Here is a 102,891-nt window from a genome sequence, read left to right on the forward strand (position 1 = left end):
GCTCGAATCATTCCAGGTCACCATCCTCCGCGCGCATGGAACCGCAGGACCTGCGGCTGTGTCAACTCGCCAGCTGGCGCCCAGGCGCGGCCCTCCGCGACCACAGGGCGCGCGTGTGCACGCAGAGCGCACTCTGCGCCCCCATGTCGTCCCCTCGGCTCGCCTCCCGCCGCCGCGCCCGCTGGCTCTCCGCCGGGAGCGCTGTCGGCAGCGAGGTGCGCCGCCTGGGCCGGCTCATCCGCGGTGCCGACAGTGACCAGGCCGGGTGACGGGAGGATGACGCCTGCGCCGCCGGCCCCTCACCTCAACAATGTCTTGATTCCCAATCCATGCCATGTTAGTGGCGCCACAAATCCAGGCGCGCCGCTGCCCATGCGGGCGCGTCGGCAGCAGACGAGGAGATGCTTTGTTCATTTCTCATAAATACAAGGCGATTTTCGTCCACATTCAACGAACGGGGGGCAATTCGATTCAGAAGATATTCGAGGAGTTCGATCCGGATCTCATCGAGACGGTGCCGGTCGACCCGTCCAAGAATCGAACGAAGCACTGCTACATCTCGGACATCAAGGCTGCTGTCGACGAGACCGTTTTCAACAGCTACACGAAGTTCTGCGTCGTGAGGAACCCTTTCGACCGCATGGTGTCGTGGTACTCTCATTTTAAGGACAGAGGGAACGATGAGGACGCGCGCATCAGGTTGAACCAGGGCGACAGGACGCTGCGCATGTACTACCGCGGCCTGGCGATCTTCGGGCGGAACAGCGAGATCTCGGCGACCTACACGCGGCTATGGCTGAAGCTCTTCCAGATGTTCAGGCGGTTCGAGCCGGGCAGCGCGGAAGAGGTCGCCGTTCGATTCTCCGCGATCGGGGAGCGCGTGATGAGCGAGGTCAACAAGAACGCGTCCAACTTCGAAGAGTTCGTGATGCTCCCGCGAGACCACCAGGGCGGATTGTTCGAGAGGTTCTTCGTCGATCAGGCGGAGTATGCCTCGTGCGACGGCAAGCTAGTCATGGACAGGATCCTGAAGCTCGAGAACCTCTCCCAGGACTTCGAGGCGATGGCCAAGGACATTGGCTTCGCGGGCAGGCTCCCCCACGTGAACCGATCGAGCCGCAAACCACGCTATCAGGAATATTACAACGAGAAGACGAGGAGTATCATCTCCGAGAGGTTCAGGCGAGACCTCGAGTGCTTCGGCTATAGCTTCTGAGCTCGGCCGACGGTTCGCTCGGTGCTCGCGGGAGCCCCGCCTCTCCGACCAGGGCGCCTCGATCGGAGGAGCTCCCGGCCCGCGTGGCCCGGCAGCTCCTCGCCCCCGGGGCGGCCTGCCCCCGCCGGTGCAGAAGGCGCGCCGCCGGGCCGGACGAGATGCACGTTCCGCCCACGGATTGGGGCTAGCACGCTGCCTCGGGGAGCGTGTACCATGGCGCCGTCCGGGGTTTCATGGGCGCCGGGGGGGCATCTCGCGTGTCGCCGCTGCCCCCTGTACAACCAGCGCTTCCACCGCCATGACGCTCGTCGACCTGATCACCAGCGAAGCCGCAACCGAACGCAGAGGCCTCCTCGCCGCTGCGAGCTTGGCGGGCGTCGCGAACGCGCTCGTCATCCTCCTCGTCAACGTGATTGTGCAGGCGAACGACAGCAGCGACATGCGCTCGTTCGCCATGTACGTGCTGGCGATCGTGCTGTTCGTCCTCGGCGCTCGGCACACCTGCCACCGGACGGTACACATCATCGAGTCCGGGCTCCACCGCATCAAGGCCAGGGTCGTGGACAAGATCGAGCGGGCGGAGCTCCAGGGGATCGAGCGCCTCGGGACCGCGGAGATCTACGACCGGATCACCGAGAACGTGTCCGTCGTCTCCGACGCGGCCGCGCCGATCGCGCTCTGCTTGCAGTCGCTGTGCATCCTCGCGTTCGCGACCCTGTACATCGCCTGGCTCTCCCCCACGGCCTTCATGGTCATCGCCGCGCTGACGGCGGTCGGCGTGAGCATTTATCTCTCCAACAAGAAAGAGATCAAGCGGTGCCTCCGGGATGCGGCGCGGACGCGGGTCGCCTTCTTCGACCTGATCATGGACCTGCTCGACGGCTTCAAGGAGGCGAAGTTCAGCCGCCGGCGCAGCCGCGAGATCGCCGAGGACATCGTGCAGACGTCCGACTCCCTGCGCGTGATCACGGCCAGGGCGAACATCCTCTTCGGAGAAAACACCATCTTCGCGTCCTGCCTCCTCTTCACGGTGCTGGGCGGGATCATCTTCATCCTCCCGCGATACAGGGTCATCGACGCGGCGCTGCTCAGCCAGCTCGTCGCGGGCGTCATCTTCGTGTGGGGGCCGCTCGGGATGCTGCTCAACACCTCCCAGGCCTATATCCGCTCCAACGTGGCCCTCGCGCAGATCATGGTCCTGGAGGAGAAGCTCGACGCGGCCACGCGCGAGGGTGCGGCCCTGTCAGACGCCGTGGATCCGTGGAAGGGGCGCTTCACGGCCATCGAGGCGATGAACGTCGAGTATCACTACGCCTCGGAGCCAGGCGGCGGCGGGTTCCACGTCGGCCCGGTGAGCCTGACCGTCGCCGCGGGGGAAATCGTGTTCATCGTGGGCGGAAACGGGAGCGGTAAGTCGACCTTCCTCAAGGTCCTCACCGGCCTCTACCCGCCGAGCGCCGGCGCCCTGCGCGTCGATGGCGTGCTCGTCCAGCCGGGCAACGTGGCGCCGTACCGCGAGATGATCTCGGCGATCTTCTCGGATTTCCACCTCTTCAGCAAGCTGTACGGGCTGGTCGGCGTCGACGAGGCTTCGGTGCACCGCTTGCTCGGGCAGATGCAGCTCGACGGCAAGACGTCGTTCGCGCAGCAGCGCTTCACGCGGCGCGATCTGTCGACCGGCCAGCGCAAGCGCCTCGCCATGATCGTGGCGCTCCTCGAGGATCGGCCCATCTGTGTGTTCGACGAGTGGGCCGCGGATCAGGATCCGGAGTTCCGCAAGTACTTCTACGAGGAGCTGATCCCGGCGCTGAAACGGCAGGGCAAGACGGTCATCGCGGTGAGCCACGACGATCGGTATTTCCGTTGCGCGGATCGCGTGGTGACGATGGAGACCGGGAAGATCCTGGCCATCGAGCGGACAGCGAAAGACTCCATGAGGACGGACGCCGGGCCGTCCGCATGAACACGGGATACTCCTTCCAGCACACGGGCTCTCCATGCATCTCGCACCGTTCTTCGTCATCGGGCTCCCGGTCCTCACCTTGATCGCCATCGGCCTCCTCGGCAGCACGCGGCGCATCCGGTGGTGGGGAGCGATCCTCGTCTCCCTCGTACTGACGCCCGTGGGAGGGCTCATCGCGGCCCTCCTCTCGGGCCGGAAGCGAACGAAGCGCAGGCTCCCTCCCGGCAGAGCGACCGGCAGGCCGTGACGTTGCCACCATCGAAGGCTGACCATGCCCAACAACGTGCCCTTGAACGAGATCGAGGAGAAGCCCACCTGGCGCGAGCGGGTCGTGGACTGGTTCGTGGGGGTACAGACCGTCACCTACACGACGGTCGTCCTCCTCCTGCTCGTGCTCGCGTTCCTGTGGCCTCGCATCTTCATCAGCATGCCTTCCGGGCATCGCGGCGTCCTGTACCGGTACTTCGCGGGCGGCACGGTGGTGGACCCGAAGAAGATCCTCGGCGAAGGGCTGCACGTCATCGCGCCGTGGAACAGGGTGACCGAGTACGAGATCCGCCTGCAGCAGAAGACGTTGAAATTCGATGTCCTCAGCGACGAGGGATTGAATCTTGGCGTCACCGTGGTGGTGCGGTACCACCCGCGTCAGGACATGCTGGGCTACCTCCAGCGGGACATCGGGCCCGAGTATTTCGACCGCCTCATCAAGCCCGACGCCGAGGCGCATGTGCGGCGCACGTTCGGCAGCCGCCCCGCCCACGAGATTTACGCGAGCACGCGCGACTTGCTCCAGGAGCTCGGGCAGGTGCCGGCGCTCGGCCGCGTCGAGAAGACGGACGACGGCGAGACAGCGTTCCCTTACATCGTCATCGAGGAGCTGAAGCTCGTCGACATCGAGCTGCCGCAGATGGTCCAGGACGCGATCAAGGATCGCTATCGGCAGGAGCAGCTCATGCTGGAGTACAAGTACAAGCTCGAGCGTGAAGAGAAGGAAGCCGAGCGCAAGCGCACCGAGGCCGCCGGGATCCGCGATTACAACCTCATCGCGGGCAACGTCGCCCCCGACCTCCTGCGCTGGCGCGGCATCGACGCCACGCTCGAGCTCGCGCGATCGCAGAACGCGAAGGTCATCGTCCTCGGCGGAGGACAGGGAGGGATCCCGCTCATGTTGAACTTCGTGGACGACCCCATCGGCACGCCCGCTGCCGCTCCGCCGGCCCAGGAGGCGCCTGCCCCGAAGGGCAACGCCGCCCTCGCGCCGAGGGCCGGCGCCAACGCGGCGCCCGCGGCGAGGGCTGGCGGCAACGCGGCTCCCGCGCCGGCAGCCAACAGAGACACGGCGCCCGTGGCGAACAGCGACCCCACGGCGGCGGCTGGGCCGGCTGGCCCGTGACGGCGGGCGCGCTCAGTTCCTTCCGGTCGCGTCTCGCCAGGTTTCGATGATCTCGTGGATGGCCTCACCGTCCAGGCGCGGCGGCTCCTTCAGGTCCGGAGCGATCTCGACGCCGTAGCGGCGCAGGTGCAGGAAGGGATTCGCGTCCGCGTCGTACGCGCGGATCGAGACCTTCGGGTTCGCCGGGCGGAACCCGAACTCGATCGCCTTCTTTTGCATCTCCTCTCCCAGCAGGAAGTCGATCCAGCGGGTCGCGGCCTGCTTCTTGTCCGGGTCGGGTCTGATGAACACGGCCGGGTGCTGGTTCACGATGGTCGGCTGCGGATAGATGATGCGCGCGCTGCCGAGGGTGCTCGCGTGAGCGTCGATCCGCTGCAGCACAGGGAGCGTGAGGTGCTCGTAGGTCATGACGCCGTCGTAACGCGCCGGGCCCACGTTGAACATCGACTCCGTGAGCAGCCGCGCGGACTTCGGCGCTTCGTCGAGCCCCGCCTCGCATCGCCCCAACGCTTGCTTCAGCGGCTCCCTGCGCTGCTCGAGCGCGCGCTCGAAGGCGCCACGGAGGTGCTCGCTCCCTTCGACGCCTCCTTCGACCGAGCCTTGGAGCGGCGCCCCCTTGGTCGCCAGAGCGGCCCGCTCCTGCGGGGGCAGAGCGTAAGCATACGCCATGAGGTACAACGTCTCGAGCCCTGACGCGGCGCGCGTCGGTGAGGTATGGACGAACTTCACCCGGCCCCAGCGCTCGATCTCTCCCAGCGTCGGGAAGGGCGCCTCGTACGCCGGCTTCGCCTCGGCGGGCTTCGCCGGAGCCGCCGCACGCCGCTTCGGCGGCGGCGTCACGAGCGGGCCATACCAGTCGATCCAGCGCCCCGGCACGCGGTCTTCGAGCGCGAAGCTGGAGAGATCCGCGTCCCTCGGGACCAGCGCGCAGGGGATCTGCCACCACGGCCCCTCCTCGCTTCGCCCCGATCGCAAGATGGCGTCGAGCACCCGGTATCGATCCTCCCACACGAGCACGACCAGAGGCGACTTCACGAGGGATCTCGCGTCGCTGCCATCCAGCAGCTCGCCAGCGTCCGGGACCTCACTCGAGCGCTGCTTCCAGCGCGCAGCGAGGTACTGGACGACGATCCAGTCGGCCGGCGACCACAACGTGGGCTGGTCTTCCTTGCGCCGGTCATCCTTTTTTTTGAGGAAGGCGTCGATGATCGCATCAGCCGATTCGATGTCGCCCATGGCAGTGAGCTTGATCTGGATGTTCGGGCAGAGCCGCGCGAAGCGGTCGGCCGCGTGCTCCAGCCAGGCTCTCTTGTCGTCGCTGTAGAGCATGTTGACGACCAAGGGACGCCCATGGACGGCGATGGGCCCGCAGTCCGTGCGGACGGATGCCACGTCGACGAACTGGGGGTATTCGGGCGCGCTGCGGGCGACATCGCCGCCGCGCGACAGGTAACCCACCAGGCCGCCAAGGACGCCGAGCGCGACGACGGACCGGAGCAGCTCGCGCGCTATGCTGCCGTCCGAGCGGGCGTCGAGCTCGATCTCATCGGGGATCTTTGCCACGTCGGAGGGAGGCTATCCTCAAGGCGTCACGGCTGGCAACCATAACCCGCGATGCTCCCGGTGCCCCGCTCCTCGCCTGGCCCAAGCGCGGGGAGCGGGGCGAGGCCAGGCGACCGTGGGTGGATGCCGGCGCGCGGCCCCGAGCAGACGAGCCTTACGCCGCGCGCGCGCCGGCCGTGGGGCGGCTCTCCCCGGAGCCGGGCCGCTCGCGACCTTCGCTGGCAGAGCCTAGTGGACTCGAGACGCGGCCGCCTTGGCCTTCTCGTACTCTAGGTTGAAATGCGCGCGCATCGCGTGGGGGTCGAAGTCGAGGAGCGTGCCGCCCGACTCGAAATGCATCATGAAGATCTTGCCCATAGCATGAGTAAATGCGCCCGCGAAGACGGGCACGGAGACGGCGCCCAGGGTCGTGCCGATGACGGGGAGGAACTTGGAGATGCTGAACCCGATCGCGCTCCCCAGCCCCACGCTCCCGAGCCCGGTGAGCAGGGAGCCGACGATCTTCTTCGCGAGGGACGATGTGAAGCTCACTCCATACAGATCGGAGAGCTCCTTCAGCATCTTGACCTGGACGCCCGTGATCGAGACGATATCGAAGACGGGGATCGGCACGATGCCCGCGCCGAGCGCCCAGAGCACGTTACGGTGAATGATCGACTCCGCTTGGTTGGCACGTGCGTAGGCGTCTTTCGCGCTCGGAGTCGGCTTGGACTCGACCTTGTACTCGTGCTTGGTCTCGTACTTGCCCCCGTCGCTGGTCTCGGTCTTGATCTCCTCCTTGAACTCCTTCTTTCCGGGCTCGTTCACTTGCGTGGTGTACACGGTCTCGCTGGCCATTGTTCATCGCTCCTGGTGTGCTTGACTTGAAATCCGAAGAGGAGATGCTCCTGGTAGATGGATCGGCTCGGCGTCGCCCTGGCCGGCGGCCGCGAGGCGCAGGCGCTCGACGGCAGGCGTTCCGCCGAGCGCTGCTGCTGGCTCGCTGTAGGCCGCCGGCGCGCGGACGTAGCGCGCTTCAGCGGCGACGCTGCAGCGCCCAGCGCGAGCCGCGTTCGACCGCCGAGAAGGTCGGCCGCGCCGCTCGTGGACCCCTCGTCATTGCTCAGCTCGACGATGATCATGGCCGTCGTTCGTGTGAAGGGCGCCTCCGGCCCCCTGCGGACACCGTGCGGGACAGTATTCCTGGACATCACCAGCGGATCAACAAAGAATCGATCTTCGATGGCGTCGGCTCGCATCGGCCGAGGCCCGCCCGGGGTACTCCGGTCAGGTTGCGCGCGGCCATCTCCGGCGTGCCCTGCGCTCCGGCCGCAACAGCACGCCCCCGCCGTGTGCCGAGCCTGCCATGGGGTCGAGGCGTGTAAGGACGGCGGTGCTGACGCTGCAGGCCCAGCCAATGTGACGAAACCGCGTCGGGGAAAGCCCAACATGCCATCAGGATATCCATATACGACCGGTGTGTTCCGTCCGCGATCCGGACAGCGGCCTGAGCGTCACGCGTTGGTCGAAGGATGCTCCTTCGCGAGCTGGGTGACGGCGAACGCGGCCTGAGTTATGCTCAGGGGGAACGTCTCGACGAGGTCGGCCACCGCGACACCATCGTGGAGACGCATGACGTAGCTGCGCCGCACCGCGCGGGCCGCGGGCGGCAGACCGTCGAAGAGGGAGCAGAGCTCGCCGAGGCTCTGGTCGGTCCCGCGCAGGTCGGTGCGCGTGATGCGGACCTGCGCGTCGTGAAGGAGCCGCCCGAACGGGACCTCGGAGACGAGCAATCCCTTGCTGACCACGAGCGGCAGCCGGCGCACGGCGATGCTGGCCGTGGCGTGCAGGAACGATCGGCCCGACGCCGCGCCGCGCAGCAAGACCGATCGGCGGAGGACCTCCTCGCCGGCAGACCAGAGCCCGCGTTCAACCGTCACGTCGCTGCGCTCGGCCGCGGTGAGCACCTGACGCAACACCTGGGCTCGGATCGACTCGCCGGCGAGCCGCTCGAGGAGCGCAGTAACGTTCAGGACGGTTGGGTCGGATGCGTCAGGCCAGAGGAGACGGATCGACATGCTGGCAACCTTGCGGAGCAGAAAGGGGGGCCGGCGGGCGCCCTGCCTGGGTGGGTCGTCGAGAGGAGGAGGACAACGTACCCTGAGTCAGAAGCGGCGCGAGGGTATACCGAGCTCACCGGGGGCCGGACGCAGGCAGCGGACGAATTGAAAAATCCACGTCGCAGGGGCAGGTCGCGAGAGACTCGCCATCCGGGGCTGTTCACGCAGCTCATGGTCAGAGCAAGACCGCGCAGCAACGGCGCACGTCATGATTCAGCGGCGCATCGCTGAGGTTGGCGTTCAAAGCAGCGGCGAACGTATACCAGGACACTTTCCGTTTCAAGCCTGCTGAGCCGCACGCGGCAAGCAGGTTGCTACCGTCGGCGCGATCTGCAGGCGGCGTGCAGCCGCGGCCACCGCGCCGCTCTCCGATATCGATGGCCTCCACGCCTGGCGGGCCTGCGAGACGCCGCGGCGCGAGCTCGGGTCCTCAAGGCGTCTTGCCGTCGTTTCTGCCGGAGGGCGCTGCCTGGCGGCGGTAGACGCGCGGGCTCACCCCGACGAGCCGCCGGAACAGCTTCTCGAAATGGCTCAGATCAGCGAAGCCCACGGTGATCGCCACGTCGGTGATCCGCTGCCGGCTGGTCTCGAGCAGCTGCTTCGCCCGCTGGATGCGGACCTGCCCCAGGAAGGGCTTGAAGCTCGTCCCGAGCGAGCTCTTGAAGAGGTACGTCAGGTGCGAGGCGCTGACGCGGGCGTGGCGCGCGAGCTGCGAAAGCGAGATCGGCTCGGCGTAGTGCTCGCTCAGGTAGACCAGCGCCCGCCCGAGCCCGTCGTGCAGCGCGGGTAGCTCCGAGAAATCCCCGGCCAGGACCATGCGCGTCCACCGCGACGCGATCTCCTTCGACGGCGACTGGAGCTGCGGCGCCGCGCTCCGCCCGCCGGGCGCCCCGGCGGCGTGGGCCGGCGCGGGCGCGATCCACGGCGTGTGCTCGAGGATGTCCGCGCGGCGGATCGGCTCGGCGCCCGTCATCACGGCGAGGCGCACGACCACGCGCTCGAGCTCCACGATGTTCTCGGGCCAGGCGTACTCCTGGCAGACGTCGATGAGCTCCTCCGTGCTCTTCCGGTCCCACGGGTGGCCGTAGCGGTGGAGCACCCAGGCTATGAGCGGCTTGATGTCCTCCCGCCGAGCGCTCAGCGGCGGCAAGGTGACCGACAGGAAGTCGAGCTTCATGAGCAGCGACCTCGAGAACTGCCCCTCCCTGGCGAGGCGGTGCAGGTCGCTCGTGGATGAGCCGATGATCCGCGGCGGCGCGCGACCCTCGTCGGCGCGCCCCCGGATGCCCTGCCCCGCGCGCAGGAGCTCGAGGAGCCCGGACTGCGCCGGCGGCGGGAGCTCATCGAGCCCGTCGATGAAGAGCGTGCCGCCGCGCGCCTGTTCGAACGAGCGCGACAGCTGCGCGAGCGCGTCGCCCTGGAGCTGACCCGGGTCGTGGACCACGGCGAAGGGGCCGTCGCGATCGGGTCCCAGGCTGTGGATCGAGGCGGCGATGAGCTCCTTCTCGGTGCCGAACTCGCCATGGATCAGCACAGGCAGCGGGCTCGCGGCCACCCGCTCGATGAACGTATCCACCGCGCGGATCGCGGCGCTCGCGCCGATGAGCACCATCGGCTGGCCGAGGCGCTCCTCGGCCCACCGCTGGACGTCGTAGCGCTTGACGAGCGGCGCCAAGCCGCGGCTCAACGCCTGGCAGAGCGCCGCGACCTCCGCCTCCCGGCCGGGATCTGCGCCGAACGAGAGCCGGAGCTCGCCGACGGACGCCCCGCCATACACGAGCCGCTCCTCGATCGAGGCCGCCTGCGCCGCCGGCGCCACGCCGGGTGGGGGCGTCGCGCCGAGCGCGTCCGTCCAGGCCAGGTGGAGCTCGCGGCCGCTGCGTATGAACGCGAGGGCGCCGTGGCCGCGCACCCAGAGCGCCCCCTCGAGCGCTCCGGTGCTCTCGGCGAGCGAGCGCATGACGCTCTCGAGGAGGCGCGGGAGCGCTGGAAAGGGCTGGTAGGCAGCGCGGAGCAACGCCTCCGCGACCTCGTTCACGCTGGAGAGGGTGACGCCGGAAGAACGAGCGGCCATGTCGAGCCTCGTGCCCGGGACGCGACGGTGAAACGTGACGCTCGAGCCTGCCGCGCCGGGACGCCGGCCATCTCGGCCCGCCGCGCGCGCGCCGCCATGACACGTTATTTCTCTCTATTTCACGACCTCACGGCGGGCAGGCGCGCACGACCCGCACCCCGGTCGTGCGGCGGCGCTGCCCGCCCGGAACGCCGGCGCGCGCCGCCGAGCGGCTCCTGTCGAGCGCGCCGAGCCAGGCGCCGCCCCGCACGGCGCGCCGTGCGCCGAGCTCGTCGATGTCGGCCGCGAGCCGCCCGCCGTCGAGCCGCGGCCCCTCGCGCGTCCAGCGGTCGCGGCACCAGTCCCGCGAGTTGCCCCCGAGCCCCCGCACCCCATACGGGCTCTCGTCCAGCGGGATCTCGTGCACGCTCGCGATCGAGGGGAGGCCGTCGTCGCCGTCGCGCGTCCGCACGAACTGGACGTCGAGGTGGTTGCCGAACGGATAGATGCGTCCGTCGGCGCCGCGCGCGGCTCTCTCTCGCTCCAGCTCGCTCGGGAGCCGCCACGGCTTGCCCTCCCGGGCCGCGAGCCAGCGCGCGTAAGCGCTCGCCGCGCGCCAGCCGATCAGCGTGACCGGCGCGTCCGGCAGGTGCGCGCGCCCCAGGTCGTTGGGGGTGAGGACGAAGCGCCCGCTGCGGTCGCGGCCGAACGCGAACCGCCGTCCGGAGCCGCCCGCGACGCCGGCTCGCTCCCGCGGGCAGGCCGAGAGGGCCTCTCGCTCGCGGCCCGCGGCGACGAGATCATTCAGGAACTCGAGGTACTCGCGGTTCGTGACCGGGAATCGCCGGATCACGAACGCATCGAACCAGATGCGGCGCGCCGGCAGGCCGTACGGGGCCTTCGGATCGCCGCCCGTCCAGCAATAGCCCGCGGGCACATACACGTCGTCCGCGCCGAGCTCGCCCTCCTCGGGCAGCCAGATCGGGCGGGGATCGCGCTCGCCCGGCGCGACGCCGTCCCAGTGGCCATCTCGCTCGATCAGCGCGGGATACAGCACCTCGGCGCGCCCGGGCGCGCGCAGGCGGAGGCGATAGCTGCCGCGGGGCAGCTTCACGGAGCGGAGCGGCGTCAGCCCGAGCTCGCCCACGGTCTCGGGGATGAGCCGCCGGTCCCGCTCCACGTAGCGCTCCAGGAGGACCGTGGCCCCCGGCGGCTCGGTCACCAGCGACAGCTCCCCCCCGGCGCTCAGGAGAGCGGCGTGCTTGCCCCGGTCGTGCGCGCGGAGGAGGGCCTCGAGGCGCAGCACGTCGGCCCTGCGGCGCGCGCGTTCGGCCTCGACCAGGCGCGCTTCGTAGTAATCGGCGAGCGCGGCGTGCGCGTCGGGCAGCTCCGGATCGATACAGAGGGCGCCGTGCATCCGTGTGAGCCACTCGGCCTCACGCACCGCCGCCTCGGCGGAGAGCGCCTCGGCTTCGTCCTGGCGCGCCCAGCCGCGCTGCTTGCGGTCCAGCGGGTCGCGTGGCCGCGCGGCCGCGAGCAGCGCGTCCGCCTCGGCCTTCGCGCGCGCGGCCTGCTCGCGGCTCGCCGCGACGTCCGGCAGGAGCGCCTGCGCTCTCCTCACCACCCTGAGCGCCTGCTCCCGCCGGAAGGCACGGTCGATCCATGAGCGTACCTCCTCGGCGACAGCGGAGGCGTCCGGGTAGCGCGCCGCGATCTCCCGGGCCATCGCCCGTGAACAGATGGCCACGAGCTCCGCGGGCGGCTGCGGTCCGCCGCGCGCGGCCTCGGCGACCGCCGGCGGCGGGCCCGCGAGGATCTGCCGGAACGGCAGGAGTCCTGATGTCCTGTAGGGCGGCTGGCCCGAGAGCAGGTGATAGAGAACGGCGCCGAGCGCGTAGACATCGCTCTGCGGGCTGTGGAGCCGCTGCTGCCCAGCCGCCTGCTCAGGCGGCATGTACGCGGGCGTCCCCAGCACGTCGCCTTCGCACGTCAGCCCGGGATCGGCAGCGCGCCCGTGGAGCCCCGCGGCCCCGCCGCCTGGCCCCCTGTCCTCGGCGACGCGGCGCGCGAGCCCCCAGTCCATCACCAGCACCTCGCCGAGCTCACCCATCATCAGGTTCTCTGGCTTGAGATCCCGGTGCACGATCCCCTGCCGGTGCGCGTAGCCCACCGCCTCTGCGACGCGGGCGAAGGCGGTGACGGCGTGCTGGAACGTCCAGCCCGATGGGCTCGGCCGGAAGCCTTCAGGCGACTTGGCGGCGTGGAGCTCCGCGAGCGCTACCTGGAACGTGCGACCCCGCACCTCCTGCATCGTGAACCAGAGTCGCCCGTCCGCGAGCTCCCCGCGGTCATAGACGGCGACGATAGCCGGATGCTGGAGGCCTGCCGTGATCTCCGCTTCATTGAGGAAGCGCGCGCGTACCCGCGGATGGTCCGCGTACTCACGCCGGAGCAATTTGATGGCGACCATCCGCCGAAAAAGGTGATCGCGCACGCGCCTCACCTCACCGAAGGCTCCTGAGGCGATGGGGCCGACGTCCTCGTAGCGAGCGGGTAGAGCGACTGTGCTGTCACGCGCGAGCGCCGCCTCGCCAGAGCCGAGGTAGGTTGAAGTAGCGCTCATGTTCATCGGAAAGAATCTTGATGGGCTTGATAGGATCTATTTTTGTTCCGTGGTGCTTGACGACCGTGGTATCGTGCCCAGGCTTCACGTGGGCATAATCAAGGAACTACAGACCGAGCGGCGATTCACCCTCGGGCCTCGATGTCTCGTTGGACGGCACCCCGCGTGCGATCTGCGCCTTGATGACCCTCGAGTCTCCGGAGAGCACGCCATCTTGCGCTGGCTCGATGGATGTTGGGAGCTGCGCGATCTCAACAGCCGCAATGGCACCTTCATCGACGGGCGGCGGCTCAAGCCGGGAGAGCGGGTCGCGATGGCGACGGGCGAGGTCGTCGCGATCGGCAGCGCCGCCACCGGATTCGCCCTCATGGACGGAGGCGGCCCGATGCCGGGCGCGCGCCGCCCATCCTCCGGCGCGCATCGCAGCGCGGCCGATCACGTGCTCGTGCTTCCGTGCGAGGAGCGTCCCATCGTGACTGTGTACGAGGACTGCGCCGGGCGCTGGGTGGCGGAGCGCGAGGAGCGGATCGATGTCGTCCAGGACCACGATATCATCGTTGTCGATGGGGAGCCGTGGGTGCTCGAGCTACCCACGGGGCTCCGGGCGACCTGGGAGGCGTCGGCTGGCCTGACGCTCGAGCTCGTGGGGCTGCGCCTGGCCGCGAGCCGCGACGAGGAGCACGTCGAGGTCACCGTTGTGCACGACGGTGGTACGTTTCAGCTGTCGCCCCGGAGCTACCATTATCTGCTCCTTGTCCTCGCTCGCCTCTTCCTCGAGGACACGCAGGCGTCGCCTGCGGAGCGAGGCTGGGTGAGCCGAGACGCCCTGTGCCAGATGCTGGCCATCGAGCCGCTCAAGCTCAACCTGGACGTCTGCCGGCTTCGCAAGCAGTTCGGCGAGGCTGGCGTGCGCGGGGCTGCGGGGATCGTGGCGCGTCGGCCAGTGACAGGGCAGCTCCGGATTGGGGTCTCGCGGGTCGAGGTGGCCTCGCTCTGAACCGCGCGCGCCTGCTGACCCGGAGGCCATATCGGCGTCAGCCGACGCGGCTCGTGGCGCCGCGACCTGCCCTCCAGCTGCGCGCCCCCTTCCGAGGCCGAGCGCCGGAGCGCGCGCGGGGCGGGCGCGCTCCGCCGGCGCTCGCCGGATCGCCTTCCCGGCGCTGGCCTGGCGTGCCGGACGGGCTGGATGTCCCTCCACAAGCTCCTGGATTCCGATTGACGTCCGCCTGCTTCCCTTGATAAGTCCATGACGCGGCGCCCCGATCCGCGGGGAGTACCAGGTCCTAAGGGCGAGCGTTCTCTACGGTTGGGCGATGGGTGGTCCCTCCACATGATGCGCGAGGTCTCCACGGCGAGCGCGGTCGACTGGCAAGCGGAAACCGTGCTGGACTCGACCATCGGCTTTCAACGGCCTCCCTCGGCGCAGGCGACCGAGCCACAGCGCATCTTTCTCACCGGGGCGACTGGCTTTCTCGGCGCGTATCTGCTCGACGAGCTCCTGCGCACCAGCAAGGCAGACATCTACTGTCTCGTCCGCGAGGATGAACGCGCACGAGCGGCGCAGAGGCTCCGGACGCACCTCGAGCGGCTCGGCCTCTGGGACGGATCGCGCGAGGGCCGAATCATCCCGATCGCCGGAGACCTGGCCATGCCCCTCCTGGGCCTCTCGCGATCGCGGTTCGACGCCCTCGCCGAGCAGCTAGACGTGATTTATCACAACGGGGGACACGTCAATTTCTTCCTCCCTTATGCGGCGCTGAAAGCGGCGAACGTCCTGGGCACACAGGAGATACTCAGGCTGGCGGCGTACGGCCAGACCAAACCTGTGCATTACACCTCCTCGATGGCCGTCTTCTTCGGCCGGACCCACATCGACGCTGGCCGGGTGAGCGAGCTGGATACGCCCGTCCTCGATCCCGGGCTCAAGAGCGGGTACGTCCGGAGCAAATGGGTCGCAGAGCAGCTGGTGCTGACGGCCAGAGAGCGAGGCTTGCCCGCGGCCATCTACCGCACGATCCGCATCACCGGGCATAGCCGGACGGGCGTCACGAGCAACTGGACAGACCTGCTGAACCGCCTCCTCAAAGGGTGTATTCTCCTGGGCTCGTACCCGAGCTTGACGATCGATGTGCCGATGCTCCCGGTCGATTACGTGAGCCGGGCCATGATCTGCCTGTCCAGACAGGCCCGATCGCTCGGTCGCGCCTTTCACCTGTTCCATCCGCGGCCGATCCCATGGCGCGAGCTCGTCTGCATGGTGCGCGCGTCGGGCTACCCCCTGGTCGAGCGTGGCTACGACCAGTGGCTCCTGGAGCTGAAGCGGGCGGCGGCGGCCGATCACCCGGAGAGGGAGTCTCTCGCGCAGCTCTGGCTGCTCCTCATGTCTCCCAACAGCCTGCTCGTCAAGAAGCCGCAGTACGACGCCCCCAACGCGCGGGAGGGGCTCGAAGGGACGGGCATCGTCTGCCCCCCGATCGACGAGGCCCTCGTCGCGGCGTACGTCTCGTTTCTTCGTACGGCCGGATATCTCCCGCCCCCCAGCACGTGAGGAGTGAGGTCTAGCGTGAACTCTCGAGGCTTTCGATATGCGCTCTTGTTCGCGCTCGCGCTGACCGAGGTGCTGCCGATCGCGCTGCTGTCGCAGGCCCTCCCGGTGCTGCTGCGGCGGAGCGGGGCGACCATGCAGCAGATCGGGTTCCTGTTCCTGGCGATGCTCCCCTGGTCGCTCAAGGCGATGTGGGCGCCGCTCATCGACAGGCTCGGCGCACGCTCGACGTTCGGCCGCTACCGCGGCTGGCTGCTGTTCTCGCACCCGCTCATCTTGATCACCCTCGTGGCGGGCTCGTTCCTCGACGTCCCGGGGCTGCTTCTGCACCACCGCGCCTACGCGCTGGCGGCGCTGCTCTGGCTCACGACGGTCTGCGCCCTCGCGGACGCGGCGTCGCATGGCCTCGCGGTCAGCTTGCTCTCCGCCGATGAGCGGGGCCTCGGCAACGGCATGCAGACCGCGGGGCTCATGGCCGGGCAGCTGGTCGGCGGCGGGCTGATGGTGATCCTCGTCGGGCGGCTCGGCTGGCAGCCGGCGCTCCTCATCACCTCGGCGCTCCTCCTGCTGCCGCTCCCCGGGATAGCGCTCTACAAGGAGCGACCCGTGGATCCGTCGCGCGTCATCACGCCTCGCGAGGTGCTGGCCCTCTTCCGGCGGCCGCGCATGGGGCGGTGGCTCCTCGTGGTCGCGGCGATGCCGATCGGCGCGTCCCTGATGACTCCGGCCCTCGAGGTGATGCTCGTGGACCGTGGCCTCTCGCTCAAGGAGATCGGGCTGGCGATGGGGATCCTGTCCAGCATCGCCGGAGCCGCCGGCGGCATCCTCGGGGGGCTCGCCGTCAAGCGGCTCGGGCGGGAGCGCGCCTTCTACGCGCTCAGCGTCTTCTGCAGCCTGTGCCTCGGGCTGGTGCTCCTGAACCGCGTGGCCGTCGAGCGCCCGTTCCTGTATTTCGTGATCTCGGTGCCCGTCGTCGGCGTGATGGCGCGCGCGACGATGCTGCACGTGCTCATGATGGACAGGAGCCGCCTGCACGTCGCGAGCACGGATTTCACCATCCAGTATACCGTGCAGCACGTCAGCAGGCTGCTCTGGGCGAGCGCCGGCGCGTTCGTCGCCGGACACTTCGGCGCGACCAGCGTCTTCGTCCTGGCGCCGGTGCTCACGCTCGCCGCGATGGGCCTGGCCTCTTGGCTGCTCGATCGCGCCGACTTCGAGCCGCCCCTGTCCCTCGACGAGGGCGGACCCGCGCAGGCTCAGGGCGCCACGCCTGCCTCGCCGCTCAGGAACGTCTCCTAGCGCGCAGCGCGTCAGCTCGGGCAGCGGGCAGCGGTCCATCGAGATCCCTCGTCGCGGCGGGTTCAAGGAGCGCGGACGGTCGCGCTCCTCTCTCGCGGCATGTAGTGGCGGTAATCGCGCGCGGTGCCGCCGAGGCGTATGGCTGCGGCCATCGCGCGCAGCGCGGGCACCGTGTGCGCGTAGAACATCTTGTAGCCCTCGCACAGGTGGTTCAGGCCGGGCTCTCCGTCCGGCGTCTGCTTGACGCGGTGCGCCGGGCAGCCCCCGTAGCAGTACTTCTGGTGGTCGCACTCGCGGCAGTACCGGGGCAAGGTGTCGAGCTTGTCCTGCCCGAAGCGCGCCTGCTGCGGCCCGTCCACGAGCACGGACAGGCGCTTCTTCGTGATGTTGCCGAGCAGGTGCTCGGGCGTCACGAAGTGGTCGCAGCTGTACAGATCGCCGTTGTGCTCGACGGCGAGCGCCCGCCCGCAGGTGCGCGCGTGCACGCACAGCGTCGACGGGAAGCCCATGGTGATCCCCAGCATCATGTCGAAGTGCTGGACGAAGATCTCGCCGACGTCCTCCGCGATCCACTCGTCCCAGACCGCCGTCAGGAACCGGCCCCACTGCGCCGGCTCCACCGTTCGGTCGGAGAGCTTGCCGTCCTTGTGCTCCACGATAGGGATGAGCTGCATGAAGCGCGAGCCGATCTCCTTCAGGAATCGATAGACCCGGGCCCCGTGATCGCCGTTGTCGCGCTGCACCACGGTGAGCGTGTTGAACTCCACGCCGCTGCGCTTCATGGCCTCGAGGCCCTTCATCACCCGCTTGAACGTCCCGCGCCCCTCCATGTCGAGGCGGTAGCGGTCGTGCGACGGCTCGGGCCCGTCGATGGAGATGCCCACGAGGAACCCCTCGTCGCGCAGGAAGGCGCACCACGCGTCGTCGAGGAGCATGCCGTTCGTCTGCAGCGAGTTGGTCACGCGCTGGCCGGGGCGCGCGTGCTTCTTCTGCAGCTCCACCGCGCGCCGGAAGAAGTCGAGCCCCATCAGCGTGGGCTCGCCTCCCTGCCACGCGAACCCCACCTCCTCCGCGGTGCTCGGCTGGGCCTCGATGTACTGCTGGACGTAGCGCTCGAGCACGTCGTCCGCCATGCGGAAGGAGCCGCGGGTGGGGTAGTCGTACAGGCGCTCCTTGTCCAGGTAGAAGCAATAAGCGCAGTTGATGTTGCAGATGGCCCCGATGGGCTTGGTAATGACGTGGAACGGAGCGCGCGCTGTCTGTTGATCAGGTGTCATAAACTCTCCGAGTCATCGAGACTGTTGGAGGCGGGCTCCGCCCGACGGAGCGAGCCGGGCGGACGGCCCGCCCTGCCGTGCCGGAGCGGACCAGCGCATCCTTGCTGCGCCCGCTCCGCGCTCAGCCCTGGCTAGGGGGAATCTCCATACGAGAAGACCGGATTGGGCGCCGTCGTCGGGACATAGGTGGCCACGGTACGGGCTCCGTCTTTGAGGCGCCACACATGCGTCTCGTAGGTATCCTGGACTACCTGGCTGCGCGGCGCGATGGTGCCGTACTTCTTCTCGGCCCCCGCATAGTCCACCCAGACGTAATCGAGCGGCACGGAGCCGTTGTTGCGGAAGGTGGCCTTCACGGCCACCGTGCCGCGGATGGAGCGCTCGTTCGCGAGCTGCACATCCACCGTCTGCTCCGCCGTGCCGTCGGGGAACCGCCCGGCGCAGAGCGTGACCCAGCTCTGGCCGTCGCTGCTGGCCTGGAACTCATAGTCCGCGATCCTGCCGTTCGCCTGGTCCTGCCTGGGCAGATACTTGAAGCCGCTGATGGCCTGCGGGCTTTTCAGATCGACGCTCAGCCAGTGGGGATGCGCGGGGCGCCGGCTGTACCACTCCGTGTGCCATATCGAGGCGCTGGTTCCATCGATGGCGTTCTGCCCACGACCATTCTCCCCCGCCGTCTCTTCGCTGTCGACCGTCACGGTCCACGCGGAGCGATCCAGGGGCTTCCCGTTCACAAGGACCTGGAAGTCTGCAGCCGATGTCCAAGGGCCGCCGTTCACCTCCGACTTCGCGAGGAGCCGGACATACCGGTACGCGAACAGCGGGGGGAACGGCAGCGGGCCTCGCTGCTCCTTCTCGTCACCGCCATCCAGGCGATGCCTCTTCATCTCGTCATAGAGCCGCTGGGCCACGGCGCGGTGGGTCGCGTCGGTGAGGAAGTTCTCGATCTTCTTCTCTCTGAGGGCCCCTACGATCGTCTCGTGCGGCACGAGCTCGTAGAGCGCGTACGTGTAATCGTCCGTCACGTCGCTGTCATTGAACTTGGACCGAGCGCAGCTGAGCAGGTACCGGCCGTCGCTGACGAGCGCGAACTTGTTGGTCGTCCTGCCGCCTTGCATCTTGTGATAGCCGAACTGCTGGCTGAAGTTGAACTCCCGCTTCTCGACGCTGCCGCCCCGCAGGTACGGCTTCAGGCTGACCGAGTCGACCGCCTCGCGCGCGCTCGCCCCGGCGATATCGGCGCAGGTCCTGAAGATGTCGAGGATGTGGACCAGGTCGCCGCTGGATCCGCGGATCGCGGCGCCAGCGAGGTAGCACGGCGTCCCCGCGAGCAGGGAGCCGCCATCGGCGATGATCATCGGCACATGCACGGCCCCGATGTGCGGCGTCGCCTTGTCTTGCTCGTCGCTGTCGAGGAGCACGCCCGGCCGATCCGGATCCTCGTCCTGCGTGCCGTTGTCCCCGATGAACACGATCACGGTGTTCTTGAGCTGTTCCTGGATCTCCGGCTCGGGCGAGCTCAGGAGCTGGCCGATGTAGAAATCCATCGACTCGACCATGGCCACGAACATCTCCTGGACGGTCGGCTTCTCGGGGTTGGCGAACCGGATGGTGTAAGACTCCCTCGGCGGGACGTGGAAGGGGTCGTGGGGCGCCGTGAGCGTCAGCGCGACGCACCAGGGCGAGCCGAGCATCTGCGCGATCCACTCCTTGGCCGAGTAGACCTGATCCCGCGTCGCGTACATGTGGGTGCGCTCGGTCGGTGGACGATCGTAGAGCATGACGCCCGTGAGGTCGTCCTCGTAGCACTTCTCCCAGACGTAGAACTGGATGTCGGGCTGGCGCTCCACGAACTCTGGGGCGACCCTGCGGAGGTACTCCGTGGTCCGCGTCCGCACCGCGTCGCGCTTCTTCGCGAACGCGACCTCTTTGGGGTCGTTCGGATCCTTCGCCTCCGGATTGACCGAGGCGAGCTTGCTGAGCGGCATGGTCGCCTGGGAGTATCCGTACTTGGGGGCCACCACGCGGAAGCCTCCCTCGAGGATCCCCTCGAACCGCTCCCAGCCCCAGTCCCATGCGGTCCGCTTGGGGTCGTTCTTCTTCCCTCCGGCGGGTTTGGTCGGGGGTCTCTCTGCGTCCGGCTTGCCCATGTGCCATTTGCCGAACATCCCGCAGCGGTAGTCCGCGCCCTTCAGGACCTCCGCCAGGCTGCGGACGGCCGCGCCCGATCTAGGGTTCATCACGAGCGTGTTGTTGCCGCCCGGGTCGGGGTAGCCCACGCCGCTCCGCCAGGGCTGCATGCCCGTGAAGAGGCTGCCCCGCGTCGCCGAGCACACCGGCTGCGCCCAGGCGCGGGAGAAATGCATCCCGTGCTTGACCAGCTTCTCCAGGTTGGGGAGCCGCTTGGGCCCGGTGGTGCCGTTCGGCCCGTCGAGCTGGACGGTGACCTCCCCTGTCGCGTCGTTGATGCGGAGCGCGTCGGCGCCGAGGTCGTCGGCGACGATCAGCAGGAGATTCGGCTTGCCGCTCGCCTGCGGCTGGGGGCGCGCGAGGCCCGCGATCTCCGCCGGCGACAGCGCCGCGCCGTAGATCTGGAGATCCTTGATCTGCCCGGCGAAGTAGTTCATGCCGGTCCCGCCCCTCAATCCGCGACAGCCGAGGTAGAGCGCCGAGCCGTTCCGGGTGTCGCCGGCGGTCGTGTCCGGGGTGCTGGCCTCGAGCGCGCCGTCGACGTACAGCTCGAGCACGCCCTTGCCGTTCTGGGTCCTGCGCACGAAGGCGACGTGGTGAAACTTGCGGTCGTTGAGCAGGCTCTTCGACATGACGGTCGGGAAGTTCGTCTCGTCGTATCGTCCTGCGTAGATCTTGCCCTGCTCGGCGCCTCGCGCGTAATAGCGGAGCGCGAACGGATAACGCCCGTACGCGTCCCACTTCTCGACCATGCCGGGGTCGACGTTCTGCTGGCTCGGCTGCACCGGCTCCGGGCACACCTGGACCGCGACCGTGAAGTCCTGATCGCGTGCGAAGTTGATCTCGCTGGAGCTCGGGATCGCCCGGTACTGCGTCTTGCCGTCGAACGTCAGCGCCTCGCTGCCGATCGGACGAAATGCGGTCTTGTAGTCTCCCATCGTCACACCCTCCTCCCTCGTGCTGAAATGCATGCCTGATGAACGATCTCGACCGGGCTGAGCGCAGCCGGCCGCGAGCCTCGCAGCGCGACGGCGTCAGCCCCGTGGCGCGCGCCGCGTCGCCCCCGGCTCGCCGGAATGATGCGGCCGGTGAGCGGATCGTCCGCGGGCGACGAGATTCGCTGCCTCAGCGTCTGGCCCCACAACGGCCATCCGCGTCACGCGCTCTTTCGGTCAAGGCGTCCCTGGCGAGGGTTGTTTTACCGATTACGACTGGAAGTTGATTGGCAAGAACTACGAAAAATCACGCTCGGCTCGTGGACGATGCGGCGCAGATCACGGCGCCCGCACGCCGCGGAGCGCCGCGCGTGGCCGGCGCGGCCGGGAGCGCTGCGCGGATCAGCGAAGTCTGCCGGCGTTTCCGGCGCGGCGCCGGGTGCTCGCTCGCCCCCGAAAGCAGGCCGATACGACGGGATGCGGTCAGATCGCGCACGAGGTAAAGGCGCGCGTACGGCATCGCGAAGGCGAGCGCGCTGCGCGTCCCACGCGCTCCCTCTCCTGCGTACGCGCTTCGTCCTGATTTCGTCGTTTTGACCTGCCTCCGCCCGGGGAGCTCCCCCTCGGTACCGCGCCGGAATGGGCGGCAGCTCACGTCGATCCGCCCGGCGCTCCCGGCCGCGCCGGCACGCGCGGAGCTCCGCGGCCCGCGGGCGTCATGATCCACACCGCATTCTTGGGAGACCATGCGTGGTTTTTGGTCGATTCTTCCAATCAAAGATGGGCCGCGCTCGGTAAAACGAACGATGCCTGGCCCGCCGCGCTGGGCGGGACGCGGACACCCAAGCTTGCCGATGAGCGCAGCTGGGCCGAGGGCTGCTGAGGACAGCAACATGGGGCGCGGCCGTGACGGCCTCCCCGGAGCTCGGCGTCGCCGCGCCCGCGGCGCGCGGCGCTCCGCCAGGAACACAGGATCAGGGCGCTTTGATGAGCGTTCGCCTCGAAACACTCCAACCGACTGCGCAGCGTGCTGGTGTGAGGGAATCGTCGCCATGTGGCTAGAGATCGAGCTGGACACCAGCAATCAAGGCCTGCGCGTCAGCGCGCGCGGTAGCCGCGGCGAGCGCCCCCCGGCACGCGCGCTGCTCCCGGAGCGCGGCATCGACGCCCTCCAGGCGTTCGCGAGCAGGGTCGGGCGCGCGATCCGGGGAGGAAAATCGCTCGACGCCGGCGCCATCGACGATTCGCAGGCGCTCCACGGCGAGCTCATCGACGGCGAGCTGCGAGACGTCCTCGTCCGCCTCGGCGAGGCTGCGAAGGAGAGACGGCTGCTCGTGCGCCTCTTCGCCCGCGATCGCGCGCTCCAGCTCATCCCCTGGGAAGCGCTCTGCCGTCCCGGGACCTCCGAGGGCTTTCTCGGCACCGACCCGAGGCTGCTGCTCGCTCGCGGCGTCGAGTCGTCGGAGCCCTGGGAGCCTCGCGAGGTCCGGGGCGCCGTCCGCGTCCTCGCCATCGCGCCCGGCGCCGACGAGCGGGCCCTCGCCGCGTTGAGGGAGGCGCTCGCAACGTCGATCGAGTCGGGCGACGTCGAGTGGCTGGATCCCATCGCCGGCCCCGACGTCGGCCCGAGCGTGCTCTTCGATCGGCTCCGGCGCGGCAAGACGCCCCACGTCGTCCACTTCCTCGGCCACGGCGGCGTCGATCTCTCGGGCAAGCCCGTGCTGCGCGTCGCCGACGACGAGGACGGCGAGGAGGTGTGGGTCACCGCAGAGGCGCTCGCCCGGGAGCTCAGCGCGAGCTTCTGCGAGGAGCTGCGCCTCGTGCTGCTCGAGGCGTGCGAGGGCGCCAAGGCCGGCGCGTTCGGCAGCGCCGCCGAGATCCTGGCGAGGGCGGGCGCGGACGCCGTCGTGGCGCACCTCTGGCCAGTGAAGGCCGACGCGGCGCGCGCCTGCTCGTCCGAGATCTACCGCGCGCTCACGGCCGCCGATCGGACGTCGGGCGACATCGGCGCCGCCGTGGCGGCGGCGCGCAGGACGCTCCTCGCGAGGAGCGCGGAGGCGTTCTCGCCCGTGCTGTACCTCCGCGGCTCGGACTCGGTGATCTTCAGCTTCGAGGGGCGGCGCGTCTCGAGGCCGGCCCCGAAGCGGGGCTCGAAGCGCCTCGCGCCCGCCCTCCAGGGCCTGCTCGAGGGCGCCTTCACGATGGTCGTCGGCGACGTCGACGACGATCGCAGGACGCTTCAGCAGGAGATCACGAGCTTCATGCAGGAGAACGGGGACGCGAACGTCGAGGGCCTACCGCTGAGCACGCTCACCCAGCGCTGCGTGCTCCGCTTCGGGCACGAGGTCCTCCATTCCCTCTTCCAGCAGTCGCTCACGCAGTCGCCTACCGCGGAGGTCCCGCCGCTCATCGAGGCGCTCGCGCGCTTCGTCCGGCCCGGCGTCCACGTCACGCTGCTGTGGAGGCCGCACCTCGAGCGCGCCATCGCGGCGCAGCACCCGCAGCACACCGTGTACGCGCTCCAGCCGTCGATGGCCGACCCGAGCGGCAAGCCGCGCGTCGTCAAGCGCCCGGCCGGGGCGACGTCGTGGAAGATGGATCCGCTCCTGCCGAGGCACTTCGATCTCGCGAGCGAGATCGTCGTGCTCCGCCTTTACGGGGGCTACTCGGTCGAGGCGCGGCCCATCTTCTCCCCGCCCATCCTGACCGAGGACGATCACATCCACGGGCTGCTCGGCGCCGAGGGGCTGCGGCCGCCCTCGTGGATGGAAGAGCTGCTCGCGCGGCCCAGGATCCAGCCGGGGCTCTTCGTCGGGCTGTCCATCCTCGACTGGCGCCACAGGATGCTCCTGCGCTGGCTCTACGACCAGCGCTCCGCGCCCAAGGACAGCCTGGCCATCCTGACGCCCGACGCCGAGCCCGGCGAGGTGGAGATCTGGCTCAGCGGCGGAGGGCTGCCCGGCGCGGCCCGCATCGCGGCCATCGCCGAGGACCCGGCGCAGCTCGCGCCGCTGCTCGCGGACCTCGGTCCGGTGGAGGCGCGATGAGCGCGCTCGTCACGAACCCGTTCCCCGGCCCCCAGCCGTACCGCGCGTCGGATCGGGAGCGGTTCTTCGGGCGCGGGGACATGGCCCGCGCGCTCGAGAGCAGCGTCCTCGCGAGCCGCTGCGTCACCGTGTACGGGCCGTCGGGCGCCGGCAAGTCGTCGCTCGTGCAGGCCGCGGTCCTCCCGGCGCTCATCGAGGCCCACGAGGTCCGTGTCGTGCTTGTGGACGGCTGGCCGGAAGGCGAGGACGCCTCGCGCTGGCTCGCGAGCAAGGCGTACGCCGGGGCCGGCCTCGGCGAGGCGCCGGGCGACATGTCCCCGCGGGACGCCATCCTGGCGGCCGCGCAGCGGATCGCGCGGCGATCGGATCGGCTCCTGGTCGTCTACCTCGACCAGGTCGAGCAGCTCCTCTACCCGGGGCGGGATCCCGAGCCCACCGAGGCGCTCTTCGCGTGCGTGGACCAGCTCGCGCAGCTGCCGCTCGGAAAGGCGCGCGTGGTGCTCTCGCTCCGCGAGGACTACCTGGGCCGCTTCCGCGATCGCCTGCGCGATCGGCGGCGGCTCCTGGACCACGGGTTTCGCGTGGGTCCGCTCACGGTGGCCGAGCTCACGGAGGCCATGTGCCAGACGGCGGCCGCGGGGGTGCCTCCGCAGGCGTGGTCCAGCGACGAGCTGCGGAGGTTGATGCTCCAGGTGCGCGTGCCCGGACAGGCGGCGTCCGACCAGGCCGAGGCGGTGGCGGCATACGCGCAGATCGTCTGCCGGGCGTTGTTTCAGCAGCGCGCCCAGGGGGACGGCGCGACCGAGGCGGTCGAGGCCGAGCCCATCCTTCGCGGCTACCTGGAGGCGACGCTGGAGGAGCTCGGGCCGCGGCGGGATGCGGCGCAGCAGCTGCTCGAGGAGCACCTCGTCACCCCGGACGGCGGCAGGACGCTGCGCCTGGAGAAGGAGCTGCTCCGGCTCCTGCCCGCCGAGGAGCTGTCGCCGATCCTGAAGGCGCTCGAGCGGGCGGCCATCCTCCACGCGGGAGAGCACCAGGGGAGCCGCTACTTCGAGCTCGGCCACGACTGGCTCGCCAGGATGGTGAACGAGCAACGGGAGCAGCGGCTGCGCGAAGCGGAGCAACGGCGGCGCGAGCAGGAGCAGCAGGAGCGCTTCCGGCGGGAGCGCGCCGAGGCCGAGGCGAGGCTCGCGAAGGAGCGCGCGCGGCGGCGCGTCCTCGTGGCGATCGCGTCGGCGGCGGCCACGGGCGTCGCCGGCGCGCTCGGCTACTGGGCGTGGCAGGAGCGGGTCGCGAAGGAGAAGGCGCGCGTCGCGGCCGAGGAGACCAGGCAGCGCGCCGAGGCGAAGGCGAGCGAGGCGCTGGACGCCAAGGTCGAGTCGGGGGTCCGCGAGCTGAACGATCGCGGCCAGATCTCGATGGCGCTGAAGCTCTTGAGCGAGGCGAAGCACCCCGAGGCGCAGCGCGGCTGGGTCGGGCTCGCCAGCGACGCGCTGCGCGAGAACGCGCTGCGCGCCAGCCTGCGCGGCCACGAGGGACCGCTGACCGCGGCTTCCTGGAGCCCGGACGGCAAGCGCGTCCTCACGGCCTCGGAGGACGGGACCGCGCGCGTGTGGCGCGCCGACGGCACCGGGCAGCCCGTGAGCCTGAAGGGCCACGGCGCGGCCGTCCTCTCCGCTGCGTGGAGCCCGGACGGCGAGCGCGTCCTCACGGCCTCGGAGGACGGGACCGCGCGCGTGTGGCGCGCCGACGGCGCCGGGCAGCCCGTGAGCCTGAAGGGCCACGGGGGGCCCGTCGTCTCGGCGGCCTGGAGCCGCGACGGCCAGCGCGTGATCACGGTGTCGCGCGACGGCGCGGCTCGAGTCCACGCGGCGGATGGCGCCGGCGAGCCGCTCGCGCTGAGGGGCGGCGCAGCCCCCATCTCGTGCGCGGCGTTCCATCCAGACGGCGCGCGGTTCCTGACGGGCTCTGCGGACGGGACGGTGCGGTGGTGGAGCGCCGACGCCGCGCGCACCACGGACTTCAGGGGCCACGAGGACGCGGTGATCTTCCTCGCCGTGAGCCCCGACGGCAAGCGCATCGCGACGGCCTCGCGCGACGGCACGGCCCGCGTCTGGGACGCCGAGGGCACGGGCGCGTCCGTCCTGCTGCAGGGCCACACGGGCGCCATCCTTCATGTGGCGTGGAGCGCCGACAGCGCGCGCGTTGCGACCGGCTCCGCCGACGGGACCGCGCGCGTGTGGCCCTCCGACGGAGGGCTGGTGCCGCCGATCACCCTCAAGGGGCACGCGCAGTCCGTGGTCCACGTGGCGTTCCGGCCGGACGGGGCGCACCTGGCCACGGCCTCGACCGACAGGACCGCGCGGCTGTGGCCGCTGGACGGCAGCGACCCGCTGGTCTTGCGCGAGCACGACGCCCCCGTCCGGGCGGCGGCGTGGAGCCCCGACGGGTCGCAGGTGGTCACCGCGGCCGGCGCAGACCCCGCAGGGCCGACGAACGATCGCACGGCGAAGGTGTGGAGCGCGGAGCTTCTGGAGCGGCTCCAGCGCGAGCGGCGCGGCGCGGGCGCCGTTCGTTCGGTATCCCTCGACGCTGCCGGAGAGCTCGCCGTCTCGGCGTACGACGACGGCAGCGTGCGCCTCTGGCGCATCGATGGTGACGAGCGGACGGTCGCGCTCAAGGGCCACGTCGCGCCGGTCACGAGCGTGGCGCTGAGCCCGGCCGGCACACACATCGTCACGTCGTCCTTGGACAACACCGCGCGGGTCTACCGCACGATGGGCAAGGGGGAGGCCGTCGTCGTCCGGCGGCACGACGCCGAGGTGTCCTTCGCCGCCTGGAGCCCCGACGGCAAGCGCGTGGTCACGGTGTCGGCGGACAGGACGGCGCAGGTGTGGAACGCCGACGGCTCGGGCTCCCCCTTGCTGACGCGGCACCACGAGGACCGGCTGACCTGGGCGGCGTGGAGCCCGGATGGCACGCGCATCGTGACGACCTCCGTGGATCGCACCGCGCGCGTGTGGCAGGTCGGCAGCACGGACGCGCCGGTCGTGCTGAGGGGGCACGAGGGCAGCGTGCTCGCCGCTGCCTGGAGCCCCGACGGGAAGCGCATCGTCACCACCTCCGAGGACAAGACGGCGCGGCTCTGGGACGCGGACAGCGGCAAGGAGCTCGCCGCGCAACGGGGGCACCAGGGCGCGGTGCTCCGCGCGATCTGGAGCCCCGACGGGGAGCGCGTCGCCACCTCGTCGGCGGACAACGTCGTCCTCATCTGGCACGCCGACGCGAGGGGCACGCCCATCGCGCTCGAGTCCCGGGTGCCCGTGCTCGCGATGAGGTTCCTCGAAGGTGGGCGGAAGCTCCTCGGCGTCGCGTCGGACGGCATCGCGCGCGCGTGGGTCACCGACGTCGGCACGCTGCGCGAGCGCCTGGAGACGGCGCATACGGACTGCCTCCCTGCGAACATGCGCGCCCTCTACCTCGGCGAGACGCCCGACGAGGCGCGAGCGCGCCACGCCAGGTGCGAGACCTCGTTCCGGAGGACACCGGTCGAAGCGAAGGCCGCCGCGACGACGCCGAGCGCGCCGGCCGAGCCCCCGCCCGTGCCCTCGGCCGAGCCCCCGCCCGTGCCCTCGGCCGAGCCGTCGGTGCGCGCCGTGGACGCGGCGCCGGCGCCTCCTCCGCGGCTTCGCCTGCGGCCTGCTCCGACGCAGCCCCCGGCGGCCCCTCGCCCCAGTGGAAAGGCCTTCAGGCCTCCCGGTGGAACCAAGCTGGAGTGACATGCGCATGAATCGATCGTTCGTGGCCCTCGCGTGCTTCCTCATACCGCTCGTCCAGGCGAGATCCGCCTTTGCGGACAAGGCGGCGGACCTGTTCACCGAGGGGAGCAAAGCCGCCGAGGAGAGAGACTGGGACGCGTGCCGCGCGAAGCTCATCGAGGCGTGGGGGATCAGGCAGCACTGGCGGATCGCGGCGAACCTGGGCGCGTGCGAGCTGAACCTGGGCATGTACCGGGACGCCGCGGAGCACCTCTCGAGCGGGCTACGCGTGCTGCCAGCGGATGTCGGAGCAGACACGCGCGCCGAGCTCACGGCGCTGCTGGACGAGGCCTCGACGAAGCTCGTGACGCTCACGTTCAGGACCGATCCGTCAGACGCCGAGGTGCTCCTCGACGGGAAGTCGCTCGGGCGAGGGCCGTTCGAGCGATCGATATTCCTCGACGCGCGGACGTATGCCATCGAGATCCGGGCGGAGGGGCGAAAGCCGTTCAAGGGAACGATCGAGGGGCGCGCCGGCCAGAGAGAAGCCGTGGACCGGCGGCTCGAGCCGGTGGAAGCGGCGCCGCCTGAGCCGGCAGCGCCGCCGCGGCCATCGAGGCGAGCGACGCCGCGGACCGCGCCGATCCCGCGCGTGGGGCCGGGCGCACAGGGGCCGTCGATTGTCCCGCTGGTCGTCGTCGGCGCCGCCGCGGCGGTCGCGCTGGGCGTGAGCGTGGGGCTGTCGGTCGCCGCGGACGGCAAGGCCGATGAGGCGCAGGAGGCGGCGAAGGACCTGAACCCGTCGGCGTGCGACGATCCGCGGCGGAGCACGGCGGCCTGCAAGGCGCTGGAGGGCGCGCTCTCCGCCAGCGACGCGCTGAGCAGCGGCGCAGTCGCGAGCTTCGCGGTCGGAGGGGCGCTCATGCTGGGGACGATCGGCCTCGCGGCGTGGAATCTATCGCACGCCCGACGCGGCCCAGCGGTGCGCGCAGCGCCGGCGATCGGCATGTCCTTAGGCGGCGTGACCGTAGCGGGGTCGTGGTGACCAGGCCGCGAGCGACGCCTTCCAGCCGCTCGCTTCTGCGCGCCGGCGGGGCGACATCCCAGGCGGCGGATCCGCGCCTGCTCCGGCGCCTCGATCTCGCGAGCGCGATCGTCGTGCCCCCTCCACGGGGGAGCCGCTCCGTCGAGGCGTGGCCCGTCTCCTCGCCTCCCTGCTCACCGAAGACGATCACACCCACACCCCCAGGAACCAGTCCATGCGAACCCTGATCATCAGCGATCTGCACCTCGGCAACGGCGGTGACTACGATGTCTTCGCAGGAGAGCGAGAGCTCCCCGCGCTCCTCGACAGGTTCACCTCGCCGCCGACCCGCGTCCTCGTGAACGGCGATGGGGTCGATTTCCTCATGAACGAGGATGAGCTCGAGCTCGACGTCGCCCGCGCCGTGGCGCAGGCCAAGGCGTGCGCGGAGAGCCGCGCCACGAAGGCTGTGCTGGCCGCGTTCGGCCGCGTCCTCGCGGCCGGCGGCCAGGTCGTCTTCCGCCTCGGCAACCACGACGTGGAGCTCGCGTTGCCCGAGGTCCAGGACGTCTTTCGCTCGGCCCTCGGGCAGCCGCCCGCCGTCGCCGCGCGCCTCTCGTTCCAGCTCGGAGAGGCCCCGGATGTGCTCGACGTGGGCGGGGCCAGGATCCTCGTGACCCACGGCGAGCACAACGACCCCTGGAACATCGTCCATTACAAGGGGCTCTCGAGCGCAGGGGCCGCGCAGCGAGCCTCGTTCGCCTACGCACCCGGCTCGATCCTCGTCAAGCAGTACCTGAACCCGCTCACCCGCGAGTTCGGGCTGCGCTTCGCGAACCTGCTCAAGCCCGATTTCCAGGGCGGCACGCTCACGGCGCTCGCCGTCGCGCCGTCCGCGATGAAGCTCTTGTTCCAGCGCTCCTCGGCGAGCCTCTGCTGGCAGCTCTTCCGGAAGATGAGCGGGCCGGCCGCGTTCGCCGAGCAGGAGGATCTCGGCCTCGCCGATCGGGTCGCGGACGCGGGCCTCACGCCGGAGGAGCAGGAGGCCGTGGAGGCGCTGGTCGGGGACGGGGCGGCCGCCTTCTCCGATGACGAGGACGACGACGGCGTGCTCGGCCGGGCGCGGCTCAAGCTCGGTCGGGCCGGGCTCAAGCTCTATGCGAGGCTCCAGCGGAAGCTCACCGGCAAGGCGGGCGACGCGTACTTCGAGCTCGAGCCCGACGAGGCCGAGTGGAAAGAGGCCAAGCGGCTCGCCGCCAAGTTCGGGGCGAGCGCGGTGATCCTCGGCCACACCCACGCGGCGCGCTGGAAGCACGAAGGCGGCCTCCTCTTCGCCAACACCGGCACATGGATCTGGCTGATGCAGCTCCCGCCGTTCGACGCAGGCGACGACGTATGGGCGGAGTTCCTCGCCGAGGTGAAGAGCAATCCCCGCCTCGCCCCCGAGCGCCAGCGGCGCGCCAGGCTGATCAGCCGGTTCACCGCGGTCAGCGTCGACGAAGCGCCGGGCGGGGGCGCGGCCGTCGCGCTCCTCGAGTGCGATGGCGCCTCGGGGATTCGTACGTTGGGAGAGGCCCGCGTGCCGCCGGCCTCTTGACCCATGATCGAGCCGGGCGAGGCCCTGGGCCCACCTGGCCTGCCTCGTCGACGGCTCCCAGCCCGAGGACCGAGGACGCTGGGCCCCAGGGCGGGGCAAGACCCATGAAGAGGAGGACACCATGAGCACACGAGAAGATGCACTCGACACCGCGCCCCTCGGCGAACCGGGCCCCCTCCCCCTCTGGGAGGACCTGGTGTTTTCCGAGCCGGAGCTGCCCGACGACTACACCGAGGCGCCCCGGAGCTTCGACGACACGCCCCCGCCGCAGCTCGTGCGCACGATCAACCTGCTCCCCATCCCCGAGCACGGCGTGCGCGGCCCCGAGGACGTCGAGGGGATCGCGGCGCACATCCTCGCGCGGGCGAGAGAGGGGCTCGCCGACCTCTTCGCGCACGAGGACTACGCCGGTTACGAGGGCGAGCCGACCGAGGCCTGGGCGCGCGCGATCGCCGAGCACCAGACGGGGATCCCGTATACCATGCCCGTCTACTTCTACGGCTCGCAGAAGAAGGTCGCGGAGGGCGTCGCGCGCCAGGGTCGTTATCCGCTGGTGGGCCAGTGCCAGCAATCGGTGACGACGGCGCTCTGCATCGGCGGATGGGACGGCGGGGTGAGCGGCGATATCGGCGCCGGCAAGGACTCGCAGCCCTACTGCGCGAGGCTCGGCAAGGGCTGGACCGACGTGCCCCTGGACCTGAAGAAATGGCCCGATGAGCTCTGGGCCGACGTGAAGGTGGGCTCCTGCCTGTTCTGGTCCGCCGACTCCATCGGCTCCGGCCACGTGGTCCTGGTCGTCCGCAAGCACCCTGTCGACCGGAAATGGCAGATCTGGGACACGGGCACGTCGTTCCACGATCCGAGCAACCACCTGACCGCGGCGAGGCAAGCGCGGATGCTGTGGGAATCCCACTGGTGGGACTTCATCCCGAAGTCGCTCTCGAACGGCAGCTGGCCGTTCCGGGGCATCGGGCTGATCTCGGGGCTGGGCCAGCTGAAAGCGGACCTTCGGCCCCGGGGGCGCGCGCGCCTGATCCTCCAGCGCCGGAGCGACAAGGCGCTGCTCTTCAGGTCCGCGTGGCTCGACATGGAAGCCGAAGGGCTGCCCATCTCGTGGCTGCTCCGCGGCCTGCGCGGCGCGCCGTTCTCGGACCAGATCGAGGCCACGTTCTGCATCAACTCGCCGCCTGGCCTGACGAAGAGCTCCCCCAGGGGGACCCCGCTGCTCGACTGCACGGTCGACGCGAAGGGCAACGCGCGGATGCACTGGAGCTGGCAGTGGAAGCAGGGCTATCACGAGCGGAAGAACCCCGCCGTCTGGCAGCCCGACGCGCCCTTCCTCGCGGGCGCCGAGGGCGCCGGGAAGGCCCAGGCGGTCTCCTGGCCAGAGGCCCCGGGCAGGGCGGAGCCGGATCCTTACGCCGAGGCGGAGGCCGAGCTGCGGGCGAGGCGCGAGCGGCGTGCGCGGGGCGTCCTCCGGAGCGCGCTGCTCTCGGGTGTCGAGGATCTCGAGAGGGTCGCCGGCGGCAGGGGCGCGATCAAGGAAGGCGCGCGTGGAGCAGGGGCCAAGGCGATCCAGGAGGCGCTGATCGCGCTCGGGTTCGAGGTGCCCGGCGGCGCCGATGGGGCCTTCGGCAAGGGGACGGCCGACGCGCTGAAGAGCTTCCAGGCGCAGGCGGGCCTCGGCGCCGACGGCGTGGCCGGGGCGGGGACGCTCAAGGTGCTGGATCAACGCCTGCAAGGCCTGCCGCGGACACCGGCCCGCTGAGAGGGACGACAGAGCCATGCGGACATTGAAGGATCTTCAGCTGCTCTTGACGCCCTACGACGACAGGGAGCCCGTCTTGAAGGACGGGCTCTACGGCGACGCGGCGGCGCAGCAGGACGCGGCGGGCGAGAGGGACGACACGCTCGAGCATTTCTGGGAAGAGACGGGCGATCCGGACGATCTCGAGGCGCAGCGCTGGGGGGTGATAGCGCCCGAGGGCGCCGCGGGGGACCGGCTCATCGCGCTGATCCAGCCCCTCATCGACGCCCGGCGAGAGGCGCAGGACGGCCACGAGGTGAAGATCTACCGCGTGCCGCCCGCCATGTCGCCGGAGGAGGCGGCCCGCTGGCGCAAGCAGCACTTCGACGTCAGCGTGGAGCTCGCGCGCGATCTGCCCCGCTATCAGCTCCTCCTCGGCGATCTCCACGAGGTGCCGCTCGCTCTCCAGCAATACCAGTCCATCGACGGCTTCGTCGGACGGCTGTGCTTCCGGGAAGAGCGCGAGTACGAGGCGTACGTCGACAAGGTGCTTCGCTGGGAGCGGGCGCGCGCCGAGGTCGCCGGGAGCGCGAAGTTCTACACCGTGCACGACGGCACCGCCGCCACCATGATGGGCTACAGGTCGCTGACCCAGCCGGCGCTCGCGCAGCTCGGGAAATACAGGATCGATGCGGCCGATCTCGGAGACCAGGAAGCGCCCTCTCCGGACGAGTTCCTGCAGGCGGTGAGGAGCCCGGAGCCCACGGTGCTGTTCACCGTCAGCCACGGCGCCGGCGCGCCGCGCGGCGGGTGGAAGAGCGAGGGCGATCAGCGCGACCGGCAAGGGGCGATGAGCTTCGGGCGCGAGGGCAAGCTGACCGGCGGCGATCTCGGCGACGCCCCGTTCTTGCCGGGCGGGATCTGGTTCATGCTGGCGTGCTACGGCGGCGGGACGCCGGACGTCAGCGCGTACCGGCACTGGCTCGACCGGCTCAAGCAGAGCGGCCAGTTCGGTGGCCAGGCGCAATCGGTGCTCGCGGGGCTCCCGCAGAGCGGCCAGCGGCCGTTCATCGCCCGGCTGCCCCAGGTGGCGCTGGCCAACCCGAACGGGCCGCTCGCCGTGATGGGACATATCGATCTCGCGTGGACCTACAGCTTCGAGGAGCGGGACACCGGAAAGGCCGTGTCGCGTCCCTCGAAGTTCGTGGACGTCATCCGCACGGCGCTGGAGACGAGCCGGGTGGGGAGCTCGTTCCGGGAGCTCTTGAAGGCGTCGCTCCTCACGAACGCCGAGCTCACCAGCCTCTACGACAAGGCGGAGAGAGAGGGCGCCGCGCACGCGCCGGACTCGGCGCGGCTCGGTCACCTGTGGATGCTCCGGCAGGATCTCTCGGGCTACGTCTTGCTCGGCGACCCGGCGGCGCGGCTCCCGGCCGCGCGCAGGCGCCTGAAGAAGGACGCGGCGAGCAAGGCCGAGCCCAGGGCGCCCGAGGTCCAGTCGGTGGCAGCGGCGAAGGCCGCGGCGTCGCCCTCCGCGGGGGCGCGGGCAGAGGCGCCGACGAGGCTGCCGCCCGACATGGACATCGACGACGTGGAGAGGGCCATCGGAAAGGTCCTCTCCGGCAGCCCCATCAACGCGGTGGCCAGCGAGCACGGCGTCGAGCCGGCGAAGCTGCGTGAGCTCAAGGACATCTACAAGGCGGCCGGGCGCGCCGCGCTCGGCACGAGGTGATCTCGCCGGCCGGGCGCGCGGGACGCAGGGCTCCGCCTGCGGCGCGAGGCGCCTGGCTCCTGACGGAGGCTGCGATGGCTGCTGCCCACGACGACGACCGACTGGACCTCTTGCTCGCCGACGCCGAGGAGCGCAGGCCCGTCCTTGAGGAGGGGCTCCCGGGGGAGGCTGCCCAGCGCGGGCCCAGACCCAGGGAGAAAGACAGCTTCGACCGGAAGCGGACGGACGCGGATCCGAACGATCTCACGCTCCAGCGGTGGGCCGTCGTCGCGCCCAGAGGCAGGGAGGGCGACCGGCTCCTCGAGGCCGTCGCGCCGCTGATCCAGCTGCGCGAGGCGGAGCAGGGGGCGCCCGTGACGATCTACCGCGCGCCGCCGGACATGGACGCCCGGGAGGCTCTGGCGTGGCGGGAGAGCGAGTGCTGGAGAGACGACGTTCCGGAGGACGAGTGGCCGTACTACCTGCTCTTGCTCGGCGATCTGCATCATGTCTCCCTCGAGCTCCAGCACACGCTCGCGAGCGGCGCCCTGGTCGGGCGCGTCCATTTCGAAGCCGACGGCGAGCTCGATCTCGACAGCTACGCCGCGTACGCGCAGAAGGTCGTGCGCTACGCGCGGGAAGGCAGCGCGCCCGAGCCCTCGCCGGACATGCTCTTCTTCGCGGCGCCGGACGGCTCGACGGCCACGCACGCCGGCGACACGAAGCTCGTCGCGCCGAGCCTCGCGGCCGTCCAGGAAGGCAAGGACAAGGGGCGCTTCCCCGTGGCCGCGGTGCGAGGAATCGAGGCCGAGACCGCCGACGAGCTGCTCGCCGCGGGCGCCTCCGGGCGGCCATCGGTGCTGCTGTCCGTCAGCCACGGTCTCGGGCCGCCCCGCCGCGGTTTCCGCTCGGAGGAGGAGCAGCAGCGACGGCAGGGGGCGCTCCTCCTCGGCCGCGGCGAGGTGCTCGACGCCGAGCGGCTCCGGGGGCAGCGGTTCCTGCCGGGCGGCCTGTGGTTCTGTCTCGCCTGCTTCGGCGCGGGGACGCCGAGCGCGAGCGCGTATCACGCCTGGCTCTCGCAGCTCGCGAAGGAGGGCGCCTACGGCGGCAACGCCGAGCGCGTGCTGCAAGGCCTCCCGGCGCCCGGACGTCGCCCGTTCGTGGCGGCCATGCCCCAGGCGGCCCTGGCCAATCCGGAGGGCCCGCTCGCCATCATCGGCCACATGGACCTCGCGTGGACCTACAGCTTCTCGCGCGCGGGCAACCCTTCGGAGAGCCGCAAATCGCGCATCCTGTCCGCGCTCCAGGTGATGGCCCGCGGGAGCCGCGCGGGCGTCGCCCTGGGAACGCTGCTCCAGTCCTACGGCGAGGCGAACGACGCCCTCATGGCGAGCTACCAGCTCGAGGCGAGCGCCCGCGCCGAGGGCAGGCCTGATCCCACGGATCGCGTCGATCGAGCGCACCTCTGGATGCTGCGCAACGACCTCCGCGGCTACGTGCTGCTCGGCGATCCCGCGGCGCGGCTGCCGCTCCGGCAGAGCGCGCTCCGCGGGCCGGCGCCGGACGCCTCGGGCGCCCTCCTCCGCTCCCCCCGCGCCGAGGCGCCCTCGCCGGCGGCCGCTCCTCCGCTCGAGCCGCCGAGCGGCGCCGAGGACGTCCCGCTCGCCGTGAAGGTGGCGGCGGCGGACGCGCTCTTCTGCGGGGACGAGACGCCGCGCGCGATCGCGGCGCGCGCGGGCGTCTCGCTGGCGACGTTGTGGGGCTGGGTCGACGCGTACCGGGCCGGGGGGCGATCGCGGCTCGGCGGGTGACCGCCCGCGCCTGCGCACGAGCGACGGCCCGCCCCTCGCCCTCAGATCCCGGAGAGCGCCTCCTCCAGGCTCAGCGCCCCTTCCCGGGCCACCTCCTCCGCTGGCGGAGCGGCGCGCAGGAGCGCGCCCAGGTCGCAGCCTTCCGCCTCGCTGAAGGTCGGGAGCAGCAGCGCGCTCTGCGACTCGGCATAGCGCTGCTTGAGCGCCTCGGCGATGCGGCGCCGATCCGCCTGCGTCAGCTCCGGCGCCTTGAGCGCCACCACGATCGCCTGCCGCAGGCAGGACTCGGCCCTGGCCTTGTTCCCCTCGGCCAGCGCATCGAGCATCTCCGCGTACGGCTCGGCGATGGACCTCAGCTGATCCCAGTCGTCACGCTCGGTGAGGAGCTCCAGGCGGAGGAGCATGTGATCGAAGCCGGTGAGCGGGGCGCGGCCCTTCGCGGAGCCCACGTGCAGCTGATCGTCCACGACCCACAGGCTGTCCGGGCGGAGCTGTCCGGCCGTGGCCCGGATCGCGGCCATATAGGTTGAACGGAGGTCGCTCCCAGCATAGGACCCGATGACGCCGAGGTGCAGGCGGCCGCCCGCGCCGCCGGAGAGGAGCTCCTGAATGCCCGCCCCGAGCGGCGCGGCGAGCGCCAGGGCCGCAGAGAGCTGCGGCTCGGCGAGCAGCGCGGAGAAGGCGCTCAGGGTCTTCAGGAACCCGCCGAGGTAGTCCTTCCCGGGGAGAGCGAGGAGGCCAGCCTGCATCGAGACGGCGCCGCCGTGAAAGGGCAACGTGGGCGTGAGCAGGCGGTTGCGGCTGACGATGTTCGTCGCCCCCTCCTCGGCCCGGAGCGTGCTCGCGTCGGCGATGCCAGGGATCACGAGCCCAGGCCTCCCGCCGAAATCGAGCTGGACCACGCTGTGGACGGCGGGGATCTGCTCCCTCATCCAGGCGATTTCCCTCGACAGCTGCATGTCGGCGAGCCAGAGGCGGAAATAGTGCACCCCCGCCCTGGCGGGCGTGGGATCGAGCGTCCGGCCCACGATCCGCGCAGGATCGATCTGCACGTAGAGGGATTGCTGACGGTCCTTCTCGAAGCAGTCTTTGACGGCTGTCCAGCTCGCCATGTTCTCCTCCCCGCCGATGTGTGCCCGGCGCTGCGGTGCGGGTACCGGCGCCGGCACCGCGCGCCGGCCAGACGGCCCTCCATGGGCCGCGCGATGGCCGTACGCGCGGTGGCCTGCTCGACAGTCTTTAGGGCCGCTTGATCAGCCACAGGGCTCGATTGTAGTAGTTGGCGTCCGAGCCGACGACCTTGGGGCTCTCGAAGCCGGACGACGCCAGCCACCCGCCTTCCCCCCCGCGAGCGCCGGAGAGCGCCGGCCCGTCGGAGAACGCGTAGCGCTTGGTCTGATAGTTCGCGATCAGGAACGCGTCCCCCTGCGGCTGAAACACCCAGAGCGCCATGTTATAGTAGTTGGCGTCGGCGCCGACGAGCTTGGGGCTCTCGAAGCCGGACGACGCCAGCCACCCGCCTTCCGCCCCGCGCGCGCCTGTCAACGGCTGGCCAGTGGAGAACAGGTACCGCTTGGTCTCGAGGCTCTCGATCAGGTAACATTCACCCGACCTGCGAATGATCCAGAGCGCCCGGTTGTAATAGTTGGCGTCGGCGCCAACGACGTTGGGGCTCGGCCCCCACCCGCCCTCCGCTCCGCGATCGCGCGAGAGCGCCGGTCCGTCCGAGAACAGATAGCGCTTGCTCTCCACGTTCTCGATCAAGACGGGCGTATCGAGCAACGCCGGAGGAAACACGAACGACGACCTCTTGATGACGGGGAAGCCGCTCTTGGGATCATCGTACGGACGCTCGCGGGCCAGCACGGTATAGAGCTCGATGAGCTTGTCCTGATACGCCAGATCGGTGACCGTGAAGGACCCGTCGGAGTTTGGCGCGAGCGCGTTGATCTGTTTTTCCTTCAACGACCCCGGGATGGCCGGATCGGGGACGAGGCACGAAAACTTGTAGTCGAGCACCAAAGCCGTCGTGGGTTGCGAAGACCGATCCACGGGGACCCCGCTGGCGTTCACCAGCAAATCGCAGGTGAGCTTGTACTGGCTCTCGGTGTCGCTGACCGACGCGCCGATCCGCGGCGCATTGACGCCAGGGCCGGGCTTGAGGTAGAGCTGGCTGAAGTTGTGGGTGCGCGTCGGCTTGCGCACGCTCTCGTCGAGGTGCGGGACGAAGCTGATCGAATCCAGGAGCGGGCTCGGCTGCAGTCCAGCGATGTCGACGGCGGTGTTGTAGACGTCGATGATGTGCACGGGCGAGCGGATCGAGCGCGGCGCCGTCTTCACGTAGCAGGGCGCCCCGCCCGTCAGCAGGCCGCCATCGGCGACGATCATCGGCACGTGGACGCCCCCGATCGACGACGTGGCCTTGTCGTCGCCGAGCTCGTCGTCGATGCTGACGAGCCGATCGTCGGGATCGAAGTCCTGTGTGCCGTTGTCGCAGACGAAGATCACGACGGTATTGGCGAGCTGGCTCCAGATCGCGGTCAGCAGATCGTTGATGTAGTAGTCGATCGACTCGACCATCGCGACCAGCATCTCCTGGATGGTGGGCTTGGCGGGGTCCTTGATCGTCGTAGCTTTGAAGGTGTGCGGCGGCGGCACGTGCCAGGGATCGTGCGGCGCGACGAGGTTGAGCGCGACGCACCACGGCCCTTGATTCGCGAGGATCCACCGCTTGGCGTCTTCGACCTGATCCTCGGTGATGTAGATGTGTTTACGATCTGCCGGGCCGAGCGGAGGATTCGCCTTTCCGTTGGCCCCGACCGTGTCCTTCTCCCAAATGTAGTTACGCAGGTCGGGGTTGTTGTTCAGGAACGTCGCATCGTACTTGGCCGCGAGCGCCTTGGCGGCGGCGCCACACTTGTCCGGCTTGGTGCTACCCGTGGCGCCCTTGAGCCGCGCGAAGTTGACTCGCGGAGGCTGGCTGGGGAAGCCGTACTGCGTGATTCCATCGGGTCGCACTCCGCCGCGGAAGATCCCCGCGAATGTATGCCACCCCCACTCGACCGGCGTCCTTTGGGTGCCGAGGTCCCACTTGCCGAACATCGCGCACTTGTAGCCGACCATCGACTGCGCGAGCGTTTGTATGTTCTGGCCCGTGACCGCCTGAGACCCGAGGTTGTCGTCGCCGCCGGTCGGATAGCCCAGCCTGGTCTTCCACGGCTGCAGACCGGTCCACAAGCTCCCCCGCGTCGGCGTACACACCGGGTGAGCCCAGGCGTTCTGGAAGTGCACGCCGGCCGCAAGGAGGCGGCTGAGGGTCGGCAGCGTGACCGGACCGGCGACGCCGTTCTTGGCGTTGACTTGGGCAGCCACGGTCTTCACGCCAGCGTTGATGCGAAGCACGTCGACACCGAGGTCGTCCGCAAGGATGATCAGAATGTTCGGTTTTGCCATCAGCTGAGGTCCCTATGGTTGGAGGCCGTGAGCCATCTGAGCCCGTGCGAGGGGCATGCGCTGCATGTCGAAGTTGGGCGGCCGCTCGCCCTGTGGGCCTTCACGCTGCTCTCCTCACAGGGGCGGAAGAGGAAGAGCAAAGAAGAGCAAAGCGATGGCCGGCCCAGCAGCGGTCGCCCGCGGCGTTAGGGTTGCAGTGTTCCGTCGGTCGCGGTGGGCCTGGCATGGGTTGTTTTATCGATCGCGACCCGAAGTTGATTGGCGAAACCCATCAAAAACCACGCGCGGGTTCTGGACGATGCGGCGCAGATCACGATGGACCTGCGCCGCGGAGCTCCGCGCGCGGACGGCGCGACCGCGAGCGCCGCGTGGATCGGCGGGATCTGCCTGCCTTCCCGGCGCGGCGCCGGGGGAGCTCTCCCCGACCGAAAACAGGCCAAAACGAGGCAATGCGGCGAGAATACGCACGCGACATAACGGACGTGAGCGCGCGGACGTCCTACCTCGTGCCCTCGCCGGGCGCTGGCAGGATCACGCTGCGCTCAGAGCCGAGCTCCTCGCTCGAACGAGCTCATCGCAATTGCGTCGTTTGACAGTCTTTTTACTCATGGTATCCTGAAATGCGCTCATAGCCCGTTCCGCCGAGAGCGTTCGTAGGCGAAGAAGCGCCTTCCCACGATCTCTGGGGACGGCTGTCCAACGGACGCCTCGCATCGCCAGGGTGGAAGGTGCGGCGCGTCCCGCGCGGACCTCAGGAGGCGGCTCTCATGAGACCAGATCGGATCGATATGAGATCAGCTCGGCTCGGTTGCGCGGGGAGGAGCGGCATCCAGCCACGAAGATCACGCTCGAGCGGCGGCAGGAGCCCCGGATTCGAGGTGGGCGCGTACAGGGCGAGGCACAAGGCGATGAGGAAGACTGCACCCTACCTACCCCTCCGCGCCCCCACGGAGGGCTGGCTCTTGTCGTGCTCGCTCGCGGCGTGCTCGGCCGTCCTCTGGGCAGGCTGCGGGACACGCGAGGGACCAGCGCCGGTCGGTCGGGATACTACTCCTCCGGCCGTGATCACAGGCCCAGAGCTCCACGCCGTGCCGGCGCCCCTGGCACGTAAGCTGACTGTGGCGACCGACGAACCGACGCAGGTGACCATCACGATCGACGACGGAGTAAAGCCGACAGAGCTGAAGATCGACTCATATGCCAACTCCCACGTTATTCCGGTGCTGGGGTTGACGTTCGATACCCCGTACACCGTGTCGGTGACCGTGACGGACCAGGCCGGCAATCGCACGGAGGCGGGCAGCGGATCCATCCCGCCAATCTCCCCGCCGGAGCTGTTCCCGCCCATCGAGAAGATCGTCACAGGGAGCTCAGAAGCCGAGCAGGGGTTCGTGCTGTTCACGCCGGCCTCGACGACCGTTGAGAACGACACCATGCCCGTCGGATACGTGACCATCGTCGACAACAACGGAGACGTCGTCTGGTTCTACGAGGCGCCTGCGGCCACCGAGGTGCTGCGTCTGAGCAACGGCAACTTGCTCATTCAGTCCGCGCCGGAGCATCACGCCTCGATGCTCGAGGTGGACATGCTCGGACAGACGGTGCGCACGTGGGTGTCGCGAAAGGCCCCCAGCTACGGCGACCCGTCCTCCGAGGCCATCAAGGTCGACGTGGACACCTTCCACCACGACGTGCGCGTCATGCCGAACGGCAACTTCGTGACGATGAGCACCGAGCTACAGCACGTCGAAGACTATCCGACCGAGGAGACGAACGTGGACCAGACGCTCGCTCCGGCGAATTTCGTGAACCCTACGCTCGCGGAGTTCGAGCCCGACACGGGCAAGGTCGTACATCGCTGGTCGGTCACCGATGCGGACTCCGACCATATCGTGATGAGCCCCCCCGTGGACCACAAACGGGTAGGGTACAAGTCGTTGAGAAACATCTTCTGGGCGGATGTCTACGGTCCTGACGTGGGGGGGAACGAGCTCGACTGCGGCGCCGACGGGGTCGATCGGGCGACCGGCGCGGGGACCTGCTACGACTGGGGCCATTTCAACACATTTTGGTATGACGAGCGCACGGACAGCTTCTTGCTCTCGCTGCGTCACCTCGGCGCGATCGCGAGCTTCAACCGCAGCACGGGCGCGCTGGACTGGCTGCTCGGCAATCACAATTACTGGTCGCCGGAGCTAACGCCCTATCTGCTCGATCCGCCCGCGGGGGCCACCGCGCGCTTCTGGCCGTACTACGCGCACAGGGTGACCATGACGAAGGCCCGCACGGTGATGATGATGGACAACCACAACCTCGAGGCCATAGCGCCGGACCCCCCGCTCCCCGCCCGCGACAACAACAGCCGAGTGGCAGAGTACGCCGTCCAGAACGGCGGTGTGCAGATGGTCTGGGAGTACGAGCACCCGCTCGTGCCAGGGGACGAGGTCAATACGAACCTGTACTCGTCCGCCGTGGGCGGCGCTCTGGAGATGCCGCAGACAGGCAACATCCTGATCGACTTCGGAGGCATCTGCAAGGTTCCAGACGAATCCATCAAGCCGCCGGGCGAGACCGGCAGCCCCGGGGAGCCGTCCGACAACAATAACACTTGCAAGCACTGGGCGCGCATCATCGAGGTGAAGCACGACGATTCGAAGAAGGTGGTCTTCGATATACGCGTCGGCGACAACGACCTGACGCGTACGGTGGGTTGGTATGTGTACCGCGCCACGAAGCTCCGCTGTCTTCATCCACAATCGCCGACGTGCTAAAGCACCGTTCACGTTTGTCGACCGAGGAACGAACCGACGAGGACGCCAAGAACGGCAAGAAGAGGACGAGATCTTGGCCTCTCTGGCGCCTCGGCGGTTCGAGCTTCTGCTCTTTCGAGCGGTTTCAACCCGCTTGTCGCTCTAGCCAGTGAGCCAGGGCTCGCCATCGAGCTTTTTGCTGCCGAGCATGTCGACCGGGCAGCGCCCCGCAAAGCAATGGCTGCCCCTCGTCGACCCACGCCTGCCGGGGGGCCGCCCGGCGCGCCGACGAGGCCGGGACCGCGGCGGCGCACGATGACGCCCGTCGGGCGGCTACGGTGAGGACGAAACGAGGGGAATGCGCGCGGATCGCTGGACGAGTGCTTGATGGGCGCACGAGGAGCGTGGTAGGCGTGTGCCATCACACAACGGTTCCGCCCTCGGCGTGGGCCTCATCGAGACCCGGAACAGTCCTCGCAGATGAAAGAGAACACATGACAAGGCGACGTGCGTGGCAGACCCAGATCTTCGCCATCGCCGGCACGCTCGTCACCGCCCCAGCGCTCGCCGCGGGCGAGGGCGTCCTCACCGGCACGGTCACGGATACGGCGACGAAGCGCCCGGCCGAGGACGTGGTCGTCACGGCGACGTCCCCTGCCCTCCAGCAGGAGCAGGTGGTCGTCACCGACAGCGCCGGCCGGTTCCGCATCCCTAACCTGCCGCCGGGCGTCTACGCGCTCCGGCTCGAGAAAGAGGCGTACAGGCCGCTGAGCCGCACCGGCATCGAGGTCCGCATCGCCACCACCCTGCGCGTGGACAGCGAGCTGCTCCCGGAGGCGATCCAGTCGGAGGAGATCGTCGTCATCGCCGGCGCGCCCACGGTCGATATCGGATCGAGCGCGACCGGGGCCCACGTCAACTCGGATTTCGTGAGCCGCCTGCCCATCAACCCCACGAGCGGCAAGGGGGCCGCGACGCGATCCTTCGAGTCGCTGGCCGAGGTGGCGCCCGGCGTCCAGGCGGATCAGTTCGGCGCGTCCATCAGCGGTACCACCTCGCCCGAGAACCAGTACGTGATCGACGGCCTCTCGGTGAACAGCCCGGCCTTCGGCGTGCTGGGCACCCCGCTCGCGCTCGACTTCGTGAAAGAGGTCAACGTGATCACCGGCGGCTACATGCCGGAGTACGGCCGCGCGACCGGAGGCTACCTCGACGTCGCGACCAAGACGGGATCCAACGAGTTTCACGGTTCGTTCTTCTTCAGCACCACGCCCGGCCTCCTCGAGGCGCCGCACACGCCGGTCAAGCACGAGGGGAACACGATCAGCACCGCGACGACGCTCTCCTCCATCCAGAGCTATGGCGCCGAGGTGGGCGGCCCGATCCTGAGCGACAAGCTCTGGTTCTACACCGGCGTGGTGGCCTCGTTCACGCGCTACCGCCTCGAGCGGAACCTCAACATGTTTCGCGAGCGAGACGGGATGCCCGTGATCGAGGACGGTTTGGCGCAGACCGACGTGATCCCGGGCACGCAGCGGTTCTACGATGCCACCCAGCGCAGCATCAGCTACATCGGCAAGCTGACATACCTCCTCGACCAGGACAACACCATCACCCTGTCGATCTACGGCACCCCCACGACGTCGGGCGGGGATGGCACCTTCGGGATCCGAGGGAGGGATGGCCGGGTGGAGCTCAACACCCCCCAGAGCAACGGGCTCATCAACGGGAGCTTCAGCGCCCTCGCCCATAACTACGTCGCGAGCGCCACCGACGTCGCACTGAAGTGGTCGTCCGCGTTCAAGAACAAGACGCTGCTGCTCGACACGACGCTCGGGTGGCACCACGAGGAGCACGCGACCCGCGGCGCCGACGGCTCGCGGCTCGCGAGCGGAGAGGGCCTGTCCGACGTCCCGACGGTGCTGTGGCGGCGGACCGATCCCGGCCCCTACGCGATCGGCGACTTCGAGCGCTCCGAGGCCACGGCGGTGTGCCGCTCCGGCGGCCGCCCGGGCGCCACGCGTTGCCCTGTGCCCGTCTACTACAGCGGGGGCCCGGGCCTGCTCAACGAGGCGGGCCTCGATCGCGTCCAGGGCAAGAGCGTGCTCACGAGCATCTTCGCTGGGCTCGGCCAGCACCTGATCAAGGCCGGCGTCGACGTCGAGTTGCTGCGCTACGAGAACAGCCGGGGCTTCTCGGGGACCGCGCGTTACTCCGAGACCGGGAACGGGAGGCAGCTCACCGATTTCCGGTTCGGCTTCCTGCGCGGCCCGGACGACGCGGTGATTCTCCCTGCGTTCAGCGCGACGTCGACGTCGCTCAACGCCGGCGCGTTCGTGCAGGACAGCTGGAGCATCATGGACCGCGTCACCTTGAACGCGGGCCTGCGCTATGACGCGCAGCTCCTCTACGGAGATGACGGACAGATGGCCCTGAGCCTCCCCAACCAGTGGTCGCCGCGCGTGGGCGTCATCTACGATCCCACGCAGGCTGGCCGGGCCAAGCTCTTCGCCAATTACGCCCGCTTCTACGAGAGCGTCCCGCTCGACGCCATCGACCGCAGGCTCCCGGGCGAGCGACGGCTCCAGTCGCGCTACCCCACGGCCGCGTGCGATTTCACGGATCCCCTCGCCCCGAGGCCGTGCGGCCCGGAGGGGCGCCGCCCGGCGGGCGGCGCGCCCTACAATCCCAACGCGACGTGGACCGCGACCGTCGGCGAGAAGGCGATGGTCGATCCCGACCTCGAGCCGCAGTCCTCGGACGAGATCGTCGTCGGCGGCGAGTACGAGATCCTGCCCAGGCTCGTGCTCGGGGCCCAGTACACGAAGCGCTACCAGAACCAGGTGATCGAGGACATGAGCCGCGATGACGCAAGGACGTTCTTCATCGGCAATCCCGGCTCCGGCGTCGCCAAGGACATCCCGAAGGCCGTCCGTGACTACGACGCGGTCACCCTCTACGCGCAGAAGATGTTCGCCGACACCTGGCTCGCGCAGGGGAGCTACACGATCTCCTACCTGCGCGGCAACTGGGCCGGCCTCTTCAAGCCGGAGACGGGGCAGCTCGATCCCAACGTCAACCCGGATTTCGATCTGGTCTCCCTCGTGCCCAACCTGCAAGGGCCGCTGCCGGGCGATCGCACCCACCAGATCAAGCTCTTCGGCGCCAAGGATATCCTGTTCGCGAACGGCCTGGTCCTCAATCTGGGCGCGTCCTACCGCGCCCGCTCGGGCGGGCCGACGTCCTATTTCGGAGCTCATCCGTTCTATGGGCTCGACAGCATCTACATCCTGCCGCGAGGGAGCGGCGAGCGGCTCCCCTGGGTGCACGACGTCGACGCCCACGTCGCGGTGGGCGTGAAGCTGGCCAGGGAGAGCGCGCTCCTCGTGTCGGTCGACGCGTTCAACGTGTTCAACTTCCAGGCGGTGACCGCCACGGACGAGCGGTACACGCAGGCGACCGTCGTGCCGCTGATCGGAGGCTCCCCGAAGGATCTCGCCAGCCTTCGCACCGCCGACGGCCGACCGCTCGGCCCGAACGGCAGGAACCCGAACTTCGGCAAGCCTGTCGCGTACCAGCCGCCGCGCTCCTTCCGGTTGACCGCGAAGGTGACGTTTTAATCACCGTCCTGGCCGCGCCCGGCCGGTCAGGGCAGCCACGACCCTTTGTACCATTTGTGCAAGAGCGCGCCCTCCGGGCCACGGGCGAAGACATCGATGCGGCGGTCGCCCCAGGACACGGCCCCAGGGCCGGACGTCATGCCCCCGCCGAGCGACTCCCAGCCGCTCCAGGTTCCATCGAAGTATTTGTACATGAGCGTGTCGTCCTTGCCGCGCGCGAAGACATCGAGCCGGCGGGCTGCCCACGAGGCTACGGCGGGCTCCCCGGTCGACGGGACGAGGCCGAGCGACTCCCAGTCGCTCCACGCCCCATTGAAGTACTTGTGCAAGAGCGCGCCGTTCTGGCCATGCGCGACGACATCGATACGGCGCTCACCCCAGGACACGGCCGCAGGCGCGGACGACAAGACGCCGCCGAGCGACTCCCAGCCGCTCCAGGTCCCGTTGAAGTACTTGTGCAAGAGCTCGTTGTCCTGGCCACGGGCGAAGACGTCGAGCCGGCCGGATGCCCATGAGCACACGGCGGGCTTCGAGGTCAAAGCACCACCGAGCGACTCCCAGGGGTGCCAGGTTCCATCGAAATACTTGTGCACGAGCTCGTTGTCCTGGCCGCGCGCGAAGACATCGATGCGGCGGTTACCCCAGGATACGGCCGCGGGGCCGGACGTCAAGGCGCCGCCGAGCGACTCCCAGGTGCTCCAGGCATCATCGAAGTACTTGTGAAAGAGCGTGTTGTCTTTTCCACGCACGAAGACGTCGAGCCGGCCGGATGCCCACGAGGAGACGGCGGGCGTCGAGCTCAGGTCGCCGCCGAGCGACTCCCAGCTAGATTCCAGCTTCAGCGGCGGGAACGGCAGCGGGTCTCGCGCGGGGCCCGGGTCCAAGGTGACGTCCGCTTCTTTTCTCCCGCCATCCAGGCGGTGCTTCTTCATCTCCTCGAAGAGCTTCTTGGCCACCGCGCGGGAGGCCGGATCGTCGGCGAAGTGCTTGATCTCCTTCTCTCTGAGGGCGCCGACGATATTCTGGTGCGGCACGAGCTCGTAGAGCGCGTACTCATACTCGTCCTTGGACTCGTCTGCGTCGACGAACTTCGACCGGGCGCAGCTGAGCATGTGTTTACCGTCGCTGACGAGCGCGAACTTGTCGGTCGTCCTCTGCCCCCCCGGTCCGTACTTGTGGTAGCCGAACTGCTGACTGAAGGTGAACTCTCGCTTATCGCCGCTTCCGCCCTTCAGGTAATGCTTCAGGCTGATCGAGTCGAGCCCCTCGGGGGCGCTCGTCCCGGCGATGGCGGCGCAGGTCTTGAAGAGGTCGATGACGTGGACGAGATCGCTCGTGGTGCCGCCGATCGCGGCGCTGCTGAGGTAGCACGGCTTTCCCGCGAACATCGACCCTCCGTCGACGATCATCATCGGCACGTGCACGGCGCCGATGTGCGGCGTGGCCTTGTCCTCGTTGTCCGCGTCGAGCAGCGCTTCGCCCCGATCCGGATCGATGTCCTGCGTGCCGTTGTCCCCGACGAACACGATCACGGTGTTCTTGAGCTGCTCCCGGATCTCCGGCTCCGTCGAGTTCAGGAACCTGCCGATGTAGAAGTCCATCGACTCGACCATGGCCACGAACATCTCCTGGATGGTCGGCGCCTCGGGGTTGGCGAACTCGATGGTGTACGACTCCTTCGGCGGGACGTGGAAGGGGTCATGAGGTATCGTGAGCGTCAGCGCGGCGCACCAAGGCGAGCCGAGCACCTGCTTGAGCCAGTTCTTCGCGGACTCGACCTGGTCCAGCGTCGCGTACATGTGGGTGCGGTCGGTGGCAGGACGATCGTAGCGCAGCTTGCCCGAGGGGTCGTCCTCGTAGCACTTCTCCCAGATGTAGTACTGGACGTCGGGCTGCTTCTCCACGAAGCCGGGGTTGACCTTCTCGAGGTACGTCCTGGTCGCCGCCCCCACATCCTTGCGCTTGTTCGCGAACTTGGTCTTATCGACATCGGGTTCCACCGTGGCCCTGTCTTGGGGGGGCGCTTTCATCGTGAGATCGCTGAGCTGCATGCGCCCCTGCGAGTATCCATACCTGGGGCCGACGGCGCGGAAGCCCCCGTCGAGGATCCCCGCGAACCGCTCCCAGCCCCAGTCCCACGGGGTCTTCTTGGGGCTGTGCTTCTCCGCAGGCTTCGCCTCGGGTCTCTCATCGTCCGGGGCCAGCTGCCCGAGGTGCCACTTGCCGAACATGCCGCAGCGGTAGCTCGCTTGCTTCAGGACCTGCGCCAGGCTGCGGACCTTGGCGCCGGACTTGGGTTTCTCGTCGAGGGTGTTCTTGCCGCCCGGATTCGGGTAGCCCACCCCGGTCCTCCAGGGCTGCAGCCCTGTGAAGAGGCTGCCGCGGGTCGCCGAGCACACGGGCTGCGCCCAGGCGCGGGAAAAGTGCAGCCCGTGCTTGAGCAGCTTCTCCAGGTTCTCGAGCCGCTTGGGCCCGGCTGTCTTGCCGTCCGGCCCGACGATCTGGACGGTGACCTTGCCGGTCTCGTGGTCGATGCGGACCGCGTCGGCGCCGAGATCGTCGGCGACGATCAGCAGGATGTTCGGCGTGCCCGTCGCGCTCGCGAGTCCGACGATCTCGGCCCGCGACAGCGCCTCGCCGTAGATCCTGAGGTCTCTGATCTTCCCCGCGAAGTAGAGCTTCCCGGCGCCTTCCGCCAACCCCCGGCACCCCAGGTACAGCGGGGAGTCGTTCTTGGTCTTCCCGGTGGTCGTGTCGGGGGCGCTGTCCTCGAGGGTGCCGTCGACGTACAGCTCGAGCACGCCCTTGCCGTCCTTCGTCCTGCGGACGAAGGCGACGTGGTGGAACCTGCGGTCGTCGAGCACGGTCGTCGACCGGACGTTCGGGTTGTTTTGCCCGTCGTAGCGCGCCGCGGAGATCTTGCCGCGATTGGCCTCCCCGGTGAGATAGCGGATCACGAAGGGGTAGCCCCCGGTACCCGACCACTTCTCGACGATGTCCGCTTCATTGGCCTGCTGGTTCGGCTGCTCCGGCGCGGGGCACACCCAGACGGCGACGGTGAAGTCCTGAGCCTGCCCGAAGTTGACCTCGTCGGAGTTGGCGATCGCCCGGTGCTGCGTCTTGCCGTCGAGCGTCAGCGTCTCGTCGCCGATCGGGCGATATGCTTTCGTGGTGTCTGCCATGTGTCGTGTTCTCCTGCCTCGCTGTGCGTGATGGCTATCGACGCCCGGCAGGCAACTTCGAGCGAGCACGTAGAGCTCGGGCGCGCCTCGCGCCTCGGGCACGCCGGCTCCGCGGCGCTCGTGCCGCTGGAGGACCTGTGTGCGCGGGTGACGGGTCTGCGGCTCGGATCGTCGCCGGACGTCGAGAGTGACTGCTTCCGTGCCCTGCCCAGCTGCGCTTATCCGCAGGGCCCTGGTTCGAGCACGCCGTTCGTCACGGCAGGCTCGACGAGGAGCGTTTTACAGATCGCGCCCCGAGGGTAATTGGCAGGACCCATGAAAGTTCGCGCTCGGATGCCGATAAAGGCGGTGCGGAGCGCGGCGCCGCGGCGCGGGGCAGAGCTCCGCTGCCGGCCGGCGCGGCCGCCGGCGCCGCGCGGATCGACGTCAGCGCCGCGGTTTCCGGCGCGGCGCCGGCGGCGCGCCGCCGGGCGAGAGCCGGGCGAATCGACGGGATACGGGCAGATCACGTCCCGCAGCGGAGGCGGGCAGAGTCACCCGGCGCTCATGAACGAGCGTTGCCGGAGTCGAGCCGGGCGCCCGCCGCTGCGGCTCGCGGCCGCGCCCCCGCAGCGGGGCTGAGCAGCTGTGTGAGGAGGCGCGTCGTGTTCTCGATGTGCGGGGGCCGGACGATGGCGAAGTGGTCGCCGGGGACGGTATGCACGCCCGCGAGCGCGGTGTGGGCCCCCCACCCGTAATCCGAGGGCATCTCCTCGGGCGGCTCCGCCGCGCGCAGCAAGCACCGTCGCGGTCTGGATACGCGCGGAGCCGGTGCAAGGCGCAGGAGAGTCTGACATCATTGAAAAATGGGATCAGAACGGGCCTTATCCTTTCGTGATTCGCTACCTCAGCCAAGGGGCCGATTCGGGCAAGGTCGTGGCAGCCCGATACGACGGGATGAACAACCCCGGCGTCATGTCGACGACCTTGATCAATGATAGTAAATTTCACCACGTCGCCTTTGTCCGCCGCACCGAGAACGGCAAGGGCACGCTCTCCCTGTACATCGACGGAAAGCTCGAGGGGAGCGCTCCCGATACGACCACCGGCAACACCGAGAACAGCTCGCCGCTGTATCTGGGGTGCCGCGGCGGCTTCGCGTTGTTCTTTGCCGGACAGATCAAAGATCTTCAGATCTTCCACAGAGGGTTGACGCGGACGGAGGTCGCCAGCATCTCGGAAAAGAGGACCCCGCTGGACTGGGGCTGGGATCGCTTCGAGGGATTCTTCGAGGGCGGCTTTCGCCCTGTCTCCAACCTGCACTATGGCTACTCCAGGGAGCAGACGGAGTTCCGATCCATGACGCTCAGCACCCTCGAAACGAAGCCGGCGGGCTACACCGCGCCGCTGACCGCGTCCGAAACGAGCGAGCGCATGGCGGAGAACGCCCTGGTGAAGTCGAGGTGCGCGGAGTACCTCCGCGCGGTCGCCCCCGACATCGGCGAGAAGCAGCCGGATATACGCTATTATGTCTGGAAGAAGAGCTTCGAGGACAGGCCCACGGGCGTCAGGCTATTCGCTCGCCCCCCCACCGAGCGCACGCACATGTATGCCACTCGAGACCAGGTCTACGCGGCCAAGAGCTGGATCGGACAGATGCTCGGAGCCCCCTGGTGCGTGGCGTTGACGCTCGCGACGCCCCATGATCCCTACCACGTCCCGCCCGCGGAGTCCTATACCATCGAGTTCAAGGATCCGGCGAACCCGACGGTCCATGAGATGTTCATCGCGATGGTCGAGTCGATGGACTTCTACATCGGCAAGCTCCTGAGCTCCGAGGAGCCGGAGATCAGGGAGCAGCTGAGGAACGCCGTCATCGTCTTCGTGACAGACAACGGCACGCAGGACACGAACCCGGACAACAGAGCCCAGCTCCTCGACAAGGACAAGGGCGATGACAAGAACTCGCCGTACATCGGGGCGGTTCACGTGCCGATGATCATCGCCGACGGCGGGGCGTTGCTCGGGTGCAGGCCGTGCTACCTCAGCGGCGCCGGCGACAAGGCCGCGGTGCATGGAGTCTGCAAGGACCTCGTTCATATCGTGGACATCTACAAGACGTTCACCGACATCGCAGGCGTGGAGGCTCCCTGGGCCGAGGACTCGAACAGCCTGAAGCCGTACCTGCAGAGCACCAGCGTCACGCCGCGGAAGTACAACTTCGGCCAGCAGTACCCCAAGACGGATGACAGGGTCACGCCCAAGTTCGCGTCGATCACCGACGGCACCTACAAGCTGAGCTGGATACGGAGGCTGTCCGAGATCGTCGATGGGGGAGCGAAGGACGGGTACGACTATGTATTCAGCAAGCTCGAGCCGCACGACACGGCGAAGGGAGCCTTGAAGGAGACGCCGATCCCGGACTTCCGCAAGGATCCCGCCCTCCTCGCGAAGGCGAAGGAGCTGCACGCGGAGATGTCGAAGCAGCGCCTGGATGCAGGGGACATCGAGGGTACGCCGCGCGATCCGCTGCCCTTCCCGCCCCTGTGACCGCGCCGCCCTGAACCGCCGAGGCGCCTCCCGCGACGGCCCGATCCTCGATGGCGGGCGTGTACGGCGCGCGGCTGGGCGCCGTGAAGCTCAGGCTCCACGGCGCCCAGCCTTGCGCGCTCGACGGCGATCTCCTCAACGAGATTCCTGACGCGGAGCTAGGCCCCTCCCGGGTGGGCGAGCAGCTCCAGCAGGGTGCGGGTCGTGTTCTCGACGTGAGGGGGCCGCACGATGGCGAAGTGGTCTCCAGGAACGCAGTGCACGCCCGCGAGCGCGGTGTAGGCGCCCCACCCGTAGTCCGGGGGCATGTCCTCGGGCGGCTCCGACGCGCGCAGCAGGTGGACCGGAGCCTTCGGCATCCGCGGCTTCCACCGGTCGAGCATCGTGATATGCCCATCCTGGCTGTCCAGGATGGCGCGCAAGGTCCACTCCGCGTCGCCGCTCGCGAGCTCCGACGACGTGATGGACGCGACGACCCGTCGGATCGCTTGCTCCTCGGACAGCCCCACGAGCGCCGCGGGATCCACCTTGATCCCCCAGAGGCCGGCGATCCGGCGTAGCGCCGCGCTCCTGTCGAAGGGGCCCGGCGTCGGCTTCACCAGCCAGGGGGCCGGCGCCTCCAGCAGGATCACCCGCTCGACGTCGCGTCCAGCGCCTTCAAGGTAGAGCGCCACCTCCAGGGCCGAGAAGCCACCATAGCAGTAACCCACCAGAGAGAACGGGCCGGCGGGAACCTGGGTCAGGATCTCCTCGGCGTACCGCCCGCACAGCGCCTCCAGGGTCTCTGGCATCCTCCCGGCCCCTGCGTGCGGCGGCGTGGTCGCACCCAGGACGGGGCGCCGCCCGCCCATCCCGTGCGCCAGCCGTATCATGTGCGCAGAGACATAGCCGCCCACGGCAGGGATGAGCACGATCGCGCCTGGCTGCGAGCCGCTGACGATCGGAGCCACGCAGGAGCGCGGCGGGCGCCGCTCCTGGTCGCTCGCCCGCTCGGGCATGCTCGACGGCCTGCGGCCGTCGGAGGCGCAATGGGCGATGAGCCGTCGCAACGACGACATGAGCTGCTCCGCGAGCCGCTCCACCGTCGAGGCGTCATGGACTGCAGGGCTGTAGGTCAGGCCGAGCTGCAAGCGCCCCTGAGAGACGCCGCCGTTGATGGACAGGGCATGGCGCAGCCTGTTCCTCGGGCTCTCCCCGGGACCGATGGGCTCGAGCGCCGGCGAGAGCAGCGATTGCCCCGACGCTGCCATGTCGAGCTGCCCCAGGTAGTTGAACAGCACCGGCGCCCGCACGGAGAGCGACGCCCGCACGGACGTGTCGGGGTGCAGGTGCCGGAGCCAACCGTAACCGGCCCCGCGCAGCGGCACCGACCGGAGCTGCTCCTTGACCGACGTGAGCAGCGACGAGGGCGCCGTGTCCGCCGGCGCCTGCAACCAGACCGGAAAGAGGGAGGTGAACCAGCCGACGGTGCGTGAGACGTCGAGGCCGTCGACGAGCTGCTCTCGGCCGTGCCCCTCGAGCTCCACGCAGACGGCATCGACACCACACCACGCGCTCAGCACCTCGGTGAGCGCCGAGAGCAGGACGTCGTTGACCTCCGTGCGGTACGCCGCGCCCACGTCCCGGAGCAGCGCTGTCGTCTCCGACGTCGAGAGCTGCACCTCGATCGTCCGGCTCTGGCCGATCGTCCCGAGCGAGGCCTCGCGGTCGACGGGCAGCCCGGCCACGGGACGGCGACACTGCGTTTGCCAGTAGCCGAGCTGGTCGGACAGCCCGCCGCGCTCCGCCCACCCGTGGAGGCGCTCGGACCACTCGCGAAACGAGGTCGTCTTGGCGCCGAGCTGCGGCGGCTCCCCCGACAGCAGCTGAAGGGCCGCGTGCTCGAGGTCCTCGTGCAGCACGCGCCACGACACGCCGTCCACCACGAGGTGGTGAATGACCAACAAGAGCCGCGCTCCCGCCTCGCCCAGGTCGAGCCACGCCGCGCGCGCGAGCGGCCCGGCCTCGAGCGACAGCCCCTCCTGGAGCGCGCTGGCCGCCGCCTCCACCGCGGCGGCTCGCCCCTGCGCCCCGACCCGCGACAGGTCCACCCTCTCGAGCGGGAGCTCCCCCTCCGCTGCGTGCCGCTGCGCCCACCCGGCCTCCGACCGCGTGTAACGCAGCCGCAGCGCGTCGTGCTGCCGCATGACGGCGGCGAGCGCCGGCGCCACGATCTCCGGCGACAGCGGCGCCGCCACCGTCCAGAGCATCGCCTGATTGAAATGGTGGGGCTCGGCGGGCTCGGCGTCGAGGAACCAGCGCTGGATCGGGGTCAAGGGCACGTCGCCCACGACCTGCCCTTGCTCCACCTCGACCGCGCTCGATCGGCGCGCCGCCCGGGCGAGACCAGCGACGGTCTGGTGCTCGAACAGGTCCCTCACGGTGAAGTGAAGCCCCTCGCGCTTGCACCGCCCGACCACCTGAAGCGCGAGGATGGAATCGCCTCCGAGCAAGAAGAAGTTGTCGCGGATCCCGACGGCTGCGAGCCGCAGCACCTTGGCCCATACGTCCGCCAGCACCCGCTCCACGTCGGTCCGAGGCGGCTCGTGGGAAGCGCCGCCGGCCTCGCCCGTGCCCTCCGGTTCGGGCAGGGCTTTGTGATCGACCTTGCCGTTCGGGGTGAGCGGCAGCGCCTCGAGCCACACGAAGGCAGAGGGCAGCATGTAGTCGGGCAGCGTCGCGCGCAGGTGGTCCCGCAGCGCGCCCGCGGAGCACGCGCTGTCCGCGCGGACGACGTAGGCGACGAGGCGCCTGTCGCCGGGAGCGTCCTCCCGCGCCGCCACCGCCGCGTCGCGCACCGCGGGGTGGTTCCTCAGCGCGGCCTCGATCTCGCCGAGCTCGACCCGGTAGCCGCGGATCTTGACCTGATGGTCGAGCCGCCCGAGGAACTCGATGTTGCCGTCCGGGAGGAAGCGCCCGAGATCGCCGCTCCTGTACAGCCTCGCGGAGGGGTCGGCGGAGAAGGGGCTCGGGATGAACTTCTGCGCGCTCAGCTCGGGTCGACGCAGATAACCGCGCGCGACGCCGGCGCCGCCGATGTGGAGCTCCCCGGGCACGCCCACCGGGACGGGCTGGAGGTGGCGGTCCAGGAGGTAGAGCTCGGCGCCCGGGATGGGGCGCCCGATCGGGACGCTGCGGCCAGGGCTGTCGGCCGCGGTGACGCGGTGGACGCTGCTCCAGACGGTCGCTTCGGTGGGCCCGTACTCGTTGAAGAGCGCAGCGCCAGGTGCCCGCTCCCGATGCGCGGCGACGAGGCTCCACGGGATGGCCTCGCCGCCGAGGACCACCGTGGTGAGCGACGAGAGCGCCTCGCTCGCGCCGGGCTGCGCCAGGGCAAAGGCGTAGAGCGACGGCACGCAGAGCAGGTGGCTGACGCGCTGGGCCGCGATCAGCGAGGTCAAGCCCTCTGGATCGCTGCTGAAGGCGTCGGGCGCGAGCACGAGCGCGCCGCCCGAGCACAACGTCCAGAAGATCTGGGCGGTGGAGATGTCGAAGCCGAGCGAGGAGACCAGCAGCAGGCGGCCGACGGGCTCGGGGTAAACGCGCAGGCGGGCCGAGGTCGAGTGCACCAGGTTGCGGTGGGTGACCGCGACGCCCTTGGGCTGCCCCGTCGAGCCCGACGTGTAGATGACGTAGCTCAGATCCAGGGGTGTCGCCGCGCACGCAGGATCGAGCTCATGCGCGCTGTCCGCGGCTTCCTGGCCGGCGTCGACGAGGAGCAGCCGGGCGCGGCACGACGGCAGGCGCCCGGCGAGGCTGGCCTGCGAGAGCAGGAGCTGGGCCTCGGCGTCGTCGAGCATGAAGGCCAGGCGGTCCTGGGGATACGCCGGGTCGAGCGGCAGGTAGGCGCCGCCGGCCTTGAGCACGCCCAGGAGCCCGATGAGCATCTCGGGCGAGCGCTCCATGCACAGGCCGACGAGCACGCCGGGGGCGACGCCCATCTCGCGCAGGCGGTGGGCGAGCCGGCTCGACCGGGCGTCGAGCTCCCGGTACGTCAACTGCCGGTCGCCCGAGATCACCGCCACCACGTCCGGCGTCCGCGCCGCCTGCGCCTCGAAGAGCTGGTGGATGCAAAGGTCCTCGGGACGGGGCGCCTGCGTCTGGTTCCACGCCACGACGATCTGCTGCCGCTCCGCCTCGGTCAGGAGCGGCAGCTCCTCGATGCCGCGGTGGGGGTTCTCGACGATCCCCTCCAGCAGCCTCGCGTAGTGGCCGCTCAGCCGCTCCGCTGTCCCCCTGTCGAACAGGTCGCTCGCGTACTCTATCGCGCCGAGCAGGCTCCCGTCCTCCTGCTCCACGAACCGCAGCGACAGATCGAACTGCGTCGCGTCGCTCGGCACCTCCAGGGACGACACCTCCAGGCCCGGCAGCGCCATCTCCTCCCCCGCCCTGTTCTGCAGGGTGAACATCGTCTGGTAGACCGGGTTCCGGCTCATGTCCCGCCGGACGCCGAGCTCCTCCACCAGCCGGTCGAAGGGCACGTTGGGGTGGGCATAGGCCTCCAGGCACACGCGCCGCACGCGCCCGAGCACCTCCGCGAACGTCGGGTTCCCTCCGAGCTGCGTCCGCAGCGGGAGGGTGTTGAGGAACAGGCCGATGAGCGGCTCCATCTCCGCGCGTGTCCGGTTCGCGATCGGCGTGCCCGTGCAGACCTCCTCCTGCCCGCTGTAACGGGAGAGCAGGACCTGAAACGCCGCCAGCAGCGTCATGAACAGCGTGGCCCCTTGCTGCTGCGTCACGCGCTGGAGCCTGGAGGCGAGCTCGGGCCGGAGCGTCAGGCTCACGCTGCTCCCGCGGAACGTGAACACGGGCGGGCGGGGATGGTCGAGGGGGAGCTCCAGCGGGGCGCAGCCCGCGAGCTGCCGCTTCCAGTACGACAGCTCCCGCTCGAGCCGCTCGCCCGGGAGATAGCCCCGCTGCCATGCGGCCACGTCGGCCACCTGCACCTGGAGCTCCGGGAGCGGGGACGGCTGCTCGGCGCAGAAGGCGCTGTACAGGGCCGAGAGCTCGCGGGACACCACCCTCGTCGACCAGCCGTCATAGACGATGTGATGCATCGAGAGCAGCAGGACATGGTGCGTCTCGTGGCAACGCAACAGCGCGGTCCGGAAGAGCGGTCCCCGCTCCGGTTCGAAGGGCTTCTCCGTCTCGACCTGCAGCTGCCGGAGCAGCTCCGCGTCCCCGTCCACGGCGGGCTCCGAGCCTCCCGTCACCTCCAGGATCGGCAGCGGCCAGGGCTCCGGCGCGGCGTGCACCACCTGGACCACGGTGTCTCCGCGGCCCTCGAAGGTGGTGCGAAGCGCCTCGTGGCGGCGGACGATCTCGCCGAGCGCCCGCCGCAAGGCCGAGACGTTCAGCGCGCCGCGCAGCCGCAGGGCGACGGCGATGTTGTAGACGGAGCGGCCAGGGGCCATCCTGTCCAGGAACCACATCCACTGCTGGGCGAACGACGGCTGCAGCGGGGCCTCTCGCGAGACGCGCGCGATCGGGTCTGCGAGGTGCAGCGGCAGGGCCGCCTGCGAGGCGGAGAGGGCCTGGCCGAGCGCCTCGACCGAGGGCGCTTCGAACAGGGTTTGCAGCGGCACCTCCATGCCGAGCGCGCCGCGGATGCGGGAGACCACCTGAGCGGCCAGCAGCGACTGGCCACCCAGGGCGAAGAAGTCGTCGTGGACGCCCACGCGATCGAGGCGCAGCACCCGCGCGAAGATCTCCGCCAGCGTCTGCTCCAGCGGCGAGCGCGGCGCCACGTAGTGATCGAGCGAGCGCTGCTGCGTCGGCGCCGGCAGCGCGCTGCGATCCACCTTGCCGTTGGGGGTCAAGGGCAACGCATCCAGCAGGACGACGGCCGAGGGCACCATGTGCTCGGGCACCTTCTGCTGGAGGAAGCCCCTGAGGGCGGACACCATCTCCCGCTCCTGCGCGCCGCGCAGCGGATTGCTCACGTGGTCGTCGAGGCGCACCCCGGAGAGCTCGGCGCGGCTCGGCCACCGCCGGAGCGGCAGGCTGCCGTCCTCCCTCTCCCAGAGCACGTCCATGTACGCCGGACCGCGCTCCTCGGACCACCGGACGTGGACCCGGTATCCCAGCCGCTCGCCGAGGCGCCACAGCGACTCCGGGTCCACCGCGGTCTCCAGCTCCGCGGCCTCCGGAGGGACGTCCTCGGATCCCCACAGGCGCTGGCTCTCGATCGCGTCCCTGTACACCCGCGCGTTCGGGATCCCGACGAGCTCCGCAGCGGCGGGCCTCTCTCCGAGGAGCCATTGCCCGAAGCCTTCCACGGTGTCGCTCGCCGGGCGCCACGCCTTGCGCGCCTCGATCTGCACGGGCGGCGGGGCCTGGCCCACGTACAGCACCGCGTCGTAGCGATAACGGTTCATCTCGTTGTCGCCCTCGCCGCGCTTGAGGTAGACCTCCGCGTGGCTCAGCCCGTCGATCTGGGCGCAGAGCCAGCGCAGGGCCACGGGCGCGACGAGGAGCTCCTCCTCCTCCGCGATCGCCCGCCGCGCCTCGCGCAGGGCCGCCTCCGACAGCTCGCCTCCATGGCGGTGGCGCTGCACCGAGACATGAAATGCCTCCAGGAGGTCCCGGTTGCGAATGTCTCCCAGGAAGATCGCGCCGCCGGGCGCGACGGCGCGCGCCGCGCCCTCGAGCACCTCGCGGAGGTAGCCGGCGCTCGGGAAGCACTGCACCACCGAGTTGAGGATCACCACGTCGAAGTGGCCCTCGGGGATGCCGCTGAACGCCGCGGCTTCCCTCCGCTCCAGCCGGACGTGTCCGAGGCCGAGCGACGCCACGACCGCCTGCAGCTCGCCGATCGCGGCCGCCGAGAAATCGGTGCCCAGGTACTCCGCGCACCGCGGCGCCAGCGGGAGCAGGAGCAGACCGGAGCCGCAGCCGATCTCCCAGACCCGGGCCGGCCGGAGCGCGGCGATTCGCCCCAGCGTGTGATCGCGCCACTCGCGCATCTCTGCCTCGGGGATCGGCCGCTGCGTGTAGCTGCTGTTCCAGCCCGTGATGCGGAACAGGGGGTCCGCGCTGTCCGTCCCGTGGAGATAGGCCTGCTCGGAGCTCGCGCGCCAGGCCGAGACGTGATCGCTCTCCTGCACACGCTGCGCGTCGAGCGCGGCAGCCTCCTTGCTCCGGACCACGTAGGCGACGAGGCGCTTGTCGCCGGGGACGTCCTCGCGGGCGAGCACCGCGCAGGCCCCCACCGCCGGGTGGGAGCAGAGCACGGACTCGATCTCGCCGAGCTCGATCCGGTAGCCGCGGATCTTGACCTGGTGGTCGAGCCGCCCGAGGAATTCGATGTTGCCGTCCCGGAGGAGACGCCCGAGGTCGCCGGTCTTGTACAGCCTCGCGGAAGGATCGGCAGAGAAGGGATCCGGGATGAACTTCTGCGCGCTCAGCGCAGGCCGGTGCAGGTAGCCGCGCGCGATGCCGGCGCCGCCGACGTAGAGCTCCCCGGGCGCGCCTGTGGGGACCGGCTGCATCCGCTCGTCCAGGAGGTAGATCTCGGTACGGGGGATGGGGCGCCCGATCGGCACGCTGCGGCCAGCGCCGGGCGCCTCTGTGATCCGGTAGACGCTGCTCCACACGGTGGCCTCGGTCGGGCCGTACTCGTTGAACAGGGCCACGTGCGCCGCCCGCTCCAGGTGCTCCGCGACCAGGTTGAGCGGTAGGGTCTCCCCACCCAGGATGACGGTGGTGAGCGACGAGAGCGCTTCCCTCGCGCCTGGCTGCGCCAGGGCGAAGGCGTAGAGCGACGGTACGCAGAGCAGGTGGCTGACGCGCTGGGCAGCGATCAACGCCGCCACGCCTTCCGGGTTCTTGCTGAAGGAGTCGGGCGCGAGCACGAGCACGCCGCCCGAGCACAGCGCCCAGAAGATCTGGGCGGTCGAGATGTCGAAGCCAAACGAGGAGACCAGGAGCAGGCGGCGGACCGGCTCGGGGTAAACGAGCAAACGCGCCGTGGTCGAGTGCACCAGGTTGCGGTGGGTGACCGCCACGCCCTTGGGCTGCCCCGTCGAGCCCGACGTGTAGATCACGTAGCTCAGGTCCAGGGGTGTCGCCGCGCACGCGGGATCCATCGAACGCCCGCTCGCCATGGCCTGCCAGTCGCTGTCGACGTAGAGCAGCCGAGCGCGGCCAGACGGCAAGCGCCCGGCGAGGCTGGCCTGCGAGAGCAGGATGGGCGCCCCGGCGTCGTCGAGCATGAAGGCCAGACGATCCTGGGGATACGCCGGGTCGAGCGGCAGGTAGGCGCCGCCGGCCTTGAGCACGCCCAGGAGCCCGACGAGCATCTCGGGCGAGCGCTCCATGCACAGGCCGACGAGCACGCCGGGGGCGACGCCCATCTCGCGCAGGCGATGAGCGAGCTCGCTCGACCGGGCGTCGAGCTCCCGGTACGTCAGCTGCCGGTCGCCCGAGATCACCGCCGCCGCGTCCGGTGTCCGCGCCGCCTGCGCCTCGAACAGCTGGTGGATGCAAAGATCCTCGGGAAACGCCGCGGCGGCTTGATCCCGCTGCGAGGCGACCTGATGCCCCTCCGTCTCGAGCAACCTCGAGGGCTGCTCGGTGACCGGCGTGAGGCAAGCGCTCCTCTGGCTCACATGCGAGGTCGACATGGTGCTTGATCTCTCGGATCGGGCATTCAACGCAGAAGGGCCGAGCGACGCAGGCTCACGGGATGAAGCCGCCCGCTCTCATGGTCAGCAGGCTGTCTTTCACCGCGTCCTCGAGGCGCCCGAGGTCAGCGTCGCTGTGCGCCGTCGAGACGAAGAACGTCATCCCGTCGAACGCGTACGCGCCGCGCATCCTCAGGTGAGGGATCAAGATCCACATCGCAGGAGAGAGCATGAAGCGGAACATCGACCCGAAGCGCTCGACGCGCACGGGCATGGCCTGCTCTGTCAGCCAGCGGCTCATTCGCCCGACGAGCTCGGCGGTCCGCTGGTTGAGCCCTTCCTGCAGGCCGTTGCCCTCCGCCTCCAGGCGCCTCACCACGGCGTGCGCCGCCGCCATGGTCATCGGGTTCTTGGTGAACGTCCCGGCGAACCAGACCTTGTCGACGGCAGGCCAGCTGTCGTCGTCGCAGCTCCACCTGCCGCCGTCGACCTGATCCAGGAAACGCGCCGCGCCCGCCACCGCGCCGATGGGCATGCCGCCGCCGAGGATCTTCCCGTACGTCGCGAGATCGGCGCGGATGTCGAAGTATGCCTGGGAGCCCCCCTGATGGATGCGGAACCCGAGCAGGATGTCATCGAAGATGAGCGCGATGTCCTTGTCGCGGGTGAGGCTGCGCAGCTGCCTGAGGAACTCTGCCGGCTGCGTCGCGGGGCTCCTCGCCTGCACCGGCTCCACCAGCACACAAGCGATCTTGTCCGCGTGCTCGACGATCTGCTCCAGGCTGCGAGGCGCGCCGTACTCGAGCACGAGGGTGTCCTTCTGCTGGCTCGACGAGAGGCCGTGGGCCGCGTTGATCGCGGGCAGCGCCGCGTCGTATGAGCCGTGATAGGATTGAGAGAACACCGCGACCATGTCGCGCCTCGTCGCGGCGCGCGCGAGGCGGATCGCGCCCATGATCGCCTCGGCGCCGGTGTTGCAAAGCGCGACCCGCTCGGCGCCCGTCATCGCCGCGATCGCGGCGGCGACGTCGTTCGCTCGATCCGACTGAAACCCGATCGGCATCCCCCGGTCGAGCTGGCGCCGCAGCGCCTCGTCCAGGAACGCCGGGCGATGGCCGAAGAGGTGTACGCCGAAGCCCAGGCAGAAGTCGATGTACCGATTGCCGTCGATGTCCCACGTGTAGGCGCCTTCGCAGCGCTCGGCGACGATCGGGTAGCGGAGCTTCCTGGTCGCCAGCCAGATCTCCCTGACGCCGGGGGGCTGGTGCAGGAAGAAGCCTTGCGAGGAGCGCGCGTCGGCGAGGGCAGGCCAGGTCTCTTCTCTCCTCTTCAGCGAGGAGCGCGTCCTCTGCGTGTACTCGTCGATGAAGCGCGTGAGGTAGCGCTTCTGATTCTCATCGAGGGAGATCTTCTGCATGCGTCGCCGCCTTTGCTGTCGTCGGTTCGAGGGAAGGCAGGAGCGCCGCGAGCTCCTGCTCATGTCGCCGCCACTTGTCGGGAGAAGGCGCCGAAAGCGTCACGCGCGACAGGGGCAGGACGCCGGACGTCGCCTTCTCGACCTCCTCGTCCCACCGGAGCCCGGCGAGCTTCCCGATCGAGAGGAGCACCTCCGCCGGGCGCTGGATCAGCTCATCGTAGCTCACCCTGCGCCACGAGGAGGCGGGCAGCGCCGCGAGGTCCTCCTCGATGACGGCGTTGGCCGTCTTCCACTGATAGGCCGCGATCTCCACGAGCGAGCGGCCCTCGAGGGACGACCACCCGGGAGGCAAGAAGAAGCTCCAGTCCCGGTAGGGCCAGCCGGGCATCCCCCGGTACGAGAGGAAGCGGCGCGAACGCCAGCCCTCGACCAAGCTGCTGATGTTCTCCCTCGGATCCCGGACGAGGTGGACGAAGAGCGCGTCCGGGAAGACCGCGCGGAAGAAAGGGATGCGCAGGGCGTTCGCGGGGGTCTTCTCCAGGAAGCGCAGCCTGCAGGGGCGCTCGTGGGCCGGCCGATCGAGGTAGCGCTCTCCCCTGCGATCCACGAGCTGCCGCGCGAAGCCTTCCCGCAGGGCGCTGGCGACCGCCGGCGAGGCGTCGGTCTCGGTCAGCCTGTCCGAGCTGTAGCCCCTGGCCGCGGGGTGGAGCTCCGGGATCGACCGGATGATCTCATGGCTCTCCCCGCCGATGGTCCAGACGTCGGGAAAGCGCGACAGCAGATCGAAGAGGAGCGTGCTGCCGGACCGCGGCGCGGAGACGACGAAGAGGGGGCGCTCGAACTCCGGACACCCGAGCGGCTCGGCGTCCGTGCTCCTCCTGGTCGTCACGGGCCGGTGGAGCCGCCTCGGCACGGGCGGCGACATCCACAGCATCGTGTCGACGACGGCAGCGGCCTTCATCCCCGCGCCTTTCGGCGCGAGCTTCGGCATGACCCGCTCCCGGAAGTCCAGGATGATGTCCTGATAGGCGAGCTCGCCCGCGCTCGTGTGTCCGAAGCGGCGAAACGCCGCCCCCCATCGCCTCCGGATCTGTTCGATGGCGTCGGCGAAGGCGAGCCGCTCTGCGTCGGTCATCGGTCGCCGGCCCGCATCGGCGAGGATCTCCTCGGTCAGCGCGGCGAACTCCTCGTCGCTCAGCACCTCGAAGCGGTAAGGCTCCAGGAGGAGCGAGCCGCCCTGCCCGCGGAAGAGGCCGGCGGTCTCTCTCGTCTCGACGATCAGGTGGACACAGCTCTCCGCAGAGGGGTTGTGCAGCCTGTGCGGCCTCGCGTTGTCGATGACCCAGGCCTCTCCCGCGGCCATGTGGGCGGTCTCGCCTCCGCAGGAGACCGTGACCCCCGCGCTCGTGACCAGCGGGATGCAAACAGGCGCCCGCCGGAACCAGTGGTAATTCCACTCCTCGGCCTCTGGCGGCTCGGTCGCGCCGGAGAGCCGCACGAGGCGGCTCCGGGCCACAGGCACCCCCAAGGCGCCCATGACCTCCTCGAGGTGAGGGCAACGCCCCAGCGCCGCGGTCGGCCGCGCGGGGCCGGCGAGGGCGAACTCGTGGTTCGCCGAGCCTCCCGCCGTCACGAGCGAGATGGCCGAGCTGCCCAGGGCACCGCTCGGACAGGGCATCCAGTCCCTCTCGCTGAATCGGTCGAGCTCCGCGGCGAGCCGCGCTGGATCGAAGCGCCGAGGCACCCGCTCGAGCGCGCGTGTCAACTTCATGAGACTTCCCAGCGCAGCCAGCCTGTGTCCATGGCGCTGCCTCTCCAGGAATGGGCGAGCGCCTCCGCGTCGGCCGCGACGATCGGCTCGACCATGTAGACGCGGCAGTCCGGTCCGAAGTTGAGCTTCTTGCGCGGCTCTCCTCCGCGGAGCTCGATCACGTAGTTGTCGCCGCCCGCCTCCTTCGGGCCGGGCGCCAGGGGGTTCATGACGATCCTGCGGTTGCCCGCCACGAGCAGGCGCTCGCCCGCGAGGACCGCGTCCTGGATCCAGGGCGACGACACCGGGATCTGCCCTTCGCGCTGCAGGTCCCGGTCGAGCAGCACCACGGCGCCGCCCTCCGTGTCGGAGAGCATGTAGCCGCCCGCGGCCCGGCGCCGGATCGCGTGGGGCCGCCGCAGGCCGCCGAGGACGACGTCCACCCGACCGCTCCGGCGGTCGATGCGCACGAGCTCGCCCGTCGTGAAGAGCGTGGCCAGCACGGTGTGCTCATCGACGAGGATGGCCGAGTTCGGGTGGGTCGTCAGCGCCGCGGGCAGGTAGCGCCGGTTGTAGTCGTTCGATCGATCGAAGCTCTGCCCCAGCCGGAAGCGCTTGCCGCCATAGCCATGCTCGAACAGGAAGAACTCCCACACGAGCTCTCCGCGTTCGTCGATCTCCGCCAGCAGGTCCGTCCCGGAGCTCGTGACCAGGAGGCCGCGGGACGTCCTCTCGAGGGTGTGCAGGTGGTTGAACCAGCGGTGTCGCAGTCGACCGACGATCTCAGGCCCGGCGAGGGTCGCGATCTCGTCTTGATCCCAGAGCGCGACGTGGAGCTTCCCGCCTTCCAGGAGGAAGCCGGTGGGCTTCGGGAGCTCGAGTCCGCCGAGGACGCGCCCCGCGTCCCAGTCGACGAGCAGGAGAAAGCCGGAGGCCGCATTGAAGACAGGCGAGCGCTCGAGCTCGATGGAGGTGGCCACGTCGACGAGGCGCCGCTTGGACGCCTGCGCCTCCTCGTACACGGCCGTCCACTGCCGGATGACGACGCTGATCAGGCAGTACATGACGCCCCCGGAGCCGCGCTGGTCCCCGCCGTCTCCAGAGCGGCGGCGAGGCGGTGGCCCACGTAGTCGCCCCAGAGAATGCCTTTCCGGGTCAGCGACAGGGCGTCCGGCGTCACCTCGACCAGGCCGTCGGCGGCGAGCGCCTCGACGGTGGGTCGACACAAGGAGAGCACGTCGAAGCCATAGCGGCGCTGGAACTCCTTGCGATCGAAGCGGATGAGCTTCATCCCGAGCGCCAGGTCGCGGGTCATCAGATCGCGCGCCGTCAGCCGGCAGCCACGGGCGAGCGGCAGCTTGCCCTCCTCGACGAGCGCGACGTAGCGCGACAGCTCGCTGGTGTTCTGCAGGGCGTGGCCGCGCAAGAGGCCGAAGGCCGAGACGCCGAACCCGTAGGTCTCCCGGCCCTGCCACGAGCTCGTGGCGTGCTGCTGCATGTAGCCGCCGCCCTTGGTGAAGGTGAAGAAATTCACAGGGAGATAGCCAGCCTTCTCGAAGCGCTCGATCGCATGGGCGGTGAAGCGCAGCTCGTCCTCATCCGACGGCAACGTCAGGCTCTTGTGCTTGAGGTCGTTGTAATACCCGGCGTTGGCGTACACCTCCGTCTTGTAGACGGTCAGCGAGTGCACGTCGCTCTCGATCGCGCGCTCCACGCTGTACGCCCACAGCTCGTCGGTGTCGCCGGCGAGCCCGCTCATGAGATCCACGTTGACCACGGCGCCGGTGCTCTTGGCGAGCTCTATCGCCTTGAGCGCCTGCTCCTCCGTGTCCACCCGCCCGGTCCTCCTGACGACCTCGTCGCTGAAGGACTGGATGCCCATGCTGATGCGGTTGACCCCCAGAGCCTTCAGGTGGTCCGCCTTGCTCTGGATCAGCGTGACGGGCTCGGCCTCCACGGTGATCTCAGGCTCGTCCAGCTGGAAGTGCTGATGGATCACCTCCCAGATGCGGCTCAGGTTGTCCTTGGAGAGGACGGTCGGGGTCCCGCCGCCGAAGTAGATGGTCTTGACCGGCTGATCTCCGAGGTGGAAGTGTCGCGCCGCGTGCTCGATCTCCCGGCACAGGGCCGAGACGTACCGATCGATCTCCGCCTTGCGGTTGTCACCCAAGGTCGTGACCTTGTAGAAGCAGTACGCGCAGCGCTGGATACAGTACGGCACATGGATGTAGAGGTTCAGCGGGCGGGGCTCGATGAACCGCTCGACCGCCTCGGGCCGCCAGTACCGGAAGGGCGGGTAGTTCGTCAGGAACCCTTTGCGGGTCGGCTCGCTGCTGGAGATCTGGAGGGTGGTCACTGGATCGCTCCGTCGTGGCGTTCGCGGTCCTGCATCATGGCGTGGATATGCTGGGAGAGGACCGTGAGGTCGGCGAAGACCTCGCTGCTGAGGTTCTGGGTGGCGAAGGCGATGCCGAAGCGCTCCTCGATGCGGGTGATGAACTCGAACAGCACCATCGAGTCGAGCATCAGCCCCCCTTCCAGCAGCGGCACCGCGGGATCGATGTCGTTTTCCTCGATGCGCACGTCGAGCTCGTGGGCGATCATCTTCTTGAGCTCTGCGATGATGTTCTGCACGGTGTTCGGGTCGGTCGACGGCGTGGGCGTCTGGATGGAGGGAGCGTCAGCTCGGGCGGTGTCCATGGTCGGGGCTTGCCTCGTGGGGTGAGTGGGAAGCGGAGACGGAGCGCTGCAGGGCCCTTCGGTCCAGCTTGCCGCTGGGCAAGAGCGGGAGAGCCGGGAGCAGGCGGATCTCGTCGGGAACGGCGTAGGCCGGCAGGGATTCCTGACAGGCGCGGCGCACGCTGCCCGGCGCGATGTCGGCCCCGGCGCGCGGCGTGCAAAAGGCGACGATGCCGCGGCCGCGCTTCGTCTCGCCAGCGACGACGACGGCGGCCCGCTCGACGCCCGAGAGCCGCTCCAGGGCGCGCTCTACCTCGGCCAGCATCACGAGCCGGCCATCGCGCTTGACCGCGTGATCGCCTCGGCCGAGCACCTCCAGGTGGCCGCCAGGATGGAGGCGGCCCAGGTCCCGCGTCGCGTACCAGCCCGCTTGCGCCGCGGCGTCGCCCGCCAAGGGACAGCCGTCGCCGTCCACATAGCCCTCGAAGCCGTGAGGGTGAGCGCAGCGGATATCGCCCGGGGAGCCGTCGCCCTCCGCCGAGCCCGGCTGTGGATCGAGGCGCAGCGCGACGCCGGGGAGAGGGCGGCCCACCGTCACCGCGCGGGGGCCCTCCGTCTCGCGGGGATCCGCCGCGCAGATGACGCCCATCTCGGTGGAGCCGTAGAGGTTGACCACGCGCCGGTAGAGCGCCTCGGCCTCCTGGAACGCTTCAGGGCTGAGCTTGTCGCCGGCCACCACCACATGGCGGTAGTGGCCGGGCGCGCTGCGCGGCCGGAGCAGCATCGTGCAGAGGTTCGGGGACAGGAAAGCGACCGTGGGCCGGAAGCTCCGCTCGCGCTCCATGTACCGCAAGAGGTTCGCACCTTCGACCAGCGCGATGCTGGCGCCCACCGACAGCGCTGGCAGGAAGCCGGCCCCGAGGCCGTACATGTGGGCCAGGGGCACCGGGATGAGGACGCGATCCGCGCCGTCGAGGCACAGGCGCTCGACCGCGTTGAGGGCGTTGCCCAGCAGCCCCTCATGGGTATGCACGACCAGCTTGGGGGAATCGAGGCTGCCCGAGGTGCGCAGGAGCAGCCGGTCGCGGCGGAGCGGCGAGCCTTGAGGAAGCGGGCGGTGGTCCTCAATCGCGCGGACTTCGAGGAACGTCTCTGGCCGCAGGAGAGAGACGGGATCTCCTTTGCCCTCCGCGAGCGGGCTTCGCACGCGGATCCTGTGGCGGAGAAACCGGGGCAGAGGCTGGGCAGGAGCCGTGGACACCGGCGCTGGCAAGAACGCGAAGCTCGCGCCTCGCGAGAGGAGGGCGAGCAGCGTGAGCGCGCCCGGCACCGAGTTGGCGCTCTCCAGCGCCAACATGTCGTCCGGCGCAATGCCGCGCTCCCGGAGGAAGGCCTCTATGGCCGCGATGACATCGTCAATGGCCGTCCATTCGATGGTCATCGCGCCGTCGGACAAGGTGCTACCTTGACCTCTGGCAGTTTGAATGGCGCTGGCGAGGAGCGCCTTTGGCGTTCGCGCATTAACGGGCGGCATCAGAGCGAGTGGTGCGCAGTCTCGTTGTTGGGTCCGTGTCTTGTCAAGACCTTCCTTATCGTCCGTTATAGCGGATATAGAGCGCGCCGCTTTGGCGGATGAAGGTGCGTATCAGTGCGCGAACGGTCGGCCATCCTGCGGCCTGGAGAGGCTGCTGAGGCAGCCCCTTGCAGGTACGCGCTGCGCTCGACGATCGGCGCAGGATGCATGGCTCCGACGGCGCCACACCCGATTCGCCAGCTGCCGCGCACGCTTACCAGCGCTCTGCCCGTCCGTGTGAAGCGTTGCGCCCGAGGTCCTTTGCTGCTCGGGCGATACGTCCTGGGCGAGCGCTACTCCTCTCCCGTGCCGATCGGTTTCCTAGGCTCGTGTCGGCCTGCGGGACGCCTCGGTTGTTACCCCATGCTCCCGGTTGCCGGAGATGGTAGAGGTGGGTATTCGAAGATCCCAGCTAGCACGCTGACGGCCGCAGGCCTGGAGCTGCACGACGGCGCCTCTGCGCCACCATTGCTCCCGAGCGCGGCCCGCCGCGGCGCATTGGGCAGGCACCGTTCACACGCGGATGGCGGCGCCTTTCAACAGCACATCTCGTGTACCATATTCCCCCATGCGGCCCCGCCGCGATGCGTGGCGCGGCCTCGGCCCGAATCCACCCGAGGCTCACACCGGCGCTCGGCTCGGATGTCTCCATCTGTGTCGGAACACCGACGAGCACGAGAACGAACATTGCCGCTGAGAGCCCCGCCGGCGTGTTGCGCTCATCGTCCCCGTCGCCCCCTACGCCTTATAGACCAGCGATGTGACGACGCGAACCATTTTCTTCGGATGCTCAAAATTAAACAGTAAGCGGAATTTTCCAGAGCTAGGCCATCCGCGCGGCGAACGATGACCGCCCCGCCGTCCGTGGCGCTTGCGCCGCCTGCTGCACCTACACGCCGGGCGCGTAGTACGGTCGCACGTTCGCGAGCAGCGGCACAGGCACACGTTCGCGAGCAACGACGAGACCGTGGACCCGTCCGCCGTCGCTCCGCCGTCGCTCCGACAACGAGAAGCGTGCCCGTCGCTCGTCCTCTTCCGGAGCAGATCGAGCCACCGAACGACAGAGCTCGCCGTCGATGCTTCTCGACCTTGCCGCCTTCCGGCGTCTCGAGGCCCTCTCCTTCAAGCGCTCCACAAGCCTGGCCTCGTCCCGCTGCTCACGGCCGCTGGCCCAGGCCGCTCCTGGCCTAGGACCGGTCGTGGCATACTCCGCCCATGAACCGTACGCTCCGCTTCTCGGTCCTCTCCGGCTTCCTTCTCGCCGCTTGCGGCGGCGTCGTCAACGATCCGCCCGGCAGCGGCGGCGCGGGCGGCGCCGGCGGCGACGGCGGCGCCACGAGCGCGACCTCGGGCAGCGGCGGCGCGCCGGTCGCCTGCGGGGCGCGCAGCGGCGGGATCTGCAGCGCAGAGGAGTTCTGCGACTTCCCCGACGACTCGTGCGGGACCTTCGACACCGTGGGCCAGTGCTCCGCCCGCCCCGAGGTATGTCCCGCGCATTGCCCGGGCGTCTGCGGCTGCGACGGTCAGTTCTATTGCAATGCGTGTTCCGCGCAGCAGGCCGGGGTGGACGTCTCGGAGTCCACCTCCTGCCTCAAGCCCGTGGGCGGCGACTACGCCGCGACCTACTGGGCCGGCGGGCTCGATCACCTCGTCGTCTACAAGGCCGAACCGGAGACGGACCAGTGCGTGACGCTCTACGCCGATGCGCCGGCCGAGAGCGCGCCGGAGGACTTCGACGTCGCCACGCTCCCGGAGACCTGGGTCGTGACGCGCATCGAGAGGACCAGCGGGGCGGCCGGCTGCGCGCCGGGGGCGTCGAAGCCCGCTGGAGAGGCCGTGCGCGCGATGGGCGCCATCGGGAGCCTGTCGATGGATCTCTCGGGGGGAACATCCATGCCGTGCACCCTCGACGTGGACATCACCGCCACCTTCCCGACGGAGCCCGCGACCGCGCTCCTCCGCGCCACTGGCGTGGCCGTGAACGACGGGTGCCTGTAGACGGGCGCCCGACACGCGGGGTGCCCACACCGGCTCACGCGCAGAATGCTGCTGGACGCTCCTCACCGGCGACCGCGTATGAGAGCCTCGGCATCATGCACCGCGCTGCTTCCCTTTCCCTCGCGCTTTTCTTCGGTCTCGCCCTCGCCGCCTGCGGAAACGTCGTCGTGCCCGCGCCCGGGAGCGGCGACACGGGCGGCGGTGACGGCCAGGGCGAGGCGCCGCCCGCCGCCGAGCACGGCGACACGGGCGGCGGCGGCCATGGCGAGGCGCCGCCCGCCGCCGAGTACAACGTGCAGTACTACCCGGGGCCCGACCACCTGCTCGTGCGCAAGGCCGATCGGGAGCTCGACCGGTGCGTGCAGCTCAACGCGATCACGCCGCCCCTCGTCCAGACGGGCCTCGACATCGAGGCTCCCGAGGGCTGGAGCGCCGCCTATGTGCTGATCACCGACCGGGCGGCCGACTGCGAGGGCCCGGCGGGGACCTCGAAAGGCCGCAAAGTGAGCGTGACCGGCGCCACCGGGACCCTCTCGTGGGAGGCCGGGCCGAGCGACTACGTGCTGTGCAACATCACCGTCGACGTCACCGCGACGGGGCGGGGAGAGCCCGAGGCCCACCACCTCTTCGCGACCGGGCTGAGCATCGGCGACGACTGTCCCTGACCGGGGGCGGGCGCCGCGGAGCCGCGCAGATCCCAGGGACGAAGCCCGATCGCGGCGACCTGTCCACCCGCCTCCGTCAGCGCTTCTTCACCCCGCGCTGCGCCTTCTCGGCCTCGGCCAGGCGCCGCCGCGCGTCGTCCAGCGCCGCCTGGCTCGCGAGGCCCTTGGGGAGCGCCTCGTAGCCGGCCACCTCCTCGCGGAGCGTCGCCACCTGCTCCGCGCCCTGACCGAGCTTCTGATGGATCTCCGCGCGGAGCTTCAGGTAGCGCAGCCGCCGCGGGCCGTAGGCGCGGCCGATGGCGCGCTCGACCGCGGCGAGCGCCTCCGCCTCGCGGCCCATCGCGTGGAGCACCTGCGCGAGCCGCGCGGGCGGCTCGTACGACCCCGGCATCTGCGCCTCGCGCGCCTTCAGCATCGCGACCGCCTCGTCGCCGCGCGAGAGCGCGAGGTACGCCATGGCCCGCCCGTAGTCGTACGCGGCGGCCGCCTCGGGCGCCTTCGCCTCCTTCGCGGCCCGCTCCAGCACGGCGAGCTTCGACTCGTTCGCCGCGCGGGCCCCGGCCGCGTCGCCGAGCGCCTGGAGCCCCTCGGCGAGCAGGCCCCACGCGTCGGCCCGGTCGTCCGCGCTCGAGTCCGCGGGCGGGCTCGCGACGATCGACCTGAGCCGGCCGACCGCCGCCTCGCGCGCGGCGCGCTGGGCCTTGGCGTCGGAGAGCGCGGACGCGCAGGAGAGCAGGACGCTCGCGAAATCGGCGGGCAGCGCCGCGCCCTTCACCTCGGCGATGTGCCTCATGCCGGCCTCGGCGCACCCCGCGGGGTCCCTCCGGCGGAGCGCCGAGACGAGGCCGAGCAGCGCCTCGCTGCGCCGCGGCCACGCCTCGCCGCCCCGGGCCAGGGCGCGCACATACGCGACCGCCGCCGCCGCGTGGTCGCCGGCGCTGTGGGCCCGCTTCGCCTCGACCAGCAAGCGGTTCGGGTCGTCCGGAGGCAGCGCCGAGGCCGCCTTGGAGTCCATGGCGTGCAGCGCCTCGCGGAGCAGCTCGCGCAGCTCCTCGACCGAGGCGGCGCCCCGCCAGAGCCCGACCACCTGGCCGTCCACCGGCTCGAGGACGAAGAACGTCGGCCACACCGTCACCTCGTGCCGCTCCAGGAACGGCGCGTTCTCCGGTCGATCCGTGTCGATGTCGGCGAACACCACCCGATCCGCGAACGGGCGCAGCGACGGATCGGTCAGCACGTAATGCTTCATGCTCAAGCACGTGTGGCACCACGGCGCCCACGCATCGACGAACAGCGCCTTGCCCTCGGCCCGGGCCTTCTCGCGCGCCCGCGGCACGTCGTCGCGGATGAACTCGAGCGGCGGCCGCGCCGCCTCGGGCGCCGCCGCGGCGGCGGGCGGAGGCGCCGCGGCGGGGCTGCCGGCCGCGGCGGCGGCGGGCGGGGGCGCCGCGGGCGCCGCGGCGCGGGGGGGCGGATCCGCGGCGCAGGCGGCGAGGGAGACGAGCGCGACGAGGGCGGGGAGCGAGGCCGGGGGACGCACGGGCGACCATGGTAGCAGCCCGATGGCGGCGGTCTCGCCCTCCCTGCGACAGGCGTCCCCCACGTTGACGCGCCGCCGGTGCCGCGCGTAGAACCGTATCCTGGGCTGGCTTCGCGCTCGCCCGCGGCGCGGCGGCGCAGCTGTCCCGGGGTGCCGGAACATCACATCAGGGGGAGTCCACATGTTCGAGCGCGTGCTGAGGATAGGGGAGCATACCGCCCGCATCGGCGAGCATGCGGACACCCTGGAGTTGATGATGCGGGGCGACGTCTCGCCGGACGAGGCAGCGCGGTTCTTCGACTTCATGGCATTCCACTTCGCCGGGCAGCGCTACATGCTGATCACCGGCGACGTGTCCCAGCTCGGCCGGGTGCCGGCCGAGTCCCGGAGAACGGTCATGAAGGAATCGGGCAGGGTGCCCCCCATCCGAGGGCTGGTCTATTACCGCGCGACCTTCACGGGCAGGGTCCTGACCGAGCTGGTGATCCGCGGCTATGCGCTCGCGACCGGGGCCGACGTCGCGGTCCACTTCGTCGAGCACGAGCCGGAGGCGCGGGCGTGGCTGGCCCGGCGGCGGGAGCGGCTCGCCGGCGAGCGTGGATGAGCTCGCCTGGCACGGTCGAGCGGGCGACGAGGCTGCGCGGCGCGACGGGCCGGCGGGCGGCGCGAGGTGGGCCCGCGGCGGGAGCGCGGCGGGCCGGCCGGGACGGCGCGCGCGCCGGCCGGGTCGTCGCGCCGCCCGTTTCGGCCTCGCGCCGACAATGCGCCCCCCGGTTCCGGCAAAGCTGGTAGAGTGGCGCCGCGGTGAACGATTACGCAGGCCGGTGCGGAAGCTGCGCGGCATACACGCGGGTGCATGAGGATCCAGCGCGCGGTCGCGTCGGCGAGTGCGCCCTCGAGGTGTACCCGCCGCCGGTCAAGGCGACGGCGACGTGCGCCCGCTACCGCGCCAAGGGCGCGCCGCCGCCGCCGCCGCCCCCGCGGGCCGCGGGCCAGCCGCGCGGCTCGGGCGGCAGGTCCCGGCCGACCGGGGCGCCATCGCCGGAGCGCCGGGCCGGCGCCGCGCCGCAGCCCTTCCGTCCGCCGCTGCCAAGGGAGATCGACATCGACATGGATATCGACGAGTTCCGTCGTGTGCTGCGCGAGGTGCTGTCCGAGGAGCTCGGCGTCGGCCGCGCGGAGATGGGCGGCCGCTGGGAAGGCGGGGAGATCGTCCTCCGGCCCGGGAAGGAGGGCACGGCCGAGAAGCGCATCCCGCTCGACGTGTTCTTCCACAAGATCGTCATGCTCCGCGACAAGCTCCGCGTGCTGGAGCAGAAGATCAACGCGCACGAGGGCCTGAGCGACGCAGAGAAGGTGCAGCTCCAGGCGTACATCACCGGCTGTTACGGGACGCTCACCACGTTCAACGTGCTCTTCGCCCGCCGGGAAGACGGATTCGCCGGCAGCGGCCGAGACGACTAGCGCGGCGCGGGCCGCGCGACACGAGGCCCGCTATTTCGCTGCTCTCGGGGTTTCCCTGACTCGACGCCAGACGCGCGGGCGCGCCGGCGCTCGCCGAAGGCATGCACGGCGCGTCGCTCACCATGGTACAAGGTGCGCGGAGGTCGCCGGATGGCCATCAAGCAGCTCACGCCCGAGCAGATCCACACCATGTCGCTCGAAGAGAAGGACACATGGTGGTTGAAGAACGTCTACCGCGGCGACATGCCCCAGCTCACGTGGCGCTCCGGGATCACGGGCATGCTCCTCGGCGCCTTCCTCTCGCTCACGAACCTGTACATCGGCGCGCGCACCGGCTGGTCTCTCGGCGTCGGCATCACGAGCGTGATCCTGGCCTTCGGGCTCTTCAAGGTCCTCTCCCGGCTTGGCCTCGCGAGCGACATGACCGTGCTCGAGAACAACGCGATGCAGTCCATCGCGACGTCGGCCGGATACATGAACGCGCCGCTCTTCACCAGCCTCGCGGCCTATTCGATGGTCACGACCACGATCATCCCCATGGGCCGGGCGATGGTCTGGATGTTCATCCTCGCCATCCTCGGCGTGCTCTTCGCGTTCCCGATGAAGAAGCGCTTCATCAACGACGAGCAGCTCCCCTTCCCCGAGGGCATGGCCGCCGGCGTGGTCATGGACGCGCTGCACGAGAGCGACGAGAAGGAGGGCCTCTTCAAGGCGAAGCTCCTCCTCGGCGGCGGCCTCGCGAGCGCCCTGCTCGAGCTCCTCCGCGACGACAAGGTGATGCGCGCGCTCTTCGCCTTGAAGAGCATCCCCCATCATTACGACGAGTTCTTCTATCACGGCTGGTTCGCCGACCTGCTCAAGCGATGGGGCCTCTCGCCGGCCATCCGGGGCATCCCCCTGAACGAGCTCACGATCCGCTTCGATACGAGCATCATCTTCGTCGCCACCGGCGGCCTGATGGGGATCCGGACCGGCGCGTCGCTCCTCCTCGGCGGCATTCTCAACTACTGGATCCTGGCCCCCCTCTTGATCCAGCACGGGATCATCCTGCCGCGGAACGGCCATTACGGGTTCGGGCAGATCACGCTCTGGGCGCTCTGGGGCGGCGTCGCGTGCATGACCACGTCCTCGCTTTATGCCTTCTTCTCCAAGCCCAAGGTGATCCTCGACGCGTTCCGGGGCCTCTCCAGGAAGGGCGGGGCGAGGGACGTGCTCGCGGACATCGAGCTGCCGGTGAAGCTGTCGATCATCGGCGTGCCCGTCGTCGGCCTCGTCGTCGTCGTGCTCGGGCACCTCTGGTTCGGTATCGCCTGGTGGCTCGGGGTCATCGCGATCCCGCTCGTGTTCGTCTTCTCGCTCATCGCCGTGAACTCGACGGGGATCACGGCGATCACCCCGACCGGGGCGCTCGGCAAGCTGACGCAGCTCACCTATGGCGTCCTCGCGCCGAAGAACATCACGACGAACCTGATGACGGCCGGGGTCACGGCCGAGGTCGCGAGCAACACCGCGAACCTCTTGATGGATATCAAGCCGGGCTACATGCTCGGCGGCAAGCCGCGCCACCAGGCGATGGGGCACGTGCTCGGGACGGTCGCGGGGCTCGTGCTCTCTGTCCCCATCTGGTATCTCGTGCTCATCCAGGGGGACATCGGCCGTTACGGGACGGAGCGGCTGCCGGTCCCGAGCGCGCTCACGTGGAAGGCCGTCGCCGAGGTGCTGATGAAGGGGCTCGACTTCCTCCACCCGACGGCCAAGTCCGCGGTGGTGGTCGGGGCGATCGTCGGGATCCTCGTCGAGGTCACGAAGCAGCTCACGAAGAACCGATTCCCCCTCTCCGCGGTCGCCCTCGGGCTCGCGTTCATCCTCAACTTCACCGACATCTGGTCGATGTTCCTCGGCTCGTTCCTCTTCTGGCTGATCGAGCGGCGCGCCGCGGGCTGGCACCGGGCGCGCGAGCGCGAGTCGCGGCTGAGCGAGACCGAGCCCGGCGGGGCGCCCGCCGCGCCGGTCAAGCGGCCCTGGTACGCGCTCGCCGCCGAGAACACCGAGGCGATCTGCGCGGGCGTGATCGCCGGGGGCTCGCTGATGGGCATCGGCCTCAGCGTGCTCGGCGTGCTCGTGCTGCCCGACGTGCTGGAGGCCGCGAGCCTCACCAAGGCGCTCGGGCAGATCTTCGACTTCCTCCCGAAGTGAAGCGCCCTCGGTCGCCTGCGTGAGGCCGCCCGCCCGGCGGCCCCCGGGCCGCTCGCGGCCGCTCGCCAACCCGCCTCATCCACGCAACCGCGCCTCAGTGTGACAGGAATGCGCGCCTTCCCCCCTCACGGCGAGGCGCGGTGAGCGCAGCGCATCGCCCGTCGAGGCGCTCCGCTCGGATGCGCGCGTGGCGCGGTTCATGCAGCTTGTCCGCGCTGCGGCGATGCGAGCTCAGCGACCTATGAAGCGCGCGCCAGGAAAGGACCCTGCATGTCGGTGAACGCCCCCCCGTCTCGAGGAACACCCAGCCCCGCGCCGGTCGGCGACCCCGAGCAGGGCCCGCCGGTGCAGGATCCCGCGCCGGGCGAGGCTCCGCGGCGCGACCCCGATCCGGGCGAGCCGGCGCGGCGGGATCCCCCGCCGCCTCCTCCTGCGCCCGGCGAGCCCTCTCCGGAGATCGAGGACCCGCCGGCGCCGGGGCAGCCGCCGAAGGAGCCCGGCGTGATCGCGGCCGCCGGCTGAGCTCGAATCGCGGCGCAACGTCATCCCGTAACCGTTGAGAGGTCCCCATGAACACGTGTGATTGCTGCGGTAACAGCTACGACAAGGCCTTCCAGATCATGGTGGGCGGCACGACCTACACCTTCGATTGCTTCGAGTGCGCGATTCACAAGCTCGCGCCCGTGTGCGCCCACTGCGCCTGTCGGATCGTGGGGCACGGCGTCGAGGCCGGAGGGGCGTTCTACTGCTGCGCGCACTGTTCCAAGCAGGAGGGTATTCAGGGGGTGATCGATCGCGTGGCGTGAGCCGGCGCCGAGGGGCGGGCCGGCGCGCTCACCGCGCGGCGTCGTGGAGCGGCAGCGCGAGGACGGCCTCGGTCGGCAGCACGTCGGCGAAGCGATCGGCCAGCGCCGCGAGCGAGACCTCGTGCAAGGTGCGGTGGTCGATGAGGCGAGCGCCTCGCGCGCCCTGGACGGCGGGTAGATCGCGGCTCGCCGACGCGTCGCTCGGGAGCAGGACGCGGTAGCCGAGCACGAGCCCGTCCCGCGCCGTCGAGTCGACGGCGAGGTGGGTCATGAGGCCGCTCACGACGATGGTGTCGATACCGCGGCGGCGGAGCTCGGCGTCGAGCTCGGTCTTCGTGAAGCCCCCGGCCATCGACTTCGTGATCACGAGCTCTCCGGCGCGCGGCCGCGCCGCGGGGACGAAGTCGGCGCGCGGGCTGCCTTCGGCGAAGAGCCGCGCGCCCTCGGGGGCGACGTTCCGCACGTGCGCGACCGTGATCCCGTTCTCCCGGGCCCAGGCGAGCAGGCGTGTCGCCTTCTCGAGCGCCGCCCGGGCGTCCGGCAGCGTGAGGCCGCCCGAGAAGAACTCTTCCTGGAGGTCGACGAGCACGAGCGCCGTGCGCGCCCGGTGGAGCCGGTCGACCGGTTCGAGGCCGTACAGCGCCCGCAGCGTGGTCGGCCCGCCCTGGGCCGGGGGCGGCGCGGCCAGCTGATCCGCGGCCAAGACCGAGGTCAGGATGAAGAGCAGCAGCGCGACTCCGGTGTGCCCGCGAGCCTGCGTAAGCATGGGATCCTCCTTGGCGGCGAGGCAGCCGCCTCGCCTTCGCGGCGAGGCAGCCGCCTCGCGCTCCAGGAAAGCTAGATCCGGCGCATGCTCGTGATAATCCTGGTCTGCCGACGAGGATTGCGTCGCGGAAGGAACGAATCAGATGGAGCCGGCGGTCGGTGATCTGGGCGAGATGAGGGCGTTCCTGGAGGTCGCGCGGCTGCAGAGCTTCTCGGCGGCGGCGAGGGCGCTCGGGCTCACGTCGTCGTCGGTCAGCAAGCAGGTCGCGCGGCTGGAGGAGCGCCTGCGGGTGCAGCTCCTCCGGCGGACCACCCGCCGCGTGAGCCTCACGGAGGCGGGGGACCTCTACGCCGAGCGCGCCGGCCGGATCCTCGCGGACGTCGAGGAGGCGCAGCGGGCGGTCGCGGATCTCGACGGGACGCCGCGGGGGACCCTGCGCATCTCGGCGCCCACGATCTTGGGCACGATCCGCGTCGCGCCCGCCGTGCTGGCCTGCCGCGCGAAGTACCCGGAGCTCCGGATCGATCTCGACATCACCGATCGCATCGTCGATCTGGTGGCCGAGCGCGTCGACGTGGCGGTGCGCCAGGCTGCGGGGATCTCGCCGGCGTCGCTGGTCGCGCGGCGGCTCGCCGACGATCGGCGCGTGCTCTGCGCGAGCCCGCGCTACCTGCGGCGCCACGGGACGCCGCGGCGCCTGGAGGACCTGGCCGATCACGACTGCATCACGCACAACATGGAGCCAGTGCCGCGGTGGACGCTCGTGGGTCCCGAGGGGGAGCGCGTCATCCAGGTGAGCGGCACGCTCCGCTCCAGCGACACGCTGACGCTGCGCGACGCCGCGGTCGCGGGGATCGGGGTGGCCAACCTGCCTGATTACGTCGTCGAGGAGCACCTCGAGAGCGGCGCGCTGCGGCGCGTGCTGCCGGAGTACGGCGCGTCGACGCGCGCCATCTTCGCGGTGTACGCGGCGCCCGCGCGGGCGGCGGTCCGGGTCTTCGTGGAGACGCTGGCGAAGGCGCTGGGCGAAGGCGCGGCGAAGAAGGAGAAGACGGCGCGCTAGGGCGGTTCTTCGTACGTGCGCGCTGATCCGGGGAATCGCGCACGCGCACGCGCACGAAGGACGCGCACGGAAGACGAGAGACGAAAGACGAGAGACGAGAGACGAGAGACGGTCCGCGATTGGGAGCGCCGTTATCGGCGCTCGAGCGCGGTCTGCGTCGCGCCGGCCGCGCGCTCCTTGCTCATCTGGCGGATGCAGTGCTGGAGCGCGGCGCGGAGGTTCCCGAGGGTCGTGATGTTCTTCAGATCGAGGCCGAGGCTCACGATGGTCTGGGCGACGTTCGAGCGGATGCCCGTGACGATGCCCTCGGCGCCGAGGAGCCGGATCGCGCCGACCAGGTCGAGGAGATAGCTCGCCGTCTTCGTGTCCACCATGTCCACGCCGGTGAGATCGAGGATGGCGTACCGCGCGCCCATCCGCGAGATCGCCTCGAGGAGCGTGTCCATCACCTCCGCGGTCCGCTGGCTGTCGAGCACCCCGATCATCGGCAGCGTCAGGATGCCGTCCCACACCTGGATGATGGGCGTCGACAGGTCGCGGATGACCTGCTGTTGCCGCTCGATGAGCTCCAGCTTGGTCCGGAGCTCCTGCTCCGTGTTCTTCGCCTGGCTGATATCGAGGGTGAGGCCGACGACCGCGTACACCTCTCCGCGCTCGTCGCGGACCGGGATCTCCCAGTTCTCCCAGAACACCCCGTGCGTCGAGTTGAGCGAATGGCTCCCCTCGCCGGCGAGCGCCCGCCGGAGCATGTCGATGCCGTCGCTGCCGGCGTAGAGATCGAACACGTTCTTGCCGATGTGCTCGCCCTCCTGGAGCCCCGCGTTCGCGATCCCGCTGCCCTCGTGGAACGTGAAGATCCCCTCGCGATCGATCGCCCAGATGATGATCGGCAGCGTCTGCGCGACGGTCCGCAGGACCACCTCCTTCTGCTCGTGGCGGCGGAGCTGCTCGACCCGCTCCGTCACGTCGTGCCCGAACACCCCGACGCCGACGACCCCCCCGCGCTCATCGAGGAGGCATTCATGCCGCCACTCGACGTGCACCGCGACACCATCCCTGGTGACGTGCCGAAAGACCCGCGACGCCGCGCCGTCCTCCGCCAGCAGCCGCCGCCACGCCTCAGGGTCGCCGGACGCCGGCAGCAGCTCGTCGACGCGCCGGCCGAGCGCGTCGCGCCGCGCAGGGCCGAACAGGCGCTCGGCCGCCCCGTTCCAGTCCTCGATCGTGAGATCCGCGCCGTACTGGACGATCGCAAGCGGCGCTCGCTGGAGGAGGCGCGCGCGCCCGCGTGCAAGACGTTCGTCCTCGACTTCTTCTGGCAACGCAGTGGAGACGGTCATGTACACGGAAAAATTACCCTGAACGCTCGCCGGTCGTCGAGATCGCTTCCGTCCTCGGGCTACGCCCCGCGCCGGCCGATCCGCTCCGGGCGGCTGCACTGCTGCTGCAGCAACACCCCCGGCGCAGCGCCTGCTGCGCCAGCAGCAGGCGGCTCTCTGTTATAGCGGATTTGCGTCTCGTAGGGCGGCGGGCGGTTGGTACGTCGCGTGCTCTGCGTCTCCGGCACGGTCGATGAGGGCGCCCAGCGGCACGCCTGGAGGAGCACATCCCAGGGTGACGGCGCGCCACGTCGCGGGAGTTGCGGTCGTTCCATGCTGGTTGGGCTTGACTTTCGGATCACGTTTGGACGCCGTCGTCCCACCCCGCGCGGCCGCAGAACCCCCTTCGAGAGCGCCTGGCGTGCGCTCGCAGCGCTGCTCCTCGCGCTCGTCGCGATCGGATGCTCCAGGGCGCCCTCGGCGCCGGCGGGCGGCGGCGTGTACACGAACGATTTCAACCCGTTTTGGAAGGGCGGTCCGTGAAGGCGTCGGGCCCTCATCGAGGATGGGCAGCAGGAGGAGCCATGAGCAAGATTCAGTTCCAGAGCGTGAGCAAGACGTTCGCCGTCAAGGGGCCCGCCGGATCGAAGGAGGACGCGCGGTTCACGGCCATCGAGGACCTCTGCCTCGACGTGAGGGCGGGCGAGCTCCTGGTCCTCGTCGGGCCGAGCGGGTGCGGCAAATCGACGCTCATCGATCTCCTCGGCGGGCTGTCGAAGCCGTCCAGCGGGAAGCTCCTGCTCGACGGCAAGCCGATCACGGGCCCGGCCCTCGACCGGGGCATCGTGTTCCAGCAATACGCGCTCTTCCCGTGGCGGACGGCGCGCGGGAACGTCGAGTTCGGCCTCGAGGCCAAGGGCGTCCCGGAGAGCCAGCGCAAGGAGATCGCCCAGCGCTACCTGGAGCTCGTCAGCCTCTCCGGCTTCGAGGAACGGTATCCGCACGAGCTGTCGGGCGGCATGAAGCAGCGCGTGGCCATCGCCAGGAGCCTCGCGTACGACCCGGAGGTGCTGATGATGGACGAGCCGTTCGCGGCGCTGGACGCGCAGACGCGCGAGTCGCTGCAGGAGGAGCTGCTCCGGATCTGGGAGAGGTCGCGCAAGACGATCCTCTTCATCACGCACAGCATCGACGAGGCGGTGTACCTGGGGCAGCGGGTCGCGATCATGACGTCCCGGCCCGGCCGCGTGAAGCGGATCATCGAGATCCCCGAGGAGGTCCGGGGCTACGAGGACGCGCGGTCGACGCCGGAGTTCGGCCGGCTGCGGCACGAGATCTGGACGCTCCTGCGCGAGGAGGTGCTCAAGGCCGAGGAGCAGGAGCGGCTCAAGAAGCAGAAGCGCGCGGCGGAGGGGCGCGCCGTTGCGGGCGTGGTGGCGGTCAATGGCTAGCGTCCCGCAATCGATCGCGCTGCCCGAGGAGCCGCAGCAGGCGCAGCTCGTGACCGAGGTGGGGAGGTGGCTCGGCCGCGCCGTCGCGCGCTCCGGGATCCTGCTCCTCGTCGCCGCGCTATGGGAGGCGGCGCCGCGGGTCGGGCTCGTGGAGGCGGCGTTCTTGCCACCGCTGTCCGAGGTGCTGGCGACCGGCTGGCAGCTCCTCCAGAACGGGCAGCTCCTGAGCCACATCAAGGCGAGCCTGTCGCGCTCCCTCACCGGCTTCTCGCTGGCGATCCTAGTGGGCGTGCCGCTCGGGCTCGCGATCGGGTGGTACAAGGCCGTGGCGGACGCGATCAACCCGCTGCTCGAGGTGCTGCGCAACACCGCGGCGCTCGCGCTGTTGCCCGTGTTCCTCCTGCTGCTCGGGATCGGCGAGGCCTCGAAGATCGCGCTCGTCATCTACTCGTGCACCTGGCCGATCTTGCTCAACACGATCAGCGGGGTGCGCGGGGTCGATCCGCTGCTCGTCAAATCGGCGCGGACGATGGGGCTTTCTCCGATCCAGCTGTTCCGCAAGGTCATCCTGCCGGCGGCGATCCCGACCATCTTCGTGGGTATCCGCCTGGCGGGCGCCTACTCGCTGCTCGTGCTCGTCGCGGCGGAGATGATCGGGGCCAAGGCGGGGCTCGGATACCTGATCATCTACGCGCAATACAACTTCCAGATCCCGAGCATGTATGTCGGCATCCTGACGATCACGACGCTCGGGCTGACGTTCAATCACCTGCTCATGCGCGTCGAGCGGCGCTTCACGTCGTGGAAGGTCGCCCCGAAGGAGTGAGCCCCGGCCGGCGGGCGCCTCGCGCCGGGGAGATCACCGTTCATCGAACAGAGAGAGAGGACCACGTGAATCGCATCATCCTGGGGCGGACCGGCCTGGAGGTCAGCGTGCTCGGCCTGGGCGCGGGCGGCGACAGCCGGCTCGGGTCGGGGCGCGTCGCCGAGGCCGAGTCGCTCCGGCTCGTCCGCGCGGCCATCGAGCGCGGCGTGAGCTTCATCGACACGGCGGAGGCGTACGGGACCGAGGAGCTCATCGGCAAGGCGCTCCGCGAGGTGCCGCGCGATCGCGTGGTGCTCTCGACGAAGAAGACGACGCGCCTCGACGCGCCCCTCCGGCCGGAAGACGTGGTGTCGTCGCTGCACGCGAGCCTCGAGCGGCTCGGCACGGATCACGTCGACGTCTACCACCTGCACGGCGTGCTCCCGGACCGGTACGCCGACCTGCGGGAGCGGATCGTCCCCGTGCTGCTGCGCCTGCGCGAGCAGGGCAAGATCCGCTTCCTGGGCATCACGGAGGCGTTCGCCGCCGATCCGACGCACGCGATGCTGGCGCAGGCGCTCCGCGACGACCTCTGGGACGTGGTGATGGTCGGGTTCAACCTCCTGAACCAGTCGGCGCGGGAGCGGGTCTTCCCGCTGACGCGGGCGAAGGACATCGGGACGCTGATCATGTTCGCGGTCCGGCGCGCGCTGAGCCGGCCCGAGCGGCTGAGGGAGCTGCTCGCCGAGCTTGCGGCGCGGGGCAAGGTGGCGCGAGCGCTCGCCGACGAAGGGCTGGATCGCCTGCTCGCTGGGGAGGGCGTCGCGTCGCTCCCGGACGCGGCGTACCGCTTCTGCAGGGACGAGCCCGGCGCGCACGTGATCCTGTCGGGGACCAGCAGCGTGGAGCACCTGCTGGAGAACGTGCGGTCGATCGAGGCGCCGCCGCTGTCGGCGCGGGCCCGCGAGCGCCTCGTCGAGGCCTTCGCGCAGGTCGACGACGTGTCGGGGCACTGAGGCGCCGCAGAGGAGCGCCGAGGGGCGCGCGGCGGAAGGAGCGCGCGGCGGAAGGGGCGCGCGGCGGAAGGGGCGCGCGGCATGTGCGCCGGGGCGCGCGGCGGAAGGAGCGCGCGACGGAAGGGGCGCGCGGCGAAGGGTTACGCGACCGGAGAGGCGAGCCCAGGCGAGGCGAGGGGCGCCGCGGCGTCGGGCTCGAGGAAGCGCGCGATGCGGCCGCCGAACCGCGCGCGGAAGGCGTCGTCGGTGGGCGGCGAGTGGCGGCACCCCTCGAGCAGCTCGGTCTCGGCGCGCGGCAGGAGCACCTTCGCGCGCGCGAGCAGCTTCGCGCCGGGGAAGCTCACGTCGTCGTCGGCGCCGAACACGAGCGCGGGTCGCGTGAAGCCGGCGAGGGCCTCGGGCGTGGCGAGCGGCGGGATCCGCATGTCGAGCCGGTAGCTCCGCACCGCGTCGCCGAAGTAGGGGCCCCACATGGCGTCCTGCGTGGTGAACAGCCCGGAGACGAGGCGCGCGAGCCGATCCTCGGAAGGGAACGCGCGGTAGAGGGCCATGGGGATGGCCACGCGCGTGAGGCCCTGCCACACCGGGCCGGACACGACGCCGCCGGGCACGATCAGGACGAGCCGGTTGATGCGGGAGGGCGCGATCTCGGCCATGCGCAGGGCGACGAAGCCTCCCCAGCTCACGCCGAGGAGGTGGGCGCGCGGGAGCCCGAGCGCGTCGAGGACGTCGGTGAGCCACTCGGCGTAGGCGGGGCCTTCGACCGGCACGCGGACGTCGGCGCTCTTGACGGACTGGCCGATCACGTCGACAGCGTAGACGCGGAAGCGCGTGAGGAGCGGGCCGAGCTCGGGCAAGAGGTGCGCGGAGCTCGCCATCGCGCCGTGCACGCAGACGAGCGGCGGGGCGTGCTCGGGGCCGGCGACGAGGACGTGCGTCGCGCCGAAGCGGGTCGAGACCTCGCGCGCGCGGGTCGGGACCGGGGCCTTTTCGCGGAAGCGTTCGAACCACGTGGCGATGCGCGCGCGCGCCTCTGGACTGCGAAAGATGATGGATGACGTCATCGAGCCCTCCTGACGTTGGCTGCGGGGCGGAGGCCGCAGAGGTGCTGAGCGACGAGCCGATCGAGGAGGGCGACGGGCGACGGGTGCGCGCCCTGGACCCACGCGATCAGCGCGAAGTAATAGAAGGAGAAGAAGGCGACGCCGAAGAGCGCGGGGTCGGCGTCGTCGGCGACCTCGCCCTGCGCGCGGGCGGCGTTGAAGAGCTCGACGACGCGGCCGTGCACGGCGGCGATCTGCTCGGTGAAGCGCGCTTGCCACGGCGGGTCGGCGAACAGCGCCTCGCGGAGCAGGGTCTTCGACAGCGCCGGGCGGCGGGCGTAGTACGCGAAGAACGCGGCCCCGAGGCGATGGAGCCGCTGCTCGAGGGTGCCGGGCGCCTCGTCGCGGACGGCCTCGGCCGCGGTGGCGGCGAGGTCGTCGAAGAGGGCGGCGTGGAGCAGGTCGCGCTTGTCGGCGAAGTGGAGGAGGACCGTGCCCGCGGCAACGCCCGCGTCCGCGGCGATGGCACGGACGTTCGCCGCCTCGAAGCCGTGGCGCTCGAAGTGGTCGCGCGCGGTCTCGAGGATCCGGGCGCGCGTGGCGTCTTTCTGGGCTTCGCGGCGGCCGGGCTTTTGAGCGAACGCGTTCACTGAACGCGTTCATTACATGGAAGCGGGAGATTGGCAAGGATGGATGAGTCCGGTGCCGACCGGGGTTGAGGGCGTCCGGCGTCGACCTGCCCAGCGCCGACCCGGATTGAAGGCGCCGGGAAGCCGCCCGGAGGCGCCCGGAGCCGACCGGGGTTGAGGGCGCTCGGCGCCGACCGGGGTTGAGGCCGCCCGGAGCCGACCGGGGTTGAGGCCGCCCGGAGCCGACCCGGGTTGCGGCCGCTCGGAGCCGACCCGGGTTGCGGCCGCCCGGCGTCAACCCGGGTTGCGGCCGCCCGGCGTCGACCCGGGTTGAGCCCGCCCGGAGCCGACCCGGGTTGCGGCCGCCCGGAGCCGACCCGGGTTGCGGCCGCCCGGAGCCCACCCAGGTTGAGCCCGCCCAGGTTGAGCCCGCCCGCCCTTGCGCTCACTCAGATTGAGCCCGCCCGGCGCCACTCCCACGACGCCGTACAAACCTCTACGGCCTTAAATAACCGCCAGCCTCCGGCGCGCGTTCCTCGGCACCACCGGCTCGGGCGGCGGCGGGGGCGGCGCGTCCCAGGCCTCCTCGACCAGCTCGAAGACGCCGTGGTCGTACGGCACGTGCGGCGCCCGCTGCTTCATGACGAGCCGCTCGCGGATGCCCCGCCTCTTGAGCTGCGTCACGCGGTGGTAGCAGAACGGATTGTTGCCGCGCCTGCCGAGCGTGCAGTGCGCGGTCCACGAGCACCCCGCGCGGCACTCGTCCGCGTAGTAGCACGTCGCGCAGTGACCCCAGAGCTCGCTCGCGTCGCGATCGCGCGCGAACCGGACCTCCGCCGAGCCCTCCCAGATGTGCTCCAGGCCGCGCTCGCGCACGTTGCCCCCGGCATAGGGCACGGTCGGGACCGACGGACACGCCTTCACGGTGCCGTCGGACTCGATGCCGATCGCGTTGATGCCGCCGCGACAGCCGCGCCAGTGCGTGTCGCCGCCGCCGGGCCTCGACCGCAGGAGCTGCTCGTGCGGGCCGAAGTAACCGATGTTGTTGTTCGCGAACACGTTGAACGGCACGCCCGAAACGTGCGTCTCGAGCGCCTCCCGCTGGATGGCGGCGAGGGTGTCGATGACCTCGACAACGCGCCACGGCTCCAGGATCCACTCCGGATGGTCGGCCGCGCGCCCCATCGGCACGGTGATCTGCACCTGCCACGTCTGGATCCCGTGCGAGCGCAGCTCGGCGCACGTCTCGCGCAAGAGGTGCGCATTGAGGCGGTTGATCTGGGTGTTGGCGGTCGTGATCAGCCCGGCGGCGCGGGCGTTGTCGAGCGCGCGGATGGCGGCCGCGTGGCTGCCCACGTTGCCGCGCAGCTCGTCATGGATGTGCGCCGGCCCGTCGACCGAGACCCCGAGCCCGGTCAGCCCGGCGGCGCGGAGCGCCTTCGCCCGCTCGGCCGTGAACGCTCGCCCGCCCGTCTGCATGATGACGCGCATGCCGCTGCGCGCGAGGAACGAGATGATCTCCGCGAGATCCTCGCGCAGGTACGCCTCGCCTCCGATGAGCGCGACCTCGCGGCAGCCCATCCGCGCCAGGCTCGCGGCGACCTCGAGCACCTCCTCGGTCGAGAGCTCCGCGTCGCGCGCGGCGCCGGCGCGCGAGCCGCAGTGCTGGCACGGCTGGTCGCACTTCATCGTGAGCTCCCAGACCGCGTAGATCGGCTTCGCTTCCATCAAGTCCGCAGGCATGAGCGCGCGGACGGGGATCTCGGTCGGCTCGATCATCGGTTCACCCTCCCGATCCGCCCCCGCCGACCGAGGATCCGCCGCCGTCCGCTCCCCCGACGCCGACATCGCCGCCGGCGCCTCCTGTCCCGCCCGTCGGGTCCGCGCCCCCGGCCTCGCCGACCGAGGATCCGCCGCCGTCCGCTCCCCCGACGCCGATGTCGCCGCCGAAGCCCCCTGGCCCACCCGTCGGGTCCGCGCCCCCGGCGGAGCCCACCGAGGGGCCGCCGCCGTACGCCCCCGTGACCGCGATGTCGCCGCCGAAGCCCCCTGGCCCGCCCGTGGGGTTCGCGCCCCCCGCGGAGCCGACCGAGGGGCTGCCGCCGTACGCCCCCGCGACCGCGATGTCGCCGCCGAAGCCCGAGCTGCTGGAGCTGCCTTGATCTCGCTCGTCGACGACCTCGCCGGCGCAGGCAAGCGGCTGGAACAACGCGGCCGTCAGGCCCATGAGCACGGCGATCTTCGTGCGCGGGACAGCGCCGTCCGGCTCGCGCATGGTTGCGCCGCAGTGCGGACACTCGCTCTCGTTGGCACGCGCGTGGCAGCCGCAGGAGCTACAAGGGACGAGAGAAGGGAAATGGATGGGCACGGGCAAGTCCTTTCATGTCGAAGCCAACGCCTTGCTCCGTCCCCGAGCAATCCGCGCGCCGTCCGCGCCATCTCGACATATCCGTGCGAATTCACCCAAAGATGCCGATTCAGCCTCCGCCCGATCGGGCCGCCTGACACATCTTGGCATTCGCCAGCATGTGCCACGGGCCGGTGCCGAGGAACGCCGCGCTGGAGGGATGCGTCAGGGAGCCCCGTCGCCGCACGCCCCCAGGCGTCGCTCGAAGAACCGGCGCTCCATGGCGTTGCGGGCGAGCGCGAGCGCTTCCCGCAGGTGCTGGCTCGCGATCTCGCGCCTGCCGCGGCGGAGCTCCAGCTCGCCGAGCGCCGCGAAATAGAACGGATACGCGGCGAGGCGGTCGCGGCCCTCGATGGCGCCGATCTCCTCGAGCCCGCGCTCCGGCCCCTCGTGCTGCGCGACGGCGATGGCGCGGTTGAGGGCGACGACCGGCGAAGGCCGGATCGCCATCAGCGTGTCGTAGAGCGACACGATCGCCCCCCAGTCCGTGTCCTCCGGCCGGGCCGCGCGCGCGTGGACCGCCGCGATCCCGGCCTCGACGTGGTACTCGGTCAGCTCCGGCCCCTCGGCCGACAGGTCGAGGAGCCGTTGCCCTTCGGCCAGGAGCTGCCGATCCCACCGCGATCGATCCTGGTGGAGGAGCGAGGTGAGGTCGCCGGAGGCGTCGACGCGCGCGGGCAGGCGCGCCGCGTGGAGGCACATCAGCGCAGCGAGCGCGTGCGTGGCGGGCGCCGACGAAGGAGGGTGCTCGAGGAGGAGCGCGGTGAGGCGCATCGCCTCCCTGCAGAGCTCGACCCGGACGGCCTCCTTCGCGCAGGCGCCGTGGTAGCCCTCGTTGAACAGGAGGTAGAGCGCGCGGCGGACCGCCGAGAGCCGGGCAGAGAACGCGTCGTCCGTGAGCTCGAACAGGCGCGTCGAGCCGGCGAGCACCTTCTTCGCCCGGGAGATGCGCTTCTCGATGGCCGCCTCGGTGGCGAGGAACGCGCCCGCGACCTCGCTCACGCCGAAGCCGCAGAGGACGTGGAGCACGAGCGCGATCTGCGCCTCCTCCGGCAGCCGGGGGTGGCAGCACGAGAACATCATGCGCAGCTGGTCGTCCCGGATCGCGGCCGCCCCGAAGAGCTCGTCGACCGCGGGGTCGAGCGCCTGCTCCCCCTCGATCAGCCGCCCGATCTCGGGCGCGAAGGTGCGCGCGGTCCGCTCGCGCCGGAGGACGTCCAGCGCGCGGTGCTTCGCCGCCGCCATGAGCCAGGCGGCCGGGTTCTCGGGCACCCCCTGGAACTTCCACACCTCCAGCGCGCGGCAGAGGGCGTCCTGCACGACGTCCTCCGCCAGCGCGAGGTTGTGGACCCCGAAGAGGCGCGTCAGCGTGGCGAGCATGCGCCCAGCCTCGCGCCGGAAGACGGGGTCGACCGGATCCACTAATGGCTCAGCTTCCAGATCGGGCGCACCTCGACGCTCCCACCGCGCTCGAGGATCGGGCAACCCTTCGAGAGCTCGACCGCGTGCGCGAGATCCTCGGCCTCGATGAGCATGTAACCGCCGACCACATCCTTCGCCTCGGCGAAGGGCCCGTCGACGACCGCCTTCTGCTTGCCCTGGACGACCTTGCCGGTGGGCTCGAGGGGGCTGCCGGGACGCTTGAGGTGCCCCTTCTCGGTGAGCTCCTTCGCCCACGCGGTCCACCGCTGCATGTGCTGCTGCATCTCGGCCGGAGAGCCAGAGGCGTCGCTACCGCGGAACAAGTACATAAATTCGTTCATGATCGTTCTCCTTCCCGGGTACTTCGCCCCTGCGACGTTCGAGGGGCGCCGCGGCGGACAACTTTTTTCGGGGAGGCGAGGGCTCAGCTCGCCGCGGCGGGCTGCTGGGCCTGGGAGCGCGCGCGGAGGCGCTGCTTGGCGGAAGGGCCGCCGGGGTGGCGGACCGAGGCGACGGCGCGATCCATGGCGTCGCGCCAGTAGCGCGCGACGTCCTCGCGGTCGGTGAGGAGGGCGTCGATGGGGCCGTGGTCGGTGTCGATCTCGACCGCGAAGCGGTCGCCGCGGGGCTGCACGCCGACGGCGTGGACCTCCCCGGCGGAGATGGCGGCCCCGAGCCTGCCCTCGGGGCGCAGATCGATCGCGCCGGTGCGGCTCACCCAGGGGGCGACGACGAAGCGGCCCGGCCCGAACGACGCCACCGGGGCGGAGCGCGCCGCATACCGGGACGAGAACCGGGCGACGCCGAGGAAGGCGTAGCCCGCCAGCGAGAGCAGCGCGGCGGCGCTGCCGACGCCGATCGCGATGCCGCTGTCGCCCGCGGAGGCGCTCCGCATGACCTGGACCCACAGGGCGAGCGCGGCGACGAGCAGCGCGGCGCCGATGAGCGCGTTGCGGGTCGCGGACCCGCGCGGCCCCTGGCTCGCGTGGTCCCGCAGGACGAGGAGCTCCCCCTCGGTCCGGATCGCGAACCGCGCCAGCGCGGCGGCCGTCAGCGCGGGCGCCGGCGCCGGCTCCGGGAGGGGTCGCGGTTCGATCGCGCCGGGCGGCTCGGTCCCGCGCGCCGTGACCAGCGGCACGCGCAGCGCGGCCGCGAGCGGCGCCGCCACCGACTCGACGAGCGCCTCCGCCCGGCCGGGATCGAGGTCCTGCGCCTCGGCGACGAGCAGGCGCTGCGCCGCCGCGACGCGCGGGGACGCCGGCGAGCGCGAGGGCGGGGCGAGCACGAGCCAGGCGGCGACGTGGGTCCGCTCGCGGGTGCACGAGGGGGCGGTGCAGCACGGCCCTTGCGCCGAGGTCACCTCGACCCGCACCGCGTCGCGCGGCTCGGCCGCGCCCTCCCCTGCCCCGGCCGCCCCCCCTGCGCCGGCGGCCCCGGACCGCGGCCGCCCGGCGCCCGCGAGCCGCAGCGGCGCGAGCCGGAGGGCGCTCGCGCCGCGCTCGATCCGGAGCCAGACGGGATCGCGCGGCGCCGGGCCGAAGCGCGCGTCCTTGTCGCGCTGCGGCGCGCCGAGCTCGGGCGCCGCGCGGAGGAGCAGCGGCGCGCCGTCGCTCTCCGCCGAGAGCGCGCGCGCCGCGCCGGCCGGATCGCCGAGCGGATCGAGGGCAGGAACGGCGCTGTCGGCCTCGAGGGAGCGGAGGGCACGCGCGACCTCCGCGTCGAATGCTGCGGTGCTCGGCTCGGGCATGGCGGGACGTTTGCCCCGGCTGCGCTGGGTTGTAAAGCGGGCCCGTCCGCGCGACCACGCCGGGCGCTCGCTCTCTTGCCCGGGCCCCTGCCGCGGCTCGTGCGGCGCCGGCCGCGGTTCGTGCGGCGCCGGCCGCGGTTCGCGCGGCGCCGGCCGCGGTTCGCGCGGCACCGGCCGTCATCGGCGCGGCGTCGGCCCCGCGCACCGGCGGCGGCGCGACAGCAGCGCGGCGAGCGCGGCGAGCGGCAGCGCTCCCGGAGCGCCCGGCACCCGGCCGCCACCCGCGCACGAGCAGCCGGCGTCGCGTTCCTCGGCGTCGTTCGCGCCGCCGCTCTTCGGCCCATCCCCGGCATCCGGCGCCGCGCCGCCCCAGCCCGCGCCGCCCCAGCCCGCGCCGCCGCCCGAGCTCGCGACAGCGGTCCCGCCGATCGGGTAGAGCGCGCAGACCCCCTCGATGTCGTCGCCCTCGAGGGTGCGCGCCGACGTGCCGCCCCGGTACGTCCCCAGCATCGTCGCGCCGCGCACGTTCGAGTGCCCGAGCCCGAGGAAGTGCCCTTCTTCGTGGGTGGCGATCGACTGAACATCGACGCAGTCGCCCTCGCCGCCGTCGTCCCAGCAGAAGCCCACGTTGTTGAACACCATGTCGGCGTCGTCGATGACGCTGTCGGGATCCCAGACCGGCATCGTGACGGCGATGACCGAGTCGGCCTGGCCGAGCGCGGCAGGCCAGCTGTCGCTGATCCAGAGGAACACGTTCCTGCCGTCGTCGAAGTCGTAGCCGGCGTCCGTGTCGCCGAGCAGCTCGGTCGCCCACGCCGTGCACGCAGGGCTCGACCAGGCCGCGAACCCGGCCTCGATGCCGGCGGCGGCGAAGCCGGAGAGCGGCGCCGGGATCGTCTTGTGGTTGATGTGGTAGCGGACCGGCAGCTCGCTCCAGCGGGGGACGACCTCGAGATCGAGCGGCGACCACGCGGCCGCCTCGCCGGCCCCGGCGACCAGCGCCAGCGCGGCGGCGAGCGCCGCGACCGGGGCGAGCGCGGCCCGGGAGCCTCTCTTCATCCCCCCATCATCGTCTCATCGCCCCTGCGGCACCACCTCGAGCTCCTCGGGCGCCGCGCTCCCCTCGAGGGGCAGCGTCACCTCCACCCCCTCGTGGACCGGCAGGGTCGCCGCGATGGGCCACGCGCGCGGCGCCCCGCCCTCGCCCGCCGCGACCTCGCGCAGCGTGACGCCGCGCAGCGGAGCCACGCCGCCGTTGAAGAGGCACGCGCGCAGCCGGCCCTCCTTCACCGCGACCGAGCACGGGATGACGTCGGCCGTCGCACGCCGGATCCGCTCGAGCTTCTCCTCCTCTCCGGACGCGGCGGGCAGGAGCGACACGAGCGCGTCGCGGGCGCGCGGGTCGCGGAGCCAGGCGAGCATCATCGCCGCGTGGATGCGCACCACCCGATAACGCGCGCGCGTCAGCTGAAAGAACGCGTCCGGCGACGCAACCCCGGTCTCGCCGTCGAGCATGCCCGTCACCCCGGGCTCGATCTTGACCTCCGTCCCGGGCGCCTCGACGTGCCACTTCACCGCGCGCCCCGGCGCGAGCGCGCCCTCCCAGAACAGCCCGCGCTCGGTGATCCCGGCGCGCTCGCCGCGGACGTTGCGCCGCGCGAACGTGAGCAGCACGCGGAAGTCGCGCACGGGAGCGCCGCTGTTGTTGACGACCGCGAGCTCGAAATCGTAGCGACCGCGCGCCGGCCGCCGCGCCCTCCCGCCGCCGGCGTCGCTGGCCGCCGCGCCGGCGTCGCCCTGGTCCGCGGCGGCCGCGCCCGGCTCCGCGGCAGCGGCCGGCTCCGCGGCAGCGCCCGGCTCCGCGCCGCTCTCGCCGGATTCCACGGCGGGCTCGTCGTCCTCCGCGCGGTCGCGCTTCAGGATCGGCGCGATCACCCCGGCGCCGTCGTCGGGCCCGGTCGAGCCGAGGACGCTGAGGATGGGCACGCCCTGCTGCCAGAGCGGCGAGTCGGCGCGCTCGCAGAGGCAGTGCGGGAACGACGGCTCGGCGCGCTCCCGGGCCTCGCCCGCGAGGAGCGCGGCGGCGGCGCCGCGGGCCGCCGGCCCGACGCCGCGCGCCGCCTGCCGCTCGGCCGGCGGCAGGTCCCGGGGCGCCGCGAACCGCTGCACGAACGCCATCGTCGCCACGATGCCGACCACGGCGAGCGCCGCGGGCACGAGCACGCGCGCCCGGAGCGGGAGGGCGTCGAGCCCGTCCTCGCCGCCGCGCTCGCGCCCCGGCCGCGCGGCGAGGGGCGTGGGTCGGGGCGCGAACACCGGCGGAGCCGGCTCGCCCGGGGTCGACGCCGCGAGCCGGTCCGACGCGAAGCCCATGCGGCGCGACAGCTCCTCCACGAGCGCGTCGCGCAGGCGGTCCGAGGGCGGCCCCCCCCAGGTCGCGAGCCGCGCGGCGAAGCGCAGCGCGAGCCACGTCGCGAGCGCCACGAGGAGCGCGAGCGACGCGGTGCCGAGCGGGCCGCTCGCGAGGTAGTCGGGCGACAGGGCGGCCGCGAGCACGCCGAGCGGCGCCGGCGCGACCCAGCTCGCGACGCCGGCGTGGACGCGCGCGCGGTAGGCGCTCTCCATAGCCTCCATCGCCGTCGGCGAGATCACCCCGGGCACGCCGGGGAGATCGCCCTCGAAGCGCGCGAGGACGAAGCAGTTGTGCGGCGAGCACGCGGACGGATCGAGCGCCACGCAGAGCGCCTTGCCGCGCCGGAAGAGGCCGCGGATCGCGGTGTACGGGACCCCGAAGCGGACCGGCGCCGCCACGGCGCCCAGGGCGAACCCCTCGGCGTAGCCGGCGACGCGGACCAGCTCGACCTCGAGCTCCGCCTCGGCGCAGGTGAAGCGCACGGCGCCGACGGCGTTGGCGCCTCCCTCGGCGATCGCCAGGGCAGCGACGGAGAACGCGCGAGCCAAGGTGGGCGCACCCTAACCGCGCGGGCCCGAGCGCTGCAACGGGAAACCCGGCCCGCCCGGCGCCCCGGACGCCGCGGGAGACCGTTGATCGGGCCGCGCGGGGTGCGTAAGACGTGGCGCCATGAAGGCTTTCCAAATCGTCCTCGCCCTCTCCTGCGCTGTCCTCCTCGGCCCGGTCGCGGGCTGCGAGGACAAGGTCCCCGAGCCGGAGCTGCCCCCGGGCAGCGCCGTGCCGAAGGTGCAGCCCTCCGAGCCGGAGCCGGCCGACCTCATCAAGGAAGACATCGTCGTGGGCACCGGCCAGGAGGCGAAGGACGGCGACAGGGTCCGCGTCCACTACACGGGGCGCCTGCTGAAGACCAAGGCCGAGTTCGACTCGTCCGTGGGCCGGGAGCCGTTCGAGTTCACGATCGGCAACACCGAGGTCATCAAGGGCTGGGACCTGGGCGTGGTCGGGATGAAGGTGGGCGGCAAGCGCAAGCTCACGATCCCCTCGCGCCTCGCGTACGGCGAGTCGGGTAGCCCGCCGAAGATCCCGGGCAAGTCGACGCTGGTCTTCGACATCGAGCTGCTCGGCGTCGGCGACGCCGCCAACGACGCGGCCGCCCCCGCCGACGACAAGGCCGGAAAGACGAAGCCCGCGGCCGACAAGGCGGCCAAGCCGGCGGCCGACAAGGCGGCCAAGCCGGACGCGGCCAAGGGCGACAAGCCCGCCGCCGCGCCAGCCGAGAAGACAGAGGCGAAGTGAGCCGCCGGCGCCGCGCGACGTGAGCCGCCGGCGCCGCGCGACGTGAGCCGCCGGCGCCGCGCTCAGAGGACGCGGGCGAGGGCCTTGAGAAAGATCTCGTAGACCTCGAGCGGGTACTCGCCCATGTGGAAGATCCTGAACAGCTGGTTCGAGAGCTTCCCCTGGGCCGCGTAGATCTCGAACACGTGGCCGTCGACCGGCTCGCTGGCGAGCCGGCCCGCCATTTCATCGTAGGTCCTCCGCGCCGGGAGGTGCAGCGCCGTCCCGATCGACTGGAGCGGCATGTTCTCCCAGCGCGCGATCGTCAGCCCGAGCCGCTCGTAGCCCGGCCGCAGGATCGCGCAGCGCGCCTGGTAGACGGCGTGCCGCCCGGCGACGCCGCCGGTGGCGGCGAGGTGATCGAGCGCCGCGATCACCTGGCACAGGCTCATCGGATCGATCGTGTAGGGGTGCGCGCCGCCCTGCTGGGCGCGCCACGTCTTGTGGAGCTCCAGGCTCGGGACGCGCGCGGGGATCCGCTCCATCTCGGCGAGCAGGTCCTTGCGGACGAGCGCCATGGTCAGGTTCGGGTGGCTGTGGAGGCCCTTGTTGCAGGAGCCCATCACCGCGGCGATGCCCGAGCCCTCGAGGGCCAGGGGCTCGACGAAGAGCGCGCTGATGCCGTCGACGAGCAGCTTTTTCCTGTATTTCCGGGCGAGCTCCCCGACCTCGGGCACGGGGTTCAGCGTGCACGTCGACGTGCCGCCGTAGACCATGGCCACCGCGTCGGCCTGGTCCGCCGCGAGGACGGCCTCGATCTTCGCCAGATCCGGGCGCTCGCCGTAGGGCAGGCACATGTCCACGACCGGCTGGCCGAGCGTCCCGGCGAACTCGAAGATCCGGTCGCCGTAGGCGCCGTTCCGGACGACGAGGAGCCGCTCGTCGCGCCGCAGGCAGGAGCCGAGCACGGCGGCCATCGACGTGGAGCCCGAGCCCGTGAGGAGGATCGCCTCGTAGCTGGGCGCGCCGAGGGCCTCGACGATGCCGCGCCGGGCGCGGTCGAGCAGGGGCCGGAGCCGGGGTCCGCGCGGGACGATCGGGCTCTCCCCGTAGGTGCGCGAGACCTGGTTCACCGCGTCCGGCAGGTGGAACACCGCGGGCGTGAGCGAGACGACGCGTGGCGTGGCGGAGGCGACCATGCGGCGAGGTGTAGCCCGGAACGCGCGGCGGGCGCAGCGGAGATCGCGCTACGCCCAGCGGACCTGCCGCAGGTCGTCCCAGACGTCGCGCGCGGAGTAGTAGCGGTAAGCGTCGCGGCGGCGCAGCAGCTTGGCGATCACCTGGCTCAGCGGCGTGCCGAGCGCCTCGGCCTTCTGCCGCGGGGCGCCCTCGGCGATCTGCCGCGTGATCTCCTCGTAGGGGGCGTTCACGTCGATGGCCGGCTGCCCGGTGTGCATCTGGTACATGAGCAGCCCGAGCTGGTAGAGGTCGCTCTGCGTCGTCGTGTAGCCCGCCGTGACGAGCTCGGGCACGAGGATCTTCGGGTTCGCGACCTGCGGGCGGAACCAGCGGGTGACGCCGTCGAGCTGGTGGGCCACGCCGAAGTCGGTGAGCTTGACGAGCGGCTTGTGGTCGAGCTGGGAGATGAGCACGTTGCCCGCGTGCAGGTCGGCGTGCACGACGCCATTGTCGTGCAGGTACTGCAACGTCATGAGGAGCTGGCGCGCGAGCTCCAGGAGCAGCGGCGGCTGGAACGGGGTGCCGAGCAGCGCCCGGAGGCTCGTGTCGCACCGCTCGAGCGCCAGGTAAAAGAGGTAGTTCACCTCGAACGCATCGTGGATGTAGACGATGTTCGGGTGCCGGAAGCTCTCCAGGCGGAGCATCTCGCGCGACCACTCCTCCTTGACGACCTGGTAGGGCTTGTTCGCCGGCCGCAGCATCTTCAGGGCGTACACCTGGTCGAACGGCCCGCTGCACTCGTAGACCGAGCCATACTGACCGTCGCCGATGAGCGCTCCGATCACGTAGGTGCCCCGGGTGGAGGTCAGCGCTGAGCCCGGCACCGGGAACGGGATCAGGAAACTGCCAGTGGAGGACCAGTTCACGGCGGACGCCATCGTAACCGAAAACGGTGGCCCCCGTTCACCCCGTGGCGCTCGCCTCGCCCCGGCAGCGGCCCCGCGGCGCTCGCCTCGCCCCGGCAGCGGCCCCCGGCGGAGCCGACCCAGGGGCGGGCGGCCGGGCGCTCAGGAGGCGGCGAGCCTCCGCACGACGTCCGCCGCCTCGGTCTGATCGAGCTCGAGCGCCGCGGCGACGTCGAGGAGGAGCTCGCGCTCGCTGTTCCTGACGATCCCGTCGGCGACCACGACCTGGGCGGCCAGGGAGAAGGCGACCTTCCGCGCCTGCGGGGTGGCGAGCCGCTCCTTGAGCGACGCGAGCCGGGCGGCCCGCCCCTCCTTCTGGAGCTGCTCCACCACGGTGCGGATGAGCTCGTCCATCGTGCTCTGGGGGATCCGGCGGTCCGTGAGCGACTCGACGCTCCGGGAGAAATGCACCTTCTCCTCCTGGCTGAACTCGCCGTCGGCGAACGCCGCAAGGAACATCAGCTCCACGAGCGCCTCGAGGTTGGGCTCGTCAAGCGTTCGCAGCGGAGGAGGGCTCATGAGCGGCATCGGCTCCGTCCTACACCGAGGTCCGGCCGGGGACCAGCCCGGAGCGCCCGCCCCCGTCGTCGCGTCCGGGACGAACGCGGCGGCGGGCAGCGTTGGGAGAGGGCGAGCGTTGTGTCATGAGTTCGAGCATGCACGTGCGCGAACTCGCCCAGACGCTCCTCGGCGCGCTCCTCGTCTGCGGCTGCGGCGGCGCGGCCGCGACCACGCCGCGCCACGCCGCGGGGCCCGCCGGGCCTGCCCCCGCGGCGCCGCCGCCCGCCGCCGCGCCGGCCGAAGCGCCCCCACCGCCGCTCCGGCTGCCCTGCGAGCGGGACGATCTCGTCGGCTGTACGAACGGCTGCGCCGACCACCAGGTCGAGGACTGCGTGACGCTCGGGTCGATGTACCTGGGCGGAGACATCGTCTCGATCGACGTGGAGCGGGCCGTGGGGCTGTTCAGGGAGGCGTGCACGGAGGGGAGCGCGCGCGGCTGCCTGCGGCTCGGCGACGCGTACCACGACCGGCTCGCGCGCGCGGACGGCGGCGATGGGGCGAGCGGCGCGGACGAGGCGGCGCTCTACTGGCACGCGCGCGCGTGCCACGCGGGCGCGAACCTCGGCTGCCTCGCGGCCGGCAGGGCCTACCTCCGCGGCCAGGGCGCCAGCGCCGATCCCGGGCGCGCGGCCACGCTGTTCCAGCGCGTCTGCGAGCGGGGCAACGCCCTCGCCTGCGTCGAGCTCGGGCACCTCCACGCGCAGGGCGAGGGCGTGGAGCGCGACGCCCAGAAGGCGGTCGAGCTGTTCACGAAGGCGTGCAAGCTGGGCCTCGACGAGGGGTGCTTGCTGGCGAGCAAGTCCGGCGACATCCTCCCGCCGCGCGAGTGACGCGCCCGCCCAGCGCGCCGGCTGGCCTTCAGTCGGTCCGGCGCCGCTGAGCGATGTCCAGCGCCGCGGTGATCATCGCGGTGAGCTGCGTGTCCGAGACGGTCTCGGACGGCAGCACCACGAGCTCGGCGCCGATGCGCCGCGACAGCTCCATGAACCCCTCGGGATCGAACGCCCGCACGTCCTGGGTCATCACGATGGCCAGCGGGTGCAGCCACGCCGCGCTCCCGCGCAGCGACACGAGATCGCACGCGAGCAGGTCGGCGCCCTCGACGAAGACCAGGCGGCGGCAGCGCTCCGCGAGCTGCTCGCTCGCGCTCACGATCAGCACGACCGAGGCCGATGCCGTCCGCTTGCTGCGCCCCGCTGGGCGCGTGGGTAGCTCTCGAGCGCTCATCGGCGGCCTAGGTCAACGAGCCAGGAGCGGGCGCCGGTAAGGGATGGGCCCGTCCCCCTGAGCCCGAGCCCGCGCGCGCTCCTCGTCGGCGAGGGCGAGATCCATGACGAAGGAGCCGAACGACAGCCGGAAATCCCGGTCGTTCGGCTTTGTCGCGTAGAAGGCGAGCAGCGAGAGCACGCTCCCGATCTGCGCCGCGGCCGGGTCGTCCTCGCACGCGGAGAAGCGATCGGCGAGCGTGCAGAGCTGCCGGAACAGCGGGCCGCCCGGGTGCGGGCCGGCGCTGCACATGGCGAAGGTGCCGCTGCCGCGATATCCGAGCTTCCGGCGCTTCCTTCCGGGGGTACGGGACGGGGGTATCATCGTCATGATTGCTGCCCAAGCCGCCTGTGAAGGTTGAACCGCGCCGCGCAGGGGCTGGCCTGCGGCGGGACGCTCTCCATCACTAAAGAGCAGCTGGAAGAGAGTCAATCGGAGAGGGAGCGGCGGGCCGGATGAGCGCGAAATTCTGCGGAATGGTCCCCCGTCCGAGCAGCGCGTGGGTATACGTCACCGCATGAAGGCAGTCGTGCTCGCCGGCGGCAAAGGCTCCCGGCTCCGCCCCTACACCGCCCTGATCCCGAAGCCGCTGATGCCGATCGGCGATCACACCATCGTCGAGATCCTCCTCCGGCAGCTCGCGCGCGCCGGGGTGACCGACGTGGTGATGTGCGTCGGCCACCAGGCCGCCCTCATCGAGGCGGTCGTCGGCGAGGGGAGCCGGTACGGGCTGCGCATCGCCTACCAGCGCGAGGAGACGCCGCTCGGGACCGTGGGCCCGCTCCGGGTCATCGAGCGGGACCTGCCGGAGCGCTTCCTCGTGATGAACGGCGACATCCTCAGCGATCTCGACTTCGCGGCGCTCCACCGCACGGGCGAGTCGGCCGGATCGCCGCTCACCGTCGCGGTCTGCGAGCGCGCCTCGAAGATCGACCTGGGCGTGCTCGACGTCGGCCCGGAGGGGCGCGTCGTCGGCTTCCGCGAGAAGCCCACGTACACGTTCTGGGTCAGCATGGGCATCTACGCGATGAGCCGGGACGTGCTCCGCTTCATCCCGGAGGGCCGGCCGTTCGGGTTCGACAACCTCATGCACGCGCTGCTCGACGCCGGCGAGCAGGTGGCCACCTTCCCCTTCCGGGGCCACTGGCTCGACATCGGCAGGAGCGACGACTTCGCCGAGGCGCAGGAGGAGTTCGAGAAGCACCGGCAGCGGTACCTACCGGATTGACGCGGCGAGCGCCTCGCACACGGCGTCGACGTCGGCGTCCTGCATGCGCGGGTGCAGCGGGAGCGTGAGCTCGCGGCCGGCGATCGCGTCCGTGCGCGCGAGCCCCTCCTTGCGCACCCGGTCCGAGGTGCCGTGGTGCGAGAAGCGGTGGATCGGCGTGTAGTGCACGCTCGTCTGGACGCCGCGCGCCTTCATGGCCTCCATCACGGCCTCGCGCGAGGCGCCCTCGGGCAGGAGCACCGGCATGAGGTGGTGCGCGCTCTCCCCGAGCCCGCGCGCGTAGAAGTCGCGGTACGGGAGCCCGACGCCCGGCACGCCGGCGAGGCGCTCGTGGTAGCGCGCCGCGAGCTCCCGCCGCCGCGCGTTGCCCGCCGCGAGCCGCCCGAGCTGCACGACGCCGATGGCGCTGCGGATCTCGTCGATGCGGTAGTTCATGCCCGCGGCCATGACGTCGTACGTGAAGGCGTGCCCCTTGTGCCGGTCGAGGGTCAGCGTCGTCATCCCGTGCGCGCGGAGGAGCCGCATGCGCGCGAGGAGCGCGTCGTCCTTCGCGATCACGGCGCCCCCCTCGCCGACCGCGAGGTTCTTGTTCGAGAAGAAGCTCAGGCAGCCGACGTCGCCCAGCGTCCCGAGCGCCCTGCCGCGGTAGCTCGCGAGCGGCGCGTGCGCCGCGTCCTCGACCACGGCGATCCCCCGCTCGGCCGCGATCGCGGAGATCGCGTCCATGTCGCAGGGGTAGCCGGCGTAGTGGACGACCGCGATCGCCCGGGTCCTCGGGGTGATCTTGCGGGCGATGTCGGCGGGGTCGACCCCGAGGTCGCCGTCGCCGACGATGTCGGCGAGCACGACGTTCGCGCCGCACAGGAGCGCGGCGTTGGCGGTCGCCACGAACGTGAGGCTCGGGCAGATCACCTCGTCGCCGGGGCCCACGGAGAGCGCCGTGTACGCGAGGTGCAGCGCGGCGGTGCAGTTCGTCACGGCGAGCACCCGCGGGGTGCCGAGCGCCTCGCCGAGCTTCTGCTCGAACTGCGCCGTCCGCTCCCCCATCGTCAGCCAGCCCGACGCGACGACCTGCCGCGCGGCCTCCGCTTCTTCAGGCCCGAACGAGAGATCGCTGAGAGGTATCTTCCACATGGCGTTCCATCCATCCCGCCGGCGCGCGCGGCGCCCGCCCGGCCGGCGCGGCGTCGTGCGTCAGATCGCGTACTCGCGGGGCCGGTAATCGGCGAGGTGGCGCTCGATATAGGCGTACGTGCGCGCGAGCCCCTCCTCGAGCGGCACGCGGGGCACGTAGCCGACGAGCTCCGCGGCGCGGCGGAAGTCGGCGAGCAGCACCATGACCTCGCTCGCGTCGGGGCGCACCCGGGCCTCGTCCGTCACGAGCTCCGCGCGCTTGCCGGTCACCTCGAAGATGAGCCGGACGAGATCGCCGATGGAGATGGCGCGCCCGCTCCCCACGTTGAGCGTCTGCCCCACGGCCCGCGCGCTCGATCCGACGAGGAGGAAGCCCGCGACGGTGTCGGTCACGAAGTTGAGGTCCCGCACGGGCGCGGTGCTCCCGATGCGGATCGCGGCGCTCCCGGCGGCGAGCTGCTGCATGACGCTCGGGATGATCGCGCGCGACGACTGCCGCGGGCCGTAGGTGTTGAACGGCCGGATGGTCGCGACCTCGAGGCCGAAGGAGAGGTGGTAGCTCTCGGCGAGCTTGTCGGCGCCGATCTTCGTGGCGGAGTACGGGGACTGGCCGGTCAGGGGGTGGGCCTCGTCGATGGGCGTGTAGCGCGCGGTGCCGTAGGTCTCGCTCGTCGAGGTGTGGACCACGCGCGCGCCGTGCTCGCGCGCCGCCTCGAGGACGTTCAGCGTGCCCTGCACGTTCGTCGCCACGTACTGCTGCGGGGCCACGTACGAGTACGGGATCCCGATCAGGGCCGCGAGGTGGAACACGACGTCGGCGCCGCGCACGAGCGACCGGACCGCGCCCGCGTCCTCGACGTTGCCGGGGACGACCTCCACCTGCGCGAGGGCGTCCTCGGGGAGCCGGTCGAGGTGCCCGCGCCGCGAGCCCGACGTGTACCGGACGAGCGCCCGCACGCGCGCGCCCTCCCGGACCAGCGCCTCGACGAGGTGGCTGCCGATGAACCCGCCGGCGCCGGTCACGACGACGCGCTTGCCGCGATAGAAGCCTTCGCTCACGGCGCGTCCGTGGCCCCTGCGGGTGCGCGCGTCAAGCGCGTACCGAGGCGGCGCGCCGGTTCGCGCCCGGCGGCGCGGCACGGCGGCCTGCGCGCCGCCGCCGGGCAGCGCCGCCGCAGCGCGCCGCGCGGGGCTCGCCGCCCGGCGGGGCGGCCGCGATCACTGGATCTGGATCTGGTCGGTGGGCGTGTTGCCCGCCCCCTCGGTCGTGCCGAGCTCGCGGTGCACGCAGAGCCCCTGCTTGCAGTAGGACTGCGGCGGGCTCTTGCAGTCGACCTTCGGCTCCTCGCACTTGCCCGTCTTGTAGCTGTCCGCGATGGGCTTGATCTTGTCGAAGGTCGCATTGCTGATGGGCTTCGCGCAGCCCGGCCACTCGCTCTGGCGGCAGTCGGTGTCGGTGTTGCAGTGCTGCGCCTTGTTCACCATCTCGAAGGCGTCGCCGCGGAGCTTGTCGCACTCCTTCGGGTCCATCTTGCTCTCGCAACCGGCGAGCAGCGCGAGCAGGAGCAGGCCCCCGGCCAGGCGGAGCGGGGTTCGAGATCGGGAGGAGGCCGTTCCAGGCCGCCCCCTTCGAGAAGCACACGCGATCATTCAGGGTTCTCCCGGTCAAGATCGCCCTTCCGCGCCGGAAGGGGAGCGGCTTGCGCCGGGCCCCTTCGTATCACGGCTGGATTCGGACGCGCAGCTGGCGTAGCCCGTCGGCATGGATCGTCCTCTAGAAGGCTCCGGGGCCGGCGGCGCGGCGCACGGCGGCTCCGGCGCGGCTGGCCGGAGCTCCCTGCGGGTGCTCACCCTGAACATCTGGAACCGCCACGACCCCTGGGAGGCGCGCCTCGCCCTCATCCGGAAGGGGCTTCGCGAGCTCGATGCCGACGTGGTCGGGCTCCAGGAGGTGATGTCGTACGAGGGCCGGTCGCTGGTCGACGACATCGCCGAGGGGCTCGGCTACGAGATCGCGTTCGGCGCGGCGCACGACCTCGGCGGCGGCGTGCTCTTCGGCAACGCGGTGCTGTCGCGCTGGCCGATCGGGCGGAGCCAGGCGTTCCCCCTGCCCACGGGCGAGACCGACGAGAAGCGCTCGATCCTGCTCGCCGAGCTCGCGTCGCCGCGCGGCGTGATCCCGTTCTTCGTCACCCACCTGAACTGGAAGTTCCACCACGGCGTCGTGCGCGAGGCGCAGGTCGCGGCCGTGGCCGAGATCGTCATGCGCGAGGCGCCCCTGGCGGGCCTGCCGCCCATCGTGGTCGGCGACTTCAACGCGCAGCCCGAGGCCGCGGAGATCCGGTTCATGAAGGGGCTGCAGAGCCTGAACCAGAAGAGCGTGTACTTCGCCGACACCTTCGGTCAGACGGGCAAGGGGCCCGGCTTCACCTTCGATCCCGTGCGGAACCCGTTCGCGGCCATCACCAACGAGTACCCGCGCCGCATCGACTACATCTTCGTCCGCGGGCCGGACGAGCAGGGGCGCGGCAAGCCGCTCGCGTCGCGGGTCGTCTTCGAGGAGCTCGAGGACGGCGTCGCCGCCTCGGATCACTACGGGGTGCTGTCGGAGATCTCGATCTAGCGCCGCGTGCGCCAGCGATCCCTGGCGGGATTTCTGGGTCACGGCGCGCGTCAGGGCCCGGGCATCCTCGAGGATGCCCTGTTCACGTGTACACTGGCGTCATGTCGTCCCCTCGAGCCCCGGGCGGCGGCCCGCCGAGCCCGCCCGACGCTCCCGGCGAGCGCTCGGCGCCCTCGCCCGCTGCCCCCGTGCGCGTCGGCCCGGTCGTGCCGGACGCGCTGTCTCTCATCGGCGGCACGCCGCTCGTCCGCCTCGCCCGGATCTCGCCCGAGGGGGGCGGCGTCATCTACGGCAAGCTCGAGTCGATGAACCCGGGCGGCAGCGTCAAGGACAGGGCCGCGCTCGGCATGGTGCTCTGCGCCGAGCGCGAGGGGGCCCTCGGGAAAGGGTCGACCATCGTCGAGGCGACGAGCGGCAACACCGGGATCAGCCTCGCGATGATC

Annotated in this window: 73 protein-coding genes (1 of these 73 only partly in view); 33 read left to right on the top strand and 40 right to left on the bottom strand. The window is 70.7% G+C overall.

What is annotated here, in order from left to right; genetic code table 11:
- Positions 1 to 11, bottom strand: the start of a protein-coding gene (locus tag WME98_RS53680) for a hypothetical protein (RefSeq protein WP_437949270.1). It extends 1,177 nt beyond the left edge of the window; only the first 11 of its 1,188 coding nucleotides appear in the window; its start codon is at positions 9 to 11; its stop codon lies beyond the left edge, outside the window.
- Between the two features lie 395 nt (positions 12 to 406).
- On the opposite strand from WME98_RS53680, the gene WME98_RS53685 reads away from it, so the two are divergent.
- The 4 genes from WME98_RS53685 to WME98_RS53700 all read left to right on the top strand — a co-directional run bounded on the left by WME98_RS53685 (position 407) and on the right by WME98_RS53700 (position 4,572).
- Positions 407 to 1,216, top strand: coding sequence for a sulfotransferase family 2 domain-containing protein (locus tag WME98_RS53685; protein WP_437949271.1), 810 nt, complete (start codon positions 407 to 409; stop codon positions 1,214 to 1,216).
- 298 nt (positions 1,217 to 1,514) lie between these two features.
- Positions 1,515 to 3,179, top strand: coding sequence for a cyclic peptide export ABC transporter (locus WME98_RS53690; protein ID WP_437949272.1), 1,665 nt, complete (start codon positions 1,515 to 1,517; stop codon positions 3,177 to 3,179).
- A gap of 34 nt (positions 3,180 to 3,213) precedes the next feature.
- Positions 3,214 to 3,426: a hypothetical protein gene (locus tag WME98_RS53695; RefSeq protein WP_129577236.1), complete on the top strand. Its 213-nt coding sequence runs from the start codon at positions 3,214 to 3,216 to the stop codon at positions 3,424 to 3,426.
- A gap of 24 nt (positions 3,427 to 3,450) precedes the next feature.
- Entirely contained in the window at positions 3,451 to 4,572 is a 1,122-nt protein-coding gene (locus WME98_RS53700) for a prohibitin family protein (protein WP_437949273.1), read from the top strand.
- Between the two features lie 12 nt (positions 4,573 to 4,584).
- Here WME98_RS53700 and WME98_RS53705 read toward each other — a convergent pair whose 3' ends face one another.
- The 6 genes from WME98_RS53705 to WME98_RS53730 form a co-directional block, all read right to left on the bottom strand.
- On the bottom strand, positions 4,585 to 6,135 hold the full coding sequence (locus WME98_RS53705) for a hypothetical protein (RefSeq protein WP_437949274.1): 1,551 nt from the start codon (positions 6,133 to 6,135) through the stop codon (positions 4,585 to 4,587).
- A 228-nt stretch (positions 6,136 to 6,363) separates the two neighbouring features.
- Positions 6,364 to 6,972 (bottom strand): YcjF family protein, encoded by a 609-nt coding sequence (locus WME98_RS53710; protein WP_437949275.1) that lies wholly within the window; start codon positions 6,970 to 6,972, stop codon positions 6,364 to 6,366.
- A 656-nt stretch (positions 6,973 to 7,628) separates the two neighbouring features.
- Positions 7,629 to 8,192: a hypothetical protein gene (locus WME98_RS53715; RefSeq protein ID WP_437949276.1), complete on the bottom strand. Its 564-nt coding sequence runs from the start codon at positions 8,190 to 8,192 to the stop codon at positions 7,629 to 7,631.
- A gap of 217 nt (positions 8,193 to 8,409) precedes the next feature.
- A complete protein-coding gene (locus WME98_RS53720) occupies positions 8,410 to 8,622 on the bottom strand; it encodes a hypothetical protein (RefSeq protein WP_437949277.1) in 213 nt (70 codons plus the stop codon).
- 42 nt (positions 8,623 to 8,664) lie between these two features.
- Entirely contained in the window at positions 8,665 to 10,308 is a 1,644-nt protein-coding gene (locus tag WME98_RS53725) for a helix-turn-helix domain-containing protein (protein ID WP_437949278.1), read from the bottom strand.
- A 127-nt stretch (positions 10,309 to 10,435) separates the two neighbouring features.
- Positions 10,436 to 12,781, bottom strand: coding sequence for an SUMF1/EgtB/PvdO family nonheme iron enzyme (locus WME98_RS53730; protein ID WP_437949279.1), 2,346 nt, complete (start codon positions 12,779 to 12,781; stop codon positions 10,436 to 10,438).
- 127 nt (positions 12,782 to 12,908) lie between these two features.
- On the opposite strand from WME98_RS53730, the gene WME98_RS53735 reads away from it, so the two are divergent.
- From WME98_RS53735 to WME98_RS53745, 3 genes are all read left to right on the top strand, one after another.
- Positions 12,909 to 13,907 (top strand): FHA domain-containing protein, encoded by a 999-nt coding sequence (locus tag WME98_RS53735; protein ID WP_437949280.1) that lies wholly within the window; start codon positions 12,909 to 12,911, stop codon positions 13,905 to 13,907.
- Positions 13,908 to 14,240: 333 nt separating this feature from the next.
- A complete protein-coding gene (locus tag WME98_RS53740; protein ID WP_437949281.1) occupies positions 14,241 to 15,458 on the top strand; it encodes a thioester reductase domain-containing protein in 1,218 nt (405 codons plus the stop codon).
- Positions 15,459 to 15,473: 15 nt separating this feature from the next.
- Positions 15,474 to 16,754, top strand: coding sequence for an MFS transporter (locus WME98_RS53745; RefSeq protein ID WP_437949282.1), 1,281 nt, complete (start codon positions 15,474 to 15,476; stop codon positions 16,752 to 16,754).
- A gap of 62 nt (positions 16,755 to 16,816) precedes the next feature.
- Here WME98_RS53745 and WME98_RS53750 read toward each other — a convergent pair whose 3' ends face one another.
- A complete protein-coding gene (locus tag WME98_RS53750; RefSeq protein WP_437949283.1) occupies positions 16,817 to 18,031 on the bottom strand; it encodes an anaerobic sulfatase maturase in 1,215 nt (404 codons plus the stop codon).
- Positions 18,032 to 18,162: 131 nt separating this feature from the next.
- Positions 18,163 to 21,159 carry a sulfatase-like hydrolase/transferase gene (locus WME98_RS53755; RefSeq protein WP_437949284.1) on the bottom strand — a complete coding sequence of 999 codons (2,997 nt, stop codon included), beginning with the start codon at positions 21,157 to 21,159 and terminating at the stop codon, positions 18,163 to 18,165.
- 1,049 nt (positions 21,160 to 22,208) lie between these two features.
- Here WME98_RS53755 and WME98_RS53760 point away from each other — a divergent pair.
- The 7 genes from WME98_RS53760 to WME98_RS53790 all read left to right on the top strand — a co-directional run bounded on the left by WME98_RS53760 (position 22,209) and on the right by WME98_RS53790 (position 35,851).
- Entirely contained in the window at positions 22,209 to 24,203 is a 1,995-nt protein-coding gene (locus tag WME98_RS53760) for a CHAT domain-containing protein (protein ID WP_437949285.1), read from the top strand.
- Positions 24,200 to 27,982, top strand: coding sequence for an nSTAND1 domain-containing NTPase (locus WME98_RS53765; protein ID WP_437949286.1), 3,783 nt, complete (start codon positions 24,200 to 24,202; stop codon positions 27,980 to 27,982). The genes WME98_RS53760 and WME98_RS53765 overlap by 4 nt, the downstream gene beginning before the upstream one ends.
- Positions 27,983 to 27,989: 7 nt before the next feature.
- Positions 27,990 to 29,006, top strand: a complete 1,017-nt coding sequence (locus WME98_RS53770; RefSeq protein WP_437949287.1) for a PEGA domain-containing protein — start codon at positions 27,990 to 27,992, stop codon at positions 29,004 to 29,006.
- 214 nt (positions 29,007 to 29,220) lie between these two features.
- A complete protein-coding gene (locus WME98_RS53775; RefSeq protein WP_437949288.1) occupies positions 29,221 to 30,582 on the top strand; it encodes a metallophosphoesterase in 1,362 nt (453 codons plus the stop codon).
- Between the two features lie 121 nt (positions 30,583 to 30,703).
- Entirely contained in the window at positions 30,704 to 32,350 is a 1,647-nt protein-coding gene (locus tag WME98_RS53780) for a peptidoglycan-binding domain-containing protein (protein ID WP_437949289.1), read from the top strand.
- Positions 32,351 to 32,366: 16 nt separating this feature from the next.
- A complete protein-coding gene (locus tag WME98_RS53785; protein ID WP_437949290.1) occupies positions 32,367 to 34,061 on the top strand; it encodes a hypothetical protein in 1,695 nt (564 codons plus the stop codon).
- A gap of 74 nt (positions 34,062 to 34,135) precedes the next feature.
- Entirely contained in the window at positions 34,136 to 35,851 is a 1,716-nt protein-coding gene (locus WME98_RS53790) for a hypothetical protein (RefSeq protein WP_437949291.1), read from the top strand.
- 41 nt (positions 35,852 to 35,892) lie between these two features.
- On the opposite strand, the gene WME98_RS53795 is transcribed toward WME98_RS53790, so the two are convergent.
- Entirely contained in the window at positions 35,893 to 36,963 is a 1,071-nt protein-coding gene (locus WME98_RS53795; protein WP_437949292.1) for a hypothetical protein, read from the bottom strand.
- A 127-nt stretch (positions 36,964 to 37,090) separates the two neighbouring features.
- Positions 37,091 to 39,304, bottom strand: a complete 2,214-nt coding sequence (locus WME98_RS53800) for a sulfatase-like hydrolase/transferase (protein WP_437949293.1) — start codon at positions 39,302 to 39,304, stop codon at positions 37,091 to 37,093.
- A 908-nt stretch (positions 39,305 to 40,212) separates the two neighbouring features.
- Between WME98_RS53800 and WME98_RS53805 the strand changes: the two genes are divergently transcribed.
- Positions 40,213 to 42,075: an aryl-sulfate sulfotransferase gene (locus WME98_RS53805; RefSeq protein WP_437949294.1), complete on the top strand. Its 1,863-nt coding sequence runs from the start codon at positions 40,213 to 40,215 to the stop codon at positions 42,073 to 42,075.
- A gap of 473 nt (positions 42,076 to 42,548) precedes the next feature.
- Positions 42,549 to 45,674, top strand: a complete 3,126-nt coding sequence (locus WME98_RS53810) for a TonB-dependent receptor (RefSeq protein ID WP_437949295.1) — start codon at positions 42,549 to 42,551, stop codon at positions 45,672 to 45,674.
- A gap of 26 nt (positions 45,675 to 45,700) precedes the next feature.
- Here WME98_RS53810 and WME98_RS53815 read toward each other — a convergent pair whose 3' ends face one another.
- Together WME98_RS53815 and WME98_RS53820 are read right to left on the bottom strand one after the other, a co-directional pair.
- Positions 45,701 to 48,856: a LamG-like jellyroll fold domain-containing protein gene (locus tag WME98_RS53815; protein ID WP_437949296.1), complete on the bottom strand. Its 3,156-nt coding sequence runs from the start codon at positions 48,854 to 48,856 to the stop codon at positions 45,701 to 45,703.
- Between the two features lie 544 nt (positions 48,857 to 49,400).
- Positions 49,401 to 49,604, bottom strand: a complete 204-nt coding sequence (locus WME98_RS53820) for a hypothetical protein (protein ID WP_437949297.1) — start codon at positions 49,602 to 49,604, stop codon at positions 49,401 to 49,403.
- Positions 49,605 to 49,666: 62 nt separating this feature from the next.
- Between WME98_RS53820 and WME98_RS53825 the strand changes: the two genes are divergently transcribed.
- Positions 49,667 to 51,385 (top strand): LamG-like jellyroll fold domain-containing protein, encoded by a 1,719-nt coding sequence (locus WME98_RS53825; RefSeq protein ID WP_437949298.1) that lies wholly within the window; start codon positions 49,667 to 49,669, stop codon positions 51,383 to 51,385.
- A 158-nt stretch (positions 51,386 to 51,543) separates the two neighbouring features.
- Here the strand turns inward: WME98_RS53825 and WME98_RS53830 are convergent, their stop codons facing one another.
- Genes WME98_RS53830 through WME98_RS53860 form a run of 7 tightly spaced genes read right to left on the bottom strand, consistent with a single transcriptional unit; the run spans position 51,544 to position 67,335 of the window.
- Positions 51,544 to 60,048: an amino acid adenylation domain-containing protein gene (locus WME98_RS53830; RefSeq protein ID WP_437949299.1), complete on the bottom strand. Its 8,505-nt coding sequence runs from the start codon at positions 60,046 to 60,048 to the stop codon at positions 51,544 to 51,546.
- Between the two features lie 55 nt (positions 60,049 to 60,103).
- Entirely contained in the window at positions 60,104 to 61,465 is a 1,362-nt protein-coding gene (locus tag WME98_RS53835; protein WP_437949300.1) for an aminotransferase class III-fold pyridoxal phosphate-dependent enzyme, read from the bottom strand.
- Positions 61,443 to 63,236: a sulfotransferase gene (locus WME98_RS53840; protein WP_437949301.1), complete on the bottom strand. Its 1,794-nt coding sequence runs from the start codon at positions 63,234 to 63,236 to the stop codon at positions 61,443 to 61,445. The genes WME98_RS53835 and WME98_RS53840 overlap by 23 nt, the downstream gene beginning before the upstream one ends.
- Complete coding sequence (locus WME98_RS53845) at positions 63,233 to 64,279, bottom strand: hypothetical protein (protein ID WP_437949302.1); 1,047 nt, start codon at positions 64,277 to 64,279, stop codon at positions 63,233 to 63,235. The genes WME98_RS53840 and WME98_RS53845 overlap by 4 nt, the downstream gene beginning before the upstream one ends.
- Entirely contained in the window at positions 64,267 to 65,571 is a 1,305-nt protein-coding gene (locus tag WME98_RS53850) for a coproporphyrinogen-III oxidase family protein (protein WP_437949303.1), read from the bottom strand. Before WME98_RS53850 ends, WME98_RS53845 begins: the two co-directional genes overlap by 13 nt.
- Positions 65,568 to 65,915 (bottom strand): acyl carrier protein, encoded by a 348-nt coding sequence (locus WME98_RS53855; RefSeq protein ID WP_437949304.1) that lies wholly within the window; start codon positions 65,913 to 65,915, stop codon positions 65,568 to 65,570. Before WME98_RS53855 ends, WME98_RS53850 begins: the two co-directional genes overlap by 4 nt.
- Entirely contained in the window at positions 65,896 to 67,335 is a 1,440-nt protein-coding gene (locus WME98_RS53860) for a class I adenylate-forming enzyme family protein (RefSeq protein ID WP_437949305.1), read from the bottom strand. The genes WME98_RS53855 and WME98_RS53860 overlap by 20 nt, the downstream gene beginning before the upstream one ends.
- A 1,347-nt stretch (positions 67,336 to 68,682) precedes the next feature.
- Here WME98_RS53860 and WME98_RS53865 point away from each other — a divergent pair.
- Positions 68,683 to 69,465, top strand: coding sequence for a hypothetical protein (locus tag WME98_RS53865; RefSeq protein ID WP_437949306.1), 783 nt, complete (start codon positions 68,683 to 68,685; stop codon positions 69,463 to 69,465).
- Positions 69,466 to 69,560: 95 nt separating this feature from the next.
- Positions 69,561 to 70,130 carry a hypothetical protein gene (locus tag WME98_RS53870; protein WP_437949307.1) on the top strand — a complete coding sequence of 190 codons (570 nt, stop codon included), beginning with the start codon at positions 69,561 to 69,563 and terminating at the stop codon, positions 70,128 to 70,130.
- A 76-nt stretch (positions 70,131 to 70,206) separates the two neighbouring features.
- On the opposite strand, the gene WME98_RS53875 is transcribed toward WME98_RS53870, so the two are convergent.
- A complete protein-coding gene (locus WME98_RS53875) occupies positions 70,207 to 71,670 on the bottom strand; it encodes a thioredoxin family protein (protein ID WP_437949308.1) in 1,464 nt (487 codons plus the stop codon).
- 181 nt (positions 71,671 to 71,851) lie between these two features.
- Between WME98_RS53875 and WME98_RS53880 the strand changes: the two genes are divergently transcribed.
- The 5 genes from WME98_RS53880 (at position 71,852) to WME98_RS53900 (ending at position 76,136) form a co-directional block, all read left to right on the top strand.
- Positions 71,852 to 72,274, top strand: a complete 423-nt coding sequence (locus tag WME98_RS53880; RefSeq protein ID WP_437949309.1) for a hypothetical protein — start codon at positions 71,852 to 71,854, stop codon at positions 72,272 to 72,274.
- A gap of 200 nt (positions 72,275 to 72,474) precedes the next feature.
- The gene (locus tag WME98_RS53885; RefSeq protein ID WP_437331541.1) at positions 72,475 to 73,134 is read left to right on the top strand and encodes a hypothetical protein; all 660 of its coding nucleotides are present in this window, start codon (positions 72,475 to 72,477) and stop codon (positions 73,132 to 73,134) included.
- Positions 73,135 to 73,284: 150 nt separating this feature from the next.
- Positions 73,285 to 75,330, top strand: a complete 2,046-nt coding sequence (locus tag WME98_RS53890; RefSeq protein WP_437949310.1) for an OPT family oligopeptide transporter — start codon at positions 73,285 to 73,287, stop codon at positions 75,328 to 75,330.
- A 270-nt stretch (positions 75,331 to 75,600) separates the two neighbouring features.
- Entirely contained in the window at positions 75,601 to 75,852 is a 252-nt protein-coding gene (locus WME98_RS53895; RefSeq protein WP_437949311.1) for a hypothetical protein, read from the top strand.
- A 47-nt stretch (positions 75,853 to 75,899) separates the two neighbouring features.
- Positions 75,900 to 76,136: a hypothetical protein gene (locus tag WME98_RS53900; protein WP_437949312.1), complete on the top strand. Its 237-nt coding sequence runs from the start codon at positions 75,900 to 75,902 to the stop codon at positions 76,134 to 76,136.
- Between the two features lie 28 nt (positions 76,137 to 76,164).
- On the opposite strand, the gene WME98_RS53905 is transcribed toward WME98_RS53900, so the two are convergent.
- Positions 76,165 to 76,902 carry a cysteine hydrolase family protein gene (locus tag WME98_RS53905; protein WP_437949313.1) on the bottom strand — a complete coding sequence of 246 codons (738 nt, stop codon included), beginning with the start codon at positions 76,900 to 76,902 and terminating at the stop codon, positions 76,165 to 76,167.
- A gap of 142 nt (positions 76,903 to 77,044) precedes the next feature.
- On the opposite strand from WME98_RS53905, the gene WME98_RS53910 reads away from it, so the two are divergent.
- Positions 77,045 to 77,965 carry a LysR substrate-binding domain-containing protein gene (locus WME98_RS53910; RefSeq protein ID WP_437949314.1) on the top strand — a complete coding sequence of 307 codons (921 nt, stop codon included), beginning with the start codon at positions 77,045 to 77,047 and terminating at the stop codon, positions 77,963 to 77,965.
- 131 nt (positions 77,966 to 78,096) lie between these two features.
- Here the strand turns inward: WME98_RS53910 and WME98_RS53915 are convergent, their stop codons facing one another.
- Positions 78,097 to 79,305, bottom strand: coding sequence for a PAS domain-containing protein (locus tag WME98_RS53915; RefSeq protein ID WP_437949315.1), 1,209 nt, complete (start codon positions 79,303 to 79,305; stop codon positions 78,097 to 78,099).
- Between the two features lie 563 nt (positions 79,306 to 79,868).
- Here WME98_RS53915 and WME98_RS53920 point away from each other — a divergent pair.
- The 3 genes from WME98_RS53920 (at position 79,869) to WME98_RS53930 (ending at position 82,556) form a co-directional block, all read left to right on the top strand.
- Positions 79,869 to 80,735: an ABC transporter ATP-binding protein gene (locus tag WME98_RS53920; protein WP_437949316.1), complete on the top strand. Its 867-nt coding sequence runs from the start codon at positions 79,869 to 79,871 to the stop codon at positions 80,733 to 80,735.
- Positions 80,728 to 81,561, top strand: a complete 834-nt coding sequence (locus WME98_RS53925) for an ABC transporter permease (RefSeq protein ID WP_437949317.1) — start codon at positions 80,728 to 80,730, stop codon at positions 81,559 to 81,561. The genes WME98_RS53920 and WME98_RS53925 overlap by 8 nt, the downstream gene beginning before the upstream one ends.
- Before the next feature lie 65 nt (positions 81,562 to 81,626).
- The gene (locus WME98_RS53930) at positions 81,627 to 82,556 is read left to right on the top strand and encodes an aldo/keto reductase (RefSeq protein ID WP_437949318.1); all 930 of its coding nucleotides are present in this window, start codon (positions 81,627 to 81,629) and stop codon (positions 82,554 to 82,556) included.
- A gap of 140 nt (positions 82,557 to 82,696) precedes the next feature.
- On the opposite strand, the gene WME98_RS53935 is transcribed toward WME98_RS53930, so the two are convergent.
- The 9 genes from WME98_RS53935 to WME98_RS53975 all read right to left on the bottom strand — a co-directional run bounded on the left by WME98_RS53935 (position 82,697) and on the right by WME98_RS53975 (position 92,765).
- Entirely contained in the window at positions 82,697 to 83,620 is a 924-nt protein-coding gene (locus WME98_RS53935; RefSeq protein ID WP_437949319.1) for an alpha/beta fold hydrolase, read from the bottom strand.
- Complete coding sequence (locus WME98_RS53940) at positions 83,617 to 84,249, bottom strand: TetR/AcrR family transcriptional regulator (protein ID WP_437331549.1); 633 nt, start codon at positions 84,247 to 84,249, stop codon at positions 83,617 to 83,619. Before WME98_RS53940 ends, WME98_RS53935 begins: the two co-directional genes overlap by 4 nt.
- Before the next feature lie 483 nt (positions 84,250 to 84,732).
- The gene (locus WME98_RS53945) at positions 84,733 to 86,007 is read right to left on the bottom strand and encodes a radical SAM protein (RefSeq protein ID WP_437331550.1); all 1,275 of its coding nucleotides are present in this window, start codon (positions 86,005 to 86,007) and stop codon (positions 84,733 to 84,735) included.
- A gap of 4 nt (positions 86,008 to 86,011) precedes the next feature.
- Positions 86,012 to 86,503: a hypothetical protein gene (locus WME98_RS53950; RefSeq protein WP_437949320.1), complete on the bottom strand. Its 492-nt coding sequence runs from the start codon at positions 86,501 to 86,503 to the stop codon at positions 86,012 to 86,014.
- Positions 86,504 to 86,800: 297 nt separating this feature from the next.
- Entirely contained in the window at positions 86,801 to 88,015 is a 1,215-nt protein-coding gene (locus WME98_RS53955; RefSeq protein WP_437949321.1) for an RNA polymerase sigma factor, read from the bottom strand.
- Positions 88,016 to 88,056: 41 nt separating this feature from the next.
- Entirely contained in the window at positions 88,057 to 88,398 is a 342-nt protein-coding gene (locus tag WME98_RS53960) for a YciI family protein (RefSeq protein ID WP_061625839.1), read from the bottom strand.
- 83 nt (positions 88,399 to 88,481) lie between these two features.
- The gene (locus WME98_RS53965) at positions 88,482 to 89,804 is read right to left on the bottom strand and encodes a hypothetical protein (RefSeq protein WP_437949322.1); all 1,323 of its coding nucleotides are present in this window, start codon (positions 89,802 to 89,804) and stop codon (positions 88,482 to 88,484) included.
- A gap of 177 nt (positions 89,805 to 89,981) precedes the next feature.
- Positions 89,982 to 90,863 carry a matrixin family metalloprotease gene (locus WME98_RS53970; protein WP_437949323.1) on the bottom strand — a complete coding sequence of 294 codons (882 nt, stop codon included), beginning with the start codon at positions 90,861 to 90,863 and terminating at the stop codon, positions 89,982 to 89,984.
- A gap of 15 nt (positions 90,864 to 90,878) precedes the next feature.
- Positions 90,879 to 92,765: a hypothetical protein gene (locus tag WME98_RS53975; RefSeq protein WP_437949324.1), complete on the bottom strand. Its 1,887-nt coding sequence runs from the start codon at positions 92,763 to 92,765 to the stop codon at positions 90,879 to 90,881.
- A gap of 121 nt (positions 92,766 to 92,886) precedes the next feature.
- On the opposite strand from WME98_RS53975, the gene WME98_RS53980 reads away from it, so the two are divergent.
- Positions 92,887 to 93,513, top strand: a complete 627-nt coding sequence (locus WME98_RS53980) for an FKBP-type peptidyl-prolyl cis-trans isomerase (protein WP_437949325.1) — start codon at positions 92,887 to 92,889, stop codon at positions 93,511 to 93,513.
- 62 nt (positions 93,514 to 93,575) lie between these two features.
- On the opposite strand, the gene WME98_RS53985 is transcribed toward WME98_RS53980, so the two are convergent.
- The 3 genes from WME98_RS53985 to WME98_RS53995 form a co-directional block, all read right to left on the bottom strand.
- On the bottom strand, positions 93,576 to 94,691 hold the full coding sequence (locus WME98_RS53985; protein WP_437949326.1) for a pyridoxal-phosphate-dependent aminotransferase family protein: 1,116 nt from the start codon (positions 94,689 to 94,691) through the stop codon (positions 93,576 to 93,578).
- Between the two features lie 48 nt (positions 94,692 to 94,739).
- Entirely contained in the window at positions 94,740 to 95,597 is an 858-nt protein-coding gene (locus WME98_RS53990) for a serine/threonine protein kinase (protein WP_437331559.1), read from the bottom strand.
- Positions 95,598 to 95,738: 141 nt separating this feature from the next.
- Positions 95,739 to 96,155 (bottom strand): tellurite resistance TerB family protein, encoded by a 417-nt coding sequence (locus tag WME98_RS53995; RefSeq protein WP_437331560.1) that lies wholly within the window; start codon positions 96,153 to 96,155, stop codon positions 95,739 to 95,741.
- A 137-nt stretch (positions 96,156 to 96,292) separates the two neighbouring features.
- Between WME98_RS53995 and WME98_RS54000 the strand changes: the two genes are divergently transcribed.
- Entirely contained in the window at positions 96,293 to 97,027 is a 735-nt protein-coding gene (locus WME98_RS54000) for a tetratricopeptide repeat protein (protein WP_437331561.1), read from the top strand.
- A 28-nt stretch (positions 97,028 to 97,055) separates the two neighbouring features.
- Here WME98_RS54000 and WME98_RS54005 read toward each other — a convergent pair whose 3' ends face one another.
- Both WME98_RS54005 and WME98_RS54010 read right to left on the bottom strand, forming a co-directional pair.
- The gene (locus WME98_RS54005; RefSeq protein ID WP_437331562.1) at positions 97,056 to 97,349 is read right to left on the bottom strand and encodes a hypothetical protein; all 294 of its coding nucleotides are present in this window, start codon (positions 97,347 to 97,349) and stop codon (positions 97,056 to 97,058) included.
- An 87-nt stretch (positions 97,350 to 97,436) separates the two neighbouring features.
- Entirely contained in the window at positions 97,437 to 97,793 is a 357-nt protein-coding gene (locus WME98_RS54010; protein ID WP_437331563.1) for a hypothetical protein, read from the bottom strand.
- Between the two features lie 187 nt (positions 97,794 to 97,980).
- Here WME98_RS54010 and WME98_RS54015 point away from each other — a divergent pair, with 187 nt between their 5' ends.
- On the top strand, positions 97,981 to 98,691 hold the full coding sequence (locus WME98_RS54015; RefSeq protein ID WP_044986240.1) for a nucleotidyltransferase family protein: 711 nt from the start codon (positions 97,981 to 97,983) through the stop codon (positions 98,689 to 98,691).
- Here WME98_RS54015 and WME98_RS54020 read toward each other — a convergent pair.
- The 3 genes from WME98_RS54020 to WME98_RS54030 form a co-directional block, all read right to left on the bottom strand.
- Positions 98,680 to 99,825, bottom strand: coding sequence for a DegT/DnrJ/EryC1/StrS family aminotransferase (locus tag WME98_RS54020; protein WP_437949327.1), 1,146 nt, complete (start codon positions 99,823 to 99,825; stop codon positions 98,680 to 98,682). The two genes, WME98_RS54015 and WME98_RS54020, sit on opposite strands and share 12 nt — an antisense overlap.
- 60 nt (positions 99,826 to 99,885) lie before the next feature.
- Positions 99,886 to 100,884 (bottom strand): SDR family NAD(P)-dependent oxidoreductase, encoded by a 999-nt coding sequence (locus WME98_RS54025; protein WP_061621822.1) that lies wholly within the window; start codon positions 100,882 to 100,884, stop codon positions 99,886 to 99,888.
- A gap of 159 nt (positions 100,885 to 101,043) precedes the next feature.
- A complete protein-coding gene (locus tag WME98_RS54030) occupies positions 101,044 to 101,355 on the bottom strand; it encodes a hypothetical protein (RefSeq protein WP_061629256.1) in 312 nt (103 codons plus the stop codon).
- Positions 101,356 to 101,587: 232 nt separating this feature from the next.
- On the opposite strand from WME98_RS54030, the gene WME98_RS54035 reads away from it, so the two are divergent.
- Positions 101,588 to 102,448: an endonuclease/exonuclease/phosphatase family protein gene (locus WME98_RS54035; protein WP_437949328.1), complete on the top strand. Its 861-nt coding sequence runs from the start codon at positions 101,588 to 101,590 to the stop codon at positions 102,446 to 102,448.
- Between the two features lie 206 nt (positions 102,449 to 102,654).
- Positions 102,655 to 102,891: pyridoxal-phosphate dependent enzyme (locus tag WME98_RS54040; protein ID WP_437954146.1), on the top strand; the 237-nt coding region annotated here is incomplete at its 3' end.

This window comes from Sorangium sp. So ce296, from assembly GCF_051529605.1.
GTDB classification, from domain to species: Bacteria; Myxococcota_A; Polyangia; order Polyangiales; family Polyangiaceae; genus Sorangium; species Sorangium cellulosum_D.

Bases quoted from the DNA above. Each gene is read 5' to 3' on its own strand.
- WME98_RS53690 (WP_437949272.1), top strand. From the start codon at position 1,515: ATGACGCTCGTCGACCTGATCACCAGCGAAGCCGCAACCGAACGCAGA.
- WME98_RS53695 (WP_129577236.1), top strand. From the start codon at position 3,214: ATGCATCTCGCACCGTTCTTCGTCATCGGGCTCCCGGTCCTCACCTTG.
- WME98_RS53700 (WP_437949273.1), top strand. From the start codon at position 3,451: ATGCCCAACAACGTGCCCTTGAACGAGATCGAGGAGAAGCCCACCTGG.
- WME98_RS53710 (WP_437949275.1), bottom strand. From the start codon at position 6,972: ATGGCCAGCGAGACCGTGTACACCACGCAAGTGAACGAGCCCGGAAAG.
- WME98_RS53715 (WP_437949276.1), bottom strand. From the start codon at position 8,192: ATGTCGATCCGTCTCCTCTGGCCTGACGCATCCGACCCAACCGTCCTG.
- WME98_RS53725 (WP_437949278.1), bottom strand. From the start codon at position 10,308: ATGGCCGCTCGTTCTTCCGGCGTCACCCTCTCCAGCGTGAACGAGGTC.
- WME98_RS53735 (WP_437949280.1), top strand. From the start codon at position 12,909: ATGTTCATCGGAAAGAATCTTGATGGGCTTGATAGGATCTATTTTTGT.
- WME98_RS53740 (WP_437949281.1), top strand. From the start codon at position 14,241: ATGATGCGCGAGGTCTCCACGGCGAGCGCGGTCGACTGGCAAGCGGAA.
- WME98_RS53750 (WP_437949283.1), bottom strand. From the start codon at position 18,031: ATGACACCTGATCAACAGACAGCGCGCGCTCCGTTCCACGTCATTACC.
- WME98_RS53755 (WP_437949284.1), bottom strand. From the start codon at position 21,159: ATGGGAGACTACAAGACCGCATTTCGTCCGATCGGCAGCGAGGCGCTG.
- WME98_RS53760 (WP_437949285.1), top strand. From the start codon at position 22,209: ATGTGGCTAGAGATCGAGCTGGACACCAGCAATCAAGGCCTGCGCGTC.
- WME98_RS53765 (WP_437949286.1), top strand. From the start codon at position 24,200: ATGAGCGCGCTCGTCACGAACCCGTTCCCCGGCCCCCAGCCGTACCGC.
- WME98_RS53770 (WP_437949287.1), top strand. From the start codon at position 27,990: ATGAATCGATCGTTCGTGGCCCTCGCGTGCTTCCTCATACCGCTCGTC.
- WME98_RS53775 (WP_437949288.1), top strand. From the start codon at position 29,221: ATGCGAACCCTGATCATCAGCGATCTGCACCTCGGCAACGGCGGTGAC.
- WME98_RS53780 (WP_437949289.1), top strand. From the start codon at position 30,704: ATGAGCACACGAGAAGATGCACTCGACACCGCGCCCCTCGGCGAACCG.
- WME98_RS53785 (WP_437949290.1), top strand. From the start codon at position 32,367: ATGCGGACATTGAAGGATCTTCAGCTGCTCTTGACGCCCTACGACGAC.
- WME98_RS53790 (WP_437949291.1), top strand. From the start codon at position 34,136: ATGGCTGCTGCCCACGACGACGACCGACTGGACCTCTTGCTCGCCGAC.
- WME98_RS53795 (WP_437949292.1), bottom strand. From the start codon at position 36,963: ATGGCGAGCTGGACAGCCGTCAAAGACTGCTTCGAGAAGGACCGTCAG.
- WME98_RS53800 (WP_437949293.1), bottom strand. From the start codon at position 39,304: ATGGCAAAACCGAACATTCTGATCATCCTTGCGGACGACCTCGGTGTC.
- WME98_RS53805 (WP_437949294.1), top strand. From the start codon at position 40,213: ATGAGGAAGACTGCACCCTACCTACCCCTCCGCGCCCCCACGGAGGGC.
- WME98_RS53810 (WP_437949295.1), top strand. From the start codon at position 42,549: ATGACAAGGCGACGTGCGTGGCAGACCCAGATCTTCGCCATCGCCGGC.
- WME98_RS53815 (WP_437949296.1), bottom strand. From the start codon at position 48,856: ATGGCAGACACCACGAAAGCATATCGCCCGATCGGCGACGAGACGCTG.
- WME98_RS53820 (WP_437949297.1), bottom strand. From the start codon at position 49,604: ATGCCCTCGGATTACGGGTGGGGGGCCCACACCGCGCTCGCGGGCGTG.
- WME98_RS53830 (WP_437949299.1), bottom strand. From the start codon at position 60,048: ATGTCGACCTCGCATGTGAGCCAGAGGAGCGCTTGCCTCACGCCGGTC.
- WME98_RS53835 (WP_437949300.1), bottom strand. From the start codon at position 61,465: ATGCAGAAGATCTCCCTCGATGAGAATCAGAAGCGCTACCTCACGCGC.
- WME98_RS53840 (WP_437949301.1), bottom strand. From the start codon at position 63,236: ATGAAGTTGACACGCGCGCTCGAGCGGGTGCCTCGGCGCTTCGATCCA.
- WME98_RS53845 (WP_437949302.1), bottom strand. From the start codon at position 64,279: ATGTACTGCCTGATCAGCGTCGTCATCCGGCAGTGGACGGCCGTGTAC.
- WME98_RS53855 (WP_437949304.1), bottom strand. From the start codon at position 65,915: ATGGACACCGCCCGAGCTGACGCTCCCTCCATCCAGACGCCCACGCCG.
- WME98_RS53860 (WP_437949305.1), bottom strand. From the start codon at position 67,335: ATGACCATCGAATGGACGGCCATTGACGATGTCATCGCGGCCATAGAG.
- WME98_RS53865 (WP_437949306.1), top strand. From the start codon at position 68,683: ATGAACCGTACGCTCCGCTTCTCGGTCCTCTCCGGCTTCCTTCTCGCC.
- WME98_RS53870 (WP_437949307.1), top strand. From the start codon at position 69,561: ATGCACCGCGCTGCTTCCCTTTCCCTCGCGCTTTTCTTCGGTCTCGCC.
- WME98_RS53880 (WP_437949309.1), top strand. From the start codon at position 71,852: ATGTTCGAGCGCGTGCTGAGGATAGGGGAGCATACCGCCCGCATCGGC.
- WME98_RS53890 (WP_437949310.1), top strand. From the start codon at position 73,285: ATGGCCATCAAGCAGCTCACGCCCGAGCAGATCCACACCATGTCGCTC.
- WME98_RS53895 (WP_437949311.1), top strand. From the start codon at position 75,601: ATGTCGGTGAACGCCCCCCCGTCTCGAGGAACACCCAGCCCCGCGCCG.
- WME98_RS53900 (WP_437949312.1), top strand. From the start codon at position 75,900: ATGAACACGTGTGATTGCTGCGGTAACAGCTACGACAAGGCCTTCCAG.
- WME98_RS53905 (WP_437949313.1), bottom strand. From the start codon at position 76,902: ATGCTTACGCAGGCTCGCGGGCACACCGGAGTCGCGCTGCTGCTCTTC.
- WME98_RS53910 (WP_437949314.1), top strand. From the start codon at position 77,045: ATGGAGCCGGCGGTCGGTGATCTGGGCGAGATGAGGGCGTTCCTGGAG.
- WME98_RS53915 (WP_437949315.1), bottom strand. From the start codon at position 79,305: ATGACCGTCTCCACTGCGTTGCCAGAAGAAGTCGAGGACGAACGTCTT.
- WME98_RS53920 (WP_437949316.1), top strand. From the start codon at position 79,869: ATGAGCAAGATTCAGTTCCAGAGCGTGAGCAAGACGTTCGCCGTCAAG.
- WME98_RS53925 (WP_437949317.1), top strand. From the start codon at position 80,728: ATGGCTAGCGTCCCGCAATCGATCGCGCTGCCCGAGGAGCCGCAGCAG.
- WME98_RS53935 (WP_437949319.1), bottom strand. From the start codon at position 83,620: ATGACGTCATCCATCATCTTTCGCAGTCCAGAGGCGCGCGCGCGCATC.
- WME98_RS53945 (WP_437331550.1), bottom strand. From the start codon at position 86,007: ATGATCGAGCCGACCGAGATCCCCGTCCGCGCGCTCATGCCTGCGGAC.
- WME98_RS53950 (WP_437949320.1), bottom strand. From the start codon at position 86,503: ATGCGCGAGCCGGACGGCGCTGTCCCGCGCACGAAGATCGCCGTGCTC.
- WME98_RS53955 (WP_437949321.1), bottom strand. From the start codon at position 88,015: ATGCTCGCCACGCTGACGCGCCTCTTCGGGGTCCACAACCTCGCGCTG.
- WME98_RS53960 (WP_061625839.1), bottom strand. From the start codon at position 88,398: ATGAACGAATTTATGTACTTGTTCCGCGGTAGCGACGCCTCTGGCTCT.
- WME98_RS53965 (WP_437949322.1), bottom strand. From the start codon at position 89,804: ATGCCCGAGCCGAGCACCGCAGCATTCGACGCGGAGGTCGCGCGTGCC.
- WME98_RS53970 (WP_437949323.1), bottom strand. From the start codon at position 90,863: ATGAAGAGAGGCTCCCGGGCCGCGCTCGCCCCGGTCGCGGCGCTCGCC.
- WME98_RS53980 (WP_437949325.1), top strand. From the start codon at position 92,887: ATGAAGGCTTTCCAAATCGTCCTCGCCCTCTCCTGCGCTGTCCTCCTC.
- WME98_RS53985 (WP_437949326.1), bottom strand. From the start codon at position 94,691: ATGGTCGCCTCCGCCACGCCACGCGTCGTCTCGCTCACGCCCGCGGTG.
- WME98_RS53995 (WP_437331560.1), bottom strand. From the start codon at position 96,155: ATGAGCCCTCCTCCGCTGCGAACGCTTGACGAGCCCAACCTCGAGGCG.
- WME98_RS54000 (WP_437331561.1), top strand. From the start codon at position 96,293: ATGCACGTGCGCGAACTCGCCCAGACGCTCCTCGGCGCGCTCCTCGTC.
- WME98_RS54010 (WP_437331563.1), bottom strand. From the start codon at position 97,793: ATGACGATGATACCCCCGTCCCGTACCCCCGGAAGGAAGCGCCGGAAG.
- WME98_RS54015 (WP_044986240.1), top strand. From the start codon at position 97,981: ATGAAGGCAGTCGTGCTCGCCGGCGGCAAAGGCTCCCGGCTCCGCCCC.
- WME98_RS54020 (WP_437949327.1), bottom strand. From the start codon at position 99,825: ATGTGGAAGATACCTCTCAGCGATCTCTCGTTCGGGCCTGAAGAAGCG.
- WME98_RS54030 (WP_061629256.1), bottom strand. From the start codon at position 101,355: ATGGACCCGAAGGAGTGCGACAAGCTCCGCGGCGACGCCTTCGAGATG.
- WME98_RS54035 (WP_437949328.1), top strand. From the start codon at position 101,588: ATGGATCGTCCTCTAGAAGGCTCCGGGGCCGGCGGCGCGGCGCACGGC.